The following is a 110,971-nucleotide window of genomic DNA, read 5'->3' as shown; positions in this document are numbered from 1 at the left end:
CGGACCACGTCACCAGCGACGGCGCCGGCATCGCAGTGGACGTGCGCCCGGAAATCAGCGGGCGACGCCAGGTGCTGGCGATCCTGTATGGGTCCTACGACGCTCTGGTGGACCCACGCCGCTTCGTCGATGTCATCGCCGACCCGAATGTGCGGCTGGCACTGGCCAGCCCCGACGGACGCCTGCTGGCCAAACAGCCCGGCCTGGATCCGGACCTGCTGCAGGCACTGCTGCGCGACCCGGGCGAAGGCCTGGACCACACCACGCTGTTCGCTACCGCGCGCAACGAGGAATGGCTGGCCGTCGCCACTACACCGCGCACCGCGCTCGCTGCGGCCTTCCGCCAACAGGCCTGGCTGTACGTGCCGGTGGGCCTGCTGCTGGCCGCCGCCGGCGCCGGGCTGGTGATCTGGCTGTCGCGGCGCCGCCTTTCCCTGCGCGGCGAACTGGCTACCGCCATCCGCCGCCGCGAGCTGTACCTGCATTATCAGCCGATCATCGAACTGGACACCGGCATCTGCGTCGGCGCCGAGGCGCTGGTACGCTGGCAACGCCCGGATGGCACCCAGGTGCGCCCTGACCTGTTCATTCCGCTGGCCGAAGAGGCCGGCATGATCGCCGACGTCACCGACCTGGTGATCGAGAACGTGGTGCGCGACATGCGCGAGCTGCTGGTCGCCGACCGCAGCGCGCACATCGCGATCAACCTCGCCGCCGAAGACATCAGCAGCGGTCGCGCCCTGAAGATGATCTCCCGGCACATGGCCGGCAGCGGCATCCTGCCGCAGCAGATCTGGATGGAGGCCACCGAACGTGGCTTCCTCGATCTGGACCGCGCGCGCACCATGCTCGCCGCCGCCCGCCGCGCCGGCCACAGCGTGGCCATCGATGATTTCGGCGTCGGCTTCTCCAGCCTGCAATACCTGCAGCAGCTGCCACTGGATGCACTGAAGATCGACAAATCATTCATCGATGCGATCGGCACCGAAAGCGCCACCAGCCCGGTCACGCCGCACATCATCGACATGGCCAAGGAGCTGGGCCTGTGGGTGGTGGCCGAGGGCGTGGAAACCGAAGCGCAGCTGGCCTACCTGCACAGCCGGCATGTGGAATTCGGACAGGGCTGGCTGTTCTCGCGGCCGCTGCCGCGCGATGAGTTCGTCGCCTTCCATCAGAAGCGGCAGCAGCAGTACGGCGCTGCACGCGAACACATGCAGAACCCGCGCAGCGTGCCGATCGAGCGTGAGGGAGTGGAGTAGGACGGCGAACGGCGGAGCCCCTCGTGGCGGATCGCGCCCGGTGGATCCATCAGGTGGGGCGGGTGGGCAAGACCGGGGTTGGGCCTCCTGCCCAACCCACCCACCCGGCCACGGGCACATTGCGGCGGCGTCCCGCCACGGAATCAACGGAAGAAAGCGAAAGCAAAGGCAAACGGGGGTCGCTGCCCTCGGTAGATCCACGCCATGCGTGGATGGCGTGGACCACGGTAGTGCCGGCCGCTGGCCGCCCCCTCCGTAACGTTTGGCCTGCGCCTACGCCCACGCCTTCGGCCGTGCCAGCAACCACGCGGCGGTCACCGCCAGCAACAGCAACGGCAGCCATCCCAGCTGGCGTGGGCCGCTGGCCTGCAGCAGCACGCCGCCTGCCACGCCGCCGGCCGCAATGGCCAGGTTCCAGCCGGTCACCAGCATCGACTGCGCCAGGTCCGCAGCGGCCCCGGCGCGCCGTGCCAAGGCGGTCTGGAACAGGGTCGGCACGGCGCCGAACGCCACGCCCCACAGGATCGTCGCCAGCAGCAGTGCGCTCGCCATGCCGGGCCACACCAGCAAGGCCAGCACCGGCACGATGAAGCCGATCACCGCCGCCCACACCAGCGCATGCAGGTGGCGATCCACGCCCCAGCCGGCAATCGCGATGCCGGCAATCGCCGCCATGCCGAAGGCCAGCAGCAGCCGGTCCAGCCATGCACCGGCACCCGCATCGACCGCCAGCGGCTCGATGTAGGTGTAGAGCACGTTGTGCGCCAGCACGTACAGCGCCATCACCAGCAGCGCACTGCGTACACCGGGCAGGCGCCACACGGTCGCCAGCGAAGTGCGTTGCCCGGCCCCAGCGGCCGGCAGCGCAGGCAACGCCCAGCGCGCGTAGGCCAGCAGCAGCAGACCCAGCACGCTCATCAGCGCGAACGCCCAGCGCCAGCCGATCTGCTGGCCCAGCAGCGTCCCTGCCGGCACCCCCAGCGACAGCGCCAGCGGCGAACCGACCATCGCGACCGCGATGGCCCGTCCCTGCAGCGACGGCACCACCATGCGCGCGGCATAACCGGCCACCAGCGACCACAGCAGGCCACCGCTCACGCCGGCCAGGAAGCGCGCAGCCAGGATCAGCGCGTAACTGCTGCTCAACGCCGTCAGCGTATTGACCACCACGAAGCCAGCGATGGCCGCCAGCAGCAGCGGACGCCGTGGCAGGCGCTGGGTCAGCGCGGTCATCGGCAGTGCGGCCATCACCGAACCCAGCGCATACACGCTCACCAGCTGGCCGACCGCCGCATCACTCACGCCCAGGCTTTCGCCCATCGGCCGCAGCACACCCGCCGGCAGGGTCTCGGTCAACAGGGTGATGAAGCCGCCGCCGGCCAAGGCAAGCAGGCCCGCCCACGGCAGGCGCGTGGCCTCGCCGGCCGGACTGGCGGCATCGATGGCATGGCCGCTCATCGCGTGGTCTCCAGGTCGGCATAGACCGCGTCGCGCAGTTCATCGACAAAGGCGCCATCCATGCCTTCGTACAGCGTGTTGGTCAGCGCCACCACGCTCAGCCCACGCGACGGGTCGACGAACCAGCTGTGCCCGTAGGCACCGCCCCAGCGCCAGGTGCCTTCGCGCTGTGGTGTGCCGCTGGCGGCGGCGTCGCGCAGTACCGCAAAGCCCAGCCCGAAGCCCCAGCCGGCCGGTTCCGGCGGCCCCTGTTCGCCCACCTGCGGGCTGGCCATCTCCTCCGCCAGCGCGGGTGGCAACAGGCCAGAGCGCTGCACGTCACGCAGCGCCTCCAACACCGCCATCACTTCATCGGCAGTACCCACCAGGCCGGCGCCGGCCGAAGCGAAACGGCTTGCATCGAGGGCACGCGCAAGGCTGTACTCGATGCCCACCGTGCCCTCGAACGGCGCGACCACCTCCCCTTCCTGCAGGCGATGCGGCCGCGGCGTGTCGCTCACATACGGCGTGGCCAGTCGTGCGGCATCGCGCGTGGCGAACGCGGTATCGCGCAGGCGCAACGGGGCAGCCAGCAGACGCTGGAACAGCGCCTGCAGCGTTTCACCGGTCGCGGCTTCGGCCACCGCACCGGCCACGTCCACGCCCGACGAGTACAGCCACTGGCTGCCCGGCTCGAACAGCAGTGCCGCCTGCGCGATCCGGCGTACGTTCTCGGCCAGGGAAAGCGGGTTGGCGTCCATGCCATCGCTGACGCCAGCGCGCGCGTAGGGCCCCACCGCATCCGCCTCCAGGAAGCGATAGCCCAGCCCGCTGCTGTGGCTGAGCAGCTGGCGCAGGCTGATCGGCGGCGTGCGGCCATCGGCCAGCGCCGGGCGGAAGTCCGGCAGCCAGCGCTGCACCGGTGTGTCGAGGTCGAGCACGCCTTCGGCCACCAGGCGCAGGATCACCGTGGCCAGCAACGGCTTGCTGACCGATGCCAGCCGGAACAGCTGATCGCGCTGCATCGGCCTGGCCGACTCGCGATCGGCCAGCCCGGTCGCGCTGGCATGGCGCAGCACGCCGTGCTCGCGCACCAGCACCACCGCACCGACCAGGCGCAGCGGGTGGACCTGCTGCAGCAGCCGCTGCACCGAAGGCAGCGTCGGTGCAGGTTCAAGGGAAAGAGCGGCATTCATCGCGGTATCCGTGGGGAGAGGCCCGCCACGTTAGGCAGCACGACGCGGCGCAAAAAGCCGGTTGCCGCTCCGGGCATCATGGACCGTGCAGTCCGCAATCGGCATGATGCCCGGAACTGGAACGCCGCAAGGGCTGCCCGAGGCCCCGCACCACAGTGTTGCGACGGCCGCGCCGCGTGTCGCGATCACCCGCCCCTACCCTGCCGTTTTCATTGCCGGTACGCCCATGTCAGTCCTAGACAACCTCGCCAACCTGCAGACCTTCGTCCACGCCGCCGACACCCGCAGCTTCGTCGAGACCGGGCGCCTGCAGGGCATCTCGGCCTCGGCCGCCGGCAAGTGCGTTGCGCGGCTGGAGCACGCACTGGGCGTGCGCCTGTTCCACCGCAGCACGCGCAGCATCACCCTCACCGCCGAGGGCCAGCTGTTCCTGGTGCGCTGCCGGCGCATCCTCGACGAACGCGATGCCGCGCGCACCGAACTGGCGCAACCGCACGCTGCACCGAGCGGCACGCTGCGGATCAGCCTGCCGCTGGTAGGTGACCTCACCCTGCCGTTGATGGCCGAATTCATGGCCGCGTATCCGGACATCCGCCTCGACCTGGATTTCAGCGACCGGCTGGTCGATGTCATCGAGGAAGGTTTCGATGCGGTGCTGCGCGTTGGCGAACCCAGCGACTCGCGGATGAACGCGCGCCGGCTGGGGGTGTTCCCGCGGCGTGTCGTCGCCTCGCCGGGCTACCTGCAGCGTCGCGGCGTTCCACGCACGCCGGCCGACCTGTTGCAGCACACGTTGCTGCACTACCGCTTCCCCAGCACCGGCAAGCTGGAGCCGTGGCCGATCCACTGGCCCGACCACGAAACACCGCAGGAGCTGCCGGTGCACATGGTGGCCAACACCATCGAGGCGCGGGTGGCGCTGGCGCTGCGCGGTACCGGCCTGGCCTTCGTGCCGGTGCACTCGGTGCGCGAAGCGCTGGCCGACGGCCGCCTGGTCACCGTGCTGGAGGATCATGTGCACTCCTGCGGCACCTTCCACCTGCTGTGGCCGTCGGGCCGACACGTACTGCCGAAGCTGCGGGTGTTCATCGACTTCGTCGGCGCCCGCCTGGACACCGTGCCGTAGCCGCGAGAAATCCACCCATGCCCGGCCCACAGTAGATCCACGCCATGCGTGGATGCTCTTGTAGTGCAGAGCCATCAAACCATTCAGCCAACCCCGCTATACTGGCCGCTCATTCCTCCCAGAGGCTCGCGACCAATGCGCCATTGATGCCGCCGTCTTCCCAACAGACGGCCTGACTCTTCCCGCCCCTGCGCGCAGGGGAGAACCCGGCATCCATGGAGGTCGCATGACCACACATTCCCTCACGCTCGATCGCGTGTCGTATCGGCTGGCCGACGGCCGCCCGCTGTTTTCCGATCTTTCGTTTTCCTTCGATCCGGTCGCCACCGGCCTGGTCGGTGCCAATGGCACCGGCAAGAGCGTGCTCGCACGCCTGCTGGCCGGTCGGGTGCGGCCAGAGAACGGGCAGGTGCGCAGCAGCGGCCGCGTGTTCCTGTTGCCGACGCCCGGCTATCCACCCGCCGGCACGGTCGGTGAACTGGCCGGCGTCGGCGCGGAACTCGCCGCACTGCAACGCATCGAAGCCGGCAGCGTGGATGAGGCCGACTTCGCCTGCGTCGGCGACCATTGGGATCTGCGCGAGCGCCTGCAGCAGCAATGGCAGGCGCTCCGCCTGCCCGACGATCTCGATCCCGCCCAACCCGCCGCGCGGCTCAGTGGCGGCCAGGCCATGCAGGTGGCGCTGTCCGGCGCCTGGGCCAGCGGCGCCGATTGGCTGATCCTGGACGAACCCAGCAACCACCTCGATGGCCGCCATCGCCAACAGTTGTACGAACGGTTGCAGCAGTGGCGCGGCGGCCTGCTGGTGATCAGCCATGATCGCGAGCTGCTGGCGCAGATGCAGCAGATCGTCGAGCTCGACGCGCGCGGGCTGCATCGCTATGGCGGGCCGTGGCAGCACTACGCCGACGCGCGGGCCGCCGAACGCGAAGCGGCCGCCGCACAGCTCGACCACGCCCGCGCCCAGCACCGGCAGCAACAGCGCAGCGCGCGCGAGCAGCACGAACGCCAGCAGCAGCGCCAGGCACGTGGCAATCGCGATGCGAAGCAGGCCAACCAGGCACCGATCCTGCTTGGCCGGCAGAAACAGCGTGCAGAGGCCAGCCACGGGCGCGCGCAACAGGTACAGGCCGATCGTCTGCAGGCCAGCGCCGACCAGCTGCGCGCAGCGGCTTCGGCAGTTCACGCCGCGCCGGAGCTGGCGCTGTTCGCCGGTGACGGTGAACGCGGCAACGCACGTCTGCTGCAGGCGGAGTCGCTGGTGCTGCCGCAGGGTTGCAGTGCACCGTTGCAATTGGAGATCCGCCGCGGCCAGCGCATCGCCGTGGTCGGTGACAACGGTAGTGGCAAGTCCACGCTCCTGCGCGTGCTGGCCGGCCAGCTGCCTGCACGCAGTGGCACCGTGCAGCGTCATGCACCACTGGCGCTGCTCGACCAGCAGCTGCTGGGATTGTCCGACGAACGCAGCATCCTTGACACCGTGCAGGCCGCCAACCCGGTGGCGGATGCGGGTGAACTGCGCACACGGCTGGCCCTGCTCGGGCTGGACGCACAGCGCATCCAGCGTGCAGCCCACAGCCTCAGCGATGGTGAACGGGTGAAAGGCGCGCTGGCCAGCGTGCTGTATGCCGATCCCGCACCGCAGCTGTTGCTGCTGGACGAGCCGGGCAACGCGCTGGATCTGAGCGCGTTGCAGGCACTGGAAGAACTGCTGGCGGCATGGCCGGGCGCGCTGCTGATGGTCAGCCACGACCGGCACCTGCTGCAGGCGTTGCGGCCGACCCACGTGCTGCAGGTGGGCACCGGGGGGTGGCAGTGGCGTGACGCCTTGTAGATCCACGCCATGCGTGGACCTACTGCAGCAGCCGAGCGTCGGCTCGGCTCTACAGGATAGGCCATGCGTGGATGCATGCATGGCCTATCGACCAAGGGTAGTGCCGGCCGCTGGCCGGCAATCCGTAGATCCTCAGTGCACCGTCACCGCTTCCATACCGGGAATGCCTGCGGCAACTGTTGCCACAGCAGCGGCCCCGCACGCAGTTCCTGGTCGTTGAGCAGGCACGCGTCCAGCTCCGCACGCACCGTGCGCTCATCCATGTGCACGCCAATCACCACCAGCTCCTGGCGGCGGTCGCCCCACAGCGGGTGCCACAGCCGCTGCATCGCCGAATGCGCGGCTGCATCCGGGAAGTCTTCCAGACCCGGCAACGGTGCGCTCCAGCAGTCAGCCTGCTGCCGCGCCCAGCCCAGGTCGCTGTAGGGCAGCGGCGTGGGCGGCAGCAGTGGCGCGGTGTCCTCCAGCCCAGCCCGCACGCGATCACGCGCGGCGTACCAGAACCCCGCCGCCTGCGTCCGCGTCGCGGCGCCCACGGTGTTCAGCTCACCCACCCAGTCCATGCGATTGGCCAGCCAGAACCAGCCCTTGCTGCGGATCACGCCGGGCATCCCCGACTGCAGCGCGCGGGCGAAGCGCGCGGGATGGAACGGTCGCCGCGAGCGATAGACGAAGCTGGCGATGCCGTACTCCTCGGTTTCGGGCGTGTGCTCGCCACGCAGTTCCTTTACCCAACCCGGCGCACGTTGCGCACGCTCGTAGTCGAAGCGGCCGGTGTCCAGCAGCTCCGCCAGGGGAACATCACCGAAGCGGGACAGCAGCAGCTTCGCGTCGCGGTTCAGGCCGCGCAGCACGGCCAGCGTGTCCTGCAGCACGTCGTCATCCACCTGGTCGACCTTGCTGACCACGATCACATCGGCGAACTCGACCTGCTCGCACAGCAGGTCGACCACGCCGCGGTCGTCATCCGGCCCGGCCTGCTGGCCGCGCTCGGCCAGGCGCAACGTCGAGCCGAAGTCGGCAAGGAATGCGCCGCCATCCACCACCGTCACCATTGTGTCCAGGCGCGCGATGTCACTCAGGCTGAAGCCCTGCTCGTCGCGCACCGCGAACGTGGCCGCCACCGGCATCGGCTCGCCGATGCCGGTCGACTCGATCAGCAGGTAGTCATAGCGACCGGCGTCGGCCAGGCGCCGCACTTCCTGCAACAGGTCATCGCGCAGGGTGCAGCAGATGCAGCCATTGCTGAATTCCACCAGCGTCTCTTCGGTGCGGCGCAGTTCGGCGCCGCCCTCGCGCACCAGCTGTGCATCGATGTTGACCTCGCTCATGTCGTTGACGATGACGGCCACACGCAGGCCCTGGCGGTTACGCAGGATCTGGTTGAGCAGGGTGGTCTTGCCGGCCCCGAGGAAGCCGGACAGCACGGTGACCGGAAGGCGACGGTCGGCGCGGGAAACAGTGTTCATGTCGGAGCAGGTTGGCTGCGGAACGGAAATGTTACTGTATAACAATTGCAGCGCAAGGAACCTCCCCCGATGAAATCACCGTCTGCCGCCCTGCTCGATGCCGGCGCGGTTGCCCTGTCCAGCCTGTGCCTGCTGCACTGCCTGGCACTGCCCCTGCTTGCCGCCGCACTGCCGCTGTTCGGCAGCTGGGCCGAAGCGGAATGGGTCCACCTGCTGTTCGTGGCCATCGCCCTGCCGCTGACCGGGTATGCACTATGGCGGGCGGAGCGCCGCCATCCGTTGCCGGTGCTGGCCTGGGCCACCGCCGGCTCCGGGCTTGGCCTGCTGCTGGCCGGCGCGCTGGCGTTGCCCTCGCACGACTGGGAAACACCGATGACCGTCACCGGCAGCCTGCTGCTGGCCGCCACGCATATCTGGAACGCGCGGCACCGGCACTACCCTTGCTATTTGCCGTAGCGGCGCAGCAGTTCGACCAGCACCTCGGCCTCGGCCGCCCGCTGCTGCGGGTCTTCGGCACCGACCACATGTTCCTGCAGATGCTCGTGCAGCAGCTCCATCAGCAGGCTGTGGGCGGCACCGCGCACGGCGGCAACCTGAACCAGCACGTCCGCACAGTCGCCGGCCTCACCCTCCGGCCTGTCCAGCGCCTGCTCCAACGCCGCCACCTGGCCGCCGATGCGGCGTACCCGGGTCAGCAGCTGCTTTCGATTCGTGTGTACATGGGCCATGGGCGCATCGTATACCCTATGAGGGTATCCTTCCACCCTCTGGTCTTTCCATGCACCTGGATGCCCTCGCCGCCGCCCGTCGCCACGAACACCGCTTCGACGACGGCAACCCGCTGGCCGAACGCAATACCCGCCGCGCCCTGTGGCTCACCGTCGGCATGATGCTGGTGGAAATTGTCGGCGGCTGGTGGTTCAACTCCATGGCCGTGCTCGCCGACGGCTGGCACATGAGTTCGCACGCACTCGCGCTGGGCCTGGCAGTGTTCGCCTACCGCTGCGCACGCCGCTACGCGCACGACCCGCGCTTCGCCTTCGGCACCTGGAAGATCGAGATCCTGGCCGGCTATACCAGTGCCATCGCCCTGCTTGGCGTCGCCGCGCTGATGGCGGTGCAATCGCTGGAGCGGCTGTGGGTACCGGCACCGATCCACTACAACGAAGCCATCGCCATCGCTGCGGTCGGGCTGGGCGTGAACCTGCTGTGCGCCTGGTGGCTGCACGACAGCCCGGGCCACGCGCATCACCACCACGGGCATGACCATGGCCATCACCACGGCCACAACCACGATCACACCCATGCGCACGGTCACGACCTCAACCTGCGCTCGGCCTACGTCCACGTGCTGGCCGACGCCGCCACCTCGGTGCTGGCCATCATCGCCCTGCTCGGCGGCAAGCTGCTGGGCCTGACCTGGCTGGACCCGGTGATGGGCCTGGTCGGCGCCGTGCTGGTCACGGTGTGGGCGATCGGCCTGCTGCGCGACAGCGGCCGCATCCTGCTCGACGCGCAGATGGACGCGCCGGTGGTGGCCGAAGTACGCGAGGTGATCGAACAGGGCCCGTGGCCGGCGCGCCTGGCCGACCTGCACGTCTGGCAGGTGGGTCGCGGCAAGTACGCGGTCAGCGCCAGCGTGGTCACCAGTGACGCCACGCTGGATGCCGATACCGTGCGCAACGCGCTGGCCATCCATGAAGAGCTGGTGCACGTAACGGTGGAGATCCACCGCAGCTGATCCTGCGCGACTGCGGTCGAATCTGTAGAGCCGAGCCATGCTCGGCTGTCGCAGGCCATCAGCCGAGCACGGGCTCGGCTCTACAGTCAGAGCTTCAGCATCATCCGCAGCAGGTACATCAGCAGCGGCAGCGCACTCAGCACTGCACCGCCGATGCCGATCCACGGCCAGCGCTCACCGCGCACGCGCGATGCTACGGCCAGGCCGCCGCCCACCAGCGCCGCACCCAGCACGCCCACGCCCAGCCCTGCGGCCATGCCATTGCCACCCGCAGCGACCGCCGCCTGTGCCGCCACGGTGCCTGCCCCCCACCCCACTGCAATACCCAGCCAACTGGCCACGCCGCACCACGGTGCCTTGCCCTGCGCCATCCGAAAACCCCTGTGTCCTTGCCGAATTTCTGTACGGACCGCGCCCGCATGCTGCCTACACTAGCCGCACCTGCCCTGTAGGGACATCCCATGCGCACGCTCCGCCTGCTGCTGCCCGGTGCCCTCCTGCTGCTGACCGCCGCCTGCAGCGGTGACGCCGGGCTTCCGTTTTCCACCGACCCGCTGCAGGGCTGCTTCGCCACCAGCGCGCGCAAACCCGCCGACTTCCGCATCGACAAGGAAGGTGGCCAGTACTTCGTTTCCTTCAGCCGTGGCGACCAGTGGCAGCGCGAACCCAATGCCCTGCACAAGGCCACTTCCAGCGAGATCAGCCGCTACTTCCGCGACGACGCCGAGCAGATCGACAGTGCGTTGATCCAAATGGCCGGCGGTTTCGGCATCTTCCACTTCAACAAGGGCGCGACGCTGAAGGGCAAGGCCAGCGACAGCGACTACATGGCGTTGATGCTGATCGGGGCCGGGCCGGTGTATGCGGTGAAGTGCGATTAGCGACACAGACTTTTGAGAAATGTTTGAAATCCAAAGAACTGCGTAATGCAACCAAAAGCACCATTGGGCAAGTAGCGAAGATGAAGCCTCACCCAGATTTTGAGAGGCCCAAGTGAAATTGCAGCTAGCCATCATCATGTTCATCGCCTCTGCATCCGTGCAGGCAGGAGACGGGAATCCAGCTGTCGGACAAACCGCAGACGAAGCAAAGATCCCGGAAAAAATCGTTCGCAGCGCAGAATGGCCCGACTTCATTGGGGGGACGATCAGTGTGGAGCAGTCCCTCACCCGCAACTCGAAGGGACAATATGTATATCGCTACGACGATCAAACGGAAGCGACGAAGCAGTATCACGAGGCTTCCTGCGCAGATCTTGGAATGAACCCTGCCAAGGGCGAGTCCATCACAGTGGGGCCAGGAAGCGCTGCATGGCATTGCTCAAGCATCGATTCGAACAGTGCTAGCGACGCAAAGAGTACTGACTATGTAATCGCCTATGCACCAAATGGACAGGTATCAGCTGGCCAGAACTTCGTTTCCTACGGAACCGTAAGATTCAACAGCTCAGTCAGTGGGAACATCCAGGGTAGCGCGCAAATAGACAACGGAAGGTGCCGGACCTTCTATAGCGAGTATTACCCGCCAAACACGGTGGGAAATCACACTGCACGAGTCCTCTGCTTTGCTCATTCCCCGCAGACGATGAATACGCTGATGGAAGGTTGTGTACCGCGCGCCTGCGCCAGTGATCGTGGTTCCATCAGAGCCAACTGATACCAAAACCTTTTGACCTAGCAGTGAGGGTGACCAAGCCACCCTCACTGCTTAGGTACATGACCCGATTCCCAATGATCGCTACGATCGCTCAATCCCTGATTTGCGTATCAGGCTCGTGCATCCCAGGCCAACTGAGCGCGGACTACAGCCTCCAAGGGACACCAGTGGTCATCCGCAGCACATTGGCCCCTGACAGTTCTGGGAACATGATATGCATCCAGCAACTTTTGATCAGAAATGAAGAGGGAGTACTGACCTATCATTACGATCTTCAACCGTCAGCGTCACGCGACTTCCACAGAGAATTCTGTGCCGCTATGGGCATGACGCCCTCAGTGGGAACTGCATCTCTACCAACGCCCTCCACCGGTTGGGTCTGCACTACGGAATCTCAGTATCCTGGCAAAGGTCCTGCGGTACCATGCCCTCCCCCGAACCGCCCCGGTACCCGCCGTGCCCCATTACACCGGCCCCCTGCTGACCCGCGACAGCGCCGACACCCTGCGCCGTGCCCATGACAAGGGCGCCGCCGACTGGCAGGGCTCGCTCGACCTCGGCCGCAGCCAGGACAGCGTGGCGCTGGATGCGGACGGCTTCCACTTCCGGGGCCAGCCCTACCCGTGGCCGGGCAAGCTGAAGGACCGCACGCTGTACTACTGGGATGGCGAGGACTTCGCGCCGATCTCGCGCTACAGCGGCTCGCTGATCAAGCTGGTGCCCACCGAATGGGGCGCACCGACCTTCGAGATCGACGGCATCAAGATGCTGCCGACCTCGAAGCTGTCACCATTCGAGGATGCGCGCCGCAAGGTGGAGCTGGTTGCCCCGGCCGGCAAGGTCATCCTCGATACCTGCGGTGGCCTGGGCTACTTCGCCGCCTGCGCGCTGGAAGCCGGCGTCGGCCAGATCCGTTCGTTCGAGAAGAACGCCGATGTGATGTGGCTGCGCACGCTCAACCCGTGGTCGCCGGATCCAGACTCTGCTGCCGCCGGTGGCCGCCTGCAGTTCAGCCACGGTGACGTCTCGCAGCAGATCGAACAGGTGGCCAGCAGCAGCGTCGATGCGATCCTGCACGACCCGCCGCGCTTCGGCATCGCCGGCGAGCTGTACTCGCAGGTGTTCTACGACCACCTCGCCCGCGTCATCCGCAAGGGCGGTCGCCTGTTCCATTACACGGGCGCGCCGAACAAGCTGACCAGCGGCCGCGACGTGCCGCGTGAAGTGGCCAAACGCCTGGAAAAGGCCGGTTTCAAGGCCGAACTGGCGTTGGACGGCGTGCTGGCCGTCAAGCGCTGAGCCTCACTCCGAGTCGACCTTGGCCAGCTTCATCACCCACGCCGGCACCTCCGGTTCGCCGGCGTAGAAGACCTTCGGCTTGTTCTCCGCCATCGCCCAGCGATGCAGCCAGCTCGGGCCATAGCGGCCGTTGTAGCCTTCGGCACCCCGCGCATACGCCGGGTCACGCATCGCTTCGTCCAGTGAGATGAAGCGATAGCCGCGGCGCTTCGTGGCCGCCACCAGTTCGGCAAAGGTCGCCGCGTTGAGCTCATTGGCGTGCATCAGCCACACCTGCGGCAGCGCGTATCCCAGCAGCGCCTGCGACTGCTTCTCGTAGTAATCCAGCTTGTTCAGCATGTACGGCACGTAGCCCTTGCGCAGCTGCGCCAACGTCGCTTCGCGTGCAGGCGAATCCGCCTGCGCGTTCATCACGTTGGCATAGGCGAACGCCCACACCCACTCGCCGTTGTCCACCGTCACCGGCGCCACGCGGTAGCCATGCTGCTTGAAGAACGCATCCATCTGCATGCGCTCATCCGTAGTGCGCCCGGCGCGCAGGTAGGGGTGGCGCATCCACTGTGGCGCCTGCCCCTTCTCGGCCAGCAGCGGCCGCAGCGCCGTCTCGCCGCGCAGGAAATCCTGTTGGAACGCCGCCACGCCCTTCGCATTCAGATCCATGTGCGAGTACGTGTGGTTGCCCAGCACATAGCCCGCATCGCGCCAGTCGCGCAGCATCTGCACCCGCGCCGGCTGCACCTGTCCATTCACCTCAAGCTTGTTCTCGTTGACGAAGCCCACCACCGGCACGCCGGCCTCGCGCAGCTGGGCCATCAACGCTTCGTGCCGCGCCTGCAGATCCGGCGGCACGATCTGGTCCAGCCGTGCCCATGGCAGATCGTCGATGGTCACCGCGATACGACGGTCCACCTCGGCGGCGTGTACCGCCAGCGAACACAGCAACAACGGCAACGCACGCAGCAACAAGCGCATCGGGTCTTCCCTGGAGTGGCGAGGCGTCGACTGTAGCGCGATTACCGCGCGCCGCCGAGCGTGCTCAGCCCGCCCGGGCCCACGCGATCGCGCGCCACAGGGCAACGCCGCCGGCCATCGCGGCCAACAACAGCACCGTCAACACCAGCGCCAGATCATCCGGATTGCGCAGCAGTGGCGCGTTCACCCGCGTCAGGATGTGGAACACCACGCGCTGCGCCTGCTCCAGCGGTACATCACCCTCCGACACCAGCTCCACCAGGCACGCCGTGGGTGACAGCCGCGCCACATTGCTCCACGCATTCTCGTACAGGTGCAGCACCCATCCGGCCAAAGCCAGTGCACCACCGTGCAGTACCATAAGCGCCACGTTCGCCGTGCGCAGCCGATCGCGCAGCCACAGCGCACGGCTTGCGCACACCGCCATGGCCCCCAGCAACGCCAGCACCACGCCTACCCATGGAATCCAGCCCAGGGGTTGCCAGTCATCCAGTGCGCCCGCACGCGCCATCACCTGTTCGGCAACCTTCAATCGCGCCTGCGCGTCCGGGCCACCACAGGCCACCGTCACCGGCTCCAGCAACAGCTCCACGCGGTAATGGAAGAAGCCGGCAGCCAGTACCACAGACAGCAGCGCGACCCACTGCAGCATCAACAGGATCGGCCCCTGCCCACAGATGCGGCGGATTCGGGAAGTGGCGGCGCTCATCGGTTCATCCATGACAGCAACGAGCCATCCTATCCAAGCGCTTCGCACGTGTCGGCTGGCGGATGCGACAACGATGCCCATCGCAGCGTAGCAGCGCCGACCGTAAGCGATGCTACGGAGGGCGCGGAACGCTTCTTCACGGACGATGCCATGACCCTTCCGCTAAAGATGCCCTGCTTTGGGCCGATGTTTCGGTGGAGCTGCAAGCGCGGCAGCAGTTACCCACGGCATCAATACCGAAAAGGACTTCCCGATGAGCACGTCGGAATCACCCGCAAAGACCATTGGATTCATACTCAAGCTCATCAGGAAGCACGGCTGGATCGTAGGCATAGGCAGCCTTTTGCTTCTCATCCTTCAGTTCGTGAGAATGAACTACGTGCCGCAACTAGCGATTACCGACCTCGGTGTCGTCGGTGCCTCCATGCTGGCCGTCAGCGTGATCGGTGCGGTTTATTTCTTGGTCCCGCTATTCATCCCGGGCTATGCATTCCATCTGCTGAGCGAGGCCAGGGTCATCCGCAGACCTCAGCGTCCCGAGCTCCGGCGTCAGTACGCAACACGCCGGATAGCCGTAATGAGCGAGTGCGGTTGCTGCGGCTCGTCACTACCAGTGCAGTCGTTGACCAAACGCAGGAGGTACGTCTGGTCGCTCTCGCTGCTGGCCATCTGTGCAGGCTTCCTGCTCGCCTTCCTGACCCACGCAGTGCTTCTGTTCGGCCTGTCGGACCATCTGGTATTCGAACTTGTCTACGTCGTGGTCGCGCTGGTGCTGGCGGCGGTTCTGCTGGCAAGTGCCCAGACCCTGAAGGGGCGACGCTTCCTCAGCCACTGCGGACTCTCATGGACAATGATTCTCACCATTGCCGCGTGGTGCATCTACGCGGTCGTGATTCCGACCGCAACGTTGCTCTACGAATTTCTGGCTCCGCCGGAGGCGCAGATCAAGCCACTGGGCATTTCAGCACTGCTTCTGCTGGTGCCCATCATCAACTGGGTGATCTATCAGTCAGGCCGAAAGAAGACGTGGAACCGGGTCGGAGGCCTCACCGTAGTCGCGATCAGCCTGCTCTTGGGGCTGGGTGCCTTCAACCATATCGCCGATCTCAGCTTTGCCGCACTCAAGCTGGGCCGCATGGAAGGCCAAACCGTCATCCTCTCCGCCAGAGGATGCGGCGTCCTCCGGGAGGCCGGCATCATCGACCAATGCTGGGTCACGACGTACGACAACGGCCTTTACAGCGCAGGGCCGGTAAGTGTGATCTCAAGGATTGGCGCGGAGGTCCTGATTGGCTGTCGGATCGCCGATACGCCGACGGAGATGCGCAGCGTCCCCATCCGCCGGGAGGACTTTGCTGGCTTCCGGCCTGCGGCATGGAGTGGCAGCTCCCAGCGGCGATCGGCACTTCCCCGAGTTGCAACTCGTGCTTGCTCGGCAGCAGTCGCTACGCCGGAAGAGGCTAGCGACTTAAGTCAGCGCCCACTGACGGCAGATAAAGCACAGACTCACAGTTAATATAGAACTGAAACAAGCCTGTCGCCGGGCCATGCTCGGCGACAACGCTCACGACCCACGCGGCAGCTTCGCCGCCCACATGTTGTCCACCAGGTTCGGATACCGCCGCCCGTTCTCCTCCGCCCGTTGCCGTGCCGCCGCCTTCTGCGCATCCGACAGCGGTTGCGACGTCTGCCCTTTGGGCCTGGGCTTCTTCCACGGGGGTGTCTTTGGCTCGCGCATCGCCGCAGCTTACCGCTTCAGGAAGTTCAGCAGCGCCAGATTGAAGCGGTCGGCATGGCTGGTATTGCAGCCGTGCGGCGCCCCCTCCAGGATCACCACTTCGCTGCCCTTGATGGCCTTGTGGGTACGCTGGCCGGAGCCCTCGAACGGCACGATGGCGTCACTGTCGCCGTGCAGGATCAAGGTCGGCACCGTGATCTTCTTCAGGTCATCCCGGAAATCGGTTGTAGCAAACGCCTTCATGCAGCCCAGCGCCGCCGCCTGGTCGGATTGATGGCACAGCGCGATCGCCGCCTGGCGCGTCTCCTCGGTGACCATCAACTGGCCGTTGGCGCTGAAGAAGTCGCGGGTGAAGCCGTCGAAGAACGCTTCGCGGTCCTTCTCCAACCCGCTGCGCATTTCATCGGCCTTGGCCTGCGTCAGTGGACCTTCCGGATTGTCGTCGCTGCGCAGCAGGAACGGTGGCACAGCGGCCGCGAATACCACACTGTGCACGCGATCCTGGCCATGGTTGGACACGTAGCGCGCCACCTCGCCGCCGCCCATCGAGAAACCGACCAGAGTGACGTCGCGCAGGTCATGCTCCTCGATCAGCCCCGCCAGGTCCGCCGCCAGCGTGTCGTAGTCATAAGCTTCGGCCGGCTTGTCAGAGCGGCCAAAGCCACGCCGGTCGTAGCTGATCACCCGATACTGGGCGTCGCGCAGGATCGCCACCTGTGTCTTCCAGGCATCGGCGGACAGCGGCCAGCCGTGGATCAGGATGACCGGGCGGCCATCGCCACCCGTGTCTTCAACGTGCAGGCGGATGCGGGAAGCAGGCATGGGCGCTCCTGTGGAAGGGAAGGAGTGCAGGCTAGTGGCCGTCACCTGTGGCGGCTGTGAGGGAATCCCGGTCGCTCATGACATCCCCTGCACAGGCAACGGCCTCAAAGCTGGAACCGGGCCGCCAATATGGGCATTCATTCCGTGGCAGGGCCGTTTCGTCGGAAGCCGGCTGCAGTGGCCCAAACGCCATGCGAGCCTGCGTGAACCCTCCCTGGAGCCTCACCATGCTGCTGCTCACCCTGCCCTTGCTGGCCACCGGCCTCGTTGCCACGCCAGCGCCCGCCGACACCCTGCGCGTGCAGATCCGCCACGCCGATACCCAGCTCTTCGCTGCGGCCTTCGAGGCCTGCGATGCCGACAAGGCCGCCGCGATGACGACCGACGACATGGAGTTCTTCCATGACAAGGATGGCAAGTCGGCCAGCAGCCGCGAGGACTTCCGCCACAGCGTGGCCAACCTGTGCAGCAGCGCGCGCGAGGGTGGCTGGCAGCTGCGCCGCGAGCTGGTGGAATCTTCGCTGCAGGTGTTTCCGCTGCACGATGAGCGGGCGCTCGAAATCGGCGACCACCGCTTTTACGAGCGCGGCAAGGACGGCGTGGAACGCTGGACCGGCCAGGCCCGCTTCATCCAGGTCTGGCGCCGCGTGGACGGGAACTGGCTGGCCGAACGGGTGATCAGCTATGACCATCGGCCGGCGAACTGACCTTTCCGGCGCCCTTCACCGGCCGGATCTATACTGGCGGGGTTCACCCCGACCCACCGCTACCGTTTGATCGCCATGGCAGAGATCACCCCCAACCACCCCGACTACGGCCTCAACCAGCAGATCCGTCAGGGCGTGGCCGCACTAGACGCCCAGCATGGCCGTGCGTTCGACCAGACCAGCGAACGCCTGACCGCCAGCCTGACCGTGCTCGCCCGCGAGCAGGGCCTGCAACAGGTCGACCACGTGCTGGTCAGCAACGCCACGGCCCAGCACCCGGCCGGACACAACATCTTCGTGGTGCAGGGCGACCCGGCCAATCCGGCGCACCTGCGCGCGATGATGCCGACGGCTCTGGCAGCGCAGACGCCGGTGGAGCAGTCGATGCAGAAGTTGGGGTTGGGTGTGCAGCAGCAGGTTGAGGCGCAGGCGCAGGAAATGCAGAACCCCGCGCCGCGGCTGGGGTAAACGCTGCGGCATGAAATAGGGGCAGCGCGTTGCGCCCTGCCCCTGCGTTTACAGCCTGTGCACCGCTGTTACAGCTGGATCCGCGCCACGCTCTCGTCAGCGCCCTTGTCATCCTTCTCGCCGTTCTTGATGCTCACGAACAGCACGTTGTTCTTCGCATCCAGCGCCAGGCTGTTCGGGTGGGTCGGCACCGTGTAGGTCGCCACCTTCTGGTAGCTGTCACTGTTGTACGCCGTCACCGTGCCCGCTTCGCGGTTGGTCACGTACAGGCGCTTGCGCGGTGCATCCAGCAGGATGCCCAGCGGGCCGGCATCGGTCGGGATGCTGGCCAGTTCCTTGCCGGTGCTGCGGTCGAGCACCAGTACGCGCTGGCCCGGATGCTTGCTGACCAGGCCGCTGCTCTTGGCTTGGTAGCCACGCAGGAATTCCGAGCCCTGGTCGGTCACGAACAGGCGCTTGCCCGCCGGGTCCAGCGCGATGTTCATCGGCTGCTCGGCGGCGATCCTGTGCTGCGCCACCACCTTGTTCGAATCGGTGCCCACCACCACCAGGTCGGCCAGCAGGTTGCTGGTGTAGACGCGCTTGTTGGCCGCATCCAGCGCCAGGCCCGGTGCCTTGGCATTGCCCAGGCCATCAATGGTGTTGATCACCTTCAGCGTGGTGGTATCGATCACGAACAGCACGCTGCTCACATCCGGCTGGCTGCTGTGGCCGGTCACGTACAGGCGGTTGGCCGCGCTGTCGACCACCAGCTCGCGCAGGTCGTGGGTGTAGGCGGCCTTGCCGTCCTTGCCGGCTTTCTTCTCCATCAGCTGGATGGTGCCCACGGCCTTGTTCTGCGCGGTGTCGACCACGGTCACCGACAGGTCCACGGTGTTGCCCACGTACAGGCGGTCGTGGGCGTCATCCAGCACCACGCCAAACGCCTTGCGCTCCAGCGGGATGCGGGTTTCCACGGCCAGCGTGGCCGGGTTCAGGCGCAGCACCTGGGCCGGGCCGGCGTCATCGCCGAAACCGCCAGAGGAGGCCACGAACACGGCGTTCTGCTTCGGGCTGTAGGCCAGCTCGTACAGGCCCTTGGCCACGGCCTGGCGCTGCACGGCGGTGGTGGCACTGGCGGCGGGCGCGTTGTCGGCGAACGCGGAGGGCACGCCGAGGCTGAGCGAAACGGCAACGGCCAGGGCGGCCGAGCGGAAGAGAGGAGTACGGAACATGCGAGCGTCCTTGAATGGGCACGGGAAGGTGTCCTGGCTCGCTGGGCCGTACTTCGACGGCCCGCCCCGCATCTGTCTGCGCGGGGTGGGCTGGCTGGGGTTGCGGGGGGAATGGTAGCAGGTGGGGGACGTGGCGTGCGCCGTCGCGGGCATGGCCAACGCTCGACCTCGATGCTGCGCCCGCAGCTATGCCATCCGTGGGCCGTGGCTCTGCTGAAGCTGCTGCTCCTCCTGCAGGCGCTGCGCGTCTCCCTGCCGCTGATTCTGCTGCAACTGCGCGACCCGATCGAACGAGGCCTCCACCGGTGCCTGCGCAGCCACCTCCGCCGGCATGCTGGCGCGCTGGTGTGCCGGGTCACTGCGGTCCCCCTGCACGATGAACAGCTGCGGTGCGGTATCACCGCGCTGCTCGCCCAGCACCACCTCGTCCACGCGCGAGAACTGCTGCTCCTTCGACAGCGCGAGCAGGCTGGCACTGACATTGCCGTTGCGCGCCCCGAAAGCGCCGAGGTCGGCCACCTGCTGGTGGATCTGGTTGAGGCGGGCATGATCGTCGTGCGCCGGGTCTGCGGGCGTGCCGCTTGCCGCGAGCGTACTGTTGCCGCGCCACTGCTCGCCGTTCTCGGTGAACATCCACTCGCGGAAGGTCTGCTTCGGCATCGGGTTCCACTGCACCCTGTCCAGTTCGCTGCCCTTCACCTGCTGCGGAATGGCGTTGACCGCGCGGATGTTGTCCAGGACCCTGGTAGCGCCCTCGTAGTTGATGATCTCCCCGGCCAGCCCGACCGGGCGCAGCCCAGCGTGGTTCAGGGCACCCCAAGCGAAATCGGTGCAGGCGTTGGAGAAGAAGTCGTATTCCATGTCGAAGCCGTGCTTCTTCGGGTCTGCCGAGAACTCGAGGATGCGGTCGTACTGCTCTTTGCTGATCTCGATCGTGCGCTCGAAGCGGGGCTTGTCGTAGACCAACACATCCATGTCATCGACTTTGCCCCTGTTCGGCTCGTCTTTGGTGCCTGCGTGGGTGAAACCCACGCTCTCCGGGAAGGGTTCACCCGAACGGCGCAGCGACAGGAACATGTGCCCCGCGAACGAGGGCTCCAGCAGAAACCTGTTTCCCTCAGCATCACGACCGTAGCGCGGCGTGCCGGGGGCCGCCAGATGAATGGTTACGCTGTAGCGTTCGGCAACGTCCTTGTGCATCACTACTTTCCTAGTGATTGGTAGCCAACGATCAGTTCTGCTTTCAGGCCTTCCAGCTGGGGCCGATCCTCCACAAGGTCGACCCGCAGAAGGTAGCGCCCGGGTGCAATGCCTCCGACCTGCGCCAACTGCAACGTGCGATAGAGCACGTCTTCAGAGTACAACCCGGCCTCGGCCAAGCTGTTGATGTCCACGCTCCCCGTCGTCAGGTCTGTTACCACGCCATCCTCCCCGATTTTCTGAGAATCGCGTCCATCGCGAGTACGCTGCCAGAGCTGCACAGGACCAGGTGCACCGCCATCAATACGCTCCAGGCGCAGCCGCGTTGGCAGCCGTCCCAGCGTGATCTTCTCCGAAGCATCCAGCAGCCGTCGCGCATCGGTATCCTGCAGCCGCAACCCAATGTTCAGGATCGGAATGGCCGGCTTCTGGGGCGCCGGCAAATCAAACGTGACCTCGGCAATCCGGCCGGCCTTCTGCAACTGCACGGCCCGCGTGAACGGCACACCCGTGCGGGCCTCGGCCTGTGCGCGCGTCAGCAGGGGCGGCGCAACCTCAGGCGCTGGTGACGCACGACATGCCGCCAGCGCGCCCAGCACCGCCAGTACCACCAGCCTCCGCCGCAGTGGCCGCGTCATTGCTCCTTCAACCGCAGCGAATCGGCCACATCGGTCTTGGCAGCCACTTCGGTGGCAATGCTGGCGCGACGGTGCCCCGGGTCGTTGCGGTCCCCCTGCACGATGAAGATGCTCTCGGCGGCATGGCTGTTTTGGGTCGGCCGACTGAGCAGCACGTGGTCCACGCGCGAGAGGTTGTTCTGCTTGGCCAGCACCAGCAGGCTGGCGCTGATGCGCTGGCTGGCCGCATCGAACGGGCGGCCATGCGCGGCATCCAGTTCAGCTACCTTCTGGATCAGCTGCGAGAACAGTCGATGGTCCGGATGCGAAGGGTCCAGCAGCGTGCCGGCCACTTCAATCGGCGTCGGCGGCGGCTCATCGCTGGCGCGATCGCCCTGGCAATGATGCTCGGCCTCGCGCTCGGGCATCGCGTGGTGGGTTTCGGCATTCAGGTCGCTGCCCGGGAACGGCGCGGCGATGCACTGGATCTCCGGCAGGTTGAACAGCACCGCGAACTCGCCCAGGTTGCTGCCCCCATCCAGCGGCGCCGGCAGCGGATGCAGGCCGGCGTAGTGCAGGGCCGCCCAAACGAAATCGCTGCAGCGATTGATGGTGGCCGGGCGATCCACATCGAATTCGAACTCGGCCGGTTCCTCGGCGAAATCACGCAGGCAGCCGTAGTGCTCTTCGGTGATTTCCAGGGTGCGGCTGTAGTACGGGTCCAGATGCTCGTCGGCATCGTCGTGGCGCACCTGCGCGTACTGCACGCCGGTGCGGGTTTCACCCGGCGCGTGGCGCGGTGGCGCGAAGCCGTAGCTGTGGGCCTCGTCGCCCGCAGCGACCTGCAGGTACATGTGGCCGCGCGGCGAGATGCCCCCACTTTTCAGCGGGGTGCCGGGTGCGGCCAGATAAAGGGTTGCGGTGTAGCGTGTTGCCTGCTCCATGCCTGTTCAGCCTTGATGGGTACTGCGGTCCTGGGCGGATGATGGCATAGGTGGGATGGGGGCAGATGCAAGAAGAGAGGACGCCGATCGCGACTTGCTGAATATGTGAGCCAGCGTGCAGTACTGGACCCGGGCGTGAGCAAGGTCCCGGCAACGACTGGAGCTTGCCATTCCACCGTTCTATAGTCCTTCCGGTCATGCAAGGGAATCGCCCATGAGCAGAGCGCCGGCTTGCCGGCTTGCCTCCTTCGCCCTGGTGGCGGTGCTGAGCACCACCGCCTGCGCGAAAGCCCCATCTACGGAAACGGGCCCGAACGACCCCCCCATGTCCGAAGCCGCAACCAGCCCCCGTACGGTGGGTGGACATACCTATACAACGGAGCCCGTAGAGGCACGAGTGGGCCCGCGCCGCTTCATGTTCCCGGCCAACCTCTACTACAACCAGACGGGCCCCCTGGCCGATGGGGGCGTCATGCTCACGGTGTTCTGGCCGGATTTCGATGCAGCGCCTCCCGGTGATCGCCCGGTTCGCAGCTCGCAGGACAGCCGGCGGCAGGTGCTGGTCGAGCTTAGGTACATCGATCGCGTTCCCATCCAGAACTATCTGGCACGTCGGTCCAGTAGTGAAGCCACCAGCGCGCCGGGATCACTGGAGCGAAGGGACCCGGTAGAGAACCTCGCGCTGCGCGTTGCACAACCCGAACGCTGGGGTCTGACGCCGTATGCGATCGACCCATCGTTGATGGCAGCCTATGCAAAGGACTCGGAGGCTGCGCTGGGCAGGCCTTACGTGCACAACCCAGGAATGGAACCAGACTGGTATGTGGCCCGCTCGGCGGAGGGCCAACTGACAACGTTCATCAGCTGCGACCCGGCAGACCGCATTCCTGACGGACTTGTAGTTCAGGCAAAGACACTTGAACGCGCTGGCGAAGGCCAGATCGCAATGTGCCGCCATTCCATCGTGGACGTGGGCGACAGCATCGCCATCGAGATGAACTATGCACGCGTCATGCTGAGCGACTGGCAGCGCCTGGAAACCAGCGTTCATGATCTTCTGGAACGATATCGCGTTCAGCCGTGAACGATGGAGGTCCGGGCGCTCTTCATCCGGGTCGTACAGTGGCTTCAACCCGGACTGGGACCCACCGATGGTCATCACAGCCAAAGACGCTTCGGCGCAGATCTCCTCCATCATGAGCCTGCGTCTACGCCAGTCCAGTTCGGAGGGGGAGGCCGATGAATACGATCCCCCTCTATCGGCAGAATGCCGAGCTGACTTACCCGTGACACTCAGCGTACCGGCGGTGGCGAGGCTGCCTTATTTAGGCCTGCGCAAGTAAGCAACCAGCAGTTCCGGCTGGTACGGCCCAAGCTGTGGCAGAGGGGAGTGCAGTTGCACTTCAACCCGGTATCGGCCCGGCGACGGATTGCGTGCCCATGCGAAGGCCAGCTGTGCATAGTTATCATCGGGTCGTTCCAGCCCAGCATTCTGCAGCGCCAGCACGTCAACATCGTCCAGCCACGCATTTGTCACTCGACCATCGGCGGGGATGGGAATTGTTCTGGCAGGTTCCCCAATGACCCATTCCAGCCGGTGCAAGGGCACGTCCTTCCATCCACTCGATTCCAGGCGCTGCATGGAAACCTTCGCCTGGAACCCGGACGCCCGAACATCGGCCAGTGCCCAAAACGCCGCGGTGTTATCCGTGCGGTCAACGCGAATGCCGATCATGAGCGTTGGAGAGGAATTTTTGCTGGGAGCAGCCACATCGAACTCGACCGTCAATGGTGCACCCATTGACGAGGTGGGCATGGCTCGCACAAGCGGCACCAGATCCGGACGATGGGCCTCTGCTATCGAGCCTTCGTCGCGAGCCGCATCGGGCCGGCAGGCGGTAGCCAGAAGAACGAGTAGTCCCGCGAGCATGCAGATCCGGCGCTTTCCTTGTGGCGTCATCTTCAGTCCTCCGTGCAGGTCGCCAGTGCAGCGCATGCCCTACTGATCACATGCTCGCCGCACGAATCTGGATGTCGTGCTGCACCCGCTGGTCTTCCAGCTGCTGATCCATCTGATTCGCAAGTGCACGCTGATGCGCTTCACGGCTGACAGAGTCGAACTGTTGCAGTGATTCTTCCACCGATGTCTGCGCCGCCAGCTCGGTCGGCATCGCAGCGCGCTGGTGTGCCGGATTGCTGGGCTCGCCCTGCACCACGAACAGCGTGTGCCCGGCCGGGTGTTCGCGCGTAGCGTTGCTCAGCAGCACATGGTCCACCCGTTCCAGGCCGTTGTCCTTGGCCAGTACCAGAAGGCTGACGGTCATGCGTTCGCTGACTTCATCGAAGCTGCGACCGTGCTTGGCGTCCAACGCTTCCACGCCCTCGCGGATCTGCTGATACAGCGCATGATCGGGATGGCCGGGCTGCGTGGGGTCCTGCAGCGTCCGGTTCGGGCCCGATGCCTCATCCGGTGCGGGCGCGGTCGGTTCAGGGCTTGGCGCTATCGTGGGCGCGGCAGGAACAGTGACAGCCGCAGTGACGGGCTGGTGGTCACCCAACGGAGCCGGTTCGGGCTCTGGCACGTGTTGTGCCGCTTCCTGCTCCAAAGGCCATGGATCGCGCGCAGGCTCAGCAGGCAGCGGCTCCTTGAAGGGCACCGGTTCACTCTCCTGCACTGCCATGTCCTGCTTTGGAGTGGGAGCAACCGCAGGTGCGACCATCTGCTCCGACTCCGATGCCTGCTCTGTGCGCTGCGTGGGCATCATCTGCGTTGCCGCATCCAGAGGCGCGGCGACATGCGGCGTCGCGCGCTCAGGTGCGGCCGGTTGTGCCTGCATCGGCCCAGCGGGCTCCGGCGTCTGTGAGGCGATACGGTTTTCGGTAGGCGCCTCGCTGTTTGGATGGGGCTGAGGTTGGGGCTCCGCCTCACGCCGCGGCGGATCGCGCTGCTCGGAGTGCCATTGAGGCGCGGGCTTGTCCTGTGGCGCGGGCGTAGGTGGTGGTGCGACCGCTACCGCTGGCGTGACCGCTACCGCCGCAGGCGCAATGGGCTGCGCAGTCGCAGGCTCTTCAGGCCGCACTTCCACATTCCCGCCCTGCTCAGATGGCTTGTCGCCATGTGCCACCTGCGCGGCCGCTCGTGCAGCCTGACCTGCATCCACCTGCGCAGCCCCCTGTCGATTGGCTTCCTGCAGTGCCTGCCGGTAAGCCTCCTGCTCACCCGCCGACAGCGCGGCAATGCGCAGCTCGGGTGAGTCCGGCACCGGCGCCTGCTCATTGGCAAGCGCCCGCACCTCATTCCACGCCGCCTGCAGCTCCTGCGTGCTGGTGGTCGCGACGGCGCGCGCCACGCCATCCTGGCCTACCTGGTAATGGGTGATGGGCCGGGACGCGCCCGCGTTGCCCTCGGCTACAGGCCCCAGTTCCTGCAGCGTGGGACCCGTAATGCCGTGCTGCTCGCGCGTGCGCGCCGTGGCCAGGGCAACGGCCTGCTCCCACGCCGGTGACAGCGCAACGCCCGCAGCGTAGTAGCTGTGGCGCAGCTCGTTCTGGTTCACTTCCGCCGCAGACGGCAATGGCCGCGCGTCCAATGCGGCGATGGTCTGGTTGAACTGATCGAGCGACGGCTGCTGGATGGTGCGGGTCAGTTCCAGCTCCAGCGCCATGTTCCCCTGCGCGATCTGGCCCGCATGGCTCCACTGCCCTGCTTCATCGCGCTGGTAGAGCTGGTTGTCCGAGCCCCGGATGGCGTCGGGCCTGGCACGGGCCTGCTCCACCGCCTCCGGCACCAGCGGCACGAAGTCGCTGGCGCGGGTAGCGACGTAAGTCTCCAGATAGCTGGCGGCAATCGCGGCCTTGCCGTTGGCGATGTTGCTCTCGATGCGTTGCACCGCCTCACGATTCAACTCGTTGGCGCGTTCGGGGCTGGCGGTCTGCGTCTCATACACCCCCCGGTCGTTGGCACCGGACACGCTGATCTTGACCTGCCGCGTCCACTGTTCGGTCTGCGCATCGCGGTGCCAGTTGGGGTTGTCCAGACGGCTCTCGCCAGCCTTCGCCGGGATGCTGAAAGGATCCTGCGGCGGCGGCGCCCTGCCCAGCGCCAGCTCTACCGCCTTTACGTGGGCGTTCGCACCCAGCTCGCGGGCCTTCTCGTAACTGGCACCCACACTGCGCTCAGCCGGATTGCCCAGGCCGTCGCCCGCGCTGTCCATGACCGCCTGGCGCTGCCAGTTGAGGCCATTGAACTGCCATGTGACATCGGCCTTGTCGGTCTGCTGGTAGATGGCGCGGTTGTCGAGCAGATCGGCACCCTTGTCGAACGCCTTGCTCATCAGCAGCGCATCGCCCGCGACGATGGCCGCAGGGACGAAACTCGACGTGCCGATCAGTGATGCGGTGGCCATGCCGCCGATCCAGCCACCGCCGTTGCGTGCCAGAGCGTGGGTGAGCTCGGACTGGGCGGCCGTGCCGTTGCCTTCTTCCAGCAGTTGCGAGGTGCGGCGGGCGGTGATGACAGCGTCGGCGCCGGAGGCGAGCAGGCCGCCGGATCGGACCAGTTGGCTCGTGGAGGCTTGGCCGAGGAGGAGGTCCAATGTCGCACCGCCTTGCTGCGAGCGCGGGCTGCGAATGCGATGCCCGGCTTCCTCGCCGAGCACGCGCTCGACCGTCTGGATACCCGGCTCTGTCAGAACAACTCGGCCACCGTGGTGGGCATTGGAAATGGCAAGCGACAGGCCGCTTCGCTGCAACTCAATGTTTCCACCGCGAGTCAGTGGCTTGGCGTCATACTCGATTCTATTGAGCGTAGTCACGATACCACTTTCGGAATGAGTGACAGCCACCCAGCCAAGGTCGACCCCGGTGAAACCTTTCAAGGCTTGGATCTGAGCGATATGCGTTTGGTGGTACTCAGGAACTCCGTCAAAAAAATCTCGGATTCGTTTGTTCGTGATCGCAGGCGTGCTTCCCAGCGGAGTATTCGTGTTGAGATCGCCGTTGATCAACCCGACCTTGACGGTGTCTCGCAATGCTTCTACACGTGCCATCACTCTATCGAGGGCGTCAGAGTCATTCAGTAGCGCGGCCTTACCGTCTCGCGTTCTCTGAATCTCGTTCAAGCGCCGAATCATTCCGTTCTGGTATTCACCCAACGGTCCGCCACTGTGAGGCGTAATGCCCATCGCATCTGCATAGGCAGGGTTTGCGGGGAGGAATAGCCGGTTCTCTTGGGCGTGAATATTGAATCGCCCGGCCTCCTGCAGCTTTGCGAGCAATGGGCTGTGCCTCAGCGTCTGCTGCTCAATCGCGTGATGGTCCTGCAAATGAGTGGAATGTCCAGCCACAAATCCTCCTTGACTCAAGCATCGCCTGGTCTCAGCAGTTCACCGCGTCATAGAACCACAGACCGTTGGACGTACCGCTGGCGATCAGTCCCGCGGCTTCGACCGCCTCCTTGAAAGTCCGGTCGCAGAAGACACCTTCGTAGTAAGGGAGCCGGAATACGTGAGCATCGCCGATGACCTCCCGCTTGAACGCCAAGCGGACGTCGCCAGTCAGATCGTAGTATTTCCCCTCTTCATAGTCGTCACTAACGATGATCTTCAGCTGGGATGCTGCCTCATCCAAGGCATCAATGGTTCTGATGACATCGCAAAGGAAATAAGGGCCACCCATTGCTCCATCAGCGAGTCGATAGTCAGTCTCCCTGAACGCAAAAGCTCCTGGGTCCACGGCCGCCATCACCTCGCGGAGACGCCCGGAAACGAGCCAATAGCCGCTCATTCCAGCTTCAAGATCCTCCGGTGGCCACCCCTCACTTGGGTAATACACTAGACGCGGTGTCTCGCGCAGAGGCGGGAAGCCCCCCTGATCGGGACGCAAGAGGAAATTTGGAGGGGTCTTCAGGGAAGACTCGTTCTCAAAAACGACGCCATGCCCTTTGCCGCGCCGTCGGGCATCTGGGCGCAACTCGAAGAACTCGCCCTTCTTTGGCAGATTCGAAGTCATTGTTTGCCTCACCTCAGAATCAATCTAAATAAGCGTGCCAAGAGCTTATCAGAGGGTGCCAACCTTCCATGCCCTCCTCGAGTCATGCCCGAGCGCTCACAGCCTGAAGTCCTCTCCGCCGACATAGCGCACTACTGCTGCTCTCCAATTCCTCTGGGCGCTCTGAAGTCCCGATGCGGCCTGCCTCTTACCGCCCTGCCTTCAACTCAAGTACTGAATAGGCATGGCTGTTTTTTAGCCCGTTCTGCACCGGCAAGAAATCGCACAAAAAGTGAAATCCATCTTAAGTTCGACTACCGATCCCGTTCCATGAGACGCGCCGCAGCCGTCTTCAATTTTTACATGCGGATTATGCTTAGAATGACGCGCGCCATATCAGACATTGGCTGCGTCCTTGAACCTCAGGCCACGCATTTCACACTCGCTTCCAATTCCCGCAGCGCGTATGGCATCCCGGAACATGCGATCGCAGTAGACAAGATCGCCGGAGTACGGGCTCCTGAAGACATGACTGTCCCCAATTACGTCCCTCTTGAATGCCAAGCTTGCTCCGCCACGAAGGTCGTAGAACTTCCCGCCCGGATAGCCCTCATCGACGATGACCCGGAACTTCGATGCTTCCTCATCGACGGCATCCAGCTCGCGAGCAACCTCGCACAGGTGGTACGTTGGGCCCTCTGTGCCGTCCGGAAGCACGTAATCACACTCCACGAACTCAAAGGCGACGGGATCTATTTCGGTGAAGGCCATCTTGAGGCGCTCTGATACCAACCAGTAGCCACTCATTCCTCCTTCGAGGTCCTGCGGTGGATCCCCCAGCTTTGGATCGAGCACCAGACGCGGTCTCTGCGACAGATGAGGAAAGCCGCCTTCTTCGGGGCGGATGATCAGCCTGGGAGGCGTCAGCAGTGCGTCCTCATTCTCGATCTCAACGCCATGCCCTCTTCCCCTTCGAGTCGTGTCGGGCATCAGCAGATAGAATTCACCAGGCACAGGCTGATTACGTTTTGACGAGGGCATGTGCTTGTTTCTCTCCCAATTTTAGGCATGTACCGCACTCCGCACACTTGCAGCATAGGTCGCGAGGTTAGCGCCGGTGGGACCGACTCAGCAGTTCACCACATCTTCAAACCAGAGCCCGTTGGATCTCTTGGCCGTGACAATGCCGGCAGCTTCCACCGCATCTTTGAACGTTCGGTCGCAGAATACCCCGCCATGGAACGGCAATCTGAACACGTGAGCCGGACCCAGCACTTCGCGTTTGAACGCCAACCGGACATCACCGGTCAGGCGGTAGTATTTCCCTGCCTCGTACTCATCGCTGATCACGATGTTGAGCTGGGAGGCTTCTTCATCCAAGGCGTCCAGCGTACGGACCACGTCGCAAAGGAAGTAGGTTGGTCCCTTTGAACCGTCTTCCAAGCGATAGTCGGTATCAGCGAAAACGAACGCGTCAGGGTCTATCTCTTCCATGACCTGGCGCAATCGCTCGGAGACCAGCCAATAGCCGCTCAACCCGCCTTCCAGATCCTGTGGAGGGACGCCCTGCCGCTCCTGATAGACCAAGCGCGCGACTTCACGCAGTGGGGGGACGCCACGGGCTTCGGGCAACAGGATCAGTCTGGGAGTCGCAAGCAACGCGTCCTCGTTTTCAAAGACCACCCCGTGACCCTTTCCTCTACGGGTAGCATCCGGTCGTACCTTGAAGAACTCGCCCTTGCGCGGCTGATGGGTGGAAGTTGATCCCATACTTGTCATCTCACGCTATAAATGTGAATCGAAGTCGCTCGTAAGCTGCTACGCGGACCTTCCACCGCACGAGGCAGTCCTGGTGTTCGACAGCAACTACGACCTGCAGCTGGACGATGGGCGGTGGCTACAGTCGGGCCTGCCTGACTGAACCGTGCGGCCGTTCAACACGTCGCAGCTGGTTTGCCGTCAGTTGTCTGCTCCCCAAGGTCAGATTTCCGCAGCATCCACGAACGAGATGCCGCTATCCCGAGGATTCGTGGGAAGCCCCGCCGCGCGAACTGCATCAACAAACTCGCGGCTCGCGATCACGAAGGTGCTGAATGGAGTCAGAAAGACATGCGCATCTCGCACCACTTCAGAGCGAATGGCCAGACTCGCCCCGCCTGCAATCGAATAGAACTTTCCGTTGACGAAGTCCTCATCGACCTCGATATCCAGCCTTGAACGCTCCTCGTCTATCGCGTCCAGTTCACGCACCACGTCGCACAGGAAACGCCGTGGCATAGCTGTGCCATCGGCCAGGCGGACATCACACTCAACAAAGTCGAACGCATGCGGATCCACAGAATTCATCACCTGCCATAGCCGTTCCGAGACGAGCCAGTACCCGCTGAAGCCGCCCTCCAGGTCACGGGGCTCAGGCCCCTTGGAAGCATCGAAGACGATGCGCGGCTTCTCGCGAAGCGCCGGAAACCCGCCGTTGTCCGGGCGCAGAATAATGCGCGGTGGATCGAGCAACACCGACAGGTTCTCAACCTCGGCGCCCCGGAAAGGACGGCTGCTTTCCAGATCGGGTGAGAACAAGTAGAACTGGCCCGCTTGAGGGCCTTGGGTGGGGCTTCGCTTCATCGCCTACGTCCCTGGATTCCCTTCAATGACACCGCAGTTGAAGCTTACCCCTCTTGGCATGGTCGTTTCGAGGCAGATGCGACAGGCTCACGGTTTCCGCTGATCCTATCCACTGATGACTGAGAGGCAGATCCTACCCTCCATCGCATCCTCTGAGATGGAGACAGCCCATTCTCCCTCCTCCACTGGAGGATGCCCATGACCAGGATCGACCCCGCATGGCTGGAAGCCTTCGACAAGGAGCTCCTCCACCTGTTCGCCATCGACCACCGCGATGCCGGCATGGATGAGTACCTGCTGGGCTGCTACGCAGACCTTCCACCGCGAGAAGCAGCACTGGCGTTCGGCAGCGACTACGACCTGGAGCGCGACGATGCGCTGTGGCCACGGCCTGACGTGGCGCTGCGAAGTTAAGCCGTGTCGCAATCGGCATGCTGCGCGAATGGGCGCCGTGGGCTACGTGTCGCTTTTGGGATCCCGAACAGCTGCAAACCGTGCTTTTCAATGCGCATTCGGGCGGTAACTTAACACCGGCCGAAACCACTGCACCGCAAGGGTTCTGCCACGCGTGCGCCATGCAACAATGCCGTAAGCGTCAGCATTTGCGGCCTCTGCGGCCTACGGTTTCTTGGCATCTCGCAACCATGCGAGTACACCTTGGCATGCCACCTCGCACTAGGTGGCGCGGGACTCGAAAACCCGTCTGAATACCCAGTGCTTTGCGCTTGCCAGTCGGCGTCATCCTCGGATGGCGCCGGCTGGCAATCCGTTCGCGATCCATGGCGGGCGGTGCGTGGGGGTCCTCGGACCCGCCGGATTGGGTATTCACCGGTTTTCGAGACACGCACCGTCCGCCGCCTTTATCGGTGGCGCTGCTATCTGTCCTGTACGGAGCACTGCCATGAACACATCGGACTTCCGTTCCCTGCACGCGCAGTACGATCCGGACAACGCCGAACCCGAGCGCGAACCGTCCGTCGATCCCAACGCCTTTGTCGCCACGCTGCGCCGCATCGGATCTGGTGCGGCTGCGGATGGCCAGCCTTGGCCGGAACGGCATCAACTGCCTGGGAGGTGCCTTCAGTTGGCGGACGCGGATTGCGCGCTGGCGGGCCTGCGTGTGGTGGCGGAGCTGATGCTGGCCGCAGAGCGGACCCGGCAGAACGGTGCGCCCGAGGAGTACCTGGGGGATCGGGTAATGGAGGGGTTGAAGTTGGCGTGTGTGGCGTTGACTGCGCAGGTGACTGAGCGATTGCATGTGCGGGAGTAGCCCCCAAGGCTTGAACCTCAAGCAGTAGGCTGCAGGCTGTCGCCACAGCCCCATTATCCGTTCGCCTCTGATCTGCAGGACTTCCAATGAAGTCTCTGACGTACGCAGTACTGTGTTTGGCAGCGCTGATTGGCTCAGCGCTCGCCCACTTCCACTTGCCCAAAGGCGATTTGGAGCTGAAGACCTACCCCAAGGTCTCGGCTACCGAATTTTCTGTCATACGCCAGGAAGCCCTAAGCCTAGCGGCTGAAGATGCAACGCTCGGTGCCGGACGCTTTGAAGCAAGGTACTTCGAGCTCACTTGCCGAGGTGAGCCCGCTCTGCTGGTGGACAATTCCTCATCACAGTTGCTCATCCTAGGTTTCATGGGCCAAGCCAATGAGAGGCCTTGCGTTCAACCTCTACTCCAGCGCTGGAGTAGCCGACTACTTCCGGCCGATTAGGGCTTTGCAACTGAACTCCACATACGAGACGCGTCGACGGGCCTGAACAGGCTGCGATTTGCGCCGACACACTGCGCTCCTTCGCCTCAAGCTATTAGCGCCTCATTGTGTCGTTTACGGCATACTTTTCCCAGGAGCGCCATGCGCGGTCGACGACGGGGGAAGGGTGTGAGCAGGTGGACTGACGACGAACTGGCCGCTGCCGTCGAGGCGTATCGCCAAATGGAGGCGCGTCTCGCCGATGGATTGACCCTTGAGAAGGCAAGGGTCTATCGGGAACTGGCTACCCGGCACGGACGCACGTCCAAGGCCTGGGAGTACCGCATGCAGAACATCTCTCATGTTCTAGATCAGGCAGGTAGGCCCTGGCTACCCGGACTTCTTCCAGCATCGAACGTGGGTGCAAAGGTTGAGCCGAAACTGGCCAAGCTCCTCGGACTCTCCGGTGAGACGCTCACGTCGGTCTCTGGTCCTACAAGGGAACTGTTGGAGCAGGAGGCCAAAGCGGCGGAGGCATCTGGCAGTTACTCCCCAGCGGACGAGGTGGACGAGAGGCAGCGTGTGCTGGCAGCTATCGTTCGGCGCCGCGGGCAGCCTGCCTTCCGTAAGGCACTGCTGGACGCATACGGCGGTCGGTGTGCGATGACTGGGTGCGATGTGGTCGATGCGCTTGAGGCGGCCCACATCCGCCCCTATTCCGGCCAGTCGAGTAGCGTGGTCAGCAACGGTCTTCTATTGCGCGCAGACGTTCATACCCTTTTTGACCTCTACCTTATCGCCGTGGACCCGGTGTCCCGGCAGGTGTCCTTGGCCCCTGCATTGCGCCAATCAAGCTATAGCGACCTTGTCGGCAAGGAACTGGCGTCTCCAGCATCAGCGACACTTTCGGCCAGCCCTGACTCGCTAGCCTGGCACCGATCACAATGTGCCTGGGCGTAGGGCTCCCCCGCCTGGTTGTCTCAGCTCCTGAGACACCAGAGGGAGATCCTTCCCGTCCGGATTTCACTTGCCTCACTTGACGTATAGATCAATAATTGGGGCGTATCGAATACGGAAGCCGGGCGTGACAACCCTCCAAGAACTAGGCTGTCAGGTAGCTGCTAGGCGTAAGCAGCTGGGCTTGAAGCAGATCGACGTAGCGAAGACCAGCGGCGTAACTGCTGAACTGCTTTCACGATTCGAAAGGGGTCGCCTTTCTGAGCTCGGCAGCAGAAAGCTGATTGCAGTGTTGTCGGCTTTGGGCATGGAAATCTCACTCAGCACGACGCCATCCTTCATTTCGGAAGAAGGATGATCGCGTCCAAATCTATGTGGACCGTTGGTCCAATCAAGCAAAATTCACTGGAGTACTGGAATGAGATCGGTTGAGCTTTTCGCAGGAGCCGGCGGTTTGGCCATGGGATGCGAAATTGCCGGTTTCGAGCACTTGGCCGTGGTCGAATGGGACAAGTGGGCGTGTGACACGGTCCGCGAGAATCAACGGCGCGACTATCCCCTTGTTCGTGGCTGGACCCTTCATGAAGGTGATGTCCGATCATTCGACTGGTCCTCCATCCCGCAGGACATTGAGCTTTTGGCTGGAGGCCCCCCCTGCCAGCCATTCTCCATTGGCGGCAAACATAAGGCGCATGAAGACGGACGGGACATGTTCCCGGCGACTGTCGAGATCATCAGGCAACTGCGACCGAAGGCCTTCATTGTTGAGAACGTGAAGGGACTGACTCGCGCCAAGTTCTCGAATTACTTCCATTACATTCAACTGCAGTTGGAGTTCCCGGATGTCCCTCCCCGCAAGGATGAGGACTGGTCAGATCACCTTGCGCGCCTTCAAGTAGAGAAGACTTCGGGAAAGCGGAAGGGCAAGGGTCACACCTACAACGTCATTCCTACGCTGGTGAACGCTGCGAACTTCGGCGTTCCCCAGAAGCGTGAGCGCGTGTTCCTGGTGGGCTTCAGAGACGATCTGGGCGTGGAATGGTCGTTCCCGCATGAAACCCATAGCTACGATGCTCTTCTGCATGATCAATGGGTGACCGGGGTCTACTGGAAGCGTCACGGCATACGTCAGCCCAAGATGCCTGCAAAACTGGCAGCTCGGGTCGCCAAGTTGCAGCAGTTCCGTACGATGCTGCCGACGCAGGCATGGCGGACGGTTCGGGACGCGCTGCAGGGGCTGCCAGATCCCGAAAGCCGCGAAGCCAAGAAGTTCGCAAATCACGTCTATCAGGCCGGTGCACGCTCTTACCCGGGTCACACTGGCAGTCCACTCGATTTGCCGGCGAAGACGCTTAAGGCTGGTGGCCACGGCGTGCCGGGCGGCGAGAACATGCTAGTGAAGGATGACGGCTCGGTACGCTACTTCACCATTCGAGAGAGCGCTCGAATCCAGACGTTCCCCGATGGATTCCAGTTCCATGGCAGTTGGTCGGAAACCATGCGGCAGCTTGGGAATGCAGTCCCCGTACTGCTGGGGCAGCGGGTCGCGGCAAGTGTTGCGGAGCAGCTCGCGATTGCGGGACTGTCGCAAATGGCCAAGAATGAAGCAAACACCAAAAGAAAGCGCGCATGACGGCCAAAGTAATTCCGTTCAATCCACTGGATAAGAAGAACCTTGGCGCTAGCGTCGCCGAGGCATTGCTTACTAAGGAAGTGCACCCCCTCGGCGAGCTATCGCCGTTCGATGGCGCGGGCATTTATGCCATCTATTACACAGGCGACTTCGAAGCTTACGAGCAAATCGCCCGGCTCAACAACGATGGAAAGTTCATGCTACCCATCTACGTGGGGAAGGCTGTTCCAGCTGGCGCTCGTATGGGGGCAGGCTCCGACGTTCCGCCTGGCAAGGTGCTATTTAAGAGGCTTAGGGAGCACGCGGACAGCATTAAGGCCGCGACGAATCTGAGCATCGAGGACTTCTTCTGCCGATTCCTCGTTGTCGATGACATCTGGATTCCACTCGGCGAGTCCCTAATCATCTCGCGATTCACACCTGTGTGGAATTCACTGATTGATGGATTTGGAAACCATAATCCTGGCAAGGGACGGCATGCTGGGATGCGCCCTCGCTGGGATGTCCTGCATCCAGGACGCGAATGGGCACAGCGGCTGGCAGAGCGGCCCGAATCGCAATTGCGAGTGGCTGAGGATGCCGCCACATATCTGCGTATTTTGCCCGCTTGTCTTTCAGACAAATTCATCGACGCAGAGGGGGCTTAACTTTTCGAGAATTCACGGCAAAACCATGAATTAAGTGATTCAACAGTAAAAAGCGTTCATCCACAAGAAGACTGCAAGGCTTACAAGAACTAATTCGGGGGGCATGGATGTCTGCTGTGAATGTATTTCAAGTTGACACGGTTTGGCAGTTTTCGAAGGCAGTTGAGGACCTTCTAGAGGCAACAAGAAAGCGAACCGGCTGTACAACAGATCAGAATTGGTATCGCGGCCATGGAAGAGCCGACAGCTTTGTGCTGAAGCCTACGCTTTATCGCCACCCGGTAAGAGATGACCTCGAATCACTATTGAATCTTGAAACTGAATTGGTGAACGCCTTTATGAGTCACCATCTCCTGCACAGCTTTAGCTCTACAGGAGACCAGCCTGGCAAGATGAATACCCTCTTCTATATGCAGCACTACGGGGTACCGACTCGGCTACTAGACTGGACAAACAATCCACTCATCGCACTCTATTTCGCAGTTTCAGATGCGCGAATTGATAAAGCAACTGGGGCCTATCCCGAAGGCGTAGCTGTTTGGGTACTTGACCCTGCCACTTGGAACATAACCGCCCTCGAGGGCCTTCGCCCTCCGCGCGGGGCATTAAACTCTGGCGAGCAGAGCCTTGAATCATATATCCCGAGATCACCCTGGACAGCCTCTGATCGAAAGGGCATGTATAAGGAGCCAGTGGCTATAACTGGCGGCGCAAATACACATCGAATGCTTGCGCAAAGGGGGGTCTTTACTATTTTCGGCTCCGACATCCGCGAAATGGACACTCTTTACGATGTGAATGGTTATGGCGAAGGATGTCTAACTAAAATTTTCATCCCACCAGAGCGAATAGAGTCAGTACTGTCCACCCTTCATGCTATGGGGTATACAGACTCGGTCGCCTATCCAGACCTACACGGATTGGCAATGGAACTTAAGCGACTGAATGGATTTAATCTATGAGCTATATACAGATCGGACAGCACCCGCCCAAGCCACTGCGCTGGTGGTTCGAGCAGTTACTTGCTGGCAATCTCGACATGGATCCACCATACCAGAGAAAGTCTGACATTTGGTCAAAGCAAAAAATGGCTCATTTGATAGACTCTTTAATTAATGACTTTGATGTGCCAAAGTTCTATGTCGTGGACTTTGCACGCGCCAGATCGCCACTGAATGTCAATAAGAAGCCATACGCAATTGTGGATGGCAAGCAGCGCCTTGGCGCCATTTTTGATTTTATGCTTGATAACCTCCGCCTGAACAGGTCAAGCCGGTGGCTTGAGAATCCGGACGAAGAAATCAAGGGGCTTAATTTCTCGGATCTCCGGGAGAGGTTCCCAGCTCTTGCTTCGAAGATTGAGGCATTTGAACCAGTAGTCATGAGCATTGCGACTGATGACGATGCCAAGATCTATGAGATGTTTGTGCGACTAAACAGCGGTGAAGCGGCGAACGGTGCAGAAAAGAGAAATGCGCGCCCGGGCCCCATTCCAATAATCATTCGCCAGCTTACAGCTCATCCGTTTTTCTCCAACCGAGTCCGATTTAACAGACGAAGGATGCAGGAATTCAATCTTGCCGGAAAGCTGTTGCTTATTGAGAATAGCGAAGGCTTTGTTGATACAAAAGCGACCAATCTCGACAAGCTCGTTGAAGCTTCTGCCACAATCCTCCAAAACGCCGACTCAAAGAATCGCAAAGACGTTATTTCCAAGTTTGACGACCTCCAAGAGCGAACGCTTGCCAATCTCGAGCTTCTTGCCGATGTGTTCCAGGAGTCCGACGCTCTTCTAGCTAGAGCGGGAAATATTCCTGTCTACTATTGGGTGGTTCGGCAGCATCCAGAAGTGGTGGACAATCTACGCGACTTCCTAATCACATTTGAGGCTAAAGTTCTAGATGCGATGAGGGCTGCCGCGAAGGGACAGGCAGCCGATCCAGTGCTAACTCAGTACTACACTTTCTCTAGATCGACAAATGACCAGGCCAGTCTAAGGGGGCGATATTCGATCATTTCTTCAGCCCTTCGGATTCAACGGCTAATAAACTAAATCCCCTTTTGAAGGGCCGCAGCCTTCATTGGGTTGCGGCCCTTCTCGTTAGAACCGGGAAAATTCTATCCTTATAACACATAATCAGGCATATAACCTAAAGTCACCTGACAGCATGAATTGCACTACTCAATGCTCTTTTTCGCCGCAGCATCGATAACTCGATGAATTCTTTCGTTCTCAATAAGATTCATCAGCTTTGCAACAAGGAATTCAATCCGCGGGAAGCTACGCATAGACCCAAGCGGGACACCGAATCTTCTATTTGCGAGAGTTTCGAGCTGACGGCGAGTAAGTACTCCGGACGCAATCAGCGTCTCGAGTTCATCAAGGGGAAGTTTGGCTAACCTATCGCTCCCCCCTACATCAACCGAACGAGACATCCTACGCGTAACTACCTTCTCGATTTCATCCCTAGACGTCTTTGCCAGGTATCGCGAGAGTGCATCAAGAGCCTCGAGAAGCTCCCGCCCCTCCGGCCCATCAGAGACTAAGGGTTCGACAGCCCGCAAGTACTGTGCGATCTGCTTGTATGGATTGCCCTCAGCTAATTTTCTCTTCACACCGAATCAATCCTGTTCTTTAGCTCAGTACAGATCGAGGTCATCATCGATTTAACCTTTAACTTTGCATTCCCACCCCAGAAGTTCCAAACCGGCCAGCCGGCGTTAATAGCCTCCGGAACCCCGATGTAGTGACGCCCCACCTCCTGGGTCACAGAGTTACCCCATCGCGAGCGCAAAGCCGCCAGCTGCTCAGTATGAATATTGGTCATTCCTGAAGCAGCATTCCCAGCAGTTTTAATCAATGATGGCACTATCGCAGCCATCGCGGTTTTCTCTCGGTAGGCTGCCGGAACTTCGCCCGCCGGGACTTGAGCCACATTTCTGAGGTATATAAGCTTCTCGTCGATCTTCTTAGAGACGAGACTCTGGAAGTGAGTAACTCCGCGACTGGAAAGCTCGTCAGGAATGACTGGAACTATGTAGCAATCACTTGCTATCAACGCGTTCTGGCTAACAATCTTTGTAGCCGGCGGGCAGTCAAAGAGCACGTAATCATATTTCTGACTAGCATTAATACTATCGAGCCAAGATGCAATCAAGGTTCGCTTTTCCCAGTCAGATAGTGCAGCGATACCATATGTAGTCGATGCGAGATCGATCTCCGTATCGTCAAGCTCGAACTGCGCCGAGACGAAATCTAGACTGGGATAAAGATTTGAACTGCCATTCCTTTGATGAAAAACGTTCTTTACGATGATCTCATCGCCGGGCATCGATACCTTTCTATTTACGAAAGACTGAAAAATCCGGTTAACGGTCATTCCAGCCGCTACTTGCTTTTCCCAAAGCCGCTGCCCCATGACCACAATCGACAGGCTGGACTGGTGATCGACATCGATCACCAGTACTCTCGACGTCTTCGCAAGATAGCAAGCCAAATGGAGAGTCAGCGTAGTTTTGCTGACCCCCCCTTTGAAATTTATTATCGACGCAGATCTCACCACTTAACTCCTTTTAGTGCGATGAAATATCTAGTTAAAAAGTTAGAGATCAAACCCCAACAGGATTAGCCTTCTCCGGATCAATCTTGTACTGCTTGATCGCCCGGGCCACATCCTTCGCGGTCATCTTCCCTTCCTTCGCCAGCGCCGCAATCGCGGCATGCGCGATGTAGTAGCGATCCACCTCGAAGAACCGGCGCAGGTTCGCACGCGTATCCGAACGACCGAAACCATCCGTACCCAGCACGGTGTACGACATCGGCACGAACGCACGAATCTGGTCCGCATACGCACGCACGTAGTCGGTGGCGGCAATCGCCGGGCCCTGGCGACCTTCCAGCAGCTCGGTCACGTAGGCCTTGCGCTGCTCACCTTCCGGATGCAGGCGGTTGGCACGTTCCACGTCGAAACCATCGCGACGCAGTTCGTTGAAGCTCGGGCAGCTCCAGATATCGGCGGTCACGCCGAAGTCCTTGTCCAGCAGCTCGGCCGCGGCAATGGCTTCGCGCAGGATGGTGCCGGAACCCAGCAGCTGCACGCGCAGCTCGCCCTTCTTCGGCTTGCCGGCGTCGGTCAGCAGGTACATGCCCTTGACGATGCCTTCGGCCGCGCCTTCCGGCATTTCCGGGTGGGTGTAGTTCTCGTTCATCAGGGTGACGTAGTAATACTCGTCCACCTGGTCTTCCATCATGCGCTTGGTGCCGTGCTGCAGGATCACCGTCACTTCAAAGCCGAAGGTCGGGTCGTAGCTGCGCACGTTGGGGATGCCACCGGCCACCAGATGGCTGAAGCCATCTTCGTGCTGCAGGCCTTCACCGTTCAGCGTGGTGCGGCCGGCGGTGCCACCCAGCAGGAAGCCGCGGGTACGCATGTCGGCGGCCTGCCAGGCGATGTCGCCCACGCGCTGGAAGCCGAACATCGAGTAGTAGATGTAGAACGGCAGCATCGGCACGTTGCTGACCGAGTAGCTGGTACCGGCGGCCATCCAGGAGCTGATCGCACCCGGCTCGCTGATGCCCTGCTGCAGCACCTGGCCGCTCTGGTCTTCGCGGTAGAACATCAGCTGGTCGGCGTCGACCGGCTTGTACTTCTGGCCGAACGGCGCGTAGATGCCGATCTGGCGGAACAAGCCTTCCATGCCGAAGGTACGGGCTTCGTCGGCCACGATCGGCACGATGTGCGGGCCCAGTTCCTTGTCACGCAGGGTGATGTTCAGGCTCTGCACGAAGGCCATGGTGGTGGAGTAGCTGCGCTCGCCGCTGCTCTTCAGCAGGCGCTCGTAGGCTTCCAGCTTCGGCGCCACGAAGGTCTTGTCGGCCTTGCGGCGGCGCTGCGGCAGGTAACCGCCCAGCGCGGCACGGCGTTCCTGCAGGTACTGCACTTCCGGCGAATCCGGGCCCGGGTGGTAGAACGGCACCTGGCCGTCGGCCAGCTGCGCGTCGGTCACCGGAATGTTGAAGCGGTCGCGGAAGTGGCGCACCGCTTCGTCGTCCAGCTTCTTGGTCTGGTGGGTCGGGTTCAGTGCCTCACCGGCGCTGCCCATGCCGTAACCCTTCACGGTCTTGGCCAGGATGACGGTCGGCATGCCCTTGGTGTTCACGGCCTGGTGGTAGGCGGCATACACCTTGTGCGGGTCGTGGCCACCACGGTTCAGGCGCCAGATGTCGTCGTCGCTCAGGCCGGCCACCATCGCAGCGGTTTCCGGGTACTTGCCGAAGAAATGCTCGCGGGTATACGCGCCGCCGAAGGCCTTGCAGTTCTGGTATTCGCCGTCGACGGTTTCCATCATCAGCTTCTTCAGGACGCCGTTGGTGTCCTTGGCCAGCAGGGCATCCCAGTAACCGCCCCACAGCAGCTTGATCACGTTCCAGCCGCCGCCACGGAACACGCCTTCCAGTTCCTGGATGATCTTGCCGTTGCCGCGCACCGGACCGTCCAGGCGCTGCAGGTTGCAGTTCACCACGAAGATCAGGTTGTCCAGGCCTTCACGGCCGGCCAGCGCGATGGCACCCAGGGTTTCCGGCTCGTCGCTCTCGCCGTCGCCGATGAAGCACCACACCTTGCGGTCGGACTTCTCGATCAGGCCACGGTTTTCCAGGTAGCGCATGAACTGCGCCTGGTAGATGGCGGCCAGCGGGCCCAGGCCCATCGACACGGTCGGGGTCTGCCAGTAGTCCGGCATCAGCCACGGGTGCGGGTACGAGGACAGGCCACCGCCGTCCACTTCCATGCGGAACTTGTCCAGCTGCTCTTCGCTGATGCGGCCTTCCAGGAAGGAACGCGCGTAGATGCCCGGGGCGCTGTGGCCCTGGATGAACAGCAGGTCGCCCGGGTGGTTTTCGCTCGGGGCGCGCCAGAAGTGGTTGAAGCCCACGTCGTACAGGGTGGCGCCGGAGGCGAACGAGGCGATGTGGCCGCCCAGGTCACCCGGCTTGCGGTTGGCGCGCACCACGGTGGCCATCGCGTTCCAGCGGATGATGGAACGGATGCGCCATTCCAGCTCGGCATTGCCCGGGCTCTTGGCCTCGAACTGCGGTTCGATGGTATTGACGTATTCGGTGGTGGGAGAGAACGGCAGGTAGGCGCCCGAACGACGGGTCAGTTCCACCATGCCTTCCAGCAGCTGATGCGCGCGCTCGGAGCCCTCGACATCAATAACGGCCTTCAACGACTCGATCCACTCCTGGGTTTCCACAGGATTCGGGTCGTTGTTCAGCACCTCGTTCAACCAGTTCATTAGCGCTCCCATAACCGCACGCACGCGCGCGACTGTTGTATAGATTTCTAGACCGCAAAGTGTAGCGCACCAAGGGCTTTCGTCACTTGGCTACGCAGGCGTATGGATGCAACCGGCCAGTGTCCGCAAGGGGCTTGCCGGGCCCGCTGATGGCCCTGCGGCGGGCCTTGGCGGCGGCGCGGGCTGTCGCTTGCGGCCGCTGCGCCCATGCGCAGGACGCAGTGTTACTGCTGCCGATGACGGTTGTAGGGCAACTCCGGCACCGCCGTAGGTGGGCGCCGGGCAGCGGTTCTGAACCGGCGACAACATGTCGCACCTGCCTCTGGATCGCTGCCAGTCGCGGGCCCAGGGTGGGTCGCGAGTGATGGGCCCGATGGCCCTGCTCCCTTCCACAGCATCGCCGGGGCGCCTCGCAGGGGGCGCCCCTTTTGCTGTGCGCACGAAGGTCCGTGGCCCAAATTGCACCTGCTTGTGGCCGGATCGGATGTTGTCGCTTTCGACATATCGATATATCGTTTGCACACTCGTTTACCGATATATCGAAATGAGCCGAAGCCCCTCTCCCAGAGCCCGTTCCACCGATTCAGCGGTGCCACGTCGCAATGGCCAGCCGCGGGTGCTCAGCCGCGGCGACCTGCGCCTGCTGGTGCTGGCCCTGATCGGCGAGCAGCCGCGCCATGGCTACGAGCTGATGCAGCTGATCAGCAACCAGTTCATGCAGGCCTACACGCCCAGCGCCGGCACCATGTACCCGCTGCTGGCCAGCTTCGAGCAGGCCGGCTGGATCGAGGCCGAGGAAGTGGATGGCAAGCGGATCTTCCGCATCACCGCTGCCGGTGAGTTCGAGCTGAAGGTGCAGCGCACCCAGGTACGCCTGGCGCAGCGACGTGCCTTCGACCGTGCCCGCGAGATCACCAAGGCCTCGCTGCCGCCGCCGCTGGCCACTGCCCTGCGCGAGTTCAAGCGGGCGCTGGTGCATCACCACGGCCGCTGGGCCGAGGGCGAGGCGGACGAAGTGGCGGCGCTGCTGACGCGGGCCTCGGCCCTGCTCAACGGTACGGCCGGTAGCGAGCAACCACCGATTTCAACGACCCAGCCAGACTGAATCCAGCCAGGTCGCCCCTACGCCGCGCGCCCCCGCGCGACACCTTTACAGGTAACCCCCATGACCGAACACAACAACACGCGCCTGCGCCTGGATGTGCGCTTCCGTGAACTGACCGTGCTGCGCACCGAAGAGGTCACCCCGCACATGCGCCGCATCGTGCTGGGTGGCGACGACCTGGCCGGCTTCGATTCGCCCGGCGCCGACGACCACATCAAGCTGTTCTTCCCCAACGCTGCGGGCGAGATGGTGCTGCCGGTGCTGACCGCCGAAGGCCGCAGCTACCCGGCCGGCAAGGCGCCTTCGCCGGCCCGTGACTACACCCCGCGCTGGTGGGACCACGAGCGCGGCGAGCTGGCCATCGACTTCGTGCTGCACGACCAGGGCGTGGCCGGGCCGTGGGCCGAACGCGCACAGCCGGGCGACATGCTGGTGATCGGCGGCCCGCGCGGCTCGTTCGTGGTGGCCGACACTTACGACGCCTACGTGCTGATCGGCGATGAAACCGCACTGCCGGCCATCGCCCGCTGGCTGGACGTGCTGCCGGACAGTGCCGAGGTGCAGGCCTTCATCGAAGTGCGCGACGAGGCCGAACGCCAGGACCTGCCGCAGTACGAGAACGTGCGCATCCACTGGCTGGAGCGCAACGGCTTCCCGGCGGCCAGCAGTACGCTGCTGGAAGACATGTTGACCGACTTCGAGGCCCCGGACGGCGATGTCTTCTACTGGATCGCCACCGAATCACGCCGCGCACGGATGATGCGCAAGTTCATCGAAGGCCACCTGGGCGTGCCACGCGACTGGATTCGTTCCACCGGCTACTGGAAGGCCCACCCGGACGAAACCGACGGCGATTGATCAAAAGGCGGTGGGTGCGGACCCTGCTTGGTGGGTGCGGACCGTTGGTCCGCACGCCTTTGACGCACCTTCCTGGGTGGGTGCGGACCGTTGGTCCGCACGCCCTTGACCATGTAGAGCCGAGCCCACGCTCGGCTGCTTTTCGCTCCACCCTAGCGTTACGCGCGATGAGCCGAGCGTGGGCTCGGCTCTACAGGAGCACTGGACGCCGCCTGCCGCGTCCACCCGAACCGCTTCGCGGCCCATATCTCCAGCGCCACCAGCAGGGCGATGATCAGCACCGGCAACAGCAGCCCGAAGTACACGCCGGGCATCATGCCGTTGATCTGCGCCTTCACCAGCCGCAGCACGCCACGGGTGTGCAGCAGCTCATCCACGTGCATGGTCAGCGCCTCGCGCACCACTTTCGGTTCCAGGCCGAGGGTACCGGCCCGTTCCACCAGCGTGTCTTCCACCATGCCGCACAGCAGACCTTCGCGCACTTCCGTGGGTGATACAGCGGGCCATTGTGGAGCCGAGCCCATGCTCGGCTGCTCGTCGTTCCGCCATCGGAAAACCCTCGCGCTGCGCGCGATGAGCCGAGCGTGGGCTCGGCTCTACAGGTATTCCATCGCCCGGTTCAACGCATCCGCCGGCAAGCAATGCGACAATCGCGCTCCTTTCCTGCAGCAACGAGGCCCACATGGCCAAACTGACCCTGGCCAGCGTGGATGCGCTGCGCGCCCGTTTCGCTGATGACGCTGCCTGCGACGCGGCCCTGGCCGCCTTCGCCGACACCGCTGCACTGCGCGCGCCGCTGCGCGAGCTGGTGGAAGCACAGCACCGCTACCTGCAGGCCGAATTCGAAGTGGCGCAGGTGGCCGACGTGCTGCGCCGCGACCAGAAGTACGCGCCGGTGGGTCGGCCTTCGATCAACATCGTGCAGCTGCGCAAGCAGCAGGCTGCCACCAAGCAGGCGGCGCTGATCGCCCGCCAGAGCGTGGCGCAGGCGGCGCAGACGTTCGTGCGGGTGAGCGGGATGACGGTGAAGGCCAAGCAGAGCCCGAGCGAAGCATGTGGGGCGTGGCTGGGCGCGTTGCGCTGAGGGATCGTGCGGACCAACGGTCCGCACCCACCAGATGCCGGTTGGCATCTACCGGGTAGTGCCGGCCGCTGGCCGGCAACCCCATCGGCATCGGGTGCCTCGCATGCAGAACCCAAAAAGAAGGCCCGCTTTTCAGCGGGCCTTCTGCCTTCTCACGACGAGTGAGCTGGGTGCATCAAGCTGCCGGCTTTTCGCCGGTGGCTTCGGTGGTGATGCGGATCTTCACTTCATCGCTGACGTTCGGGGCATACGCGCCGACGCCGAAATCGCTGCGCTTCAAGGTGGTGGTGGCATCGAAGCCGGCGGCCGGAACCTTGGCCATCGGGTGCTCGCCGCCGCCGTTGACGGTGACGTCCAGGGTGACCGGCTTGGTGATGCCCTTGATGGTCAGGTCGCCGGTGACGGTCAGCTTGTTGGTGCCGGCCGCTTCCACCTTGGTGCTCTTGAAGGTGGCATCGGCGAACTTGGCGGCGTCGAAGAAGTCGGCGCTCTTCAGGTGCTCGTCGAACTTGGCGGTGAAGCTGTTCAGGCCGCTCAGCGGCAGCTTCACTTCCACGGTGGACTTGGTCACGTCTTCGGCGTTGTACACCAGGGTGCCTTCGACGTTGCCGAAGTGCGCGCTGGGGTTGGAGAAGCCGAAGTGGCTCCACTGCGCCAGCACGTCGGTGTGGCTCGGGTCCAGCTTGTAGGTGCCCGAGGCGATCTTGATCGCTTCGGCAGCCGGCGCGGCAGCAGCGGCATCAGCGGCCGGGGTGGCAGCCTGCTCGGTGGTGGCCGGGGCGGCGGCATCGGCCGCCGGGGCAGCGGTATCGGCCGGCTTGGAGCAGGCGGCGATGGCCAGGGTCAGGGCCAGCGGCAGCAGCAGTTTACGGGTGGCGCTCATCTGAGGAACTCTCCGGATCGTAGGGTGGGTACACGGTGCAGCAAGAGCCCGCCGCGGGACGGCGGGCCCGAAACCGATACAGCGACTTACGCGATGCGCGCCGCTTCGTCGAACGACAGGCGCGGCAGGCGCGGGAACAGGCCCGCCGGATCACCGTAACCCAGGTTGACCAGGAAATTCGACTTGATGGAGGTGCCGGCGAAGAAGGCTTCGTCGACCTTGGCCGGGTCGAAGCCGGACATCGGGCCGGCATCCAGGCCCAGCGCGCGCGCAGCCAGGATCAGGTAGGCACCCTGCAGGCTGCCGTTGCGGATGGCGGCTTCGTGGCGGCCTTCCTGCGGGCCATCGAACCAGGCCTTGGCATCGGTGTGCGGGAACAGGTACGGCAGCTTCTCGTGGAAGTCCAGGTCGAAACCGATGATGACGGTGACCGGCGCAGCCATGGTCTTGGCCAGGTTGCCTTCGGACAGCGCCGGGGCCAGCTTGTCCTTGGCCTCCTTCGAGGTGACGAAGACGAAGCGGGCCGGCGTGGTGTTGGCCGCGGTGGGGCCCCACTTCACCAAGTCGTACAGTTCCTTCAGCAGGCTCTCGGGGACCGGCTTGTCGAGGAAGGCGTTCTGGGTGCGGGCCGTACGGAACAGCTGATCAAGGGCGGCGGCGTCGAGCGCGTGGGACATCGGTGGATCTCCAGGGCGGCGAAAGGAAGTCAGTGCCCGCGGGCGGCGCGGGGCGAAACGACGAGCCGCAGTGTAGAGTGTCGCGACTGTTGCAACACCCAGCAGGGCTGAAACGAATTAATGCCAATGGTGAAACGATCGAGCGCGCCATGGACGGTCACTGACGGCCGTGCGGGCAATGTCCGCCAGGCGGTCGCGCTGGCCTCGGCACTGCGCCAGGGCACCCACCGACCGCTGCTCCTGCAACCGCGCGCACCCTGGCGCTGGCTGTCGCCGCGGCGCCTGCCCGGCGATGTGAATGGCTACGGCGAGGCCTTGGCGACGCTGGCGGCTGAGGCGCCGGCACTGGCGATCGGCTGTGGTCGCCAGGCGGCCGGTGCCCTGCGCGTGCTGCGTGCACGCGGCAGCCAGGTAGTGCAGATCCTCGACCCGCGCATCAGCGCCCGCCATTGGGACGTGGTGGTGGTGCCGGAACACGACGCCCTGCGTGGCTGCAATGTGCTGACCCTGCTCGGCAGCCTCAACCCGGTGGACGACGACTGGCTGGCCTGGGGCCGCGCCGCGTTCGCCGGCTTCAGCACCTTGCCCGGCCCGCGCACCGCACTGCTGGTCGGCGGGCCGACGCCGCTGGCGCCGTGGGACGAGACGGCGATGGTCGGCGTATTCCAGGCGCTGGCCGAGCAGATCCGCAGCGAAGGCGGCAGCCTGCTGGCGACCACCTCGCGACGCACGCCACCGGCCTTGGCCGAGATCCTGCGCGCGAAGTTCGCCGACCTGCCGCACGTGATCTGGGGCGATGGTGGCGACGGTACCAATCCCTATGGTGGCCTGCTCGGCTGGGCCAACCGCGTGGTGGTCTCGCCCGATTCGGTGAACCTGCTCTCTGAAGCCTGCGCCACGCGCATGCCGGTGATGGTGGCACTGGCCGATACCGCGCAGGGCCGGCTGGCCCGTTTCCAGCAGCAGTTGCGCGAACGCGGGCGCTTGCAGCCGCACTGGCTGGACTGGCAGTACGACCGCATCGAGCCATTGCGCGAAACCGCGCGCGTGGCGGCGGAAGTAAAGCAGCGCCTGGCCTTGGGGTAGTGCCGGCCGCTGGCCGGCAACGCTGTGCGCATTACCGGACACCCTGCCGATGCCGGCCAGCGGCCGGCACTACCGGGGTGCGCAGCGATTTCTGAACATTTCAATCCGCCCATACCGTTAGAGTCCGGTGTCCCCCACCGGACCGAATGCCTTCATGCGTACCCTGCTCCTGCTGCCCCTGGCCCTGCTCGCCGCGTGTTCGACCGCGCCCACCGAGCTGGACCCGATCTCCTATCAATGCCAGCAGCAGCTGGATGCGTACCGCGAACAGCCGGCGCTGCGCGATCCGAAGACGGGCGAGCGCCCGCCGCTGCCGATCGCCCCGATCAGCGATGCCTGCGACAGGGAACTCCAGCGCAAGGGCGTGGATCGCCCGCTGCGCTGAGCAGCGTATGATCGGCGCGCGGGCCTGCCCGCCGTTGAAGGTACCGACATGGATCGTTTTTCCCGCCTGCGCCGCGCCGCGCTGCTGATCGCCAGCCTGCTGGCGACCGCACCGGCCTGGGCCGACAGCACCGCCTGCCGCGAGCGCTACCCGAGCGTGGCGTCGCAGGCGGCGATGCTGGATGTCGCCTGGACCACCGCCGAACGCCTGGACGCGCTGCCCGATGTGGACGTGGTGGTGGCCGCGCGCGGTGGCCAGGACCTGAGCCGCTATGGCCTGCGCCACAGCCACCTGGCGTTCCTGCTGCGCGAGGACGACGACCGCTGGCGCGCGATACACCTGCTCAACCGCTGCAAGACCGACCGCTCGCAGCTGTACCACGAGGGCCTCGGCAACTTCGTCGGCGAGAGCGGCGGCCATACCGACCTGCGCATCGGCGTGCCGTCGGCCCCCTTGCGTGCGGCGCTGCGCGCGATGCTGGTGTCGCCCTCGATCCAGCCCAAGGCGCTGCACGAAGCGAAGTACAACGTGGTCGCCTACCCGTTCGCCACCGACTACCAGAACTCCAACCAGTGGGTGCTGGAAGTGCTGGCGGCGGCGATGGCGCAGGCCGAAGGCGCGCCGGCCATCGTCAAGCGCGAACAGGCACAGCAGTGGCTGCGCCAGCAGAAGTACCAGCCCAGCGTGCTGCATATCGGCCTCGGCAAGCGCGTGGGTGCGCGCCTGTTCGTAGCCAACGCCACCACCACCGACCATCCGGCCGGCGAACGCATCTCCGGCAACTATGCGGTGGTGACGGTGGAATCGGTGTTCGACTTCCTGCACCAGCGCAGCCAGCTGCAGCAGGAACTGGTGATCCCCCACGTGCCGGTGGCCGGTGCCACTGCCGCCACGCCCTGAATCCCGCAAGGAGAACCACATGCGTCCGCTGCTTACCTCTGTGTTGTCGATGGTGATCGTCACCGGCCTGGCGTGGTCGACGGCCGCCCACGCCGAACGCCGCATCGTGATCATCCATGACCCGGGCCCGCAGGGACCGAGCCTGGAAATGTCCACGCAGATGGTGGCCTCGGCCCGCGCCGCAGCAGCGAAGGAAGCCCAGGATGCGGCCGATGCCGGCCAGCCGCTGGCCCGCCCGCAGCAGATCAAGCTGCCGCAGATGGAGGTGAGTGCCATCGCCACCACCGTCGATGGCCGCCGCGAAGTGCTGCTGCGTGATGCCAACGATCCGCAGAACACCGCATCGATGCAGTATCCGCGCGGCGTCGGCGACCCGGCCGTGCAGTTCACCGTGGGCCAGACCGTGAACTTCGAGCCGACCGGCAACGACCAGGGCTGGCAGCTGAAGGACAACCAGGGCCGCCCGCTGGAATACCTGCCCGAAGCCACCGGCCCGCGCGACATCTTCGATACCCGGCGCTGAGCCGCCGTCCCCACGCTGACCAGGAGGTCTCCATGTTCCGTTGCCTGCGCGTTCCCGCTTCTGCCCTGCTGCTCTCCGCGCTGCTGGTGCCCACCGTCCATGCCGGCGCCGCGCCGGAGTTGAACAGCAGCGAGGCCAGCGTGCTGATCACCTCGCTGATCGTGGTCTCGGTGCCGCTCGCTGCGTCGGCGGGCCTGTCCGAACTGTCGAAAGCGCCGTTCAAGGCCAGCGAACGCAATGGCAGGGTTGCCCGCACCAAGGCGGTGCCGCTGCCACCGATGGAAGTGAAAAAGGTGGAGACCACGGCGGCGGGCGAGCGCCAGGTGCAGCTGCAGGTGCCCGACAAGGCCGATCAGACCGCCACCCTGCGCTGGCCGGCGCGCGTGCATGAAGACCAGACGGCGGCCTTCGTGGTCGGCCAGCAGGTGCATTTCGACCCCACCGAGGCCGGTGCCGGCTGGACCGTGAAGAGCGCACAGGGCCAGGCGCTGGCTTACGTCCCCACCGCCTACGCCGCGGGCGATGTGATGAGCGAAGCGTTGTAAAGCTGAACAAGCGGTTTTGGCTTTGCCGCGGGCCGGGCGGATAATGGGCGATCCCCTTTGTCCCCCCTGGCTCGCGATGTCCGTGCGTCCTGCCCCTGTGTTTGCCCCGCTGACCGCCCGCGCCCTGGTGCTGGCGGTATTGGCGATGGGCGCGGTGGTGCTGCTGTCCAACGTGCTGGTGCAGTACCCGATCAACGACTGGCTGACCTGGGGTGCCTTCAGTTATCCGGTCGCGTTCCTGGTCAGCAACCTGATCAACCGCCGCTTCGGCCCGGGCCCGGCGCGCCGCGTAGCGTGGATCGGCTTCGCGGTGGCGGTGCTGCTGTCGATCTGGGTGGCCACGCCGCGCATCGCCGTTGCCTCGTGCTCGGCCTTCATCGTGGCGCAGTTGCTGGACATCACCGTGTTCGACCGCCTGCGCCGTGGCAGCTGGTGGCGCGCACCGATGGTGGCCACGACCTGCAGTGCGACGGTGGATACCACCATTTTCTGGTCGATCGCGTTTGCCGGTTCCACCCTGCCGTGGGTGAGCTGGGCAGCCGGCGACCTGGCAGTGAAGCTGGCGATCGGCGTGTGCCTGCTGGCCCCGTTCCGCGCGCTGCTGTGGAAGATGGCGCCGCTGCGCGCGACCAGCTGACCGCACATGCTCTGGTAGGTGCCGACCTTGGATGGCACATGAGCACGGTAGGTGCCGACCGTTGGTCGGCACGCTCCATCAGAGTTCATCACCGCTGACAGATTGTGCCGACCAACGGTCGGCACCTACCAACAGCGGATCATCCCCGGGCAATTGTTCTAATGGGTGGACCCATCACCCGAACGGCAACGCTGCCGCTCTGCACGCTGCCGTAATCGCGGCACACGCCTCTTCAATCGCGGGCGTGGTCGGTGCCAGTCGCGGGCGCCGGTCCAGCGTGCAGGCCAGGCCGACATCCAGCAGCGTGGCATGCGCGCCATGCAGTGCTTGCGCAGTGTCTTCCGGAAGGAAACCGGCAACCGCCAACGCATCGATCAGCGACGGCGTGTCGCGTGGCTGCAACAGCGCGGAATGCTGCGCACTACGCGCCAGCACGCCGGTCTGCAGCAGGAACTCCAGGTCCACCACGCCACCGGCACCCTGTTTCAGGTCCAGCCGCGCGGCATCGCTGCGGTCCAGTTCAGTGCGCATGCGGCCGCGCATCTTCAGCACATCGGCATACAGCGTGGCCGGATCGCGCTCACGACCCAGTGTCTGTGCGCGCACCTGTTCGAAATCGGCCAGCAGGCTGGCATCACCGGCCACACCGCGTGCGCGGACCAGGGCCTGGTGTTCCCAGGTCCACGCGCGTTCGCGCTGGTATTCAGTGTAGCTGGCCAACGAAGACACCAGCGAACCCTTGCCACCGTCCGGGCGCAGGCGCACGTCGATGTCGTACAGGCGCCCGGCGGCGGTGACCGCACCAAGCAGCGCCATCACCTTCTGTGCCAGTCGTGCATACCAGCGCCCCGGTTCCAGCGGACGTGCGCCATCGCTGGCCTCCACGCCGGCCGGATTGTCGTGCAGGAACACCAGGTCCAGGTCGGAACCGAAGCCCAGCTCAAGCCCGCCGAGGCTGCCGTAGCCGATGATCGCGAAACGTCCACCGGGAATCCCGCCGTGCGCGGCGCGCATGTCCGCCTCGGCCATCGCCAGCACGGTGGTGACCACCGCCTGCGCCAGCTCGGCCAGTTGCCGCGTGCTGTCCACCGCACCCTGGCGGCCATCCAGCGTGGCCATTGCCATGCGGAAGCTGAGCGCCAGCCGCGTCTCGTTGAGCCAGCGCAGTGCGGATTCGGGATCTTCCACCGCCAGCACCTGCTGGCACTCGGCCAGCATACCGGCCGCATCGGGCATCGGCCCGGACACGCGCACGTCCAGCAGTTCGTCCAGCAGCAGCGGGTACGCGGCCAGCCGCTCGGCCAGCAGCGCGCTGCGCGCCAGCACGTCGACCAGCCGCGCCAGCGCGCTGGGCTGTTCGTCCAGCAGCGCGAGATAGCTGGTCCGGCGCAGCACCGCCTGCAGCAGGCCAAGCACGCGCCTGAGCGCGGCGTCGGGTTGCGGCGAACGCGTGGCCGCATGCAGCAACGCGGGCAGTACGCGATCCAGCCGGGCACGCGCGGCATCGGACAATGACTTCACGCCGGTGCCCTGCGCGAAATCACGCAATGACTGGTCCGCGCCGTTGGCATCGAGGAAACCGGCTTCAGCCAGCAGCGGTGCGTTGCTGCCCTCGGGCAGGCTACGCCAGTAGTTGGCCAGCGCGTCGGGCGCGGCCTGGCCCTTGCGCGGTGCCAGCAGCGCGGCGAATTCGGTACTGACCCGCTGCTGCTGTTCGGCCAGCGCCGCGCGCAACACGTCCCAGTCCGGGTAGCCGAGGCCGACGGCGATGCGCTCGCGGTCCAGTGCATCGCTGGGCAGCACGTGGGTCTGCGCATCGCGCAACATCTGCAGGCGATTCTCCAGGCGGCGCAGGAACAGGTAGGCCTCGCGCAGCGCACTGCCGTCCTCGGGCGCGATCTGCCCCGCAGCCACCAGCGCGTCCAGCGCCACCAGCAGGCGGCGCTCGCGCAGCGCAGGTTCGCGGCCACCGCGGATCAGCTGCAGCGCCTGGCACAGGAACTCGATCTCGCGGATGCCACCGGCGCCGCGCTTGATGTCTTCGTGCAGCTCGCGGCGCGCGACTTCGGCGGTGATCGCCGCCTTCATCTCGCGCAGGCCATCGAGCGCAGTGAAATCCAGGTAGCGGCGGTACACGAACGGGCGCAGGGTCTGCAGCCACGCTTCACCGGCCTCGATATCACCGGCGACAGCGCGCGCCTTCAGCCACGCATAGCGCTCCCAGTCGCGGCCTTCCCGCTGGAAGTACTGGTCCATCGCCGCGAACGACAGCGCGACGCGGCCGGCGCTGCCGAACGGGCGCAGGCGCAGGTCGACGCGGTGGCTGAAGCCATCGACGGTGGTTTCGTCCAGCAGCTTGGCCAGGCGCTGGCCGAGGCGGGCGAAATACTCTTCAGCGGCCAGCGCGCGCGGGCCGTCGGATTCGCCGCCGTGCGGATAGGCGTAGACCAGGTCGATATCGGAACTGAAGTTGAGCTCGCCGCCGCCGAGCTTGCCGAGGCCGAACACCACCAGCTGCTGCGCGGCGCCTTCGCCATCGCGGACCACACCGTGCCGCTGGGCGAATTCCTGCTGCAGCGCGTCCAGCGCCAGCCGCAGGCAGTTCTCGGCCAGGGTGGTGGCGCCAGCCAGGGTCTGTGCCACGTCGTCCAGACCGGTCAGGTCGCGCCAGATCAGCCGCGTCGACATGGCAGTACGCCAGCGCCGGATCTGCGCCGGCCAGTCGCTGGGCTGCAGCGGATCGAGCACCGGTGGCGGGATCGGCGGGCAACCGGGCGCGGCCAGCTGCGCCAGCAGCGCCGGTTGCCGCACCAGGGTGTCCAGCGCGAAGTCGCTGGTCACCGCCAACCGGCTCAGCAGCGGCAGCAGATCGGTCGGGATGGGTTCGGGCAGGACCTGGGCCAAGCGCGCCAGCGCGCGGTCGACAAGAGGCTGCAGGGCGGCGGGCAGGTCAGCGGGGGCGAGGGTCATGGGTCTGATTGTATCGACCCGGCTGGGGCGCAACGGACCCAGTAGTGCCGGCCGCTGGCCGGCAAATCCGATGATCCTGCCGAAGGTTACTGGGGTTGCCGGCCAGCGGCCGCCACTACCGATACTGGGAGCCGCGCATTCATACTGGGCGACAGGCAATAAAAAAGCCCGCTTGCAGCGAACTGCCAGCGGGCTCTGCTCCCTCCCCCACGTCGGGATGCAGGGCCATCGTGCGGGCTGCGAAAGCACTTTGCACGCTGCACTGCAAAACAGAACCGGTGGGTATGGGTGAGCCCCTGGGGGAAAAGCCATTCCACGAAGGTAGAACCCCCCGTACGGATGAGGATGGCCGATAATCGGGATTCCCCCCAGAAACACTGTCGTCATGTCTGTTGATCGCATCGCCAACGCGCGTCTCCGTGACCGCGTGGTCTCCGCCGAGGCCGCAGCCGCGCTGATCCAGCCCGGTGAAACCGTGGCCATGAGCGGCTTTACCGGCTCCGGCTATCCCAAGGCCGTTCCCGTCGAACTGGCCCGCCGCATCGAAGCGGTGCATGCCCAGGGCAATCCCTTCCAGATCAAGCTGATGACCGGCGCCTCGACCGCGCCGGAACTCGATGGCGCGCTGGCCAAGGCCGATGGCATCGCCATGCGCATGCCGTTCCAGAGCGACCCGGACGCGCGCAACCGCATCAACGAGGGCAAGCTGGATTACATCGACATCCACCTCAGCCACGTTGCCCAGCACGTGTGGTTCGGCTTCTATGGCGAGATCGATACCGCCGTCATCGAAGTCTCGGCCATCCGCGAAGATGGTTCGCTGGTGCCCTCCACCTCGGTCGGCAACAACAAGACCTGGCTGGACCTGGCCAGGAAGGTGATCGTCGAGGTCAACGAGTGGCAGCCGGCCGGTGTCGACGGCATGCATGACATCTACTACGGCACCGCGCTGCCGCCGCACCGCAAGCCGATTCCGCTGGTGAACGCCAACGACCGCATCGGCGATACCGCGCTGCGCTGCGACCCGGACAAGATCGTGGCCGTGGTGCGTACCAACGGCCCGGACCGCAACAGCCCGTTCAGCCCGATCGATGCAACCAGCGAGCAGATCGCTTCGCACCTGATCGAGTTCCTCAAGCACGAGGTGAAGAAGGGCCGCCTGCCGCCGAACCTGCTGCCGCTGCAGTCGGGCGTGGGCAACATCCCCAACGCCGTGCTGGCCGGCCTGGCCAAGAGTGGTTTCCGCGACCTGGCCGCGTTCACCGAAGTGATCCAGGACGGCATGCTCGACCTGCTGCGCGACGGCGTGCTGAGCTACGCCTCCTGCACCGGCTTCGCGCTGAGCCCGCAGGCGAATGAGACGTTCAAGGAGAACATCGATTTCTACCGCGAGCGCATCATCATGCGCACGCAGGAAATCTCCAACCACCCGGAACTGGTGCGCCGCCTGGGCTGCATCGGCATGAACGGCATGATCGAGGTGGACATCTACGGCAACGTCAATTCGACGCACGTGATGGGCACGCGGATCATGAACGGCATCGGCGGTTCCGGTGACTTTGCCCGCAACGGTTTCCTGTCGGCGTTCCTGAGCCCGTCCACCGCCAAGAACGGCACCATCTCGGCGATCGTGCCGATGGCCAGCCATGTCGACCACACCGAGCACGATGTGTCGGTGATCGTCACCGAACAGGGCCTGGCCGATCTGCGCGGCCTGACCCCGCGCAAGCGCGCGCAGGTGCTGATCGACAACTGCGCCCACCCGGACTTCCGCCCGCAGCTGCAGGATTACTTCGACCGTGCCAGCCGTGAGAGCTACGGCAAGCACACCCCGCACCTGCTGCCGGAAGCGTTGTCGTGGCACCAGCGCTGGCTGGATACCGGCACGATGAAGGGCTGAGGCCCGCTACGGACGTCGGGTAGAGCCGGCCGCTGGCCGGCTTCCCCAACAGCCGGCCAGCGCCCGGCTCTACAAAGGGGCCGCTCCGCAGAATCCCTGTAGAGCCGAGCCCACGCTCGGCTCCACGGCAAGCGGTTTACCCGCGCAGCGCCGCCAGCGACTCGGCCTGCAGCCGCTCGTAGATCTCGAACTCGTCGTTCACCGCCACGCCCAAGGCCTGCTCGAAGGCCTCACGGTTGGCATGCGCGGCATAGGCGCGCTGTTCTTCGCCGCCCAGGTTCGACTGGAAGATGCCCGCGGCGCTGACCGGCAGGAAATCCTCGTAGACGATCGGGTCGGCCGTGGCCAGGCCGGCGGCCACCAGCACTTCAGCGGGCAGATCGGCCACGCGCTCCGGCGCGGCGCGGCCAGCGTCGGTCAGCTGGTAGCGGTAATACCCCAGGCCTTCCTGGCGCAGGGTGTCATGGTCATCCGGGAAGCTGGCGAACACCGCCTGGAGGCGCTGGCCGTAGTCGCCGCCGGTGCTGCCTTCACCACCGGCGTCGCGGGCCTGCGACAGCAGCTGGTCGTACAGCGCGCGGCCCTTCGGGGTCAGCGCCAGGCCGCGTTGTTCGATCTCGCCGAAGCGCGCGGTATGGGTGCCGGCATCACCCCCTTCGGCATCCGGGAAGTGCACGGCCTCTTCCAGCGCCTTGAAGCTGGTCTGGCGCAGCAGGATCGGGCAGGCACGACGCGGCGGGCCTTCAATCACCGCCTTGGCCGCCATGCCGTGCTCGATCATTGCCGCCTGTGCAGCGTCGATGTCCAGCGTGCGCGGGGTCAGGTGGTTGATGTGTGGGCCGCGGAAACTGACCACGTCAGCCACCAGGCGGTGCGCGTTGTGCAGGGCGTGGTAGGTCGGCAGGTCGACCGTGGCATCGCCGTGCCAGCGGAAGGTTTCCAGCGCCTCCTGGACGAAGCGCTCGGCATCGGCCTGCAACAGGCCACCGTCGCGCTCGGCCTGGTCGATCAGCGCCAGCGCGCCGTCGGTGAAGATGCGGCGGCGTGCGAGGATCTTCGCCGACTCGGCACGCAGGGCTTCGTCTTCGATCAGCTCCAGGCGCAGCAGCGAGGTGAACACGCGGAACGGATTCTGCGCCAGCGCCGCGCCGGTCAGCGGGCGGAACGCGGTGGAGTGCACCGGCACGCCGGCCACCGACAGGTCGTAGTAGCCGACCGGGTACATGCCCATCACCGCGAACAGGCGGCGCAGTGTCGCTAGTTCCTGCACGGTACCGACGCGGATCGCGCCATGACGCTCTTCATCCAGGCGCGCACGCTCGTCGTTGCGCTGCAGCTGCGCGGCCAGCGCCGGGTCCTGGGCAAGCACCTGCGCGTTGATCCGCTCCACCAGTTCCACCAGCGTGCCGTACAGCGGCACTTCGGTGCGGTACATGCGGGACATGGCCTGCGCGAACAGGCGGCGGATCACATCAGGCGAAACGAAAGAGGCGCTCATCAGTCACTCGATTACGGGAACGGGGAACAGCTCGGACCCGTATTGTCGCCGGAGCGCCCGGCGGCGGCGATACGCAGAGCAACATAAGGAAACCGGTAGTGCCGGCCGCTGGCCGGCAACCTCCGGATGCCTGGAATGGTGCAGGTGCCGGCCAGCGGCCGGCACTACCGCTTGAGCTGGCGCTTCAGCGTGGCATCCAGGGTGATCGGCCGGTCCCAGTGCTGGTAGCTGGCCACGATGGCATGGCGCACAGCCCGGTAGTGCAGATTGTCCGGCTTGGTGGGCATGCGCTTGACCACCGCCTCCCAGCCGCCCTCCGGGTCCTGGCTGAAGGCACGCACGCTGTCGCGGCAGGTCTGGCCACTGGCCTTGGCCCAGAAGCAGGCGAAATAAATGTCTCCTGCCTGCCAGCCGTGGGTGGTGAACAGCGCGCTGATGTAGCCGCGCGGCACGTCGGCATAGCGCGACACTTCGTCGAGGAAGGCGTCGGGGTAGCGTTCGGCGTAGTGGTTGATGTCCTGCAGCTGGGCGTCGACCCAGCTGTCGCCGGTGTCCACTTCATAGGTGGCCGAACGCTCGGCGGTCTGCTGGGCCAGCACGGTGGCCGGCGCCAGCAGCAGGAACAACATCAGCGCGCGCAGTCGGTGGTTCATGCCCCGATTCTGCCGCAGCCGACCGGCCCTGTCAGGCCGCAGCAGCCTTGGCCTCGATCGCCGCCAGTGCGGCCGGCCAGTCGTGGGCGGTATCGGCAGTGACCATGCGCGGTTCGTCGTCGGCCACGCCATGCTGGGTCTCGTGGGCCCAGGTCACTGCGTACGGGGTATGCACGCCCCAGCCACCCAGCGTCACCACCGGCTCGATGTCCGAGCGCAGCGAGTTGCCGACCATCACGAAGCGCTGCATCGGCAGGTCGAATTCGGCCAGCACGCGGGCGTAGGTTTCCGGATCCTTCTCCGAGACGATCTCGATGCGCGGGAACAGCTCGGCCAGGTTGGCGACCTTGATCTTGGCTTCCTGGTGGAACAGGTCGCCCTTGGTGATCAGCACCACCGGGTAGTGCTCGGCGATGGCCGCCACCGCTTCACGCACGCCGTCGATCAGCTCGACCGGGTGGCGCAGGGTGTCGTGGCCGATCTCCAGAATGCGCTGGATGTCCTTCGCGTCGATGCGCTGGCCGGTGATGTCGATGGCCGCTTCGATCATCGACAGGGTCATGCTCTTGACGCCGTAGCCGAAGGTGCCCAGGTGGCGCTGCTGCACTTCCAGCAGGTGGCGGGCGGTCTGGGTGTCATGCACGTCGACATAGCGCGACAGCAGGTCAAGGTAATCCTGCTCGGCCTTGCGGTAGTAGTCCTCGCTCTTCCACAGCGTATCGTCACCGTCAAAACCGACCAGGCCGATGGCGCGCGACGGCGCAGGCGTGGGGGTGTTCATCGCCCAAGGATACAGGGGCCATGGTGACGAAAAAAACCCGGGCGGCCGAAGCCGCCCGGGTTCCCATACGCCCCGATGCAGGACTTACCTGCCCTGCGCACCCTGCGCTGCGCCACCCGCACCAGCCTGCTGGGCGGCCACGTAGGCCTTGTACTCATCGGCGCTCAGTTCGCCGTCCTTGTTGGTATCAGCCTGGTCGAACACCTGGGCCAGGCCGGCGTTCACCTGCGCCTCGGTCTTGCTGATGGTGCCGTTGCCATCGGTATCGATGCTGGCCCAGGTCTGGCCACCGCCATTGGCCTGCGCCGATGCCGCTGCGGCCGCATTGGTCGCCTGGTCGGCGGCCTGGCCGGCCTGTGCAGCCGCCTGCTGGGCCTGAGCGGCTTCGTTCTGCGCCTGCGCGGCCTGCTGCTTGGCCGACTGGGCCATCGCCGGGATGGCCAGCACGCTGCCGGCGGCGACGATCAGGGCGATCAGGGGCTTGCGGTTGCGAATAGTCATCAGGGGTGTCTCCTACCGATTGGGTGGTGTTGCGCGGCGTGTTGATTCCGCACGGCACCTACCCTGCCACCGCGTTTCTGAATCGATTTTGCGTCGCGAGCGGCGCCCACACGCGCGATTAACCACTGGCCTCCACGCATGCTTTAGCGCGGTGGTTAGGGTGAAGTGAGTGGCTCATAAGATGCGCATTCAGCGCCTCTGCATTTAACCGGCAGGCAACGAAAAACCTGCGTCAGTCGACGGTTTTTTCCGATGACCGCGAACTGAACAACACCCATGCAAGAGCAACACCGGCGAGCGCACCGGCGATTTCCAGCACCACACGGCTGCCAAGTTCGTTCGGATCGTGGATGGTGGCCAGGAAGATGCGCGCGTACAGCGGCGATTCCAGCCGCACGATGCCCATGTAGAACAGCTTCCACGCATCGATGCCGGCGGCGATGATCACGGCGATGACGCAGGACCAGCCGATCGCGTGCCCCATCGACCACCGCAGCAGGCGGCACAGCTGCGACCACAGGAGGTACACGAGCAGGCCGACCAGCAGGGCAATGGCGCCCGCTTCCAGGGTGCCGAGCAGGCCGAAGTGCAGGGGAAGGTTCATCGGGTGGGCAGGGATGAAGAGGCGGCCAGTGTAAGGGATCTGCTTCGGACCCAATCGGCAGCCACAGTAGATCCACGCCATGCGTGGATGAGTCTCCATCGAGATCGAATAATTCGACGATTGAACAAAGAGCAGCCGAGCATGGGCTCGGCCCTACAACGGACCGCGCGGGAAACTGTCAGAGGCTGGGCGGTGCCCTGCCGTTACCCCTACCGTACCGGGACGTCGTACGCGGTACCGGGATCCGGTTCCGGCTGGAACGTGTAGTGCCACCACTCCTGCGGGTAGTTCACGAAACCACGCCGTGCCATTGCCTGCACCAGTTGCCGCCGGTTCGCCTGCTGCGTCTCACTCAGCCCGCTCGTCTGCGTATGCGCACGCGGCCCGAAGAAGTCGAAGTCAGTGCCCATGTCCAACGGCGTACATGCACCGCTGCGGCAATCCAGCAGGCCCAGATCCACCGTGCCACCGCGGCTGTGGCCGGAGCGCTCGGCGATGTAGCCGTCGGCCAGCAGGCGCGGCTTGTCCAGGTCAGGATACTGCTGTGCCTTGCGCGAGAGCTCGCGCGGATCGTTCACCCAGGCCATGAAGGCCTGCACCGAACGCACCGGCCGGTAGCAGTCGTAGAGGCGCAGGCCGAAGCCATCGGCGCGCAGGTCTTGCTCCACCTCGGCCAGCGCCTTCGCCACCGGCGCCAGCAGGTAGCACGAAGGCGCCTCGTAGCCGGGCACGCGCACGCCGGTGAAGTTGTTGGCGCCGGCGTAGCGGATGTCCATGTCGATGCCTGGCGACAACGTGCGGATCTCCACCAAACCAGCGCTGGCCGCGTCGGTGGCCGGTGAAACGCGCGGTGGCTCAGCGGCGCTGGTGGTCGCTGCCAGGGCAATCGCCAGTACGAGTGAAATGCAGGTCCTGGAAGTCATAGCTGAAGTCGATGTCCGGATCGATGGCGCGCAGGTCCAGTGTCGGTGCCAGGCCCTCACCCGGCTGCAGCCACGCCTGCGCGTCTTCGCCCAGCGTATCCCAGCGCAGCAGCCAGCGCCCCTGCAGCTGCAGCACAGCCCCCTGCAGCCGGGGCGACTTGTCCACGCTGAAGCGCAGGCCGTCCTTGCCCGGGCACAGCGAGGCCGGCCCCAGCCACGGATCGGTGTAGCGGCCGTGCCAGCGCGGCAGATCGGCGTCCGATGCCGGCCGTGCCTCCGACGTCGCCGGCCGCTGATGGCCGCTTGCCCTAGCCTGGTCTGCCTTCAGTTCGGCCAGGTACGCCAGTGCCGGACGCGCCTCATCGGGGGCGGTGAAGCGCTTCAGCGCGGCCTGCATCAATGCGGTGCGCGCATCCTCGCCTTCACCGTTGATCAGCATCACCACGCCCACCTTGCGGTCAGGCAGCAGCGCCAGCGACGAGTACATGCCCGACAGGGTGCCGGTGTGCGCCACCTTCCACTGCCCGTCCATGTCCGACACCCGCCAGCCATAGCCGTAGCCATAGAAATGCGCGTTGTCCCAGCGCCGCTGGCGTTCACCCAGCGCCATCGGCATGTGCAGGGTCCACAGCGTACGGCGCTGCTCAGCATCCAACCAGCCAGGTGCCAGGGCAGGATCGAGCAGCACCTGCATCCAGCGCGTCATGTCGCGCAGCGAACAGCGGATGCCGCCGGCGGCCATCGACGGTAGATCCGGGCTGATCGCACCATCGGCGTTCACCACCGCATTGTGGTCGCCATGCCAAGCGTGTGGCTGCGCCACGTTGCCCACCCGCTTCACCGACCACGCCCCCACCTGGCAGCGGGTCATGCCCAGCGGCTCGAACACCTGCTCGCGCATCAGCTGGTCATACGGCTTGCCACCCGCCGCAGCGGCCAGTTCGCCGGCCACCACGTACATCAGGTTGTCGTACGCATAGCGGCTGCGGAAACTGCTGACCGGCTTCAGGTGCGCCAGCCCGGCGATGATGTCGGCGCGGGTGAACGCGTTCGGCTCCGGCCACAGCATCAGGTCACCGGCGCCCAGGCCCAGGCCGCTGTTGTGGATCAGCAGGTCGCGCACCTGCATCTGCTCGCCCACCCACGCATCGTGCATGCGGAAGCCCGGCAGATGTTGCTGCACCGGATCCTCCCAGCGCAGCTTCCCCTGCTGCACCAGCCGCGCCAGCAGCGCGGCGGTCATCGCCTTGCTGTTGGAGGCGATCTTGAACAGCGTGTCCTGGTCGATGCGGCCGCCGTCGCCACGCGCGCCTTCGGCGTGGCGATAGACCACCTGCCCGTTGTCGACCACCGCGATGGCCAGCCCGGGCAGGTGCTCGTGCTGGACCACGGCGGCGACGTCGGCCTCGAGGGAGGCGATGTCGGTCGCCGAAGCGGACGGTGCGGCCAGTGCCGCCGCGACGATCAGCAGGTGGTACATGCGCGCAGCCCCTCCATTGCCCGCGCCGTCACGGTGGACGGCGCGGATCGTGGCCTCAGAAGTTCCAGGTCACCACCAGCTGGGTGTAGCGCGGGGCCTGCCAGCGCGTCCCGGTGGCGAACGTCGCCTCGCGGTACTGGCCGGGCTGCGCTTCATAGCGCTGGTGCACGTTGATGGTCTTCTGGTTGTTGAACAGGTTGTACACCGACAGCCGTGCACTGAGGTCGATGCCCTCCACCGGCAAACGCCAGGTCACATTGGCGCCCATGGTCCAGGTCCACGGCAGGCGACCGAACGCACCGCGTGGGCTGTACTCGAACTGCCGCTGGTTGTACGGGCCGGAACAGTTGGCCACGCACAGCCAGCCGGTGCCACCGCCGCTACCTTCGCTGGAGGTACTGCCACCGGCGATGGAATCGTTCGGCCACATCACGCCGTAGGCAGTGATCGGGCCACCGGACTGCACCTGCAGTGTGGTTCCGAACGACCATTGCTCGTTCAGCGCGTAAGCGGCACGCAGCTTGAACTGGTGGCGGAAGTCGTTGAACAGCACGCCATAGCGCTCGTTGGTGGCCGGATGGTCCCAGAACTGAACCATGCCCGTGTCGCCGTAGTTGGTATCGGAATTCACAGGGCCTTCGAAATTGCCCTCGCTCTTCGACCACAGGTAGGACGCGTTGAACATCCACTTCTCGTCCCAGGCACGGTCGATCTGGAACTCCAGTGCCTTGTAGGTGCGCTTGGGCTTGGAGTAACCGATCACCTCGCCGCTGCCGCCCTTCCGATAGCCGCTGTTGGCGGTGTCAATGGTGATCCAGCCTTCGTTGGCGCAGCCGATGCTCTTGTCGCCCCAGATCGTCAGGCTCTCGCCCGGGTTGGCGATCGGCCACAGCGTGCTGGGGGTCGGGCCGCATGGGGTGTAATTGATGCGGATGTCGTCCAGCGCACGGGTCATGCGTCGATAGGTGGCGTTGACGCCCCACGACCATGCCTGGTTGATCATGTTCTGGAAGCCTAGGATGTACTCGTCCTGGTAGACCGCCTTGAGGTCGCGATCCACACTCTGGCGCAGGTCGGCACCGCCGGTGTTCATGCGGGTGTCGGTCGGCCCGATCTGCTGGCCGACGACCGGTGCCATGTACGGTGAGCCGGTCGGCGAGGTTTTCCGCTCCCAGCCATTGAGCACGTAGTAGCTGTACTCGTCGGTCAGGCCACCTGCGAAATTCACGTTGATGTTGTTGGTGACAGGCAGGTAGTAGCGGCCGGCGTTGCCGAACAGCTTGGTGCTGCCATCACCGCGCATGTCCCACGAGAAGCCGACGCGAGGTGCGATCAGGTCATCCATCTTGATGAACGCCTTGCCGGCGGCGGTACGGTTCTCGAAACGGTCCCAGCGCACGCCCAGGTTCAGCATCAGGTTCGGGGTGATGTTCCAGATGTCTTCCACGTACAGCGCATTGGCTTCGGTCTCGAACGTGCCGCCCGACTTGCGGTTGCGCGCACGGAGCATTTCGGTAACGCCAGCCGGTACGTAGGCATTGGCACCGTCCCAGACTTCATCGCCGGGGCGCGCCACGTAGGCGGTGTAGCTCAGTTCGGTCGGGCCGGGGTAGCGGGTGGACTGCTTTGTGGTCATCAGCTCACGGTCGACACCGAAGCGCAGCAGGTGGTCACCCAGCTGCCATTCGAAGTCCAGTCGCGCCACGTCACGGGTATCGTCACGCTCGGCCACTGCCGTGCCCGTGGGGTGGCAGCCTGCGCGCAGGCCCTGCAGCTTGCTCAGGCGCGGGCCGTAGGTACTGTCGGTGAACACGGGGCTGCAGGCCTGATCCAGCGATGAATTGGTGAAGGCACGCTGGTTGTTCTGGCCGACCATGGCGCGCGCGGTGAAGTTCTGTCCGAAGTGGCCGGTGTAGGTGGCCGACCAGTTGCGGCCGCCGGTCTCGGTGACCGAATCGCCGCCCCAGGCGCCGAGCTGGTCGGCGTTCCAGTTGTAACCGTACGACGCATTGGTGACATCGCCCTCATCCGAGAACGCCAGCAGCGCCAGGCTGTGGTTGTCGTTGATGTTCCAGTCCAGCTTGGTGCCCCAGAAGCCGTTGCCGGAATCGTTCTTGAACCAGGTACTGCCATCGGACGAGGTGTTGTGTCCCTTGTCGCTGCGGTCTTCGTACATCGCGAACAGGAACAGCTTGTCCTTGACGATCGGGCCGGAGCCCCACACGTTGGTCTTCAGGAAGGAGTTGTTGTCGCGGCTGCCGTAGGAATGCGGGGTGCCGTCGCGGTGGAAATGATCGCCGCCACTGGCGCGCCACGCACTGGGCTCGGCGGTGACTTCAACACCGCCCTCGAATTCGTTGCTGCCCGAACGGGTCACCGCATTGATCACGCCACCGGTGGAGCGGCCGAACTCGACCGAGTAGCCACCGGTCTTGACCTGGAACTCCTTGAAGAAGGCGAACGGCGCGGTGCTGAAGCCGCGACGGGTATACATGTCGGTGACATTCAGGCCATTGATGAAGACCGCATTCTCGGCCACCGATGAACCAGCGAATGACAGGCCGCCGAATGACGAGTTGCCGCCGACCACGCCCGGCGCCATCAGCGCGACCGCAGACAGGTCCTGCGCCACCGGCAGCCGCGAGATCTCCTGGCGGTTGATGTTGAAGGATGTCTCGGTGGAGTAGACGTCCACGCGGTTGACCACTCGGGTGCCGACCACCTGCAGCGCATCGAGATTGGTGACGCCGCCGCCACTGGCCAGGTTGACCGTGGTGGTACCACCTACTGCCACACTGACAGCAATCTGATCGCCCAGCTTCTGGCCATCGCGGCTGAGCTGCAGCTGGTAGTCACCTACCGGCAGCTGGCCGAGGCGGTAGCTGCCGTCGGCGCCGACGGTGACGGTACGGGTCAGACCCGTACTGTTGCTGACCACGGTCACCTGGTCACCCGCGGTTGCACGGCCGGCAACTGCGCCGCTCACGTTCTGTGCCATCGCGATGCCGGGCAGCACTACGCCCAGACACGCCCCAAGGGCGACGCACAACGCCGCCCGCTTGATGCTGTAAGCCTTCATCCCCTGCTCTCTCCTGCAAGAATTGAATGGTGTGGAATGCGGTGTGTCGCGCTAGCGTTGCCTGGCTGGCAGTACCCGCCACTGGAAGTCGTAGCTCCATTGGTCGAAGTACAGGTTGCCGCCTGCCCACTCGGCCTCGCCGCGCTGCGAGTCGACCGTTTCCGAGCGGAAGTGCTGCTTGGCCGGCACGAAGGGCTGGCCGAAATCGTCGTTGAATGCGATGCGGTAGCCGTCGAGGCCACCCAGGTAGAAGTCACGGAGGGCCGGCACATCACTGGCCAGTGCGCCGGTGGTCACGTCCATCGGTAGCCAACCATACGGCGCCAGGTAGACCTGCCCCCAGTCATGCAGGTTGTTGTAGCCGCTGCCGTCGCCGGAGAACACCATGCCCGACTGCCAGCGCGCGGGAATGCCGTTCAGGCGCAGCAGCGCGATCAGCAACAGGGTCTGCTGCCCGCAGTCGGCATGGCCGGCACGCAGTGCGTAGTCGCTGATGTTGCTGAGCGTGGAATATTCGCGCGCACCGGCCCATGGAATGCGGTCGACCGCGGCAAACAGCTTGCGCAACACTTCATACGGGCGCGTCTCGCCCTGCAGCACCTGGTCGGAGAACAGCTTCAATGCCGGGGTGAAACGCACATGCGGCAGCTGTTCGGCCAGGTAGGGCTTCAATGCGGGATCGTTCGGTGTCGCCTGCACCTTGGCCGGATCGATCGCGGTATGCCGGGCGAAGATCGTGACCGCGTAACGGATCTCGAAACGGGTCGGCTGCCCGGCAACCGCTTTGGCTTCGAGGTAGGCGGTGCGTTGCTGGGTATGGGCCGGAGCCACGCGCGCCTTGCCCGGGGTGCTGCCCAGCCACTGCACCTGCTCCTGCTGGCCGGGGATCTCGCGCGGGTACGGAATCCAGGCACGCACGGTCTCGCCGGCCGGCACCGCATCGGCCTTCACCGTCAGCGACTGGGTGAATTCATAGCGCTGCGGCAGAACCGACGCCTGGCCACTCTGTTCGGCCGCAGCAACCACGCCTGCGTGGTGGGCATTGAGCACTTCGTTGGGGCCCGGAGGCGGCATCGGTGCATCCGCGCGGCGACGCGCGCGTGCTTCGTCGCTGAGCAGGAACAGGTTCGAGGGTGCGCGCTTGAAGTACCAACGCTCGCCATCGATATCGAGATGCTCGATCAGGCCGAGTTGGTCCCAGCGCGCAAATTCCTCGTCGGTCAGATCGGGAATGCCGCGCCGTACGGCGTCCTTGGCGGCGCTTTCGTCGAGGGCGAAATCCAGGCGGATGCGGCGCATGCGCTCGCGCTGGAACGCTTCGTCAGTGGCGGCGGGTGCAGTGGCCAGCAGCGCGTCGGCGTCGCGGAAACGGCCGCTGTCGATCAGGTCGATCACCTGCACTCCTCGCGCGCGCTGCTGGCTGCTGCGCCCGTCTGCCGCCTGCGTGGCCGACACCCACAGCAGCAGCGCGGCACACAGGCCGGCAGCAGCAGGCAGACGTGGTTTGCGAACGGCAGGATCCACAGCGACACTTCCCCAGCGCGGGTGGTAACGGCTGTGTAACACGGGCCGGGATGTCGGTCAATAATTTATTCTTGCTTTCGTAGCCAAAAGGAATAAATATTCCAACAGGCATTCGAGGAGGGTGTGCACCGCATGAGCCTGGCTTTCCGCGAACGGCACCGGCATTGGCCGCGCCGCTTGACCCTGGCCCTGTGCCTGCTGGCCGCTCCGGCCTTTGCACAGGCAGCCCCACCGCCCGACCCGGGTGCGCCGCTGCCCTATGTGATCGGCCTGCACGAGGCCTATCTGACCCCGCAGTACTGGGCCGCGCGCCTGGACAACGCCGATGCGCCGATTCTGGATCGCGCGCAGATCGAAGCACAGAACGCGCGCATGCGGGCGCAGGACAGCCACATCCAGGACATCGCCGCACTGCCCGCCCAGCTTGATGCGGCGGCGGTGCGTGCCAGCATCACCGCGCTGTCGAGCTGGCCCACCCGCGCTCTCTACAACGACAAGGGCCAGGCGATCGCACCCGCGCTGCGCAGCGCGATCGAAGCCAACCTCGGCCTCGATGCGATTCCCACACAGGTGGCAGCGCAGTATGGGCTGGTGGTGAAGCGTGCCGCGCTGCGCACCTTCCCCACCCGCGAGCGCGTCTTCAGCAGCGTCGGTGACACCGACATCGACCGCTTCCAGGAATCGGCACTGTTCCCCGGTGACAAGGTCGCCGTGGTCCATCGCAGTGCCGACGGCCGCTGGCTGTTCGTGCACAGCGAGCGCTACAGCGCGTGGATCGAAGCCGACGCCATTGCCCGCGGCGACAAGGCCACGGTGCTCGGCTACGGCGCGAGGGGACCGTACCGGATCGTCACCGGTGCCACCGCGCAGACCGCCTATACCCCGGAGGAGCCGCGCGTCTCGCGCCTGCAGCTGGACATGGGCGTGCGCCTGCCGGTGCTGGCCGACTGGCCCGCCGCCGAACCGGTGAACGGCCAGCAGGCCCACGCTTCGTGGGTGGTGCAGTTGCCGGTACGCGAAGCCGATGGTCGATTGAAGCTGGTGCCTGCGCTGCTGCCGCGCTCGCAGGACACCGCCGCCGATTACCTGCCGCTGACCCCGCGCCTGCTGCTGCAGCAGGCCTTCAAGTTCCTGGGCGAGCGCTACGGCTGGGGTCACGACTACGACACCCGCGACTGCAGCGGTTTCGTCTCCGAGATCTACCGCAGCTTCGGCGTGCTGCTGCCACGCAATACCAGCGCGCAGGCGGTCAGTCCGGCGCTGGATCGCCTGCCGTTCACCGGCAAGGACGGCAAGGCGGTGCGCGACCGTGCCGTCACCCGCCTGCAGGTGGGCGACCTGGTCTACATTCCCGGTCATGTGATGATGGCCATCGGCCACGTCGACGGCCGCACCTGGGTGATCCACGATACGGCGGGCGGCAGCTGGTTCGGTGCCGACGGCAGACGTGTGCAGGCCCATCTCAATGGTGTTTCGGTCACGCCGCTGGAGCCGATGATGGCCAGCGACACCGTCCGCTACATCGACCGCATCACCAACATCCAGCGCCTGCGGGCCAAGACTCCTGAATGAAGATCACCGCCATCGAACTGGGCATGCTGCGCGTGCCGTTGAAGACACCGTTCAAGACCGCGCTGCGCACGGTGGAGACCGTGGAGGACGTGGTGGTGCTGATCCGCACCGACACCGGTCACACCGGTTACGGCGAGGCACCGGCTACAGCGGTGATCACCGGTGATACCCACGGCTCGATCATCGAAGCGATCCGCCACTTCATCGCACCGCGCCTGATCGGCCAGGACGTGGTCAACCTCAACCACCTGTGCACGCTGGTGCAGACCGCGATGGAGCGCAACACCAGCGCCAAGGCCGCGGTGGAGATCGCGCTGTACGACCTGTGGGCGCAGCTGCACGGTGCCCCGCTGTACCAGATGCTCGGTGGCGGCGACCCGGTGATCACCACTGACATCACCATCAGCGTGGACTACATCGACAAGATGGTGGCCGATTCGCTGTCGGCGATCGAGCGCGGCTTCGAGTCGCTGAAGATCAAGGTCGGCAAGGACATCGGACTGGACATCGAACGGGTCAAGGCCATCCACGCCGCCGTGGAAGGCCGTGCCCTGCTGCGCCTGGATGCCAACCAGGGCTGGACTGCCAAGCAGGCGGTGCATGCGATGCGCACGCTGGAGGAAGCCGGCGTGGTACTGGAGCTGCTGGAGCAGCCGGTGAAGGCCGCGGACATCAGTGGCCTGAAGTACGTCACCGACCGCGTCAACACGCCGGTGATGGCCGACGAAAGCGTGTTCAGCCCCAGCCAGGTGATGGACCTGATCCAGCAGCGCGCGGCCGACATCATCAACATCAAGCTGATGAAGACCGGTGGCCTGTCCAACGCGATCCGCATCGCCGACATCGCCGGCATCTACGGCGTGCCGTGCATGATCGGCTGCATGATCGAATCGAGCATCAGCGTGGCTGCGGCCGTGCACCTGGCCGTGGCCAAGAGCGATGTGATCACCAAGGTTGATCTGGACGGCCCCTCGCTGGGCCAGTTCGACCCGGTCAGCGGTGGTGTGCATTTCAACGAATCGGAGATCAGCATCAGCGACGTGCCGGGGCTGGGTATTACTGAAGTGCGTGGGCTGGAGATGCTGGGTTGATTTCTGCCTTGCGGCTGACGTTGCGTGCCACTGACGTTGGGTCGCGCGTTGCTTTTCTTTTCGCGGAAAGAAAAGTAACCAAAGGAAACGCTCCGCCGGCCGCGAGCCGGTGCTACGCACCGGTTCCCTGCGCTCCTCGGCCCGTCGAGGGACGGCGCGGGAACTCGCTACGCTCAGACAGCCGCGCCTCTTCGCCCTCGCCGGACCTGCGGTGCTCGGCTCGCTTGAAGGCGGACTCAACGGCAGCTCCGGGTAGATCCACGCCATGCGTGGATGCTCCTGCTTCTGCTCTACCTCGTATTCTCTTCGCGGCTGGCACGCGCGCGATCTGTCCGGGGTCAGGCGGGTGGGGATTGCGGGGGTGTCCGCCACATGGGCCCGAGGCATGCCTCGGGCGGGTTGGGCAGGACGCCCAACCCCGGTCTTGCCGTTTGCGCAGGACAGCGCAAACGCGCAAGCGCGGCCAAGCCTACACGGACGTACTTGCGGCGTCCCCCGCAATCCCCACTCGCCTGACCCACCCCATGACCGGCTCTCCGCGGCCAACCGCAACGCGTTCCCCTATGCTCCAACGCACACCCCTCGGACACCCCGCATGCCGCCCCTGCTGAAGATCCGTTCCGAGCGCGGGCAGATGTCGGCCATCGAGCGCCGCATCGCCGACTTCATCCTCGACAACGCCCACCTGCTGCGCGACTACTCGTCGCAGCAGCTGGCCAGTGCGCTGGGCATCAGCCAATCCAGCGTGGTGAAGTTCAGCCAGAAGCTCGGCTTCAAGGGCTACCCGGACCTGAAGTACTCGATCGGCCAGGACGTGGCCCGCGCCGGTGCCGATCCACAACAGCTGCCCAGCGAACCCGACAGCGGCGATGACTACCTGCGCCTGGGCGAGGCCCTGCGCCGCAGCAAGGCGCAGGCCGAGGAGGAAACACGCCAGGCCAATCCGCGCGAGGAGATCGAGCGCATCGTGCAGCTGCTCGACGGCGCACCCAAGCTGTTCGTCCATGGCCTGGGTGACGATGGCCTGTATGCCCGCGAGTTCGCCATGCGGCTGTCGCTGCTCGGGCTGCTGGTGGTGCCGCACACCGACCCGATCCTGATGCTGGCCAACCTGTCGGCCGCACGCCCCGGCGATGCGCTGCTGGTGTTCTCCGAATTCGGCAACCTGCCACAGCTTTCGCAGCTGTCGCGGCAGTTCCAGGACATGGGTGGCAAGGTGATTTCCATTACCCGCCACACTGCCAATCCGCTGCGCGCGCATGCTGATGCGGCACTGGTGGTCTGCGCGCACGACCGCACGCCGCAGGTCGCGCAGCTGCTGTACCGTAGCGCCATGCACGCCCTGCTCGATTTCCTGTTCGTGCTGCTCTGCCACACCAATCCGGACCGCCAGCAGCAGCTGGCGGTGAACCTGGAGCGGATCGACCACCTGCTGGATTCCTGACCGGAGCACCTGTTGATGAAATCGCTGGTTCGCCTCGCTACCGCTGCGCTGCTGCTTGCTGCGACGGTGTCCGTTCACGCGGCGCCGCTGGATGGCGCGCGCCAGCTGATCGTGGTCACCAGCGAAGGCTGGGACAGCACCCAGGGGCAGCTGCAGGCCTATGTGCGCGATGGCAAGGGCTGGCACGCACATGGACAGGCGTTCCCTGTGGCGCTCGGCCGTACCGGCAGCGCCTGGGGCCTGGGCCTGCATCCGGCACAGGCCGATGGCCCGCAGAAGCAGGAAGGAGACGGTCGCAGCCCGGCCGGCATATTCGCGCTCGGCAGTGCGTTCGGCTATGCCGTCACCCGCCCCGGCACCGCAATGCCTTACCAGCCGATGCTGGACAGCAGCTACTGCATGGACGTGCCCAGCTCGCCGTTCTATAACCGCATCGTTGATGAAAAGAAGGTCGGCAGCGCAGCGGTCAAGGGCTCCACCGAGCCGATGCGGCTGGACCTGCACAACAAGGGCGACGTGCGTTACCAGGAAGGCTTCGTCATCGCCCACAACCCGGACAACCAGCCCGGCAAGGGCAGCTGCATCTTCGCCCATCTGTGGCGCACGCCCGGCGAGGCCACCGCCGGCTGTACCGCCATGCCACAAGCACGCATGCAGGCGCTGCTGGACTGGCTGCGGCCGCAGGATACGCCGCGCTTCGTGCTGCTGCCGCGCGCCGAATACACACGCCTGCAGGCCCAGTGGCAGCTGCCCGCGCTGAGCGGAGACGCCCGTTGAGCGCGCAGGACGAACCACAGCTGCAGCGCGCGGTCAGCCGCTGGCAGATCGTCGGCCTGTCGATCAACGATGTGATCGGCAGCGGCATCTACCTGCTGCCGGCCGCCACCGTCGCCCTGCTCGGCCCCTTCAGCCTGTGGGGCGTGGTCGCCGCCGGTATCGTCGTGGCGCTGCTGGTGCTGTGCTACGCGCAGGCCGCCAGCTATTTCGACGAGCCCGGTGGCAGCTACCTGTATGCACGCGAGGCGTTCGGGCGCTTCGCCGGGTTCGAGATCGGCTGGATGATCTGGCTGACCCGCATCAGCTCGGCGGCCGCACTCAGCAACGCGCTGGCCGATGCGGTCGCGCGTTTCTGGCCGTGGGCCGGTGCCGGCATGGGGCGCATCGCGGTGATCGTGGTGTCGCTGGGCTTCCTCACCGGCGTCAACATCATCGGCGTGCGCTCGGCCGCGCGCACCGGCGTGGTGCTGGTGATCGGCAAGATGTTGCCGCTGCTGCTGTTCGTGGCCATCGGTGCGTTCTATATCGACCCGCAGCTGGCCTTCTCCGGCCAGCGCCCGGACCCGCATGACCTGCAACGGATGGGCGAGGCCGCCTTGCTGCTGCTGTACGCCTACGCCGGCTTCGAGAACATCCCGGCCGCCGCCGGCGAGTACCGCAATCCACGCCGCGATATTCCGTTCGCGCTGATCACCATGATCATCACCGTCACCGTCATCTATGGCGCGGTGCAGGTGGTGGCGCAGGGTACGCTGGCCGGCCTGGCCAGCTCGGCCACGCCGCTGGCCGACGCCGCAGCCGGTTTTGGCGGCGAGGCCCTGGCACTGATCCTCACCATCGGCGCGACCATCTCCATCCTGGGTACCAACAGCAACACGATGATGATGGGCCCGCGTTTCCTGTTCGCACTGGCCCGCGATGGCTACGGGCCGAAGATCCTGGCGCAGGTGCATCCGCGCTTCCATACGCCGGCCGCGTCGATCCTGTGCCAAGGCCTGATCGCGCTCGGACTGGCCCTGTCCGGTTCGTTCGTGCAGCTGGCCCTGCTGTCGATGACCACGCGCCTGTTCGCCTACATCGGAACGGCCGCTGCGGTACTGGTGCTGGCCAAGCGCTATGCGGACCGGCCGGGCGCACTGAAACTGCCGGGTGGCCCGCTGATTCCGGTGCTCGCGCTGCTGCTGTGCCTGGCCCTGTTCGCCAGTGCCAGCTGGCAGAACATCGCCGCGGCACTGGGGGCGTTTGCCATCGGCGCGGTGATCTACAAGCTGCCGCGCAAGGACGCCGACGCCGGATGACCGGTAGCGCCGGGCCATGCCCGGCGGATTGATCTGGCGATCACGCTGCCGGACCGGGCCGTTAACCGCCACGCAGGCAGGATCAGGCTTCGTCCACAACGGAGCCTTCCATGACCGAGTACCAGATCCCCGGCCGCGTACCGGACGACAGCACGCCGCGCGATGCGGTCAGCAACTACTGGCGCGAGCGCTACACCGCCGAGCCGTACTACGACGACCAGCTGTTCTTCGAGGACTACGAGCCGGCCTACCGGATCGGCCACGCCGCGCGCGCGCAGGACATGATCCGCGCGTACGAGCAGGTCGAAGCCGAACTGGAATCGCGCTGGGCCAACGAACGTGGCCGCAGTCGCCTGGACTGGGCGCAGGCACGTAACGCCGTGCGCCGCGGCTGGGACGAAGCGCAGCTGGCAGATCCGCGCTTGAAGCGATAGCGCCAGGCTGCTGTAGAGCCGAGCCTACGCTCGGCTCCCGCACCACGTCTGTAACGTCGAGCCATGCTCGACTGAGCCGAGCATGGCTCGGCTCTACACCGGCTCGATCATTCCTGTTCCGGCAGCGGCGGCACGATCGCGCTGAGCTTGCGCTCGCCACCACCGGCGGCGATCAGGTCGCGGGTGTTCTTCTGCACAGCCACTGCACCGAACAGCGACAGCGCATATGCCATGCCGTAGAAGCCCTTCTCGCTCGGTGCCAGCGTGGCATTCCACAGGCCAATCAGCAGCAGCATCAGCGCCGACAGCAACGCGAACCAGCACAGCGCGTAGTACAGGCCACTCACCGGAATGCCTTCGACGCGGTCGCGCACGCTCTTCTGCAGCGACACCGCCGCGAACAGGCCGAACAGCAGCAGGGTCAGGTAGTAGCCCTTCTCGTTGAGCGCCATCGTGGCATTGAACAGGCCGATCAGGTACGCCGCCGCACCCAGCAGCAGGGCCACCCACGAGGCAGCGATGAAGGCGGTGGAGGGCTTGTGGGGCATGGCAGTATTCATTGCAGGTCCTTGGCAGGCAGACGGGCATGCTTTGCCCGGGCGTGCCCACCCTAGACGATCCCGCCGCTGTCGCACAGGGGGGCGCAGGACCTTCGGGCCACGACGGTCACGGCTGCGGTGGTATACAAGGGGCAGCCCGGCCATCCGCATCCCCGCCCTGGAGATACCCATGACCCGTACGCCCCTGCTGCTCGCCCTCGGCCTCGTGCCGATCCTCGCCACCTCCGCCTGCAACGCCGCCGATCCTGGCGCCAACGGCGCCCAGACCGCAGCGCCCGCAGCCTCCTCCGCCGCCGACCAGCGTCCGTTCACCGCCACCGAAGTCAGCCGTTTTGACCAGCCTTGGGCGATGACCTTCCTGCCTGACGGCAGCCTGCTGGTCACCGAGAAGCGCGGCAAGCTGCAGCACCTGGATCTGGCCAGCGGCCAGAAGCATGAGATCACCGGCGTTCCGAAGGTCGCCTACGGTGGCCAGGGTGGCTTCGGCGACATCATCCTGCACCCCGACTTTGCCCGGAATCACGTCGTTTACCTCAGCTATGCCGAGGAAGGCACGCTGGATACCCGCGGTGCGGCCGTGGCCCGGGCCACGCTGGCGCTGGATGCGAACGGGGGTGGCCAGCTGAAGAACCTGAAAGTGATCTGGCGGCAGAGCCCCAAGGTCAGCGGCGAGGGCCACTACGGGCATCGCCTCGCGTTCGGCCCGGACGGCAAGCTGTGGATCAGTTCCAGCGAGCGCCAGAAGTTCGATCCGGCCCAGGACATGGGCGGCAACCTCGGCAAGATCATCCGCCTCAACGACGATGGCAGCCTGCCCGCCGACAACCCGTTCGCCTCACAGGGCGGGGTTGCCGCACAGGTGTGGTCGCTGGGCCATCGCAACATCCTGGGCATGGCCTTCGACGCCAACGGCAAGCTGTGGGCGCATGAGATGGGGCCCGCCGGTGGCGACGAGTTGAACCTGATCGTGCGTGGCGCCAACTACGGCTACCCGATCGTTTCCAACGGTGACCACTACGACGGTCGTCCGATTCCCGACCACGACACCCGCCCGGAATTCGCCGCCCCGAAGGTGACCTGGACGCCGGTGATCTCGCCGGCCGGCTTCATGATCTACAGCGGCAGCCTGTTCCCGCAGTGGAAGGGCAGCGGCTTCATCGGCGGCCTGTCGTCGACCTCGCTGGTGCGCGTGGCCTTTGATGGCGACAGCGCGCGCGAAGCCGAACGCTTCAACATGGGCGAGCGCATCCGCGAAGTGGAACAGGGCCCGGATGGCGCCCTGTGGCTGCTGGAAGACGGCAGCAAGGCGCGCCTGTTGAAGCTGACGCCGAAGGCATGAGGTGCCGCCGGCCGCTGGCCGGCACGTTTTTCCGCGACGGCCCCGCGTGCGGGGCCGTCTGCGTTCACTGGATGGTGATGACCTTCACCTCGGTCTGCGTGCAGGCCTTGTCCAGGCACTTTCCGTTCAACCACACCTGTCCATCGCCAATCATCACGCCCTGCTGGTTGACGAAGACCTTGCCGAAGTCCTGCCCGGACACCGCCTTGACCACCGCCGGGGTGATGATCTTCTCGTAGTTGCGCTGGAACTCACCGGGGCCGGAGATCTTCTTTCCGCCGCTGATGTTCAACGGGAAGCGCACTTGCTCGACCACCGCGGCACGATCTCCGCCGACCACGGCGGTCTTGAACGCGTTGAAGACCTTCTCGAACTGCGCCGCATCGCCGAGCAGCGATTCGATGCGCGCACGCGCGTCCTCGGCGGGCGCCTCCGCGGCCGGTGCCGCCGGTGCGGCGGCGGCAGGTTCGGCGGCCGGCGCCGCCGGCTCAGCGGCAGGCGTCGCTGCCGCTTTCGCTTCCATCGGCGGCGGCGCATCCGCCGCAGGCTGCGCCGGGGGCTCAGGCTGCGAACAGGCCGCCAGCAGCAGAGCGGGAATCAGGTAGGCCATCCGGCGCATACGCGCACTCCATCGAAACAGGAAGCCCGATGGTAGCGCCGCCGCAGTGACGGCAACAAAAAGGGGACGGAGGGGATCAAGTCGTTAGTGGCACAAACGACTTGATCCCCTCCGTCCCCTTTTTCTGATCAGGCCTTCAGCAGTTCGAACTGCACGGCTTCGCCGGCGGCCGACGAGGCGCAGACCCACAGGTCGAACTGGCCCGGCTCGGCACGCAGCACGCCATCGCGGCCGGTGAACGCCAACTGCTCGCGGGTCAGGGTGAACACCACGTCGGTCGACTCGCCCGGCTGCAGTGCCACCTTGCGGAAGTCCTTCAGTTCGCGCACCGGACGCACGCGGCTGGCCACGCGGTCGTGGATGTACAGCTGCACCACTTCCTCCCCGGCCACATCACCGCTGTTGGTCAGCGTGGTGGTGATGGTCAGGGTGTCGTCCCAGCCGAGCTGCACAGCACTCAGCTGCGGCACGCCGTAGGCGAAGGTGGTGTAGCCGATGCCGTGGCCGAACGGGTACAGCGGCTCGTTCGGAATCTCGCGCCAGCGGGCCTTGAACTCCGACATCGTCGGCAGCTCCGGACGGCCGGTGCGCGGGTGGTTGTAGAAGTACGGCTGCTGGCCGGACACCTGCGGGAAGCTGACCGGCAGGCGGCCGGACGGGCTGTAGTCGCCGAACAGCACATCGGCCACGGCGTGGCCGGTCTGCGTACCCAGGTACCAGGTCACCGCCACGGCCTGCGCATTGCGCACCGCGCCCTGCAGCGCCAGCGCGCGGCCATTGCGCAGCAGCACCACCAGCGGCTTGCCGGTCATCGCCACGGCCTCGGCCAGTGCCTGCTGTGCCGGCGGCAGGGTGATCTCCACGCGCGACTGCGCTTCACCGCTGTAACGCTGCGGTTCGCCCAGCGCCAGCACCACCACATCGGCGCGCAGCGCGGCAGCCACCGCCGCTTCGGTACCGCCCGGAATGGCCGCTTCCAGTTCACAGCCCGGCACGATTTCCAGCAGCGCTTCGTCGCCGATGGCGGCACGCACGCCGGTTTCCAGGTCGACGTAACGCTGCTTGTCGCCGAACAGCGTCCAGCAGCCTTCGATGTTCTCGCGGTCCTGCACGAACGGGCCGATCAGCGCGATCTTCTGCCCGGTCTTCTGCAACGGCAGCACGTTGTCGCGGTTGTTCAGCAGCACGATCGAACGCCGCGCGGCATCGCGCGACAGTTCATCATGCGCGGCGATATGCGAGGTATCCGCTTCGCGCGCCGGGTCCAGCGAACGGTACGGGTCGTCGAACAGGCCGATGGTCTCCTTCAGCCAGAGGATGCGGCGCACGCCTTCATCCAGCACCGCCATCGGCACTTCGCCGCTCTCGACCAGACCCGGCAGGTGCTCGGCGTAGAAGCCGCTCTGCATGCTCAGGTCCAGGCCGGCGGTGAACGCCTTGGCGGTGGCATCGCGGTCGTCGGCGGCGTAGCCGTGCGCGACCAGCTCCATATCGGCGGTGTAGTCGGAGATCACCACGCCCGGGAACTTCCATTCACCGCGCAGGATGTCGGTCAGCAGTTCGGCATTGGCACTGGCCGGCACACCGTTGATGTCATTGAACGAGGACATCACGGTGATCGCGCCGGCCTCGAAGGCGGCCTTGAACGGCGGCAGGTGCACATCACGCAGGGTCTGCGGCGAGATGTCCACCATGTTGTATTCCATGCCGGCCATCACCGCGCCGTAGGCGGCGAAGTGCTTCGGCGTGGCCAGCAGCGAATCGGCGGCGCGCAGGTCGCTGCCCTGGAAGCCACGCACGCGGGCGGCGGCGAACGCACAACCCAGCACCACGTCCTCACCGGCGCCTTCGGCGCCACGGCCCCAGCGCTGGTCGCGGGCGATGTCCACGGCCGGGGCATAGGTCCAGTGCAGGCCGGCAGCGGTGGCTTCGATGGCGGTGGCGCGCGCGGTGCGCTCGGCCAGGTCCGGCTCGAAGCTGGCGGCCTCGCCCAGCGGGATCGGGAACACGGTACGCATGCCGTGGATGACGTCGGCGGCCAGGATCACCGGGATGCCCAGGCGGCTCTCCTCGGTGGCGACCTGCTGGATGCGACGGCCCAACTCGGCGCCCACGCCATTGAACAGCGAGCCGACCTTGCCCTCGCGCACCTGCTGCAGCACCTGGTCGGCATTGCGCACGTTGGCTTCCGGGTTCACGTCCGGGGCGAACGGGCGGACCATGTCCGCGAAGACACCCAGCTGGCCGACTTTTTCCTCGACGGTCATCTGGGCAATGAGGGATTCGATGCGATCGGAGGCCACCGGCAGTCCTTGATGAAAACGTTTACAAGCCCGGCATTCTAGCGATCCCGAGCCATTTGGCGAGAGGTTTCTTCGTTCAGTTTCAGCCAACAGCGGGGCCCGTATGGTCCCGCCGGGGGCACCGCAGCTTACTCCGAGCCGGCCAACTGGCGCTGCCCGGCCATCAACATGGCGTCGCTGGAGGCCTGGAACACCCGCAAGCCAAACGCCGGCAGAATCGCCAGCAGGTGGTCGAAGATGTCCGACTGCACGGCCTCGTACTCGCTCCAGGCGGTGCTGCGGGTGAAGCAGTACAGCTCCAGCGGCAGGCCTTCGGTGGTGGGCTGCAGCTGCCGCACCAGCAGGGTCATGTCGGTATGGATGCCCGGATGGCTGCGCAGGTAACGCTCCACATAGGCACGGAAGGTACCCAGGTTGGTCACCCGGCGGCTGTTGACCTCGGCCACGCCCTGCTCGCGCAGGCGCCCGTTCCACTGCCCCAGTTCCTGCTCCTTTTCACGCAGGTAGTCACGCAGCAGCGCGAATTCGCCGAGGAAGGCCAGGTCGCCGTCGTCGAGGAAACCGACGCTGTGCTGGTCCAGGTACAGCGCGCGCTTGATCCGGCGGCCACCGGCCTCCTGCATGCCGCGCCAGTTCTTGAACGACTCGGTCACCAGCTTCTTGGTCGGGATGGTGGTGATGGTCTTGTCGAAGTTCTGCACGGTGATGGTGTGCAGGGCGATGTCGATGACGTCACCGTCGGCGTTCTGGCTGGGCATCTCGATCCAGTCGCCGATGCGCACGCGGCCATCGCCACTGATCTGCACGCTGGCCACTAGTGACAGGATGGTGTCCTGGAAGATCAGCATCAGCACCGCCGTGGCCGCGCCCAGGCCAGTCACCAGCGGGCCCAGCTTCACCCCAAGCAGGGTGGCGACGATGGACAGGCCGGCGGCCACGAACACCACGATCTTGACCACCTGCAGGTAGCCCTTGATCGGCTTGTTGCGCGCATCGGGCTTGCGCTCGTACAGGCTGTTGGCCGCGTCCAGCGCATGCGAGAACGCCATCGACACCGTCAGTACGGCCCACACGATGCACAGCTTGATGATGACGTTGACCAGGCTGGGCGGCAGGTCGGGGATGAGGGTGATGCCCGAGGCGATCACCTGGCTGGGCACCACGTTGGACAGGCGCGAGATCACCCGCATCAAATGGCTGCCACGGCCGGACTCGGCACCTGGCAGGCGCTGCAACAGGCGTCGCAGGCCACGCAGCAGGATGCGCTTGGTCACCCAGTTGGCCAGGCCGGCGGCGATCAGCAGCGCCGAGATCATCAACGCCAGGTAGGCGCCGGGATAGGGTTCCAGTGTGTTCTGCAGCCGTTCCAGCCACTGTACCGCCACCACCGCATCCACCATCAGTTGTCTCCTGTCTGTTTCGTTGCTGCCAAGGTTGCCGGCCAGCGGCCGGCACTACCGGGGTTTCCGGCCGGCGGCCGGATTTACCGGGTCAGTCCCGCGAGCGTTCGATGATCACGCCCACCGCGCGCGCGCCGCGCACCGCGCCGGGCTTGCTCAGCTTCAGGCGCAGCCACTTCACGTCGAATTCGTCCAGCACGATCTGCGCGCAGCGCTCGGCCAGTGTCTCGACCAGGCCGAACTCCGACTCGCGCACGAACTGCTCCAGGCGCTTGCTCACCGCCTTGTAGTTCAGGGTGTGGGCGATGTCATCGGTGGCCGCGGGGCGACGGTTGTCGAAGCCCATTTCCAGGTCGAACACCAGGTCCTGGCGGATCCGTCGTTCCCAATCGTAGATACCGATCAGGGCGTCGATCGTCAGCCCTTCGATGAAAACCTTGTCCATTCCGGTTACCAGCGCCAATACAGGCGGCCATGGTAACGGCACTGCGGTGACCCTGCCCGGAACGGGCGACGGGTGGCCGGCACGGGGCGGCCCGGAAAAAACAAAGGGCCCCGCTAGCAGGGCCCTTTGGTACTACCGTTTGTCCCCGGGGGGAGCTGTTGAACAGCCGCGGGTCCGGTGGCGCAGGCTTTGAAATTGAAGCAGGTCAGGCCTGCTGATCAAGAGGCGATTACGACTGTGCCGGTGTCTCAAAAGACAAAGGGCCCTGCTAGCGGGGCCCTTTGGTACCTCTCAACGTCCCCAGGGGAAGCTGGAATCCAGCCGCGAGTCCCGGAGCACACGCCGCAAGGTTAGGAGTGCCCCCCAGACCAGTCAATTGGCAAATGCGTCACGGCAGACGACCGGCCGAAAAACCGAGCCGATCCACGAAAAAACACTGACGATCATGATGCCGTTTTCTGATGTTCCTGCCTCGTTCCCAGGGTCAACGTGAAACCACGTTCCCTGGGAGTGAGTTGATGAAGGAAAGCAGGATCCTGCAGGCAGCACTATCCCGGCAGAGATGGTCGACCTACGAGCGCATCGCTTCTCGTTGCGTATCCGATCCCGCCACGCTCTATGCCTGGAACATGCAGATGTGTGCTGCTCTCCTGCCACCGTTGCACATCTGTGAAGTTGTGATCCGCAATGCAGCCGCAACGGCGCTGGTGCATCGTTATGGTCGATGCTGGCCCTGGCATCCAGCGCTGCTGCGCAGCCTTCCTGCCGAAGGCGCCCTTGCCTCGCTATGCAAAGTCCGCGGCAGCGCCGGAGCTCCGCGGGATGTACCGGAGGTCATCGCCAAACTGCGATTCGGCTTCTGGCAGCAATTGTTCGCTCGACGGTTCGAGCATTCGATCTGGGCCGGGACCATGGGCCTGGCGCTGCCACACGCACCCTCGGTGCCGCTGTCCGTCCTTCGTCGGTCCATCCATGCCGACCTCGACCGCATCCGCCACCTGCGCAACCGCATCGCCCACCACGAACCGATCCTCGAGCGCGACATCGGCGCCGACCTGGCCGCGATCGGGCGGCTGATCCATGCCCGCTGCCCACACACGCTGGGCTGGCTGCAGCGCCATGAGCGGGCGACAACCGTGCTGGCGACCTCGCCGTTGGCTGGTCGTCCGTAAAGCGTCCGCCGGGCGTGGCCCGGCGCCACCGGCTCACACCGCCGGCAGGGTCGCCATGTCCCAGCGCGGGGTCACATCCACCTTCGGCGGGCTGTGCTGGCCAGCCTGCAGCCGCAGCGCGCCAGCGAAGGCGATCATCGCGCCGTTGTCGGTGCACAGTGCAGGCCGCGGGAAGCAGGCGCGGCCGCCGAGGCGCTCGGCCATCTGCTGCAGGCGGGCGCGCAGGCACTTGTTGGCACCTACACCGCCGGCCACCACGATCACATTGGTCCCGGCCGCTTCCAGCGCGCGCTCGCACTTGATCGACAGGGTCTCGACCACCGCGTCCTCAAAGCCCCGGGCAATGTCGGCGCGGGTCTGCTCGCTCTGGTCGCTGTCGCGCCAGGCCATCAGGACCTGGGTCTTCAGGCCGGAGAAGCTGAAATCCAGCCCCGGGCGGTCGGTCATCGGCCGCGCGAAGCGGTACGCGCCCGGCGTGCCCTGCTCGGCCAGCCTGGCCAGCTGCGGCCCACCGGGGTACGGCAGGCCCATCAGCTTGGCAGTCTTGTCGAAGGCCTCGCCGGCCGCATCGTCCAGGGTTTCGCCCAGCAGGCGGTACTGGCCGATCGCATCCACCGCCACCAGCTGGGTATGGCCACCGGACACCAGCAGCGCCACGAACGGCGCTTCCGGCGGGTCGTCTTCCATCAGCGGAGCCAGCAGGTGGCCTTCCATATGGTGTACGCCGACGGCCGGTACCTCCAGCGCCCAGGCCAGCGATCGGGCCACGCCGGCGCCGACCAGCAGCGCGCCAACCAGGCCAGGACCGGCCGTGTAGGCCACGCCATCGATATCGCCTACACCCAGACCGGCTTCGGCCAGGGTCTGGCGCACCAGCGGCAGCAGCTTGCGGACGTGGTCGCGGCTGGCCAGCTCGGGCACCACGCCACCGTATTCGGCGTGCAGGGCGATCTGGCTGTAAACCGCATGGGCGCGCAGGGCCGCGCTGCCGGCCAGGTCGGTGTCATACACCGCCACGCCGGTCTCATCACAGGAAGATTCGATGCCAAGGACTCGCATGCCTGCTATTATGACGCCCCTGCCGTCCCCTCGGGGAACGTGCAGATCTCACTGCTTTCGAACCGCCGGCCCGTATTCAGGGTTGGCCGCTTGCAGTTTGTCGATTCGCCGCTATAATGTGCGGCTCGCCGGGCGTGACCCGGTTCTACTGTGTCCCGGAGATTCCATGCCCAGCGTCAAAGTCCGCGAGAACGAGCCCTTCGAGTTTGCTCTTCGCCGCTTCAAGCGCACTTGCGAAAAGGCCGGTGTGCTGGCCGAAACCCGCAAGCGCGAGTTCTACGAAAAGCCGACCCAGGAGCGCAAGCGCAAGGCCGCCGCTGCTGTGAAGCGTCAGCTGCGCCGCTCGTCGCGCGACGTCACCAAGCGTCAGCGCCTGTACTGATCGGACGCATCTTCATTGCGGCGGGCCTGCCCGTCGCGATGGAGCCGAAGCCGGCACGCGCGAGCGTCGCCGGCTTTTTGCGTTTCCGGGTTCGGGCATCCGCCCCGCCCCACCTACCACCACGAGGTTCCTCATGAGCATGAAGCAGCAGCTCACCGAAGACATGAAGGCCGCCATGAAGGCGGGCGAGAAGCACAAGCTGGGCGTGATCCGCCTGATCAATGCCGCCATCAAGCAGCGCGAAGTGGACGAGCGCATCGAGCTGGATGACACCGCTGTGATCGCCGTGCTCGACAAGATGGTCAAGCAGCGCAAGGACTCGGTCAGCCAGTACGAAGCGGCCAACCGCGAAGACCTGGCCGAGATCGAGCGCGCCGAGATCGTGGTCATCGAAGCCTACCTGCCGGCCAAGATGGGCGAAGCCGAGATCGTGGCCGCCATCCAGGCCGCCATCGCCGAGACCGGCGCCTCCGGCCCGGCCGACATGGGCAAGCTGATGGGCGCACTGAAGCCCAAGCTCGCTGGCCAGGCCGACATGGGCCTGGTGTCCAAGCTGGTCAAGCAGCAGCTGGCGTAATCCGGTACACGGAGTCGGATCCCTTTCGCAACGCGAAAGGGCTCTGACCCCATTGATGCACCCGCTTCACCGCACCTTCGTCGGTCGCCTGCTACAACCACACCCATGGTTGAACCCGAGCCCAACGTTCCCGTGTCCCTGCACAAGTACCTCAAGCGCCTGCAGGACAGCTTTCCGATGGCGGTGGCCAAGCGCTTCATCGACGTCGACGTGCTGACCCAGGCCGCCTCCGTTTCCTTCTACGCCCTGCTGTCGATGGCCCCGCTGCTGGTGCTGCTGCTGTGGTTGACCGCTTCGCTGTACCCGCCGGCACAGCAGGCGCTCATCGACCAGATCAGCTCGGTGGCTGGCAGCAGCGCGGCTACGGTGGCCGAAACCGTCCTGAAGAACGCCGACAACCAGCCCGACGTCGGCTCGTTGGCGGGGCTGTGGAGCACGCTGCTGCTGTTCGTCGGCGCCACCGCCGTGTTCGCGCAGCTGCAGAACGCGCTCAACCTGATCTTCCGCACCAGTGGCGAGCGCCTGGAGGGCATCAAGGCCTGGCTGCGCAAGCGTGTGTTCTCGTTTGGCGTGGTGCTGGCCCTGGGCTTCCTGCTGATCCTGTCGATGACGGCCACCACGGTACTGCAGGTGGCCTTCGCGCAACTGCCCTCGATCCTCCCCGCGCTGGGGTACGTCACCAGCCTGCTGCTGTACGCGGTGGGGTTCGCCTTCATGTACCACTATCTGCCCGACCGCCGCGTGGCGTGGCGCCAGGCCTTCATCGGCGGCGTCATCACCTCGGCACTGTTCGCACTGGGCCGCTATGGCATCGGCGTCTACATCGCCACCGTGGCCCCCGGCAGTGCCTACGGCTCGATGGGCGCCCTGGTGATCTCGCTGGTCTGGATCTATTACGCGACCGTGGTCTTCTTCGTTGGCGCGCTGATGACCGCGGTGATCGATGAGCGCCTGCGCGCGCGCCATCACCTGGCCGCCGCCGGCATCGATCCGGCCACCGCCAGCCAGGTGCCCGACAGGGGGTAAACTAGGCCGACCGCCCCCGGTTCCGTCGCGTGGTCCTGTACCGCGCCCTGCCCTGCTGCCCATGGCCCGTATCCCCGACGCTTTCATCGACGACCTGCTGGCCCGCACCGACATCGTCGAGGTGGTGGGCAGCCGCGTGCCGTTGAAGCGCCAGGGCAAGGAATACGCCGCACGCTGCCCTTTCCATGACGAGCGCTCGGCCTCGTTCACGGTCTCGCCCACCAAGCAGTTCTATCACTGCTTCGGCTGCGGCGCGCACGGCACCGCGATCAGCTTCCTGATGAACTACGACCGCCTCGAGTTCCTCGACGCGGTGGATGAACTAGCCAAGCGCGCCGGCATGGAAGTGCCGCGCAACGAGAATCCGCGCAGCCCGCAGCAGCAGGACGACAGCCGCGAGCTGTATTCGGCACTGGATGCCGCCGCCCGGTTCTTCCAGAAGAACCTGGAAAGCAGCGACAAGGCACGCAGTTACCTCGATGGCCGTGGCGTGGACGAAGAGAACCGCGCGCGCTTCCAGATCGGCTACGCGCCGGACGGCTACAGCGGCCTGCGCGACGCGCTCGGCAAGGACGAGCGGCGCATGAAGCTGCTCGACCGCGCCGGCCTTTTCTCGAAGAACGACCGCGGCCACGTCTACGACAAGTTCCGCGACCGGGTGATGTTCCCGATCTTCGACCGCCGTGGCCGGGTGATCGCCTTCGGTGGCCGCGTGTTCGAGAAGGACGACGGCCCCAAGTACCTCAACTCGCCCGAAACCGCGCTGTTCCACAAGGGCCGCGAACTGTACGGCCTGTGGCAGGTGCGCCAGGCCAACCAGAAGATCGAGCGGTTGATCGTGGTCGAGGGCTACATGGACGTGGTTTCGCTGTTCCAGTTCGGCGTCACCCAGGCGGTGGCCACGCTGGGTACGGCGACCACGCCGGACCACGCCGAGCTGTTGTTCCGCAACGCACCGGACGTGTTCTTCTGCTTCGACGGCGACGCCGCAGGCCGCCGCGCCGGCTGGAAGGCGCTGGAGTCGGTGCTGCCGCGCATGAAGGATGGCCGCCAGGCCTTCTTCCTGTTCCTGCCCGATGGCGAGGACCCGGACACCATCGTGCGCAAGGAAGGCGCCGAGGCCTTCAACGAGCGCCTGAAGCAGGCCACGCCGCTGTCGCAGTTCTTCTTCGATGAACTGACCCGTGAGATCAACCTGGGCACGCTGGACGGCAAGGCGCGCCTGGCCGAACGCGCAAAGCCGATGCTGGCGCAGATTCCCGACGGTGCCTTCGGCGACCTGATGAAGCAGCAGCTGGCGCAGCTGACCGGCCTCGGTGGCACTGCCCAGGCCACGCGCGCGCCGATGCCGCAACGCCAGCCACATCGGACGATCCAGCCGGTGGCCAAGCGCAGCCTGGTGCGCGGCGCGATCGCCGTGCTGCTGCAGCAGCCGTCGCTGGCGCTCACCCTGGGCGGAAAGCATCACTTCCAGGGCCTGCGACTGCCGGGCGTGGAGCTGCTGCTGGAACTGCTGGGGCTGGTCGAACAGCGCCCGGACATCAGCACCGGCGCCCTGCTGGAACACTTCGACGGCCGCGAGGAACAGGCGTCGCTGCATACGCTGGCCGCTCAGACGCTGCCCGGCACCGAGGCCAGCTGGACCCAGGAACTGCACGACGCGGTGGCACAGCTGGAGAAACAGCTGCTGGTGCAACGTCTGGAGGAGTTGTTGGCAAAGCAGCGCCAGCAGGGCCTGGACGATACTGACAAATACGAACTGCGCGAGCTGCTGAAGGCCCGCGCCGGGCTGCGCCTGTAGCGGCAGAACGTTTTCACGGAGAGGACCATGCTGCTGCGCCTGACCTGCCTGCTGTTGTTGTCGCTCTGCCTGCCACTGGCGGCCCTGGCCACAGATGGCCCGCTCAATGAAGTCCGCCCGGGCCTGTATGCCGGCGGCCAGCCCTCCGCCGCACAACTGCGCGAACTTGCCGCGCAGGGCGTGCGCACCGTGATCGACCTGCGCCAGCCCGGCGAGGACCGGGGTTTCGACGAAACGCGCGTTGCCGAATCATTGGGCCTGCGCTACGTGCGCATTCCGGTGGCCGGTGCCGAGGGGCTCGATGCCGCCAACGTGCGCGCCGTGCACCAGGCCCTGCGGCAGAGCCAGGGGCCGGTGCTGCTGCACTGTGCGTCCGGCAACCGCGCTGGCGCCGTGCTCGGCCTGGTCAACGCACGCTACGAACATGCCAGCCCCGAACAGGCCCTTCAGCTGGGCCAGCGTGCTGGCCTGACCTCGCTGGAAGCCGCCACCCGCCAACGCCTGGCCACGCCGGTCATCTCGCCCTGAACTCTCCGCACCAAGGACTCTGCCCACCATGACCCGCTGGTGGTCGCGCCTGCGACCGGACAACTTCACCCTCGCCCTGCTGTGCACGGTTGGCCTGGCCTCGCTGCTGCCGATGAAGGGCGCCGCCGCCATCGTCCTTGATGACGTCACCACCGTCGCCATCGCCGCGCTGTTCTTCCTGCACGGCGCGCGCCTGCCGCGCGAGTCGATCATTGGCGGCATGCTGCACTGGCGGCTGCACCTGACCATCCTGGCCTGCACCTTCCTCCTGTTCCCGCTGCTGGGGCTGATGTTCAAGCCGCTATCGGGCTGGCTGCTGACCCCGGAGCTGTACCTGGGCGTGCTGTTCCTGTGCACCCTGCCCTCCACCGTGCAGTCGTCCATCGCGTTCACCTCGATGGCGCATGGCAATGTGCCCGCAGCGGTGTGCAGTGCTTCGTTGTCGAGCATCCTCGGCGTATTCCTGACGCCGCTGCTGCTGACCGCGCTTGCGGGCACCTCCGGTGGCGTGCACGACCCGCTGCATGCGATCGGCGGCATCATGCTGCAGCTGCTGGTGCCGTTCGTGGCCGGCCACCTGCTGCGGCCGTGGATTGCCGGTTGGGTGGAAAAGCAGCGCGCGCTGCTGCGTTACACCGACCAGGGCACGATCCTGCTGGTGGTGTATTCGGCGTTCGGTGAAGCGGTGACTGAAGGCCTGTGGAGCAAGACGCCGCTGCTCTCGCTGCTGGCCGTGGCGGTCGTGGCCGCCGTGCTGCTGGGCATCGCCATGCCGCTGATCACCTTCATCGCCCGCCGCCTGCGTTTCAACCGCGAGGACGAGATCGCCATCGTGTTCTGCGGCTCGAAGAAGAGCCTGGCCACCGGCGTGCCGATTGCCAAGGTGCTGTTCGCCGGCGGCAGCCTCGGCGCCATCGTGCTGCCGGTGATGATCTACCACCAGATCCAGCTCATCGTCTGCGGCGTGATCGCGCAGCGGTACGCGAAGCGCGCGCCCTGACCCGACGGGAGGACATCCACGCATGGCGTGGATCTACTGTAGAGCCGAGCCCGCGCTCGGCTGACACCTGTGATCCGGAGTAGATCCACGCCATGCGTGGATGGTTTGCCTGACGCTACGGATCCACCAGCGTCCCGACGCTCAGTTCCGGCATCCATACCCATAGGTCGTACGGCCGTTCCGCACCGGCAGCGACCCACGGCCCCGTGGCAACCTGCTCTCGAAGTGGCCGCGCCATGCAACCGCCCGCGCATCCCCACGTCTGACCACGTTGCGCGCCCAACCGTACGCTGTAGATATCCAGGTCCCGCAGCTGCGACGCCATCGGATGCATCTGCATTTCTGGCGGCATACCTTGCGGCCTTTGCAGCATCGCGTGCACGTTACCAGTCAGCACCAGCATGCGCGCATTGGCCGGTAGGCCTCGATAGAGCCGCCGCAACTCGGCTGCCATGAGGTCATCGCGTACCTGGTTTCCGCCCTTGCTGGCGTTGACGTCATAGCCAACGACGTCGATCACACGTCCCTGCGACTTCAGCACGCGCAGGCTTTCGATCATTGCCAGCATGTCGCGGCTGCGACGGCCGTCATGCTGGTCATCGCGCAGGGTCCAGAACGCACGCCCGCGCAGATGCTGGCGTGCCTTCTCCCCGCCATCGGAAGCCAGGTAATCGCGCAGCGTGGGGGTTTCCCCGCGTGGCAGTTCCAGCGCCAGCAGGACCGGCCCGGTGCGGCTGTAGCCGTCCACCAGCTGCCGCACCAGCAGCGGCGTCTCGCGGGTTCCATGGAATTCGCCCAGCACCAGCTGGCGATGGTCAGCGGCGTATTGGCGGATCTGCGCGGTAGTGTCGTCGGCATGCGCGGTCACGGCCATGCCCAGCGCCAGCATCAGCGCGGTGGTCCAACGGAAGAACGAGTGCATCCCTGCTGCTTCCTTTCCCTGGGGTCAGGAACAGCAATGGCGACGCCACTGGAAGAGATCAAGTGTAGAGCCGAGCCCACGCTCGGCTGCTCTTCCAATCCCCCCTCAGCCGAGCATGGGCTCGGCTCTGCAGGTGGCGCTTCACAACCAGGGCAGGATCCAGTGGTCGACCAGCAGGAAGGCGAACAGCGCCATCAGGTACACGATGGAGTAATAGAACATCTTCATCGAGAACAGCTCATCCGGCGGGTTGAGCATGCGCCAGGCATACCAGAGGAACACCGCGTTGAGCACGATCGCGCCGCCCAGGTAGAACGCACCGCTCATGCCCACCAGGTACGGCAGCAGGCAGACCAGCGCCAGCACCACCGAATACACCATGATCTGCTTGCGGGTATGCACCACGCCGTGGGTCACCGGCAGCATCGGGATCTCCGCCTTGGCGTAATCCTCGCGGCGGAAGATCGCCAGCGCCCAGAAGTGCGGCGGCGTCCAGATGAAGATGATCAGCACCAGCAGCGACGAGTACGCCCAGTCCGACGAGCCCTGCATGCCGGTCACCGCAGCCCAGCCCAGCATCGGCGGCATCGCGCCGGCCAGGCCCCCGATGACGATGTTCTGCGAGGTCGCGCGCTTCAGGTACACGGTGTAGATCACCGCGTAGCCGATCAGCGAGGCGAAGGTCAGCACTGCAGTGATCAGGTTCACCCACAGCACCAGGATGGTCATCGACAGCGCGATCAGCACGCCGGCGAACACCAGCACCTGCCATGGCTTGACCTTGCCGACCACCAGCGGGCGCCACGACGTGCGTGCCATCTGCGCATCGATGTGCGCATCCAGCAACTGGTTGATCGCGGCGGCCGCCGAAGCGGCCAGCCAGATGCCGAGGAAGCCGAGCAGGCCGGCGCGCACCTGCTCCCAGCTGGGCACGCCCGGGATAGCCAGGACCATGCCGACCAGGGCAGTGAAGACAATGAGGGCGACGACCTTGGGCTTGGTCAGGTCCCAGTACTGGCGGTAGTTGGAAAACATGGAATCAGTCCGGGGCGCGCAGGCGGGCCAGCAGGCTGACCAGCACGAACAACAGGGCAACGGCCACGCCGTTGTGGGCCACGGCCACTTCCAGTGGCAGCGCCAGCTTCACATTGAGGATGCCGAGGGTGACCTGCAGCACCAGCAGCGCGATCAGCGCGCTGGCCCAGCCGCGCATGCTCGGCAACCGGAACAGGCGCACGCCCAGCCACAGCAGGTAGATGGCCACCACCACCGCGAACAGGCGGTGCGCCATCTGGATGGCGATACGCGAGGCGCCATCCAGCACGCCGCCTTCGTAGTCCACGCCGATGCCACGCCACAGGGTGAAGCCTTCAACGAAGTTGTGCTGCGGCCACCACTGGTTGGCACAGCGCGGGAAGTTGTCCAGCGATGCACTGCCGCCGCCGCAGGCCAGCGCCGCGTAGTTGGCACTGACCCAGCCGCCCAGTGCGATCTGGGTGACCAGCACCGCCAGGCCGATGCGCAGCAGCCACTTCAGCTTCGGTGCCTCGGCCAGGGTGATCGGCATGTGCGTCGCACGCCAAGCCATCCAGGCCAGCAGCGCGAACATCAGCATGCCGCCCAGCAGATGGCCCATCACCACGATGGGTTTGAGCAGCAGGGTCACCGTCCACATGCCCAGCAGGGCCTGGAAGATCACCACCGCCAGGGTCAGCAGTGCAGCGCGTGCCAGGTCGATGTTGCTCCAGCGCAGCGCGGCGATCAGCAGGATCGCCTCGCCGACCAGAGCCAATGCGCTGGCGGTGCCATGCCAGCCCATCATGTACAGCGGTATGCCAGCGGCCACCAGTACGCAGGCGGTCACCACTGCCGTGGTCCCAAAGCGGCGCTTGCGCGTGGCCAGCAGGGCCAGGGTCAGGATCTCGATGCCCAGCGCGCCGGCCAGGAAGCGGTGCACCTGCTCACGCCAGGCCTTGTGGGTCTCCAGCGGGCGGATCTCCGCCGCCGGGTGGCCGATGGTCTCTTCCACGTGCTGCGGCCAGGTGGCCTGGCCATAGCAGGTCGGCCAGTCCGGGCAGCTCAGGCCGGCATCGGACAGGCGTACGAACGCGCCGAACATGATCGTGCTCGCGGTCATGATCATGGCGAACCACGCCAGGCGGTGGAAATTGCGGTGCAGCGCCGGACGCGCGGAAAGGCTCATCAAACGGGACTCACTTCAGTTTCAGCAACGTGGCCATGTCCTTGCGCAGGCCACCCAGGTCACTGCCGGGGGCATGGCGCATGATCACGAAGCCGTTCGGATCGATCACGTAGACCGGCAGTCCCGCCGGATCATCGACGCCCGGCAACGCCGCGCGCAGGGCTGGCGACGGAGCCAGCGGCCGCAGCGCGGGCAGCGAGGCGATCGACGCCGGTGGCGTACCCAGCCACAGGATCTCGACATTATCGGCGTTATGGCCGAACAGCTGCCACACCTTGCCCAGCCCCTGCGACAAAGTGACGCACTGCGCGTCGCAGGCACCGGCCGGTGCCACCAGCAGGCGCCAGGTGCGGGCCTCGGGGTTCCAAGGATAGGGCTGGCCACTGGCCAGGGTCGGCGCCTGCTGGCGCAGATCGACCGGCGGCTTCAGCAGCTGTCCCGCATTGCGGTGGCCGGTGGGCTGCCAGCCGGAGAAGCGCAATACCGCGGCCAGCGCCATCGCCCCGAAGAACACGGCAAACAGCAGCACCAGGGTCCGGCGGCCGGAGCCGCGCGCCTGCGGGGACGTAGCAGTGTTCATGCGGGGCATTTTCTCATGGTTGGGTAAACGATGCCGGTAGTGCCGGCCGCTGCCCGGCATCCAGGAATCCGGGAATCCGGGGATTGCCGGCCAGCGGCCGGCACTACCGGGCGATGGGCCGTCTCCTGCGCCGCTCCAGCACCAGCGCCACCACCAGCACGGTCAGGGCCAGGCCGAACCACTGCACGGCGTAGCCCAGGTGTCGCTGAGGCGGCAGCGTGTTCGGCAGCAGGTCCAGATCGCGCTCGTCGCCGAAGGGCAGCGCCGGGTCCAGTCGCAGGACCCGCTCGGGCAGCGTTGGCAGGCCCAGCGCTGCGGCGAGGCCCTCGGCCGGCAAGCGGCTGGCCAGCCAGCGCCCGGCCTCACCGGTGGCGGAGAACGCCGGGCCCAGTACCAGCCCCGCCGAAGGCGGTGGCGCCAGCAACCCGCGCACCGCCACCGGCGAAGGCGGCGCCGGTATGTCCGGCAGCGTGCGATCCGGCGGCAGCGCGCGCCAGCCAAGATCGACCAGCAGCACGCTGCCTTCGTCACTGCGGAACGGGCGATAGATCTTTACGCCGGCACGGCCATGCCGGGTCTGGTTGTCCAGCAGCACCACGCCAGGCAGGAAGCGGCCGTGATCGGCCACACCGTGCAACGCGCCGGGGGCTGCCAGGGCCTGCGCCAGCGGCAGCGCCTGAGCCACCGCTGGCCCCTGCGCATCCAACATTGACTGTTTGGCATGCATGCGCTGCAGCTGCCACAGCCCCAATGCAGTGAAACCGGCCATCGCCAGCACGGCCAGCAACCATCCGATCACGCGTGTGTGCTGGCGCATCATGACAAGTCCGCGCAAACGCGGTCAGATAGGCGCACCCACCCTGCCCTCGAGCCGCGCATGAGTGATTCGCTGAAGACCCTGCTGGTAATCGCGTTTCTGATCGTCATCGTCTGGAACCTGGGCGCCGGCCTGTATTACCTGCTGGTCGACCGCGGCCAGACCAAGCGCACGGTCAACGCACTGACACGTCGCATCGCGGTGTCGGTGGCGTTGATCGTACTGGTGATCGTGAGCATCTACATGGGCTGGATCAAGCCGCACGGCGTCGGCGGCTGAGGCCACCGATGCGTGCGTGGTCAAAGCACGTAGACGAACAGGAACAGCATCAGCCACACCACGTCGACGAAGTGCCAGTACCACGCGGCCGCTTCGAAACCGAAATGGTTGTCGCGGGTGAAGTGTCCCTTGGCCGAACGCAGCCACATCACGATCAGCATGATCGTGCCCAGCAGCACGTGCGCGCCGTGGAAGCCGGTCAGCATGAAGAATGTCGAACCGTAGATACCCGAACCGAGCGTCAGGTTCAGCTCCTTGTAGGCGTGGATGTACTCCTCCGCCTGCAGGGTCAGGAAACCGAGGCCGAGCACCACGGTCAGGCCCAGCCAGATCAGCAGCTGGCGGCGGTTGCCGGCCTTCAGCGCGTGGTGGGCGATGGTCAGGGTCACGCCGGAGGTGAGCAGGATCAGCGTATTGATCAGCGGCAGGCCCCAGGCCGGGATGGTCTGGAAGGCACCACCGATCGCCGCAGGGCCATTGGTCGGCCATCCGGCGGAGTAGCCCTGCCAGAGCAGCTCGTTGGTCATCACCCCGCGGCCTTCGCCGCTCAGCCACGACAGGCCCAGGTTGCGGGTGTAGAACAGCGCGCCGAAGAACGCGCCGAAGAACATCACCTCGGAGAAGATGAACCAGATCATCCCCATCCGGAACGAGCCATCGACCTGGTGGTTGTAGTTGCCGGCCTGCGATTCGCGCACCACGTCGCTGAACCACCAGAACAGGGTCAACACCAGCATCGCGATGCCGATGTAGAACGTCCAGCGCCCCCAGCTGGCGTCGTTGAGCCAGCTGGCCACGCCCACCATGGTCACCATCATCGCGATGGAGCCCACGAAGGGCCATTTGCTCTGGGCCGGGACGAAGTACACGTTGGCGTCGGTCGGTGTCTGGGCCATGTCGGTATCCGGGTCAGGGTGCGGCGTGCGCGCCGTCCGAGGTGGCGGCCGGGGCCAGCCGATCGGACAACGCGTCGTTGCGGTAGAAGGTGTAGGACAAGGTGATCGTCTTGATTTCCGGCGGCAGGTCCGGATCGACGATGAAGCGCACCGGCATGTCGCGCTTCTCGCCGGCCTGCAGCGTCTGCGCGGTGAAACAGAAGCACTCGGTCTTGCTGAAGAAGCCCGACGCGCGTGCCGGCGCCACCGAAGGCACCGCGCTGCCAACGACTGCCTGCTGGCTGTCGTTGCGGGCGAAGTACAGCGCCTCGTTGAGTTCGCCGGGCACCACGTCCATGGTCAGCTGCTCGGGATGGAACGACCACGGCAGGCGCGAATTGACGCCGCCATCGAACTCCACCCGCACGGTACGCTTGCCAGCTGCAGCACCCGTACTGGCTTCACCACCCGGGCCGCGTTCCAGGCGCACGCCGAATACCTTCTCGCAGGCAATGCGGTACAGCGGCACCAGCGAGAAGGTCAGCAGGAACACCGCCACTGCCACGCCGATCAGGCGCGGCAGCCCGGCACTGGGTGACCGCGTGCTGGCCGGTGCCTCGCTCATCGGCCGATCACCCCGCTGAGGATGAAGCCGACGTAGACCAGCACCGCGATGGCACCGACCCACATCGCCGTGCGCCGGGCACGCTGGCGTTGCTGTTCGATGCTTCCGCCCTGGTAGGGCCGACCGCTGGTCGGCTGCTCTTCGTAGTTGTAGAGCCGAGCCATGCTCGGCTGCTTTTCGTCAGCCGAGCATGGCTCGGCTCTACAGGTCTGCAGTGGGCTCTCGTTATGCATGCCCCACCTCAATGCGTGATGTCGTCATGCGCCAGATCGCCCGGGCGGATGGTCGGCGGCGTGGTGAAGGTATGCGCCGGTGCCGGCGATGGCAGCGTCCACTCCAGCCCGCGCGCGCCTTCCCAGCTGCGTGCTTCGGCCTTCTCGCCGTTGCGCAGCGAGGACAGCAGGATCGCGGCCATCATGAACGGCGTGACGAACATGCCGAACGCACCGATCGAGCTGATCAGGTTCCAGTCGGCAAACGCTACGCTGTAGTCCGGAATGCGACGCGGCATGCCGGCCAGGCCGAGGAAGTGCTGCGGGAAGAACAGCAGGTTGACGAACACGATCGACCACCAGAAGTGCACCTTGGCCCACTTCTCGCTGTACATGCGCCCGGTCCACTTCGGCCACCAGTAATACACCGCCGCGATCAGCGCGAACACCGCGCCGGTCACCAGCACGTAGTGGAAATGCGCAACCACGAAGTAGGTGTCGTGGTACTGGAAGTCGGCCGCCACGATCGCCAGCATCAGGCCGGAGAAGCCACCGATGGTGAACAGGATGACGAAGGCCACCGACCACAGCATCGGCGCCTCGAACGTCAGCGAGCCCCGCCACATGGTGCTGACCCAGTTGAACACCTTCACGCCGGTCGGGATCGAGATCAGCATGGTGGCGAACATGAAGTAGATCTCGCCGCCCAGCGGCATGCCCACGGTGAACATGTGGTGGGCCCAGACGATGAACGACAGGAACGCGATCGCGGCGGTGGCGTACACCATCGCCTGGTAGCCGAACAGCGGCTTGCGGCTGAAGGTCGGGATGATCTCGCTGACCACGCCGAAGGCGGGCAGGATCATGATGTAGACCTCGGGGTGGCCGAAGAACCAGAAGATGTGCTGGTACATCACCGGGTCACCGCCACCGGCGGCATTGAAGAAGCTGGTGCCGAAGAACTTGTCGGTCAGCAGCATGGTCACCGCACCGGCCAGCACCGGCATCACCGCGATCAGCAGGAAGGCGGTGATCAGCCAGGCCCAGCAGAAGATCGGCATCTTCAGCAGGTCGATGCCCGGCGCGCGCATGTTCAGCACGGTGGCGATGATGTTGATCGCACCCATGATCGAGCTGATGCCGGCCACGTGGATGGCGAACACGCTGAAGGCCACGTTGTAGCCGCCCTGCAGCGACAGCGGCGGATACAGCGTCCAGCCACCGGCCGGTGCACCACCCGGCAGGAACAGCGTCAGCAGCAGCAGGCTGAAGGCCACCGGCAGCAGCCAGAACGACCAGTTGTTCATGCGCGGCAGCGCCATGTCCGGCGCACCGATCTGCAGCGGGATCATCCAGTTGGCCAGGCCGACGAACGCCGGCATCACGCCGCCGAAGATCATCACCAGCGCATGCACGGTGGTCATCTGGTTGAAGAACTCGGGCTTGACGAACTGCAGGCCCGGCTGCGCCAGCTCGGCGCGGATCACCACGCTCATCGCCGCACCGATGATGAACATGATGAAGCTGAAACCCAGGTACAGCGTGCCGATGTCCTTGTGGTTGGTCGAGAAGAACCAACGCTCGAAGAAGCTCTGGTGGTGATGGTGATCGTCGTGCCCAACTGCCGAGTGCGCCATTGCAAAACACCTCTCAGAATCGGTTGTCACCGCGGCCGCGAGCGGCCGCGGGCTTTACATCACGCGCCGCTGGCCGCAACCGCAGGTGCGCGGCCGGCTTCGGCAGCAGCAGGTGCCGCCGGTGCTTCGATCGCAGGGGCAGCCGGTTCTGCAGGTGCCGCAGGGGGGGCGGGTTCGGCAGCCGGCGCCGGCTTGCGCTGCGCCAGCCACTGTTTGAAGTCCTCCTTGGACACCGCCTCGACCACGATCGGCATGAAGCCGTGGTCCTTGCCGCACAGCTCGGCGCACTGCCCGCGATACACCCCGGGCTGCTCGATGCTGGTCCAGGCTTCGTTGATGAAGCCGGGGATGGCGTCCTGCTTCCAGCCCAGCGCCGGTACCCACCAGGCGTGGATCACGTCGTCGGAGGTGATGACGAAACGCACCTTGGTATCGACCGGCAACACCAGCCGGTTGTCGACGTCCAGCAGGTAGTGCGGATGGCTTTCGCGGGTCGGCACGATGCCACTTTGCCGCACGCGGTCGGACTCGCGGTCCAGGCGGCTGGTGAAGGTGACGTTCTCGCCGAGGTATTCGTACTTCCACATCCACTGGTAGCCGGTGACCTTGACCGTCATCTCGGCATCGCGGGTGTCGTACATCTTGATCAGGTTGGCCGTGGCCGGCCACGCCATCACGATCAGGATGATCACCGGGATCACCGTCCAGATGATCTCGGCCTTGGTGTTGTGGCTGAAGGTGGCCGCGACCGCGCCCTTGGATTTGCGGAACTTGAAGATGGCGTAGGCCATCGCCCCGAACACGATGACGCCGATCACCGTGCAGATGATCAACGACAGGTTGTTCGATTCCCAGGCCAGGCGCGAGGTCTGGGTCACCCCCTTGCCCATGTTCAGCTGCCACGGCTTGGGATCGGCCGCCTGGGCCCAGGCCGACGCCGGAATCAGTCCCCCGGTCGCCAGCATCGCGGCGACCGCGTTCACGCACTTCGTGCCCCACCTGCTGCTTTGCTTCATTGCCTAGACCCTTAGCGTCGTCGGTTGCCGCCATCGCTGGCGGCGAGCAAGCTTTCAAGTGTCTCTGCGAGCGTCTGGCGTTCGGCCGGCGCGAGGAAACTCCCCACCTCCACCTGCCGGCCGCTGGATGCCAGCCGGACCCTCTCATCGTCGGTGAGCAGGCGCACCCAGTGCGGGTGGGCCCGGAACACCGGCGATCCACCGGGTACGGGGATGACCTCCACGTACGCCGGCACTACCCGGATCTCCTCCTGCCGTTCACCGCTGCGCCACAAGGCACGCAGCGCCGCTGCCAGCACCAGGCTGTACAGCAGCGCGAACAGGGGGGCGAATGCATTGCCGGCCCACCACCCGAGGGCGGACACCAGCCACATCGCACCCGACAACACGGTGAACAACAGGACGAACTGCCGGGCATCGAGCGCCCGTGGGGGACGCAGCCGCAGCTGCGTACCTGACCCATCCGGAGCTGGAAGCACCTCGATCATGTCGCAACCGCGTTCCTGCCGCGGGAAACGTCTCGATGGTAGCCCCGCCCTCTCGCAGGTAGCAAGGGTGCATTCACACATTTTCCGATGCTGCAACACAGCATGAGGTCGGCGGCACGAATGACGAATTCAGCACAAATTTTTCCGGGTTTGCTGAACACGCCGAATCCACCACGGTTAATAGCTATCAGCCCTTCATGAAGGTGTCTGCGGGGCACTTCCGGAACCCGCAAAAATGATTAAAATCGCCAAGTTTTCCACTGGCCGGACCGGCATGAACGCACCTTCCTCCTCCCCTGCCGCCCACGACGCCCCGCGTCCGGGCGCGCTGCTGTCGCCGGAACTGCCGGCGCCCCCCAACCCGTTCCGCCAGGCCATCACCGATGCCTGGTTGAAGGACGAGGCCAACCACGTCCGCGAGCTGCTGGCGCAGGCGCGCCTGCCCGCCGAGGAACAGGCCAGGGTGCAGGCGCTGGCCGCCGACCTGGTCGGCCGCGTGCGCGTGCGTGCCAAGGACCAGGGCGCGATCGAAGCCTTCATGCGCCAGTACGACCTGGGCAGCGAAGAAGGCGTGCTGCTGATGTGCGTGGCCGAGGCCCTGCTGCGCATTCCGGACCAGGACACTGCCGACAAGCTGATCCGCGACAAGCTGGCCGATGCCGACTGGGAAAAGCACCTGGGTGGCAGCGACTCGGTGCTGGTCAATGCCTCCACCTGGGGCCTGATGCTGACCGGCAAGCTGGTGCAGATGAACGACGCCACGCGCGCCGATGCGCCCAGCGCATTCAAGCGCCTGGTCGGCCGCGTCGGTGAGCCGGTGGTGCGCCTGGCCGTGCGCCAGGCGATGAAGATCATGGGCCACCAGTTCGTCATGGGCCGCACCATCAGCGAAGCGCTGGCGCGCTCGCACAAGGGCGACAACGCCAGCTACCGCTACTCGTTCGACATGCTCGGCGAAGGCGCGCTGACCATGAAGGACGCGCTGCGCTATCTGGAAGACTACCGTCGTGCGATCCACGCCATCGGCGGCGATCACAAGGCCCGCGGTGGCCGTCCGGACGGCGACGTCAACAACGCTCCGGGCATCTCGATCAAGCTGTCGGCGCTGTACCCCCGCTACGAGCACGCCAAGCGCGAGCGCGTGCTGAAGGACCTGGTGCCGGGCGTGCTGGAACTGGCGCAGCTGGCCAAGAGCTACGGCATCGGATGCACCGTCGACGCCGAAGAGTCCGACCGCCTGGAACTGTCGCTGGACATCATCGAGCAGGTGTTCTCCGACGCCTCGCTGGCTGGCTGGGATGGCTTCGGTGTGGTCGTGCAGGCCTACCAGAAGCGCACGCCGTACACGATCGACCACCTGGCCGACATGGCACGCCGTGCCGGTCGCCGCCTGCAGGTGCGCCTGGTCAAGGGCGCCTACTGGGATGCCGAGATCAAGCGTGCGCAGATCGAAGGCTACCCGGGCTACCCGGTGTTCACCCGCAAGCAGAACACCGACGTGTCCTACCTGGCCTGCGCCAAGCGGCTGTTCACCCATGCGGACGCGATCTACCCGATGTTCGCCACGCACAACGCGCACACGATCGCGGCCGTGCGCAGCATCGCCAACGGCGGCGTGTACGAGCACCAGAAGCTGCACGGCATGGGCGACGACCTGTACGCCGAAGTGGTGCCGGCCGACCGCTTGAACCTGCCCTGCCGCGTGTACGCCCCGGTCGGTTCGCACGAAGACCTGCTGCCGTACCTGGTGCGCCGCCTGCTGGAAAACGGCGCCAACTCCAGCTTCGTCAACCGCATCACCGACGAGCGCGTGCCGATCGCCGACCTGATCCGCGATCCGGTCGAGATGGTCGCCTCGTTCGAATCGATTCCGCATCCCAAGATCCCGCTGCCGGTTGACCTGCTGCGCAGCCAGAACCACGACAGGAAGAACTCCATGGGCGCCAACCTCGCCAACGACAACGAACTGCGCGCCCTGGCCGAGCAGCTCAACGCCGCCGTGAAGCCGTGGCAGGCCTCGCCGCTGGTACCGGGTGCCAACCCGGCCGGCGCCGCGCTGCCGGTGACCAACCCGGCCGACACCCGCGAGGTGGTCGGCCAGTGGCTGGCCGCCGATGCCGCCACCGTGCAGAAGGCCCTGGCCAACGCCGTGGCTGCGCAGCCGGCCTGGAACCGCACCCCGGCCGCCAGCCGCGCCGCCATCCTCGAGCACGCTGCCGACCAGCTGGAAGCGCGCATGCCGGAGTTCATGGCGCTGTGCGTGAAGGAAGCCGGCAAGAGCCTGCCCGACAGCATCGCCGAAGTGCGCGAAGCCGTGGATTTCCTGCGCTACTACGCCAAGCAGGCGCGCGAGCAGTTCAGCCACGCCGAGAAGCTGCCCAGCCCGACCGGTGAATCCAACGAGCTGCAGCTGCACGGCCGCGGCGTGTTCGTCTGCATCAGCCCGTGGAACTTCCCGCTGGCGATCTTCCTGGGCCAGGTCGCCGCTGCTCTGGCCGCCGGCAACAGCGTCATCGCCAAGCCGGCCGAGCAGACCAACCTGATCGGCTACTACGCGGTGAAGCTGCTGCACGATGCCGGCGTACCGGCCGAGGTGGTGCAGTTCCTGCCGGGCGACGGCGCCACCGTGGGTGCGGCGCTGACCGCCGACCCGCGCGTGGCCGGCGTGGCCTTCACCGGCTCCACCGAGACCGCCCGTGCGATCAACCGTGCGATGGCCGCGCGTGACGCCGCCATCGGCGTGCTGATCGCCGAGACCGGTGGCCAGAACGCCTTCATCGCCGACTCCTCGGCGCTGCCGGAACAGCTGGTCAAGGACGCGATCGGTTCGGCCTTCACCTCCGCCGGCCAGCGTTGCTCGGCCGCGCGCGTGCTGTTCGTGCAGGACGACATCGCCGACAAGGTGATGACCATGCTGGCCGGCGCGATGAAGGAGCTGAAGGTTGGCAACCCGGGCCTGCTGTCTACCGACGTCGGCCCGGTGATCGATGCCGACGCGCTGAAGATCCTGCAGGACCACGCCGAGCGCATGGACCGCGAAGCGCGCCTGATCGCCGCCGCCGAGCTGTCCGCCGAAGCCGCCAATGGCACCTTCTTCGCACCGCGCGCGTATGAACTGAAGGACCTGGGCCAGCTGCAGAAGGAAGTCTTCGGTCCGGTTCTGCACGTGATCCGCTGGAAGGGCGACCAGCTCGACGCGGTGATCGACCAGATCAACGCCACCGGCTACGGCCTGACCCTGGGCGTGCATTCGCGCATCGACGAGACCGTTGACCGCATCAGCAACGGCGTCCATGTCGGCAACGTGTACGTCAACCGCAACCAGATCGGCGCGGTGGTCGGCGTGCAGCCGTTCGGCGGCCAGGGCCTGTCCGGCACCGGCCCGAAGGCCGGCGGCCCGCACTACCTGCTGCGCTTTGCCACCGAAAAGACGGTGACGGTGAACACCACCGCCGCCGGCGGCAACGCCTCGCTGCTGACCCTGGGCGACTGATCGCCTGCTTGGTGCGGCAAACAAGAAACCCCGCGAATGCGGGGTTTTTTGTGCTTTGCTTCCTGTAGAGCCGAGCCCACGCTCGGCTTTTCCGGCACAGCCGAGCGTGGGCTCGGCGCTACAGAGGCAGGGCGACACTGAACCGGTTGTCCGCACGCTTCGCCAGCTCACGCTGTACGCGCGCGATGCGCGTCTCCAGATCGCCTTCCAGCAGCACGTATTCGACGCCCCGCGCCTGCAGCTCGCGCACGTACCACGCATGCTGCTGCGCCCGGAATGCTTCGCCCACCCGTGTGCCGTCCTGATCGAACGGAATATCCGGCGCGCACACGAACAGCAGGTCATATGGCCGCAATGCAGCCTGCCGCAGTGCCTCCGGCGCCGTACCAGACATCCAGCCGCTGTAGCCCAGCGTCACCAGCGGCGTGGTATCGCAGAACAGCCAGCGATGCGCCCGCCGCGCGCCCTCGTCTTCATGCTGCGGTTGGGTCATTGCGATGCAAAGCAGATCATCCGGCATCAGGTCGCCGCCCTGCTGCTCCCAGAGCGTGCGGCCATACTCCGGCACCCAGGCGGTCTGCAGGCGCTCGGCCATCACCCGCGCCAGCGTGGTCTTGCCACTGGACTCGCCACCAATGAAGGCCACGCGCTGCACGTATCCGGCGTACACCTCCGGTGCGAGACCATGGCGGTGCGCATGCGGATCGGCGCGCAGCTGGGTGCCACACGCCTGCCCGACGTCCAATGCGCGTTCGAGCCGCTCATGGCGTACCGGCGCACCGAAGTGCGTGGCCAGCGCCTGCGCGAAGCCGTCACCGTAGTCCTCGCCGGTGAATACCGCCTGCACCGGGCCACCAAACAGGTGCTGGCACAGCCAGGCGGTGAACTCGCGCTGCACGTGCTCGCTGTCGCTGTCGCGCGGCAACACGCGTGGCGGCACGCCATGTTCGGCACACAGCGCTGCCAACCGCGCATCATCCAGCACCGCCACCGTTGCCCGGGGGAAGCGCGCACGCAACCAGCGTTCGCGGCGAGCAGCGCTGTAACCGGCAAAACCCGGCTGCGACCAGCCGATCACCAGCAACTGCCGGCAGCGCGTGGCGGCGAAGTCGATCAGGCGTTCGTGGCCGAGGTGCAGCGGGCAGAACTTGCCCACCACCAACCCCCGCGCGACGCGCTCAGGCGGCGGCATCGGCTGCCTTGGCCTCGGTCCGCATCAGATGGCGCCAATGGCACAGGGCGACCAGCGCGTTTATCCAGAAACCGATGTAGAGGATCGAGGTCAGATGCAGGCCACGGCTGTAGTACAGCGGCACTGCCACGGTGTTCACCAGCAGCCACACCCACCACGATTCCAGCTTGCGCCGCATCATCAGGATCTGCGCGATCACGCTCAGCACCAGCACCGCCGAATCGATGTAAGGCGCATAGGCGTTGGTCAGTCGGGTCAGCATCCAGCCGTAGCCGAACGTGGCCACCATCGCCAGCGGCGCCAGCCAGGCCCACGCACGCGGCCGCAGCGCAGTGATCGGCAGCGGCGCGCCATGGTCGCCGCGCAGCCACTGCCACCAGCCCAGCACGCTGATGGCGATGAAGAAGAACTGCAGCACCATGTCCGCATACAGGTGCGAGCGCTCGAACACGGCCGCAAACAATGCGCAGCCGACGATGCCCAGCCACCAGGTGTGCACGTTGTTGCGACCAGCCAGCAGGATCGAGCCGGCGACGGCGATATTGGCGGCCAGCTCCAGCTGGAAGTTCGGGTCGGACAGGTTCATCGCACCATTGTCGCGTAGATCCACGTCCTGCGTCGTCGGACCCGTAGATCCATGCCATGCGTGGATACCCTCCGCAAAAAGAAAGCCCCGCTTGCGCGGGGCTCTCCTCGTACTGCTTCAGGCAATCGCCCGAATCAGAACTTGTACTGCATCGACGCCGCCAGCACGTCGCCGCTCACCTTGTACTTGCCGGTCACGGTGTTGGCAGTGGCCGAGGTCGAGGTGATGTTCGGATCCTTGGTGAACAGGTGGGTGTAACCCACGCTGTATTCCATCTTGTCCGAAGCGGCGTAGGTCAGGCCCAGCGACAGCCACTTGCGGGTGGTGTCCGGCACGCGCACGTCACGGTGGGCGTCGGTGGTCGGGGTCTGGTCGTACGCCAGGCCGCCACGCAGGGTCAGCTTGTCGTTCACGCGGAAATCGGTACCGATCGACGCGAAGGTGGTGTCGCGGTAGTGGAACGGCAGCACGCTGTCCGGCTGGTTGGAGTCATAGTCGACGGTGACCTGGTCGAACTTGCTCCACGCCGTGCGCGTGACCTCGGCCATGATCTGCCACTGGTCGTTCACGCGGTGGGTGAAGCCCACGGTGGCGCTGGCCGGCAGGGTGATGGTGGCGCGGCCGTTGCTGTCGATGAAGGTACCCGGGGCGGCAGTGGCCAGGAAGGCGGCAGCGTTCTGCGGGATGGTGAAGTCGGCCTTGCCGTCGGTGATCTTGTGCTCGACCTTCGAGCGGTAGCTGAAGGCGATGTTGGTGCCTTCCACCGGGGTGACCGTCATGCCCAGGGTGTAGCCGACCGACACTTCGTCGCCCTTGATGCGCAGGTAGCCATCGGCGGTGCCCGGCGAGAAGCCGAGCTGGGCGGCCTGGCGTGCAGCGGCCTGCGACGCCGCCGCAGCCTGGGCTGCGGTGCCGCCTGCAGCCAGCACACGCGCCGCAGCGGTGCGCTGGGCCGTGGCGTTGATCGCGGTGCCGGTATCGACAGCGCTGGTCAGGTCGACGTTCAGGCGCTCGGCGAACACCGAAGCACCGAACGACAGGTACGGGTTGACGTCATAGGAGAACGCCACGCCCAGGTCGATGGCCTGCAGCTCGGTCTTGACGCCGTTGTAGCGGCCGACCCAGTCGCGGTCGTATTCGGTCTTGAAACCGAACGGCACGGTCAGCGAAGCACCGAAGTGCATGTTGTCGTTCTCGCCGAACGGCACGTGGAAGTACGCGGCCGGAACCGGGGCGATCATGCCGGCGTCGCCGCCGTTGCCACCGGAAATCGGCGCGCCGTTGCCGTACTGGCCCTGGCCGCGGAACTTGGCGCCGAAGCTGATGGCGCTGACGTCGCCCTGGACCAGGGTGCCGTCGAGCAGGCGCATGGAGGCCGGGTTGGTGGCGATGACCGAGGCGTCACCTTCGGTCGAGGTGGAGCCGGCGAACGCGCGGCCCAGGCCCTTGGCGCTGTTTTCCTTCAGCTGGAAGGCGGCAGCATTGGCATCGGCGGCGGCCAGCGCACCGGCAACGCCGACGGCCAGCAGGGTCAGTCGGGCAATGGTGGAAGCGGTTTGCATCGTAGTTCTCTCTCTCCGGTAAGCGGTGATGGTGCTCTGAGTGCGCCTGCGCCCGCCGGGTCCTGGGACCCATCGGAGCGCGCCGGATTCCCCTCCCGACATACGACGCCGTATGCGAGTATTACCCAGACCTGTTAATGAAACAATAACAGCGCAGGCGGTTTTTTCGTCTCAAAAGCTGAACAGGACCATCCCCACCGAAAGTGGCCGCACGCTAGGCTATTGGCATGTTCGTCTCGCTCCCGTCCCGCAAGAAGGCGGCCCTGCGCTGGGCCACGCCCGTGCTGTTCGCGTCATTGTGGCTGGCATTCCTGTGGTCGATCTCGCGTCCGGACGATGCCCGCGGCAGCCTCTGGCTGGACTGGGGCGCCCTGTCCACCGGTCTGACCCACCCGCTGGACTGGTGGGCGACCCTGCAGGACGGCAGCGTGCTGCGCCTGTTCACCGCCCTGTTCCTGCACGCCGACTGGTCACATCTGCTGGGCAACCTGGTGTTCCTGCTGATCTTCGGCCTGCCCGCCGAGCGGGTGCTGGGGCCGTGGCGGCTGCTGCTGCTGTTCCTGGTCGGCGGCGCAGTGTCGAACCTGGTCGCGATCTACACCATGGGCAGCCCGGACCAGATCATCATCGGCGCCAGCGGCGCGGTGTCGGCCCTGATCGGCGCCTATCTGGCCCTGTTCCCGGGCGCGCGGCTGGGCGTGGTGATCCCGCTCGGCCTGTTCCTGGAGTTCGTGCGCGCCCCGGCGTACCTGCTGATCGGCGTCTGGGCGGCGCTGCAAGTGGTGTTCGCTCACATCGGCCCAAGCTTCGGCATGGTGGCCTGGTGGGCGCACATCGGCGGCTTCGTGTTCGGCGTCGTGTACGGGGTCTATGTACGCGCCGCGATCGCGCGCCGCCTGCGCAAGCGGCACGGCTTCTGATCCAGGTAGAGCCGGCCGCTGGCCGGCTCCACGCTCACCCGCTCGTTCGTAGACCAGGAATCAAGGCTTGGCCGGCACAGGAGCGGGCTTGGCTTCCGGCGTGCTGTCTGCCTTCGGTTCGACCTTCGCCTCCGGCTTGGCTTCGGGCTTCACCGCAGCGGCCTTCGCGGCCTTGGCGGCATCCGCCTTCGCGGCCTCGGCCTTCAACCGTGCGGCCACCGAACCGGGGTTCTTCAGCTCGGCCAGCGCGTCGTTGATCGGGCCGTCGCCCGGCAGCACCGCACCGGCGTGGTAGCCCTCGGTGCCTTCGTCATCGCCGCGCAGATGGCCCGGCAGTGTCGCTTCGCTGTAATCGCTCAGACTGGCCGGCAGGGCATCCTCCGCCGGAGTGGCGGCGGGCTTCAACTCAACATCCGGCACGATGCCGGTGGCCTGGATCGACTTGCCGCTGGGCGTGTAGTAGCGCGCGGTGGTCAGCTTCACCGAATCGCCGTTGTCCAGCGGCAGCACGGTCTGCACCGAGCCCTTGCCGAAGGTGCGGCTGCCCACCACGCGGGCGCGCCTGTTGTCGCGCAGCGCGCCGGCCAGCACTTCCGAGGCGCTGGCCGAACCGGCATCGGCCAGTACCACCACCGGTGCGCCCTTCAGCAGGTCGCCCGGGGTCGCGTCGAACCGGGCATCGCTGATGCTGATGCGGCCACGGGTGCTGACGATGTTGCCCTTGTCGAGCAGATCGTCGGCGACCTGCACGGCGGCCGTCAGCAGGCCACCCGGGTTGCTGCGCAGATCCAGCACCAGGCCCTTGAGCTGGCCACCGGACTGCTTCTGCAGCTGCTGCACGTGCTTCTGGAAGTCCGAGCCGGTATCGGCCTGGAAGGTGCTCAGGCGGATGTAGCCATAGCCCGGCTCGAGCAGGCGGCTGCGCACGCTGGTCACGCGGATGGTCTGGCGGGTCAGGCTGACATCGAACGGCTTCGGCTTGCCGTCACGCACGATGGTCAGCACCACCTTGCTGCCGGCCGGGCCGCGCAGCGGTTCACTCGCATCGATCGCGCTGATCGGCTTGCCGTCGATGGCGATGATCAAATCGCCGGCAAGGATGCCGGCCTTGGCTGCCGGCGTGTCGTCGATCGGCGCGATCACCTTCATGCTGGCGTTGTCCGGCTGCTGCTGCAGCTCCACGCCGATGCCCTCGTAGGCACCGTTGGCCTGCTCGTCGAAGGCCTGCGCGTCTTCCTTGTTGAAGTAGGTGCTGTGCGGATCAAGGTCGAGCAGCAGGCCACGCACGGCTGACTGCATCAGCTTCTTGTCATCGACCGGGTCGACATAGGCGGCGCGCACCGCGTTGTACACGGCCACGAAACGGCGGATTTCCTCCAGCGGCACCTTCGAGGTCACCGCCTCCTCGCTGTTCGCTGCCTGCCCGCTGGTTTCCTGGCTTGGGGCGGGCGCGGTCTGCTGCGCCCAGGACAGCGCTGGCAACAGGGCCAGCAAGAGGGTGGCGGTACGGGCTGCGCGCATGGATCACTCCTGTCGACGGTGGCATGGTGCCCAAGGCACATGCACCGATTATGCGCGAAGCACAGCTAAATTCCCGTTGAATCCGGCCCGCATTCGGCGGGCCAGGATTCAGCGCCGCTGCAGCCAGCTGTCCGGGTTGACCGGCTGCCCGCCACGGCGCAGCTCGAAGTACAGCGCGGTGACGCCCTGGCCGCCGGAATTGCCGACCTTGGCCACGGCATCGCCGCGGCTGACCCGCGCGCCAGCATCCTTCAGCAGGGTGTCGTTATGCGCGTAAAGGCTCATGTAGCCGTTGCCGTGGTCGACGATCAGGATCATGCCGTAGCCGGTCATCCAGTCGGAGAACACCACGGTGCCATCGGCCACGGCCGTGACCGTGCTGCCGGCTGGCGCGCCGATCAGCACACCGTTGCTGGTGCGCCCATCGGGCAGCTTGCCGCCATAGCGGGCCAGCAGGTTGCCGGACAACGGCCAACCCAGGCCGCCGACCTTCGGCGCCGGTGCCGACGCCACCGCAGGTGGAACCTTGGAGGGCGGCGGTGGACGGCCCTGCGCGGCGGCCTGGCGTGCGGCGCGCTCGGCAGCGGCTTTCTCGGCGGCGGCCCGGCGTGCAGCGGCGCGCCGCTCGGCTTCGGCCCGCGCGGCAGCGGCACGCAGGTTGGCCAGCAGCGTTTCCAGTGCTTTGGCGTCCTGGCCCAATGCCTGTTCCTTCTCGCGCTGGTCCTTGAAGCGCTCTTCCAGCGAGGCAACGGTCTTTGCGCGATCGCGGCGGTCCGCTTCCAGGGCGGCTGCCTGCTGTTTCTGGTCCTGCTGCGTCCCCTGCAGCTTCTGCTTGCGCTCGGCGATCTGCGCCTGCAGCGCTTCCAGTTCCTTCAGGTCGGCGGTCAGCGTGGTGATCCGCTGCGCACGCTCGCGCTGCAGGTAGCGATGGTAGGCCAGGGCGCGGTTGGCATCGGCCACCGTGTCCTGCGACAGCAGCAGCTTCAGCGGTGCGTGGTTGCCCAGCTGATACGCCGCGCGCAACAGCCCGGCCAGTTCGCGGTGCTGCTGGGCCAGGTTGCCCTGCAGCGTGCTGCGGCGCTGCTCGGCTTCGGCGAGGGCGCGGCCCTGCTCGCGCAGCGCGGCTTCCGTCTGCGCAAGTGCACGACCGGTGCGGGCTACCTTCTCGTCGGCCTCGCGCAGCTGCCGCGACGCCTGCCCGCGCTGGCCCTCGATCTGCCGTCGCTCCTGCGCCACGCCCTTCAGTTCGGTACGCAGTTTCTGCAGCTTGCGCTCGGTCTCGCGGGTGGTCTGCGCACCGCTGGGCAGCGGCAGGGCCAGCGCAAACGCCAGCCCCAGCAGCAGGCAGCGACCGCCGCGGGCAGCGGCGATGTGATGTCGGCGTGATGGGAAGGCGTTGTCGCGCAAGGGCTTTCCAGTGACTTCAGGCAGTTGCGGGGGCTACCGGGGAATGGTGACATCTCCGCACGCGGCCTGCCAGCCGCACATCCATCGAGGTCGCCATGAAAACTCTTTCCATTCCGCTGCTGTTGGGCGTACTGCTGGCCACCGGGCCGGTCTGTGCGCAGGAGAACATCAGCAAGGTCAACGGCAGCATCAGCGCCGAACCCGGGCAACGCTACGGCAAGCTGGACACCGTCAACGGCGGCATCCGCGTCGGCGAGGGCGTCGAGACCGGCAGCATCGACACCGTCAACGGCGGGGTGAAGGTCGCCGACCGCGCGCGCACCGGCAAGATCGAAACGGTCAACGGTGGTGTGCGCCTGGGTCGTGAAGTGATCGCCAGTGGCGGCGTCAGCACCGTCAACGGCAGCATCTTCACCGATCGCGGCAGCCAGATCGAAGGCGGCGTCGAGACCGTCAACGGCGGCATCGGCCTGGTCGAGAGCCGCGTCGGCAAGGACGTGGAGACCGTCAATGGTGACATCACCGTCGGTATCGGTTCGCAGGTCAGCGGCGGTGTGCATGTGCGCAAGCCGAACTTCAGTGTCTCGCTGACCGCCAGCCGCAAGCCGCGCGTGATCATCGGCCCGAATGCGGTGGTCACCGGCCCCCTGCAGTTCGAACGCGAAGTGGTGCTGTACGTGCATCGCTCCGCTCGCATCGGCCCGGTGACCGGTGCCGAGCCAATCCCGTTCGACACCGATACCGCCCCGGCGGACTGAACCCGCCGGACCTGCCGGTTCGGTAATACTCACTGTTACCGGTCGCGCATCAGGTGCGGCCGCCCTTTGTTCTCCAGGAATCGACGATGCCCCGCAAACTCCTCCTGTGCCTGGCCGCCGCGGCCGCGCTCAGTGCCTGCAAAGGCGAAAACACGCCCGCCGCCGCGCCGGCCACCGACACCGCTGCGGCGAAGCCGGCCGCCCATTCGTTCTCCCCGGAGATCAATGCCGGCGACTTCGCCGAGATGGTCAAGACGCTGGCCTCGGATGAGTTCGAAGGCCGCGCGCCGGGCAGCAAGGGCGAAGAGCTGACGGTCAACTACATCCGCGACCAGATGCAGCGCATCGGCCTGCAGCCCGGCAACGGCGACAGCTGGTTCCAGGATGTGCCGATGACCGAGACCACGGCCGACGAATCGACCGTGCTGAAGATCACCCAGGGCGGCAAGACCACCGAGCTGAAGTTCGGCACCGACATGGTGGTGGGTACCCGCACCGGCCAGGCCGAGGTAAAGGTCGATGCCAGCGACCTGGTGTTCGTCGGCTATGGCGTCGATGCGCCGGAGCAGAAGTGGAACGATTACGCCGGCCAGGACTGGAAAGGCAAGACGGTCGTCATGTTCGTCAACGACCCGGGCTTCCACGTCGAGGACGAGAAGCTGTTCGACGGCAAGCGCATGACCTACTACGGCCGCTGGACCTACAAGTTCGAGGAAGCCGCGCGCAAGGGCGCCGCTGCTGCACTGATCGTGCACGACACCGCCGGCGCCTCCTACGGCTGGGACGTGGTGAAGAACTCCTGGGCGGGCCCGCAGTACGACCTGCCGGCCAAGGATGACCCGGAAGCGCGCATTCCGGTGCAGGGCTGGCTGAGCGCCGACGCGGCCAAGGCACTGTTCGCCGGTGCCGGCCTGGACCTGGCGCAGGCCTACAAGGACGCCAGCAAGCGCGGTTTCAAGCCGGTGCCGCTGAAGGCCACCGCTGCGGTCGACCTGAAGAGCCAGATCGCACAGAAGCAGTCGCGCAACGTGGTGGGTGTGCTGCCGGGTAGCAAGCGCGCTGACGAGGCGGTGCTGTACATGGCGCACTGGGATCACCTGGGCAAGCATGAGGGCGAGACCGGCGACAACATCTACAACGGCGCCGTCGATAATGCGACCGGCGTCGCCGGTATTCTCGAAGTGGCCGAAGCCATGGCCCACCAGGACCCGAAGCCGGAGCGTTCGGTGGTGTTCCTGGCCGTGACCCTGGAAGAATCCGGCCTGCTGGGTTCGAAGTACTACGTCGCCCACCCGACCTTCCCGCTGGACAAGATCGCCGGCGTGATCAACATCGATGCCATGTCGGTGGCTGGCCGTGCCAAGGACGTGACCGTCACCGGGTTCGGCAGCTCGGAGCTGGAGGACATCCTCAAGCCGTTGGCCGCCGCCCAGGACCGTACGCTGCACGGTGAGACCTCGGTGCAAAGCGGCTTCTACTTCCGCTCGGATCACTTCAACTTCGCCAAGGCCGGTGTGCCAGCCCTGTACGCCGATGGCGGCGAGGACCTGCGCGAGGGTGGCGTGGAAGCGGGCCGCAAGGCCGCGGCGGACTACGGCGCCAACCGCTACCATGGCCCGAAGGACGAGTTCGACGCCGCCACCTGGAAGCTGGATGGCACCGTCGAAGACCTGCAGCTGATGTACGGCGTGGGCAAGGAACTGGCCGGTGGTGATCGTTGGCCGAACTGGTATGCAGGCAACCCGTTCAAGGCGTCCCGCGACGCGATGATGAAGGACAAGGCTTCGGCCAAGTAAAGTCGGGCCATGCTCGACTGAGCACTCTTGAGAGCAGAGCGGCGCCCCACGGGGCGCCGCTTTTCTTTTGCGTACCGTCGGCGGCAGATCCACGGCTGGTGTGGATCTGCCGGTAGTGCCGGCCGCTGGCCGGCAATCGATTCGTAGCGGCCAACCTTGGTTGGCGCCATGCTTCCTCGTGGACGGCATCCACGCAGGGCGTGGATCTAGCGGGCGATGTAACGCCATCGGGTTGCCGGCCAGCGGCCGGCACTACCCACGTTTCCTGCGCCCAAAGAAAAACCCCGCTGCGTCAGCAGCGGGGTTTTGGGTGTAAACCCTGGCGATGACCTACTCTCGCATGGCTTGAGCCACACTACCATCGGCGCAGCTGCGTTTCACTTCCGAGTTCGGGATGGGATCGGGTGGTTCCACA

Annotated in this window: 104 protein-coding genes, 1 rRNA gene and 1 pseudogene (1 of these 106 cut by a window edge); 49 read left to right on the top strand and 57 right to left on the bottom strand. The window is 65.6% G+C overall.

The annotated features are described in order from the left end of the window. Positions 1–1,259, top strand: the 3' portion of a protein-coding gene (locus AC5P8U_RS17325) for an EAL domain-containing protein (protein WP_072167714.1). The gene continues 358 nt to the left of window position 1, outside the view; only the last 1,259 of its 1,617 coding nucleotides appear in the window; its start codon lies beyond the left edge, outside the window; its stop codon occupies positions 1,257–1,259. 273 nt (positions 1,260–1,532) lie between these two features. On the opposite strand, the gene AC5P8U_RS17320 is transcribed toward AC5P8U_RS17325, so the two are convergent. Both AC5P8U_RS17320 and AC5P8U_RS17315 read right to left on the bottom strand, forming a co-directional pair. Further along, positions 1,533–2,717 carry an MFS transporter gene (locus tag AC5P8U_RS17320; RefSeq protein WP_072167713.1) on the bottom strand — a complete coding sequence of 395 codons (1,185 nt, stop codon included), beginning with the start codon at positions 2,715–2,717 and terminating at the stop codon, positions 1,533–1,535. Beyond that, positions 2,714–3,892 (bottom strand): serine hydrolase domain-containing protein, encoded by a 1,179-nt coding sequence (locus tag AC5P8U_RS17315; protein ID WP_088496185.1) that lies wholly within the window; start codon positions 3,890–3,892, stop codon positions 2,714–2,716. The genes AC5P8U_RS17320 and AC5P8U_RS17315 overlap by 4 nt, the downstream gene beginning before the upstream one ends. 226 nt (positions 3,893–4,118) lie before the next feature. On the opposite strand from AC5P8U_RS17315, the gene AC5P8U_RS17310 reads away from it, so the two are divergent. Together AC5P8U_RS17310 and AC5P8U_RS17305 are read left to right on the top strand one after the other, a co-directional pair. After that, positions 4,119–5,018, top strand: a complete 900-nt coding sequence (locus AC5P8U_RS17310; protein ID WP_088496186.1) for a LysR family transcriptional regulator — start codon at positions 4,119–4,121, stop codon at positions 5,016–5,018. Between the two features lie 226 nt (positions 5,019–5,244). After that, positions 5,245–6,852, top strand: coding sequence for an ATP-binding cassette domain-containing protein (locus AC5P8U_RS17305; protein WP_447897000.1), 1,608 nt, complete (start codon positions 5,245–5,247; stop codon positions 6,850–6,852). Between the two features lie 143 nt (positions 6,853–6,995). Here AC5P8U_RS17305 and AC5P8U_RS17300 read toward each other — a convergent pair whose 3' ends face one another. Then, the gene (locus AC5P8U_RS17300; protein ID WP_447897001.1) at positions 6,996–8,321 is read right to left on the bottom strand and encodes a GTP-binding protein; all 1,326 of its coding nucleotides are present in this window, start codon (positions 8,319–8,321) and stop codon (positions 6,996–6,998) included. Positions 8,322–8,390: 69 nt separating this feature from the next. Between AC5P8U_RS17300 and AC5P8U_RS17295 the strand changes: the two genes are divergently transcribed. Beyond that, positions 8,391–8,777, top strand: coding sequence for a MerC domain-containing protein (locus AC5P8U_RS17295; RefSeq protein ID WP_088496189.1), 387 nt, complete (start codon positions 8,391–8,393; stop codon positions 8,775–8,777). Here AC5P8U_RS17295 and AC5P8U_RS17290 read toward each other — a convergent pair. Continuing rightward, positions 8,765–9,049, bottom strand: coding sequence for a metal-sensing transcriptional repressor (locus tag AC5P8U_RS17290; protein WP_088496190.1), 285 nt, complete (start codon positions 9,047–9,049; stop codon positions 8,765–8,767). The genes AC5P8U_RS17295 and AC5P8U_RS17290 overlap by 13 nt on opposite strands. Before the next feature lie 50 nt (positions 9,050–9,099). On the opposite strand from AC5P8U_RS17290, the gene dmeF reads away from it, so the two are divergent. Continuing rightward, positions 9,100–10,062 carry a CDF family Co(II)/Ni(II) efflux transporter DmeF gene (dmeF, locus tag AC5P8U_RS17285; RefSeq protein ID WP_447897002.1) on the top strand — a complete coding sequence of 321 codons (963 nt, stop codon included), beginning with the start codon at positions 9,100–9,102 and terminating at the stop codon, positions 10,060–10,062. A gap of 86 nt (positions 10,063–10,148) precedes the next feature. On the opposite strand, the gene AC5P8U_RS17280 is transcribed toward dmeF, so the two are convergent. Further along, complete coding sequence (locus AC5P8U_RS17280) at positions 10,149–10,433, bottom strand: hypothetical protein (protein WP_005415073.1); 285 nt, start codon at positions 10,431–10,433, stop codon at positions 10,149–10,151. A 90-nt stretch (positions 10,434–10,523) separates the two neighbouring features. Here AC5P8U_RS17280 and AC5P8U_RS17275 point away from each other — a divergent pair, with 90 nt between their 5' ends. From AC5P8U_RS17275 to AC5P8U_RS17265, 3 genes are all read left to right on the top strand, one after another. Then, a complete protein-coding gene (locus AC5P8U_RS17275) occupies positions 10,524–10,943 on the top strand; it encodes a hypothetical protein (protein ID WP_439426559.1) in 420 nt (139 codons plus the stop codon). Between the two features lie 136 nt (positions 10,944–11,079). Next, entirely contained in the window at positions 11,080–11,718 is a 639-nt protein-coding gene (locus AC5P8U_RS17270; RefSeq protein ID WP_143592482.1) for a hypothetical protein, read from the top strand. A 456-nt stretch (positions 11,719–12,174) separates the two neighbouring features. After that, on the top strand, positions 12,175–13,017 hold the full coding sequence (locus tag AC5P8U_RS17265; RefSeq protein ID WP_353761476.1) for a class I SAM-dependent methyltransferase: 843 nt from the start codon (positions 12,175–12,177) through the stop codon (positions 13,015–13,017). Between the two features lie 3 nt (positions 13,018–13,020). Here the strand turns inward: AC5P8U_RS17265 and AC5P8U_RS17260 are convergent, their stop codons facing one another. After that, positions 13,021–13,989 (bottom strand): polysaccharide deacetylase family protein, encoded by a 969-nt coding sequence (locus AC5P8U_RS17260; protein WP_438915107.1) that lies wholly within the window; start codon positions 13,987–13,989, stop codon positions 13,021–13,023. A 64-nt stretch (positions 13,990–14,053) separates the two neighbouring features. Then, entirely contained in the window at positions 14,054–14,698 is a 645-nt protein-coding gene (locus tag AC5P8U_RS17255) for a hypothetical protein (protein WP_334271506.1), read from the bottom strand. A 253-nt stretch (positions 14,699–14,951) separates the two neighbouring features. Between AC5P8U_RS17255 and AC5P8U_RS17250 the strand changes: the two genes are divergently transcribed. Continuing rightward, a complete protein-coding gene (locus tag AC5P8U_RS17250; protein WP_088496193.1) occupies positions 14,952–16,214 on the top strand; it encodes a hypothetical protein in 1,263 nt (420 codons plus the stop codon). 231 nt (positions 16,215–16,445) lie between these two features. On the opposite strand, the gene AC5P8U_RS17245 is transcribed toward AC5P8U_RS17250, so the two are convergent. Then, the gene (locus tag AC5P8U_RS17245) at positions 16,446–17,258 is read right to left on the bottom strand and encodes an alpha/beta fold hydrolase (RefSeq protein ID WP_088496195.1); all 813 of its coding nucleotides are present in this window, start codon (positions 17,256–17,258) and stop codon (positions 16,446–16,448) included. A 227-nt stretch (positions 17,259–17,485) separates the two neighbouring features. Here AC5P8U_RS17245 and AC5P8U_RS17240 point away from each other — a divergent pair, with 227 nt between their 5' ends. Together AC5P8U_RS17240 and AC5P8U_RS17235 are read left to right on the top strand one after the other, a co-directional pair. Next, complete coding sequence (locus tag AC5P8U_RS17240; protein WP_088496196.1) at positions 17,486–17,965, top strand: nuclear transport factor 2 family protein; 480 nt, start codon at positions 17,486–17,488, stop codon at positions 17,963–17,965. Between the two features lie 75 nt (positions 17,966–18,040). Further along, entirely contained in the window at positions 18,041–18,433 is a 393-nt protein-coding gene (locus AC5P8U_RS17235) for an XVIPCD domain-containing protein (protein WP_447897003.1), read from the top strand. A gap of 68 nt (positions 18,434–18,501) precedes the next feature. Here AC5P8U_RS17235 and AC5P8U_RS17230 read toward each other — a convergent pair whose 3' ends face one another. From AC5P8U_RS17230 to AC5P8U_RS17215, 4 genes are all read right to left on the bottom strand, one after another. Continuing rightward, positions 18,502–19,647: a YncE family protein gene (locus AC5P8U_RS17230; protein WP_188241579.1), complete on the bottom strand. Its 1,146-nt coding sequence runs from the start codon at positions 19,645–19,647 to the stop codon at positions 18,502–18,504. Between the two features lie 186 nt (positions 19,648–19,833). Then, a complete protein-coding gene (locus tag AC5P8U_RS17225; protein WP_447897004.1) occupies positions 19,834–20,847 on the bottom strand; it encodes an XVIPCD domain-containing protein in 1,014 nt (337 codons plus the stop codon). A 2-nt stretch (positions 20,848–20,849) separates the two neighbouring features. Then, on the bottom strand, positions 20,850–21,485 hold the full coding sequence (locus tag AC5P8U_RS17220) for a hypothetical protein (RefSeq protein WP_447897005.1): 636 nt from the start codon (positions 21,483–21,485) through the stop codon (positions 20,850–20,852). Continuing rightward, positions 21,482–22,408, bottom strand: coding sequence for an XVIPCD domain-containing protein (locus AC5P8U_RS17215; RefSeq protein WP_447897006.1), 927 nt, complete (start codon positions 22,406–22,408; stop codon positions 21,482–21,484). Before AC5P8U_RS17215 ends, AC5P8U_RS17220 begins: the two co-directional genes overlap by 4 nt. A gap of 325 nt (positions 22,409–22,733) precedes the next feature. On the opposite strand from AC5P8U_RS17215, the gene AC5P8U_RS17210 reads away from it, so the two are divergent. After that, positions 22,734–23,492 (top strand): hypothetical protein, encoded by a 759-nt coding sequence (locus tag AC5P8U_RS17210; RefSeq protein ID WP_447897007.1) that lies wholly within the window; start codon positions 22,734–22,736, stop codon positions 23,490–23,492. Positions 23,493–23,729: 237 nt separating this feature from the next. Here the strand turns inward: AC5P8U_RS17210 and AC5P8U_RS17205 are convergent, their stop codons facing one another. The 6 genes from AC5P8U_RS17205 to AC5P8U_RS17180 form a co-directional block, all read right to left on the bottom strand. After that, complete coding sequence (locus AC5P8U_RS17205) at positions 23,730–24,368, bottom strand: hypothetical protein (protein WP_447897008.1); 639 nt, start codon at positions 24,366–24,368, stop codon at positions 23,730–23,732. A gap of 46 nt (positions 24,369–24,414) precedes the next feature. Further along, positions 24,415–27,753, bottom strand: a complete 3,339-nt coding sequence (locus tag AC5P8U_RS17200) for an XVIPCD domain-containing protein (protein WP_447897009.1) — start codon at positions 27,751–27,753, stop codon at positions 24,415–24,417. Between the two features lie 31 nt (positions 27,754–27,784). Further along, positions 27,785–28,417, bottom strand: coding sequence for a DUF1629 domain-containing protein (locus AC5P8U_RS17195; RefSeq protein ID WP_111098388.1), 633 nt, complete (start codon positions 28,415–28,417; stop codon positions 27,785–27,787). 375 nt (positions 28,418–28,792) lie between these two features. Beyond that, positions 28,793–29,437, bottom strand: coding sequence for a DUF1629 domain-containing protein (locus AC5P8U_RS17190; RefSeq protein WP_151354665.1), 645 nt, complete (start codon positions 29,435–29,437; stop codon positions 28,793–28,795). An 87-nt stretch (positions 29,438–29,524) separates the two neighbouring features. After that, on the bottom strand, positions 29,525–30,166 hold the full coding sequence (locus tag AC5P8U_RS17185) for a DUF1629 domain-containing protein (RefSeq protein ID WP_151354664.1): 642 nt from the start codon (positions 30,164–30,166) through the stop codon (positions 29,525–29,527). A 210-nt stretch (positions 30,167–30,376) separates the two neighbouring features. Further along, entirely contained in the window at positions 30,377–31,018 is a 642-nt protein-coding gene (locus tag AC5P8U_RS17180) for a DUF1629 domain-containing protein (RefSeq protein ID WP_151354663.1), read from the bottom strand. A gap of 198 nt (positions 31,019–31,216) precedes the next feature. Here AC5P8U_RS17180 and AC5P8U_RS17175 point away from each other — a divergent pair, with 198 nt between their 5' ends. The 8 genes from AC5P8U_RS17175 (at position 31,217) to AC5P8U_RS17140 (ending at position 38,000) form a co-directional block, all read left to right on the top strand. Continuing rightward, positions 31,217–31,432: a hypothetical protein gene (locus AC5P8U_RS17175; RefSeq protein ID WP_447897010.1), complete on the top strand. Its 216-nt coding sequence runs from the start codon at positions 31,217–31,219 to the stop codon at positions 31,430–31,432. A 487-nt stretch (positions 31,433–31,919) separates the two neighbouring features. Beyond that, the gene (locus AC5P8U_RS17170) at positions 31,920–32,288 is read left to right on the top strand and encodes a hypothetical protein (protein WP_151354661.1); all 369 of its coding nucleotides are present in this window, start codon (positions 31,920–31,922) and stop codon (positions 32,286–32,288) included. Positions 32,289–32,872: 584 nt separating this feature from the next. Then, positions 32,873–33,670: an HNH endonuclease gene (locus AC5P8U_RS17165; protein ID WP_495214239.1), complete on the top strand. Its 798-nt coding sequence runs from the start codon at positions 32,873–32,875 to the stop codon at positions 33,668–33,670. A 124-nt stretch (positions 33,671–33,794) separates the two neighbouring features. Continuing rightward, positions 33,795–34,025, top strand: coding sequence for a helix-turn-helix domain-containing protein (locus tag AC5P8U_RS17160; RefSeq protein ID WP_227838124.1), 231 nt, complete (start codon positions 33,795–33,797; stop codon positions 34,023–34,025). A 60-nt stretch (positions 34,026–34,085) separates the two neighbouring features. Further along, positions 34,086–35,300 carry a DNA cytosine methyltransferase gene (locus AC5P8U_RS17155; protein ID WP_151354658.1) on the top strand — a complete coding sequence of 405 codons (1,215 nt, stop codon included), beginning with the start codon at positions 34,086–34,088 and terminating at the stop codon, positions 35,298–35,300. Further along, on the top strand, positions 35,297–35,947 hold the full coding sequence (locus tag AC5P8U_RS17150) for an Eco29kI family restriction endonuclease (protein ID WP_151354657.1): 651 nt from the start codon (positions 35,297–35,299) through the stop codon (positions 35,945–35,947). The genes AC5P8U_RS17155 and AC5P8U_RS17150 overlap by 4 nt, the downstream gene beginning before the upstream one ends. A gap of 107 nt (positions 35,948–36,054) precedes the next feature. Further along, positions 36,055–36,909, top strand: a complete 855-nt coding sequence (locus tag AC5P8U_RS17145) for an FRG domain-containing protein (RefSeq protein ID WP_329916012.1) — start codon at positions 36,055–36,057, stop codon at positions 36,907–36,909. Continuing rightward, a complete protein-coding gene (locus AC5P8U_RS17140) occupies positions 36,906–38,000 on the top strand; it encodes a DUF262 domain-containing protein (RefSeq protein WP_151354655.1) in 1,095 nt (364 codons plus the stop codon). Before AC5P8U_RS17145 ends, AC5P8U_RS17140 begins: the two co-directional genes overlap by 4 nt. Before the next feature lie 125 nt (positions 38,001–38,125). Here AC5P8U_RS17140 and AC5P8U_RS17135 read toward each other — a convergent pair whose 3' ends face one another. From AC5P8U_RS17135 to aceE, 3 genes are read right to left on the bottom strand one after another with little or no spacing between them, the layout of a single operon-like run. After that, positions 38,126–38,563, bottom strand: a complete 438-nt coding sequence (locus AC5P8U_RS17135; protein ID WP_151354654.1) for a hypothetical protein — start codon at positions 38,561–38,563, stop codon at positions 38,126–38,128. Then, positions 38,560–39,507, bottom strand: coding sequence for a ParA family protein (locus AC5P8U_RS17130; RefSeq protein WP_329916011.1), 948 nt, complete (start codon positions 39,505–39,507; stop codon positions 38,560–38,562). The genes AC5P8U_RS17135 and AC5P8U_RS17130 overlap by 4 nt, the downstream gene beginning before the upstream one ends. Positions 39,508–39,556: 49 nt before the next feature. Next, on the bottom strand, positions 39,557–42,244 hold the full coding sequence (gene aceE / locus AC5P8U_RS17125; RefSeq protein WP_012478970.1) for a pyruvate dehydrogenase (acetyl-transferring), homodimeric type: 2,688 nt from the start codon (positions 42,242–42,244) through the stop codon (positions 39,557–39,559). A 544-nt stretch (positions 42,245–42,788) separates the two neighbouring features. On the opposite strand from aceE, the gene AC5P8U_RS17120 reads away from it, so the two are divergent. Both AC5P8U_RS17120 and AC5P8U_RS17115 read left to right on the top strand, forming a co-directional pair. Next, on the top strand, positions 42,789–43,349 hold the full coding sequence (locus AC5P8U_RS17120) for a PadR family transcriptional regulator (RefSeq protein WP_072167692.1): 561 nt from the start codon (positions 42,789–42,791) through the stop codon (positions 43,347–43,349). 60 nt (positions 43,350–43,409) lie between these two features. Then, positions 43,410–44,207 carry a siderophore-interacting protein gene (locus tag AC5P8U_RS17115; protein ID WP_447897011.1) on the top strand — a complete coding sequence of 266 codons (798 nt, stop codon included), beginning with the start codon at positions 43,410–43,412 and terminating at the stop codon, positions 44,205–44,207. A 158-nt stretch (positions 44,208–44,365) separates the two neighbouring features. Here AC5P8U_RS17115 and AC5P8U_RS17110 read toward each other — a convergent pair. Next, positions 44,366–44,692 (bottom strand): annotated as a pseudogene (locus AC5P8U_RS17110) (hypothetical protein); the annotation flags it as partial. A 197-nt stretch (positions 44,693–44,889) separates the two neighbouring features. Between AC5P8U_RS17110 and AC5P8U_RS17105 the strand changes: the two are divergent. Further along, the gene (locus tag AC5P8U_RS17105) at positions 44,890–45,291 is read left to right on the top strand and encodes a hypothetical protein (protein ID WP_312539613.1); all 402 of its coding nucleotides are present in this window, start codon (positions 44,890–44,892) and stop codon (positions 45,289–45,291) included. 175 nt (positions 45,292–45,466) lie between these two features. On the opposite strand, the gene AC5P8U_RS17100 is transcribed toward AC5P8U_RS17105, so the two are convergent. Together AC5P8U_RS17100 and AC5P8U_RS17095 are read right to left on the bottom strand one after the other, a co-directional pair. Next, on the bottom strand, positions 45,467–46,174 hold the full coding sequence (locus tag AC5P8U_RS17100) for a YceI family protein (RefSeq protein ID WP_005415047.1): 708 nt from the start codon (positions 46,172–46,174) through the stop codon (positions 45,467–45,469). Between the two features lie 86 nt (positions 46,175–46,260). Further along, positions 46,261–46,851 carry a malonic semialdehyde reductase gene (locus tag AC5P8U_RS17095; RefSeq protein WP_005415046.1) on the bottom strand — a complete coding sequence of 197 codons (591 nt, stop codon included), beginning with the start codon at positions 46,849–46,851 and terminating at the stop codon, positions 46,261–46,263. 126 nt (positions 46,852–46,977) lie between these two features. Between AC5P8U_RS17095 and AC5P8U_RS17090 the strand changes: the two genes are divergently transcribed. The 6 genes from AC5P8U_RS17090 to AC5P8U_RS17065 all read left to right on the top strand — a co-directional run bounded on the left by AC5P8U_RS17090 (position 46,978) and on the right by AC5P8U_RS17065 (position 50,927). Further along, positions 46,978–47,937, top strand: a complete 960-nt coding sequence (locus tag AC5P8U_RS17090) for a mitochondrial fission ELM1 family protein (protein ID WP_111008377.1) — start codon at positions 46,978–46,980, stop codon at positions 47,935–47,937. Between the two features lie 154 nt (positions 47,938–48,091). Then, on the top strand, positions 48,092–48,322 hold the full coding sequence (locus AC5P8U_RS17085) for a hypothetical protein (RefSeq protein ID WP_005415044.1): 231 nt from the start codon (positions 48,092–48,094) through the stop codon (positions 48,320–48,322). A 48-nt stretch (positions 48,323–48,370) separates the two neighbouring features. Then, positions 48,371–49,222, top strand: coding sequence for a DUF2145 domain-containing protein (locus AC5P8U_RS17080; RefSeq protein ID WP_447897012.1), 852 nt, complete (start codon positions 48,371–48,373; stop codon positions 49,220–49,222). A gap of 19 nt (positions 49,223–49,241) precedes the next feature. Continuing rightward, positions 49,242–49,745, top strand: coding sequence for a hypothetical protein (locus tag AC5P8U_RS17075; protein ID WP_069139918.1), 504 nt, complete (start codon positions 49,242–49,244; stop codon positions 49,743–49,745). 32 nt (positions 49,746–49,777) lie between these two features. Then, positions 49,778–50,290, top strand: a complete 513-nt coding sequence (locus AC5P8U_RS17070; protein ID WP_072169048.1) for a hypothetical protein — start codon at positions 49,778–49,780, stop codon at positions 50,288–50,290. Between the two features lie 76 nt (positions 50,291–50,366). After that, on the top strand, positions 50,367–50,927 hold the full coding sequence (locus tag AC5P8U_RS17065) for a queuosine precursor transporter (RefSeq protein ID WP_005415040.1): 561 nt from the start codon (positions 50,367–50,369) through the stop codon (positions 50,925–50,927). Between the two features lie 174 nt (positions 50,928–51,101). Here AC5P8U_RS17065 and glnE read toward each other — a convergent pair whose 3' ends face one another. Further along, positions 51,102–53,897: a bifunctional [glutamate--ammonia ligase]-adenylyl-L-tyrosine phosphorylase/[glutamate--ammonia-ligase] adenylyltransferase gene (gene glnE / locus AC5P8U_RS17060; protein ID WP_088496223.1), complete on the bottom strand. Its 2,796-nt coding sequence runs from the start codon at positions 53,895–53,897 to the stop codon at positions 51,102–51,104. 385 nt (positions 53,898–54,282) lie between these two features. Here glnE and scpC point away from each other — a divergent pair, with 385 nt between their 5' ends. Further along, complete coding sequence (gene scpC / locus AC5P8U_RS17055) at positions 54,283–55,797, top strand: succinyl-CoA:acetate CoA-transferase ScpC (RefSeq protein WP_021202957.1); 1,515 nt, start codon at positions 54,283–54,285, stop codon at positions 55,795–55,797. Positions 55,798–55,933: 136 nt separating this feature from the next. On the opposite strand, the gene hglS is transcribed toward scpC, so the two are convergent. The 9 genes from hglS to AC5P8U_RS17010 all read right to left on the bottom strand — a co-directional run bounded on the left by hglS (position 55,934) and on the right by AC5P8U_RS17010 (position 66,840). Continuing rightward, positions 55,934–57,295 carry a 2-oxoadipate dioxygenase/decarboxylase HglS gene (gene hglS, locus AC5P8U_RS17050; RefSeq protein WP_072169046.1) on the bottom strand — a complete coding sequence of 454 codons (1,362 nt, stop codon included), beginning with the start codon at positions 57,293–57,295 and terminating at the stop codon, positions 55,934–55,936. Between the two features lie 164 nt (positions 57,296–57,459). Further along, complete coding sequence (locus AC5P8U_RS17045) at positions 57,460–57,948, bottom strand: hypothetical protein (protein WP_072169045.1); 489 nt, start codon at positions 57,946–57,948, stop codon at positions 57,460–57,462. 31 nt (positions 57,949–57,979) lie between these two features. Further along, on the bottom strand, positions 57,980–58,729 hold the full coding sequence (locus AC5P8U_RS17040) for an HAD family hydrolase (RefSeq protein WP_072169044.1): 750 nt from the start codon (positions 58,727–58,729) through the stop codon (positions 57,980–57,982). 84 nt (positions 58,730–58,813) lie between these two features. Continuing rightward, the gene (locus AC5P8U_RS17035; protein ID WP_019662197.1) at positions 58,814–59,230 is read right to left on the bottom strand and encodes an EF-hand domain-containing protein; all 417 of its coding nucleotides are present in this window, start codon (positions 59,228–59,230) and stop codon (positions 58,814–58,816) included. A 232-nt stretch (positions 59,231–59,462) separates the two neighbouring features. Further along, the gene (locus AC5P8U_RS17030; protein ID WP_049413267.1) at positions 59,463–59,834 is read right to left on the bottom strand and encodes a hypothetical protein; all 372 of its coding nucleotides are present in this window, start codon (positions 59,832–59,834) and stop codon (positions 59,463–59,465) included. Positions 59,835–60,043: 209 nt separating this feature from the next. Next, positions 60,044–60,757 (bottom strand): M15 family metallopeptidase, encoded by a 714-nt coding sequence (locus tag AC5P8U_RS17025; RefSeq protein WP_227838037.1) that lies wholly within the window; start codon positions 60,755–60,757, stop codon positions 60,044–60,046. Next, entirely contained in the window at positions 60,690–62,237 is a 1,548-nt protein-coding gene (locus AC5P8U_RS17020; RefSeq protein WP_227838035.1) for a serine hydrolase domain-containing protein, read from the bottom strand. The genes AC5P8U_RS17025 and AC5P8U_RS17020 overlap by 68 nt, the downstream gene beginning before the upstream one ends. Positions 62,238–62,292: 55 nt before the next feature. Continuing rightward, the gene (locus tag AC5P8U_RS17015) at positions 62,293–65,316 is read right to left on the bottom strand and encodes a TonB-dependent receptor (protein ID WP_088497046.1); all 3,024 of its coding nucleotides are present in this window, start codon (positions 65,314–65,316) and stop codon (positions 62,293–62,295) included. 51 nt (positions 65,317–65,367) lie between these two features. Next, entirely contained in the window at positions 65,368–66,840 is a 1,473-nt protein-coding gene (locus tag AC5P8U_RS17010) for a transglutaminase-like domain-containing protein (protein ID WP_151354759.1), read from the bottom strand. 132 nt (positions 66,841–66,972) lie between these two features. On the opposite strand from AC5P8U_RS17010, the gene AC5P8U_RS17005 reads away from it, so the two are divergent. From AC5P8U_RS17005 to AC5P8U_RS16980, 6 genes are all read left to right on the top strand, one after another. Then, the gene (locus tag AC5P8U_RS17005) at positions 66,973–68,412 is read left to right on the top strand and encodes a C40 family peptidase (RefSeq protein WP_334272195.1); all 1,440 of its coding nucleotides are present in this window, start codon (positions 66,973–66,975) and stop codon (positions 68,410–68,412) included. Next, positions 68,409–69,503 (top strand): dipeptide epimerase, encoded by a 1,095-nt coding sequence (locus AC5P8U_RS17000; RefSeq protein ID WP_012478950.1) that lies wholly within the window; start codon positions 68,409–68,411, stop codon positions 69,501–69,503. Before AC5P8U_RS17005 ends, AC5P8U_RS17000 begins: the two co-directional genes overlap by 4 nt. A gap of 595 nt (positions 69,504–70,098) precedes the next feature. After that, the gene (locus AC5P8U_RS16995) at positions 70,099–70,947 is read left to right on the top strand and encodes a MurR/RpiR family transcriptional regulator (protein ID WP_151354760.1); all 849 of its coding nucleotides are present in this window, start codon (positions 70,099–70,101) and stop codon (positions 70,945–70,947) included. Between the two features lie 15 nt (positions 70,948–70,962). Further along, positions 70,963–71,724, top strand: coding sequence for a L,D-transpeptidase family protein (locus AC5P8U_RS16990; RefSeq protein WP_188241558.1), 762 nt, complete (start codon positions 70,963–70,965; stop codon positions 71,722–71,724). Continuing rightward, positions 71,721–73,022, top strand: a complete 1,302-nt coding sequence (locus AC5P8U_RS16985; protein WP_447897525.1) for an APC family permease — start codon at positions 71,721–71,723, stop codon at positions 73,020–73,022. Before AC5P8U_RS16990 ends, AC5P8U_RS16985 begins: the two co-directional genes overlap by 4 nt. A 110-nt stretch (positions 73,023–73,132) precedes the next feature. Next, on the top strand, positions 73,133–73,456 hold the full coding sequence (locus tag AC5P8U_RS16980; RefSeq protein ID WP_061478554.1) for a hypothetical protein: 324 nt from the start codon (positions 73,133–73,135) through the stop codon (positions 73,454–73,456). Positions 73,457–73,563: 107 nt separating this feature from the next. Here AC5P8U_RS16980 and yiaA read toward each other — a convergent pair whose 3' ends face one another. Further along, on the bottom strand, positions 73,564–74,016 hold the full coding sequence (yiaA, locus tag AC5P8U_RS16975; RefSeq protein ID WP_111201288.1) for an inner membrane protein YiaA: 453 nt from the start codon (positions 74,014–74,016) through the stop codon (positions 73,564–73,566). A gap of 169 nt (positions 74,017–74,185) precedes the next feature. On the opposite strand from yiaA, the gene AC5P8U_RS16970 reads away from it, so the two are divergent. Continuing rightward, entirely contained in the window at positions 74,186–75,355 is a 1,170-nt protein-coding gene (locus tag AC5P8U_RS16970; protein ID WP_111008234.1) for a PQQ-dependent sugar dehydrogenase, read from the top strand. A gap of 64 nt (positions 75,356–75,419) precedes the next feature. Here AC5P8U_RS16970 and AC5P8U_RS16965 read toward each other — a convergent pair whose 3' ends face one another. From AC5P8U_RS16965 to folB, 4 genes are all read right to left on the bottom strand, one after another. Then, positions 75,420–75,974 (bottom strand): hypothetical protein, encoded by a 555-nt coding sequence (locus AC5P8U_RS16965; RefSeq protein WP_447897526.1) that lies wholly within the window; start codon positions 75,972–75,974, stop codon positions 75,420–75,422. Between the two features lie 128 nt (positions 75,975–76,102). After that, a complete protein-coding gene (locus AC5P8U_RS16960; RefSeq protein WP_053498698.1) occupies positions 76,103–78,277 on the bottom strand; it encodes a glycoside hydrolase family 3 N-terminal domain-containing protein in 2,175 nt (724 codons plus the stop codon). A 128-nt stretch (positions 78,278–78,405) separates the two neighbouring features. After that, entirely contained in the window at positions 78,406–79,677 is a 1,272-nt protein-coding gene (locus AC5P8U_RS16955; RefSeq protein ID WP_072169029.1) for a mechanosensitive ion channel family protein, read from the bottom strand. 91 nt (positions 79,678–79,768) lie between these two features. Then, entirely contained in the window at positions 79,769–80,122 is a 354-nt protein-coding gene (gene folB / locus AC5P8U_RS16950) for a dihydroneopterin aldolase (RefSeq protein ID WP_005415016.1), read from the bottom strand. A gap of 518 nt (positions 80,123–80,640) precedes the next feature. Here folB and AC5P8U_RS16945 point away from each other — a divergent pair. Next, complete coding sequence (locus AC5P8U_RS16945; protein ID WP_088496627.1) at positions 80,641–81,294, top strand: hypothetical protein; 654 nt, start codon at positions 80,641–80,643, stop codon at positions 81,292–81,294. A gap of 33 nt (positions 81,295–81,327) precedes the next feature. Here the strand turns inward: AC5P8U_RS16945 and tsaD are convergent, their stop codons facing one another. Further along, positions 81,328–82,353 (bottom strand): tRNA (adenosine(37)-N6)-threonylcarbamoyltransferase complex transferase subunit TsaD, encoded by a 1,026-nt coding sequence (tsaD, locus tag AC5P8U_RS16940; protein WP_447897542.1) that lies wholly within the window; start codon positions 82,351–82,353, stop codon positions 81,328–81,330. A 166-nt stretch (positions 82,354–82,519) separates the two neighbouring features. On the opposite strand from tsaD, the gene rpsU reads away from it, so the two are divergent. From rpsU to AC5P8U_RS16910, 6 genes are all read left to right on the top strand, one after another. After that, positions 82,520–82,735 (top strand): 30S ribosomal protein S21, encoded by a 216-nt coding sequence (rpsU, locus tag AC5P8U_RS16935; RefSeq protein ID WP_002808376.1) that lies wholly within the window; start codon positions 82,520–82,522, stop codon positions 82,733–82,735. A gap of 133 nt (positions 82,736–82,868) precedes the next feature. Next, a complete protein-coding gene (locus AC5P8U_RS16930) occupies positions 82,869–83,312 on the top strand; it encodes a GatB/YqeY domain-containing protein (protein ID WP_005415013.1) in 444 nt (147 codons plus the stop codon). A gap of 105 nt (positions 83,313–83,417) precedes the next feature. Then, a complete protein-coding gene (locus tag AC5P8U_RS16925; RefSeq protein ID WP_005415012.1) occupies positions 83,418–84,338 on the top strand; it encodes a YihY/virulence factor BrkB family protein in 921 nt (306 codons plus the stop codon). Positions 84,339–84,399: 61 nt separating this feature from the next. Beyond that, positions 84,400–86,139, top strand: coding sequence for a DNA primase (gene dnaG / locus AC5P8U_RS16920; protein ID WP_134968965.1), 1,740 nt, complete (start codon positions 84,400–84,402; stop codon positions 86,137–86,139). Positions 86,140–86,166: 27 nt separating this feature from the next. Further along, positions 86,167–86,667 carry a protein tyrosine phosphatase family protein gene (locus AC5P8U_RS16915; RefSeq protein ID WP_088496631.1) on the top strand — a complete coding sequence of 167 codons (501 nt, stop codon included), beginning with the start codon at positions 86,167–86,169 and terminating at the stop codon, positions 86,665–86,667. 28 nt (positions 86,668–86,695) lie between these two features. Then, positions 86,696–87,667, top strand: coding sequence for a bile acid:sodium symporter family protein (locus tag AC5P8U_RS16910; RefSeq protein WP_065179432.1), 972 nt, complete (start codon positions 86,696–86,698; stop codon positions 87,665–87,667). Between the two features lie 115 nt (positions 87,668–87,782). Here the strand turns inward: AC5P8U_RS16910 and AC5P8U_RS16905 are convergent, their stop codons facing one another. From AC5P8U_RS16905 to AC5P8U_RS16885, 5 genes are all read right to left on the bottom strand, one after another. Further along, positions 87,783–88,589 carry a calcium-binding protein gene (locus AC5P8U_RS16905; protein ID WP_439426534.1) on the bottom strand — a complete coding sequence of 269 codons (807 nt, stop codon included), beginning with the start codon at positions 88,587–88,589 and terminating at the stop codon, positions 87,783–87,785. Positions 88,590–88,730: 141 nt separating this feature from the next. Then, complete coding sequence (gene cyoE / locus AC5P8U_RS16900; protein WP_447897543.1) at positions 88,731–89,624, bottom strand: heme o synthase; 894 nt, start codon at positions 89,622–89,624, stop codon at positions 88,731–88,733. Positions 89,625–89,628: 4 nt separating this feature from the next. Further along, the gene (locus tag AC5P8U_RS16895) at positions 89,629–90,792 is read right to left on the bottom strand and encodes a COX15/CtaA family protein (RefSeq protein ID WP_111201297.1); all 1,164 of its coding nucleotides are present in this window, start codon (positions 90,790–90,792) and stop codon (positions 89,629–89,631) included. 10 nt (positions 90,793–90,802) lie between these two features. Continuing rightward, positions 90,803–91,372: a redox-active disulfide-containing membrane protein gene (locus AC5P8U_RS16890; protein WP_069140018.1), complete on the bottom strand. Its 570-nt coding sequence runs from the start codon at positions 91,370–91,372 to the stop codon at positions 90,803–90,805. Between the two features lie 103 nt (positions 91,373–91,475). Further along, a complete protein-coding gene (locus AC5P8U_RS16885; protein WP_072169022.1) occupies positions 91,476–92,192 on the bottom strand; it encodes an SURF1 family protein in 717 nt (238 codons plus the stop codon). Between the two features lie 57 nt (positions 92,193–92,249). Between AC5P8U_RS16885 and AC5P8U_RS16880 the strand changes: the two genes are divergently transcribed. After that, the gene (locus tag AC5P8U_RS16880) at positions 92,250–92,468 is read left to right on the top strand and encodes a twin transmembrane helix small protein (protein WP_049416782.1); all 219 of its coding nucleotides are present in this window, start codon (positions 92,250–92,252) and stop codon (positions 92,466–92,468) included. Between the two features lie 20 nt (positions 92,469–92,488). On the opposite strand, the gene AC5P8U_RS16875 is transcribed toward AC5P8U_RS16880, so the two are convergent. Genes AC5P8U_RS16875 through AC5P8U_RS16850 form a run of 6 tightly spaced genes read right to left on the bottom strand, consistent with a single transcriptional unit; the run spans position 92,489 to position 97,321 of the window. Then, positions 92,489–93,364 carry a cytochrome c oxidase subunit 3 gene (locus AC5P8U_RS16875; protein ID WP_005407793.1) on the bottom strand — a complete coding sequence of 292 codons (876 nt, stop codon included), beginning with the start codon at positions 93,362–93,364 and terminating at the stop codon, positions 92,489–92,491. A gap of 13 nt (positions 93,365–93,377) precedes the next feature. Further along, on the bottom strand, positions 93,378–93,968 hold the full coding sequence (locus AC5P8U_RS16870; RefSeq protein WP_053498717.1) for a cytochrome c oxidase assembly protein: 591 nt from the start codon (positions 93,966–93,968) through the stop codon (positions 93,378–93,380). Next, complete coding sequence (locus tag AC5P8U_RS16865) at positions 93,965–94,201, bottom strand: hypothetical protein (RefSeq protein ID WP_032953854.1); 237 nt, start codon at positions 94,199–94,201, stop codon at positions 93,965–93,967. Before AC5P8U_RS16865 ends, AC5P8U_RS16870 begins: the two co-directional genes overlap by 4 nt. A gap of 8 nt (positions 94,202–94,209) precedes the next feature. Next, a complete protein-coding gene (gene ctaD / locus AC5P8U_RS16860) occupies positions 94,210–95,817 on the bottom strand; it encodes a cytochrome c oxidase subunit I (RefSeq protein ID WP_005407790.1) in 1,608 nt (535 codons plus the stop codon). 59 nt (positions 95,818–95,876) lie between these two features. Next, positions 95,877–96,833 (bottom strand): cytochrome c oxidase subunit II, encoded by a 957-nt coding sequence (coxB, locus tag AC5P8U_RS16855; RefSeq protein WP_188241550.1) that lies wholly within the window; start codon positions 96,831–96,833, stop codon positions 95,877–95,879. 11 nt (positions 96,834–96,844) lie between these two features. Further along, on the bottom strand, positions 96,845–97,321 hold the full coding sequence (locus AC5P8U_RS16850; protein ID WP_021202927.1) for a DUF2244 domain-containing protein: 477 nt from the start codon (positions 97,319–97,321) through the stop codon (positions 96,845–96,847). Between the two features lie 274 nt (positions 97,322–97,595). On the opposite strand from AC5P8U_RS16850, the gene putA reads away from it, so the two are divergent. Continuing rightward, a complete protein-coding gene (putA, locus tag AC5P8U_RS16845) occupies positions 97,596–100,814 on the top strand; it encodes a bifunctional proline dehydrogenase/L-glutamate gamma-semialdehyde dehydrogenase PutA (RefSeq protein ID WP_188241549.1) in 3,219 nt (1,072 codons plus the stop codon). Between the two features lie 118 nt (positions 100,815–100,932). On the opposite strand, the gene AC5P8U_RS16840 is transcribed toward putA, so the two are convergent. The 3 genes from AC5P8U_RS16840 to AC5P8U_RS16830 all read right to left on the bottom strand — a co-directional run bounded on the left by AC5P8U_RS16840 (position 100,933) and on the right by AC5P8U_RS16830 (position 104,154). After that, positions 100,933–102,006, bottom strand: a complete 1,074-nt coding sequence (locus AC5P8U_RS16840; protein WP_188241548.1) for an AAA family ATPase — start codon at positions 102,004–102,006, stop codon at positions 100,933–100,935. Continuing rightward, positions 101,993–102,592, bottom strand: a complete 600-nt coding sequence (pnuC, locus tag AC5P8U_RS16835) for a nicotinamide riboside transporter PnuC (RefSeq protein ID WP_188241591.1) — start codon at positions 102,590–102,592, stop codon at positions 101,993–101,995. The genes AC5P8U_RS16840 and pnuC overlap by 14 nt, the downstream gene beginning before the upstream one ends. A gap of 134 nt (positions 102,593–102,726) precedes the next feature. Then, positions 102,727–104,154 (bottom strand): outer membrane protein transport protein, encoded by a 1,428-nt coding sequence (locus AC5P8U_RS16830; RefSeq protein WP_005414995.1) that lies wholly within the window; start codon positions 104,152–104,154, stop codon positions 102,727–102,729. 227 nt (positions 104,155–104,381) lie between these two features. On the opposite strand from AC5P8U_RS16830, the gene AC5P8U_RS16825 reads away from it, so the two are divergent. Continuing rightward, positions 104,382–105,074, top strand: a complete 693-nt coding sequence (locus AC5P8U_RS16825; RefSeq protein ID WP_053498727.1) for a rhomboid family intramembrane serine protease — start codon at positions 104,382–104,384, stop codon at positions 105,072–105,074. Between the two features lie 60 nt (positions 105,075–105,134). Here the strand turns inward: AC5P8U_RS16825 and AC5P8U_RS16820 are convergent, their stop codons facing one another. Together AC5P8U_RS16820 and AC5P8U_RS16815 are read right to left on the bottom strand one after the other, a co-directional pair. Further along, complete coding sequence (locus tag AC5P8U_RS16820) at positions 105,135–106,595, bottom strand: S41 family peptidase (RefSeq protein ID WP_188241547.1); 1,461 nt, start codon at positions 106,593–106,595, stop codon at positions 105,135–105,137. Between the two features lie 108 nt (positions 106,596–106,703). Next, complete coding sequence (locus AC5P8U_RS16815) at positions 106,704–108,002, bottom strand: murein hydrolase activator EnvC family protein (protein ID WP_227838021.1); 1,299 nt, start codon at positions 108,000–108,002, stop codon at positions 106,704–106,706. Positions 108,003–108,097: 95 nt separating this feature from the next. On the opposite strand from AC5P8U_RS16815, the gene AC5P8U_RS16810 reads away from it, so the two are divergent. Next, complete coding sequence (locus AC5P8U_RS16810) at positions 108,098–108,760, top strand: DUF4097 family beta strand repeat-containing protein (RefSeq protein ID WP_072169012.1); 663 nt, start codon at positions 108,098–108,100, stop codon at positions 108,758–108,760. A gap of 86 nt (positions 108,761–108,846) precedes the next feature. Then, on the top strand, positions 108,847–110,556 hold the full coding sequence (locus AC5P8U_RS16805) for a M28 family metallopeptidase (protein WP_447897591.1): 1,710 nt from the start codon (positions 108,847–108,849) through the stop codon (positions 110,554–110,556). A 317-nt stretch (positions 110,557–110,873) separates the two neighbouring features. On the opposite strand, the gene rrf is transcribed toward AC5P8U_RS16805, so the two are convergent. Beyond that, positions 110,874–110,971: ribosomal RNA gene (gene rrf / locus AC5P8U_RS16800) — 5S ribosomal RNA — on the bottom strand; the annotation flags it as partial.

It is taken from the genome of Stenotrophomonas sp. YJH_SMC_81, from assembly GCF_059370875.1.
Note: the sequence above shows the minus strand (reverse complement) of the source record. Positions and strands in the feature narration are given on the sequence as shown.

What these genes read in the sequence shown, in the direction of transcription:
- AC5P8U_RS17305 (WP_447897000.1), top strand. Translation starts at nt 5,245, where the DNA reads ATGACCACACATTCCCTCACGCTCGATCGCGTGTCGTATCGGCTGGCC.
- glnE (WP_088496223.1), bottom strand. Translation starts at nt 53,897, where the DNA reads ATGACCCTCGCCCCCGCTGACCTGCCCGCCGCCCTGCAGCCTCTTGTC.
- folB (WP_005415016.1), bottom strand. Translation starts at nt 80,122, where the DNA reads ATGGACAAGGTTTTCATCGAAGGGCTGACGATCGACGCCCTGATCGGT.
- AC5P8U_RS16930 (WP_005415013.1), top strand. Translation starts at nt 82,869, where the DNA reads ATGAGCATGAAGCAGCAGCTCACCGAAGACATGAAGGCCGCCATGAAG.
- AC5P8U_RS16955 (WP_072169029.1), bottom strand. Translation starts at nt 79,677, where the DNA reads ATGGTGGATGCGGTGGTGGCGGTACAGTGGCTGGAACGGCTGCAGAAC.
- AC5P8U_RS17230 (WP_188241579.1), bottom strand. Translation starts at nt 19,647, where the DNA reads ATGTTCCGTACTCCTCTCTTCCGCTCGGCCGCCCTGGCCGTTGCCGTT.
- putA (WP_188241549.1), top strand. Translation starts at nt 97,596, where the DNA reads ATGAACGCACCTTCCTCCTCCCCTGCCGCCCACGACGCCCCGCGTCCG.
- AC5P8U_RS16905 (WP_439426534.1), bottom strand. Translation starts at nt 88,589, where the DNA reads ATGCACTCGTTCTTCCGTTGGACCACCGCGCTGATGCTGGCGCTGGGC.
- AC5P8U_RS16965 (WP_447897526.1), bottom strand. Translation starts at nt 75,974, where the DNA reads ATGCGCCGGATGGCCTACCTGATTCCCGCTCTGCTGCTGGCGGCCTGT.
- AC5P8U_RS17195 (WP_111098388.1), bottom strand. Translation starts at nt 28,417, where the DNA reads ATGACTTCGAATCTGCCAAAGAAGGGCGAGTTCTTCGAGTTGCGCCCA.
- AC5P8U_RS17220 (WP_447897005.1), bottom strand. Translation starts at nt 21,485, where the DNA reads ATGACGCGGCCACTGCGGCGGAGGCTGGTGGTACTGGCGGTGCTGGGC.
- tsaD (WP_447897542.1), bottom strand. Translation starts at nt 82,353, where the DNA reads ATGCGAGTCCTTGGCATCGAATCTTCCTGTGATGAGACCGGCGTGGCG.
- AC5P8U_RS16915 (WP_088496631.1), top strand. Translation starts at nt 86,167, where the DNA reads ATGCTGCTGCGCCTGACCTGCCTGCTGTTGTTGTCGCTCTGCCTGCCA.
- AC5P8U_RS17215 (WP_447897006.1), bottom strand. Translation starts at nt 22,408, where the DNA reads ATGGAGCAGGCAACACGCTACACCGCAACCCTTTATCTGGCCGCACCC.
- AC5P8U_RS16895 (WP_111201297.1), bottom strand. Translation starts at nt 90,792, where the DNA reads ATGAGCCTTTCCGCGCGTCCGGCGCTGCACCGCAATTTCCACCGCCTG.
- AC5P8U_RS16850 (WP_021202927.1), bottom strand. Translation starts at nt 97,321, where the DNA reads ATGATCGAGGTGCTTCCAGCTCCGGATGGGTCAGGTACGCAGCTGCGG.
- AC5P8U_RS17175 (WP_447897010.1), top strand. Translation starts at nt 31,217, where the DNA reads ATGACCAGGATCGACCCCGCATGGCTGGAAGCCTTCGACAAGGAGCTC.
- AC5P8U_RS17300 (WP_447897001.1), bottom strand. Translation starts at nt 8,321, where the DNA reads ATGAACACTGTTTCCCGCGCCGACCGTCGCCTTCCGGTCACCGTGCTG.
- AC5P8U_RS17105 (WP_312539613.1), top strand. Translation starts at nt 44,890, where the DNA reads ATGGCCAAACTGACCCTGGCCAGCGTGGATGCGCTGCGCGCCCGTTTC.
- AC5P8U_RS16995 (WP_151354760.1), top strand. Translation starts at nt 70,099, where the DNA reads ATGCCGCCCCTGCTGAAGATCCGTTCCGAGCGCGGGCAGATGTCGGCC.
- ctaD (WP_005407790.1), bottom strand. Translation starts at nt 95,817, where the DNA reads ATGGCGCACTCGGCAGTTGGGCACGACGATCACCATCACCACCAGAGC.
- AC5P8U_RS17070 (WP_072169048.1), top strand. Translation starts at nt 49,778, where the DNA reads ATGTTCCGTTGCCTGCGCGTTCCCGCTTCTGCCCTGCTGCTCTCCGCG.
- AC5P8U_RS17030 (WP_049413267.1), bottom strand. Translation starts at nt 59,834, where the DNA reads ATGAACCTTCCCCTGCACTTCGGCCTGCTCGGCACCCTGGAAGCGGGC.
- AC5P8U_RS16925 (WP_005415012.1), top strand. Translation starts at nt 83,418, where the DNA reads ATGGTTGAACCCGAGCCCAACGTTCCCGTGTCCCTGCACAAGTACCTC.
- AC5P8U_RS16880 (WP_049416782.1), top strand. Translation starts at nt 92,250, where the DNA reads ATGAGTGATTCGCTGAAGACCCTGCTGGTAATCGCGTTTCTGATCGTC.
- AC5P8U_RS17115 (WP_447897011.1), top strand. Translation starts at nt 43,410, where the DNA reads ATGACCGAACACAACAACACGCGCCTGCGCCTGGATGTGCGCTTCCGT.
- hglS (WP_072169046.1), bottom strand. Translation starts at nt 57,295, where the DNA reads ATGAGCGCCTCTTTCGTTTCGCCTGATGTGATCCGCCGCCTGTTCGCG.
- AC5P8U_RS17080 (WP_447897012.1), top strand. Translation starts at nt 48,371, where the DNA reads ATGGATCGTTTTTCCCGCCTGCGCCGCGCCGCGCTGCTGATCGCCAGC.
- AC5P8U_RS17065 (WP_005415040.1), top strand. Translation starts at nt 50,367, where the DNA reads ATGTCCGTGCGTCCTGCCCCTGTGTTTGCCCCGCTGACCGCCCGCGCC.
- AC5P8U_RS17225 (WP_447897004.1), bottom strand. Translation starts at nt 20,847, where the DNA reads ATGCACAAGGACGTTGCCGAACGCTACAGCGTAACCATTCATCTGGCG.
- AC5P8U_RS16945 (WP_088496627.1), top strand. Translation starts at nt 80,641, where the DNA reads ATGAAGGAAAGCAGGATCCTGCAGGCAGCACTATCCCGGCAGAGATGG.
- AC5P8U_RS17240 (WP_088496196.1), top strand. Translation starts at nt 17,486, where the DNA reads ATGCTGCTGCTCACCCTGCCCTTGCTGGCCACCGGCCTCGTTGCCACG.
- AC5P8U_RS17315 (WP_088496185.1), bottom strand. Translation starts at nt 3,892, where the DNA reads ATGAATGCCGCTCTTTCCCTTGAACCTGCACCGACGCTGCCTTCGGTG.
- AC5P8U_RS16840 (WP_188241548.1), bottom strand. Translation starts at nt 102,006, where the DNA reads ATGCCGCCGCCTGAGCGCGTCGCGCGGGGGTTGGTGGTGGGCAAGTTC.
- cyoE (WP_447897543.1), bottom strand. Translation starts at nt 89,624, where the DNA reads ATGTTTTCCAACTACCGCCAGTACTGGGACCTGACCAAGCCCAAGGTC.
- AC5P8U_RS17100 (WP_005415047.1), bottom strand. Translation starts at nt 46,174, where the DNA reads ATGAGCGCCACCCGTAAACTGCTGCTGCCGCTGGCCCTGACCCTGGCC.
- dmeF (WP_447897002.1), top strand. Translation starts at nt 9,100, where the DNA reads ATGCACCTGGATGCCCTCGCCGCCGCCCGTCGCCACGAACACCGCTTC.
- AC5P8U_RS17075 (WP_069139918.1), top strand. Translation starts at nt 49,242, where the DNA reads ATGCGTCCGCTGCTTACCTCTGTGTTGTCGATGGTGATCGTCACCGGC.
- AC5P8U_RS16870 (WP_053498717.1), bottom strand. Translation starts at nt 93,968, where the DNA reads ATGAGCGAGGCACCGGCCAGCACGCGGTCACCCAGTGCCGGGCTGCCG.
- AC5P8U_RS17235 (WP_447897003.1), top strand. Translation starts at nt 18,041, where the DNA reads ATGGCAGAGATCACCCCCAACCACCCCGACTACGGCCTCAACCAGCAG.
- AC5P8U_RS17015 (WP_088497046.1), bottom strand. Translation starts at nt 65,316, where the DNA reads ATGAAGGCTTACAGCATCAAGCGGGCGGCGTTGTGCGTCGCCCTTGGG.
- AC5P8U_RS17085 (WP_005415044.1), top strand. Translation starts at nt 48,092, where the DNA reads ATGCGTACCCTGCTCCTGCTGCCCCTGGCCCTGCTCGCCGCGTGTTCG.
- AC5P8U_RS17090 (WP_111008377.1), top strand. Translation starts at nt 46,978, where the DNA reads ATGGTGAAACGATCGAGCGCGCCATGGACGGTCACTGACGGCCGTGCG.
- coxB (WP_188241550.1), bottom strand. Translation starts at nt 96,833, where the DNA reads ATGAAGCAAAGCAGCAGGTGGGGCACGAAGTGCGTGAACGCGGTCGCC.
- AC5P8U_RS17250 (WP_088496193.1), top strand. Translation starts at nt 14,952, where the DNA reads ATGAGCACGTCGGAATCACCCGCAAAGACCATTGGATTCATACTCAAG.
- AC5P8U_RS16980 (WP_061478554.1), top strand. Translation starts at nt 73,133, where the DNA reads ATGACCGAGTACCAGATCCCCGGCCGCGTACCGGACGACAGCACGCCG.
- AC5P8U_RS17095 (WP_005415046.1), bottom strand. Translation starts at nt 46,851, where the DNA reads ATGTCCCACGCGCTCGACGCCGCCGCCCTTGATCAGCTGTTCCGTACG.
- AC5P8U_RS17155 (WP_151354658.1), top strand. Translation starts at nt 34,086, where the DNA reads ATGAGATCGGTTGAGCTTTTCGCAGGAGCCGGCGGTTTGGCCATGGGA.
- AC5P8U_RS16825 (WP_053498727.1), top strand. Translation starts at nt 104,382, where the DNA reads ATGTTCGTCTCGCTCCCGTCCCGCAAGAAGGCGGCCCTGCGCTGGGCC.
- AC5P8U_RS17170 (WP_151354661.1), top strand. Translation starts at nt 31,920, where the DNA reads ATGAACACATCGGACTTCCGTTCCCTGCACGCGCAGTACGATCCGGAC.
- AC5P8U_RS17165 (WP_495214239.1), top strand. Translation starts at nt 32,873, where the DNA reads ATGCGCGGTCGACGACGGGGGAAGGGTGTGAGCAGGTGGACTGACGAC.
- AC5P8U_RS17140 (WP_151354655.1), top strand. Translation starts at nt 36,906, where the DNA reads ATGAGCTATATACAGATCGGACAGCACCCGCCCAAGCCACTGCGCTGG.
- AC5P8U_RS16830 (WP_005414995.1), bottom strand. Translation starts at nt 104,154, where the DNA reads ATGCAAACCGCTTCCACCATTGCCCGACTGACCCTGCTGGCCGTCGGC.
- yiaA (WP_111201288.1), bottom strand. Translation starts at nt 74,016, where the DNA reads ATGAATACTGCCATGCCCCACAAGCCCTCCACCGCCTTCATCGCTGCC.
- AC5P8U_RS16970 (WP_111008234.1), top strand. Translation starts at nt 74,186, where the DNA reads ATGACCCGTACGCCCCTGCTGCTCGCCCTCGGCCTCGTGCCGATCCTC.
- AC5P8U_RS17210 (WP_447897007.1), top strand. Translation starts at nt 22,734, where the DNA reads ATGTCCGAAGCCGCAACCAGCCCCCGTACGGTGGGTGGACATACCTAT.
- AC5P8U_RS17245 (WP_088496195.1), bottom strand. Translation starts at nt 17,258, where the DNA reads ATGCCTGCTTCCCGCATCCGCCTGCACGTTGAAGACACGGGTGGCGAT.
- AC5P8U_RS17295 (WP_088496189.1), top strand. Translation starts at nt 8,391, where the DNA reads ATGAAATCACCGTCTGCCGCCCTGCTCGATGCCGGCGCGGTTGCCCTG.
- pnuC (WP_188241591.1), bottom strand. Translation starts at nt 102,592, where the DNA reads ATGAACCTGTCCGACCCGAACTTCCAGCTGGAGCTGGCCGCCAATATC.
- AC5P8U_RS17025 (WP_227838037.1), bottom strand. Translation starts at nt 60,757, where the DNA reads ATGACTTCCAGGACCTGCATTTCACTCGTACTGGCGATTGCCCTGGCA.
- AC5P8U_RS17260 (WP_438915107.1), bottom strand. Translation starts at nt 13,989, where the DNA reads ATGCGCTTGTTGCTGCGTGCGTTGCCGTTGTTGCTGTGTTCGCTGGCG.
- AC5P8U_RS16810 (WP_072169012.1), top strand. Translation starts at nt 108,098, where the DNA reads ATGAAAACTCTTTCCATTCCGCTGCTGTTGGGCGTACTGCTGGCCACC.
- AC5P8U_RS17040 (WP_072169044.1), bottom strand. Translation starts at nt 58,729, where the DNA reads ATGAACACCCCCACGCCTGCGCCGTCGCGCGCCATCGGCCTGGTCGGT.
- rpsU (WP_002808376.1), top strand. Translation starts at nt 82,520, where the DNA reads ATGCCCAGCGTCAAAGTCCGCGAGAACGAGCCCTTCGAGTTTGCTCTT.
- AC5P8U_RS17020 (WP_227838035.1), bottom strand. Translation starts at nt 62,237, where the DNA reads ATGTACCACCTGCTGATCGTCGCGGCGGCACTGGCCGCACCGTCCGCT.
- AC5P8U_RS17290 (WP_088496190.1), bottom strand. Translation starts at nt 9,049, where the DNA reads ATGGCCCATGTACACACGAATCGAAAGCAGCTGCTGACCCGGGTACGC.
- dnaG (WP_134968965.1), top strand. Translation starts at nt 84,400, where the DNA reads ATGGCCCGTATCCCCGACGCTTTCATCGACGACCTGCTGGCCCGCACC.
- AC5P8U_RS17205 (WP_447897008.1), bottom strand. Translation starts at nt 24,368, where the DNA reads ATGACGCCACAAGGAAAGCGCCGGATCTGCATGCTCGCGGGACTACTC.
- aceE (WP_012478970.1), bottom strand. Translation starts at nt 42,244, where the DNA reads ATGAACTGGTTGAACGAGGTGCTGAACAACGACCCGAATCCTGTGGAA.
- AC5P8U_RS17190 (WP_151354665.1), bottom strand. Translation starts at nt 29,437, where the DNA reads ATGCCCTCGTCAAAACGTAATCAGCCTGTGCCTGGTGAATTCTATCTG.
- AC5P8U_RS16865 (WP_032953854.1), bottom strand. Translation starts at nt 94,201, where the DNA reads ATGCATAACGAGAGCCCACTGCAGACCTGTAGAGCCGAGCCATGCTCG.
- AC5P8U_RS17145 (WP_329916012.1), top strand. Translation starts at nt 36,055, where the DNA reads ATGTCTGCTGTGAATGTATTTCAAGTTGACACGGTTTGGCAGTTTTCG.
- AC5P8U_RS17180 (WP_151354663.1), bottom strand. Translation starts at nt 31,018, where the DNA reads ATGAAGCGAAGCCCCACCCAAGGCCCTCAAGCGGGCCAGTTCTACTTG.
- AC5P8U_RS17120 (WP_072167692.1), top strand. Translation starts at nt 42,789, where the DNA reads ATGAGCCGAAGCCCCTCTCCCAGAGCCCGTTCCACCGATTCAGCGGTG.
- AC5P8U_RS17045 (WP_072169045.1), bottom strand. Translation starts at nt 57,948, where the DNA reads ATGAACCACCGACTGCGCGCGCTGATGTTGTTCCTGCTGCTGGCGCCG.
- AC5P8U_RS17320 (WP_072167713.1), bottom strand. Translation starts at nt 2,717, where the DNA reads ATGAGCGGCCATGCCATCGATGCCGCCAGTCCGGCCGGCGAGGCCACG.
- AC5P8U_RS16990 (WP_188241558.1), top strand. Translation starts at nt 70,963, where the DNA reads ATGAAATCGCTGGTTCGCCTCGCTACCGCTGCGCTGCTGCTTGCTGCG.
- AC5P8U_RS16890 (WP_069140018.1), bottom strand. Translation starts at nt 91,372, where the DNA reads ATGAACACTGCTACGTCCCCGCAGGCGCGCGGCTCCGGCCGCCGGACC.
- scpC (WP_021202957.1), top strand. Translation starts at nt 54,283, where the DNA reads ATGTCTGTTGATCGCATCGCCAACGCGCGTCTCCGTGACCGCGTGGTC.
- AC5P8U_RS17000 (WP_012478950.1), top strand. Translation starts at nt 68,409, where the DNA reads ATGAAGATCACCGCCATCGAACTGGGCATGCTGCGCGTGCCGTTGAAG.
- AC5P8U_RS17270 (WP_143592482.1), top strand. Translation starts at nt 11,080, where the DNA reads ATGTTCATCGCCTCTGCATCCGTGCAGGCAGGAGACGGGAATCCAGCT.
- AC5P8U_RS16885 (WP_072169022.1), bottom strand. Translation starts at nt 92,192, where the DNA reads ATGATGCGCCAGCACACACGCGTGATCGGATGGTTGCTGGCCGTGCTG.
- AC5P8U_RS17035 (WP_019662197.1), bottom strand. Translation starts at nt 59,230, where the DNA reads ATGACTATTCGCAACCGCAAGCCCCTGATCGCCCTGATCGTCGCCGCC.
- AC5P8U_RS17280 (WP_005415073.1), bottom strand. Translation starts at nt 10,433, where the DNA reads ATGGCGCAGGGCAAGGCACCGTGGTGCGGCGTGGCCAGTTGGCTGGGT.
- AC5P8U_RS17005 (WP_334272195.1), top strand. Translation starts at nt 66,973, where the DNA reads ATGAGCCTGGCTTTCCGCGAACGGCACCGGCATTGGCCGCGCCGCTTG.
- AC5P8U_RS17275 (WP_439426559.1), top strand. Translation starts at nt 10,524, where the DNA reads ATGCGCACGCTCCGCCTGCTGCTGCCCGGTGCCCTCCTGCTGCTGACC.
- AC5P8U_RS16805 (WP_447897591.1), top strand. Translation starts at nt 108,847, where the DNA reads ATGCCCCGCAAACTCCTCCTGTGCCTGGCCGCCGCGGCCGCGCTCAGT.
- AC5P8U_RS16910 (WP_065179432.1), top strand. Translation starts at nt 86,696, where the DNA reads ATGACCCGCTGGTGGTCGCGCCTGCGACCGGACAACTTCACCCTCGCC.
- AC5P8U_RS16820 (WP_188241547.1), bottom strand. Translation starts at nt 106,595, where the DNA reads ATGCGCGCAGCCCGTACCGCCACCCTCTTGCTGGCCCTGTTGCCAGCG.
- AC5P8U_RS17185 (WP_151354664.1), bottom strand. Translation starts at nt 30,166, where the DNA reads ATGGGATCAACTTCCACCCATCAGCCGCGCAAGGGCGAGTTCTTCAAG.
- AC5P8U_RS17255 (WP_334271506.1), bottom strand. Translation starts at nt 14,698, where the DNA reads ATGAGCGCCGCCACTTCCCGAATCCGCCGCATCTGTGGGCAGGGGCCG.
- AC5P8U_RS17310 (WP_088496186.1), top strand. Translation starts at nt 4,119, where the DNA reads ATGTCAGTCCTAGACAACCTCGCCAACCTGCAGACCTTCGTCCACGCC.
- AC5P8U_RS16875 (WP_005407793.1), bottom strand. Translation starts at nt 93,364, where the DNA reads ATGGCCCAGACACCGACCGACGCCAACGTGTACTTCGTCCCGGCCCAG.
- AC5P8U_RS17150 (WP_151354657.1), top strand. Translation starts at nt 35,297, where the DNA reads ATGACGGCCAAAGTAATTCCGTTCAATCCACTGGATAAGAAGAACCTT.